We start from the raw sequence: 103102 nt of genomic DNA on the forward strand, positions 1-103102 counted from the left end.
CCCAAAGCCTCATTCTACCGTTAATATTTCACAGAGGCTGGAACCCAGAACCCCCATTCTACCGTTGGTCATTGAAAACTGTCCGGACTATTGTTATTCCGATATTTACATAACCGGGATGCTCCCCTTAGACAGTGCTTCACCAGAACAACTTGCTGATCTTTGGCTACCTCCTTCCGGTAGCAGCGTACACTGGGAAAGCCTAGATGTTGATTTGGGAATTCCCGAACTTATCGCAGGTATTTTTGGGACAAAATCTTGGATGGCTGAATTAGGTAGGAAGGGAGGAAAGACAACTTCAACCTCTAAATCAGCAGCAGCAAGGCAAAATGGCAAAAAAGGCGGGCGACCTAAAAAGAATATTTCCGTTAATTCTTGAAATCAATTTATTAGCTGTCAGATGTCAGCGACTAAAATCCCCGGCTTCTCAAAAAGTTCGGGGATTTCGCCTTAAATTTTATGCTAGATCGAACAGCAAAAACTCCGCATCTTCTGCCGCTTCAATAACCAACTCAGCCTCATCACTAACCGCCGCACCGTCACCCTTTTCTAAACTCAAGCCGTTGAGCAAAACAGCACCGCGAGCAACTTGTATCCAAGCATGGCGATTTGGCTGCAAAACATGAGAAACCCGCGAGTTTTTATCCAAAACTGCTGCATACAAATCGACATCTTGATGCACTTTCACTGCACCATCTCTCGCATCTCGCGCCGCAACTAAGCGCAGTTTCCCGCGCCTTTCTGTTAGGGGAAAATCCCGCTGTTCGTAACTCGGCTCTAAGCCATTGGTATCGGGCAACAGCCAGATTTGCAGCAAATGAACTCGGTCAGTTTGCGAGGGATTGAACTCGCTGTGTTGGATGCCCGTACCTGCACTCATTCGCTGCACTTCACCGGGTTTGATTACTGCGCCGGTACCTAAACTGTCTTTGTGTTCTAACGCTCCTTCCAGTACATAGGTAATGATTTCCATGTCGCTGTGCCCGTGAGTGCCGAAACCTTTGCCGGGGTTAACGACATCCTCGTTGATTACCCGCAACGAGCGAAAATTCATATAATTGCGATCGTAATAGTTGGCAAAGGAAAATGTGTGATAACTGTCGAGCCAACCATGATTAGCGTGTCCTCTTGCTTCACTTTTTCTGACTGCAATCATTTTCTCAATACTCCTTCGATTTTAGATTTTAGATTTGGGAATGAATTGGGGTATTTCTCAGATGTTTCTACTTTAAACCAAGTCAAGCTATTATGGGAAGTACGCACTTCAAAGTGCGGTAGTTACCAAAAAGATACTATGCAAGCTAAAGAAGGAACTATTGAGCGCGCAAATTGCCCGGTAGAAAGAACTTTAGAGGTGATTGGCGGGCGCTGGAAAGTCTTAATCCTCCGGGAGCTCTTTCAAGGAGTGAAGCGTTTTAACGAGCTGCAACGAGCTGTCAACGGCATTACTCAAAAGATGCTGACGCAGCAGTTGCGGGAGATGGAGTCAGATGGGATTGTTCACCGAGAAATTTACCTGCAAGTTCCGCCGAAAGTTGAATATTCGCTCACGCCTTTGGGCGAAAGTCTTAAACCAATTATTGATTCGATGCACGAATGGGGAATTCAGCATATTAACTATAGTTAAGTTTATTGAAGTGTAGCTAATTCCCAATTTGCGATCGTCGCCGATTATATCATAAAATAACCCTTATAAAGTTTGTAGTGAGGACTTCAGTCCTCTCTGATTTGAAGAGGACTGAAGTCCTCACTACGAACCTGTTATAAAGTTTGTAGTGAGGACTTCAGTCCTCTCTGATTTGAAGAGGACTGAAGTCCTCACTACGAACCGGTTATAAAGTTTGTAGTCAGGACTTCAGTCCTCTCTGATTTGAAGAGGACTGAAGTCCTCACTACGAACCGGTTATAAAGTTTGTAGTCAGGACTTCAGTCCTCTCTGATTTGAAGAGGACTGAAGTCCTCACTACGAACCTGTTATAAAGTTTGTAGTCAGGACTTCAGTCCTCTCTGATTTGAAGAGGACTGAAGTCCTCACTACGAACCGGTTATAAAGTTTGTAGTCAGGACTTCAGTCCTCTCTGATTTGAAGAGGACTGAAGTCCTCACTACGAACCTGTTATAAAGTTTGTAGTGAGGAATGCGAGTCCTTTCTGATTTGAAGAGGACTGAAGTCCTCACTACGAACCTGTCAGGGCGATACTTTTTTCTGTCTTCGGACTGATGTCGTTTTTTCCAGCTAGTCCAACAATAATAATATGAACAAAATAGAGCGTCTTGCCACCCTTAACCGCATCCGCAAACTCAGTCGCCTGATGGATACCGCCATTGGCATCCCCGGTACTAAATTTCGCATTGGCTTAGATCCAATTATTGGTTTAGTTCCCGGTGCTGGCGATATAGTAGATACTGCGTTTTCTGCCTACTTAATTTATTTGGCAACTCAATTCAACATTCCGCCCAAAACTCTAGGCAAAATGATTTACAATATTGGTTTAGAAGCTGTTATTGGCTCAGTGCCTTTAGTCGGGGATATCTTCGATGCTTTTTATAAGTCAAACATGAGAAATCTGGCACTTTTGGAAGCGCACCTCGAAGCAGAGGAACCCGAATTAGCAGCAGTTGCAGAACCTATTCATGAATCAATTAAACTCTAGGTTCGTAGTGAGGACTTTAGTCCGCATCCAAGAAGGACTAAAGTCCTCACTACGAACCTTTAAACTCTAGGTTTGTAGTGAGGACTTTAGTCCGCATCCAAGAAGGACTAAAGCCCTCACTACAAACCTTTAAATATGGAAAAGCTCGCCTTTACACAAATCAACAAAAGCATTAACATCTTCTTCTTTAGTATTAAAAGCTGTTACCAGTCTGACAGTAGAGTTATCCCACCGATAAAACTGAAAACCATGACTCAAAACTGCTGCAATCACCGATTCGGGAAGCTGCATAAAAATCTCATTAGCTTCGACGGGATGGCAAAACTTGACTTTCTCAACTCCGGCCAAACCTTGGGCTAATTTAGCGGCCATCTTGTTTGCATGAGTCGCATTTTTTAGCCACAAATCATCCGTTATATATGCTTCCAACTGGGCCGACAAAAACCGCATCTTTGAGAACAGATGCCCGCTGCGCTTGCGGTAAAATGGGAAAGTTTTTGCTAATTCTTGATTAAAAAATACCACAGCTTCCGCAGCCATCGCGCCGTTTTTAGTCGCTCCAAACGAGAGGATATCCACACCTGCGCGCCAAGTTATATCCGCAGGAGAACAGCCCAAACTCACAACAGCATTAGCAAAGCGAGCTCCATCCATATGCAGGTGCAAATTGTGGCGGCGCACAACCTCCGAAATCTCGGCAATTTCCGCTGGATTGTAGACTGTGCCGGCTTCTGTGGCTTGGGTGATGCTGACGGCGGCGGGCTGTACGTGGTGGACTACTCCTGCACCAGCGCGATCGACTATTTCACCTAAAGTCTCTGCCTCTATCTTACCATCACTTCCTGTTACTGTCACTAACTTTGCACCGCCCGTAAAAAACTCCGGCGCGCCGCATTCATCCAGATTAATATGAGATTGGGCGTGACAGTAAACAGCCCCGTAAGCAGGAGTCATCACCGCCAGGGCTAAAGCATTAGCAGCAGAACCGGTGGCTACGGGAAAAACCGTCACAGATGTCTCGAACAAATCCGAAAATTTAACTTGCAAACGCTGCGTATATTCATCATCTCCATAGGACATAACTGCACCGCAATTAGCCGCTGCAATCGCTGCCATAATTTCCGGCGAAACCCCGGTTGCATTGTCGCTACAAAAATTCATTTGAATAATTGGTAAACAGAATCTATAATATAACTCAACAGTCAAAAGTCAACCGTCAAAAATTAAACCAAGAGGAACTATGGCAGAGTACCGCCAAATAGAATACCGCATCGGCAAAGACGGCAAAATTACCGAAACCGTCCTCAACGCCACCGGTTCGAGTTGCACCGAAACCACCGCCGGAATTGAAACCGCCCTCGGCAAAGTAGAATCTCAAGACTTGCTGCCAGCATACTATGAAGGCGAAGAAAATTTGACCGCCGAACAAACTCAGACTTTAAAACAAGTTTAGAAAAATTAACAATGTTCTATTTCCTCGGTGCAACAGTTGATATAACAACAGGGCCTGCCTTCGGTATCGCGCTAGCTGTCGGGGGCATTTTTCTAATTTTAGTGTACCTTTATGCTGCATCCGAGGCCGGAGATGCGATCGACTTTAAGTACGATACAATCCTCCGGGAACGCATGAATCAGCTAGATATCGTCGATTGGCAAGATTTAGGCGAAAAAGCCGGATTAAGTCGGTTCGGGGTGCGCCTAGTACGGCAGGGAGACGTGGGAAAACTCACCCTAGACCAATTGCGGCGGCTGGCAACTGTGCTAAATTTAAATTTCCAGGAATTCGATCGCACTTTAAGCGCACTGCCATCGACTGGAACCACCGCGAATCCCAGCGAAATCGAAGAATTGAAACAGCAGTGTTTCCGGCTGCGCGAAGAATTGCAGCAACAAAAAACTCAACTCACAGCCGATTTTCGCCGCGCCACCTTTGAACAGTTACAAACTTTGCTAACAAACTATCCCAGCGCCCGCAAAATGGCCGAGGCTAAGCCGAATATGCCCGCAAAAAATCTCTCAGCTTTGTTTACGCCCCTAGAAAATCTCTTGTCAAGTTGGGATTTTGAAACAATTGGTTCAGCTTGGGAACAAGTTGCTTACAATCCGCAGTTGCACCAGCCGGATGTTGAAGATATAACAGAAGGAGAGTTAGTTTATATTCGGTTTGTAGGCTATCGGGATAAAGAGCAAATTCTTGCTCCAGCTAAAGTTAGTCGCAGCCTTCCACCGGGAATAACAAATTAAATTGAAAATCTAAAATAGACATGACTACAGTTGCAATAGACTTCGGTACCAGCAACACGGTTGTTTGCATTCTCAACCCGGATACGCAAACACCAGAAACTTTGAGATTGGGCGAAATGTCCCGCATTTTCAAGACCAATAAATCGAACCCAGATGTGCGAGAAATACCTGTAGTGCCGACTTTAGTGTTTGTGAAAAATGCGGGAGAGTTGCTATTGGGAGAAAAAGTGCGATCTCAGCGTTTAGGACAATCCCAGCCCGACCGCTTTTTCAAAGCTTTCAAACGCGACTTAGCAGCCGATTATCAGCCCCCAGCTCGCAATATAGACGGTGAAAGCTACACGCCGGAATCAGTAGCGGAACAATTTATTAGAACAATATGGAAACAATTATATCAGCAAAACATACAACCAGACAAATTAATTTTTACAGTACCAGTCGGAGCATTTGAGCGATATCTTGATTGGTTTCACGACTTAGCAGAATCTCTGGGAGTTGAAGAAGTTCAGCTAATAGATGAATCCACCGCCGCCGCCCTGGGATATGCCGTACAACGCCCAGGTTCTCTAGTTTTAGTAGTCGATTTAGGCGGCGGAACTTTAGATTTAAGTTTAGTTCGTACTGCTGTTACCCCCCCCTTACCCCCCCTTATAAAGGGGGGGAGAAATTTCGATCCTTCCCTTAACAAAGGGGAGACAAATCTTACTTCCCCCCTTAGCAAAGGGGAGACAAATCTTGCTCCCCCCCTTAGCAAGGGGGGGCTGGGGGGGGTGCGTGCCGAAGTATTGGCAAAATCGGATGCTTATGTCGGCGGCGAAGATATTGACATCTGGATTGTTGAAGATTATTTGCGGCAAATTGGTTCGTCGCGGGCAGAAGTCGGCGGCGTGGGCTGGCAAAATTTATTAGAAATAGCGGAAAAGTTAAAGATTCAAGTGTCTCAAGTTAATGAGGCGAAGGAAAGTTGGTTTGACGACGAGAATTTTATGTCCCATGACTTGGTGCTAAACCGAGATCAGCTTGAAGAAATCCTGGAATCTCGGCAGTTGTTGGAACAGTTGCGGGAAGCTTTAGATGAAGTGTTGAGCATTGCGCTGGGAAAAGGTATCGGTAAAGCAGATATCGAACAGGTTTTGCTAGTAGGAGGAACTTCTATGATTCCGGCTGTATCTAATTTAGTGGTTTCCTATTTTGGGCGGCAAAAAGTCAAAACAGATAAGCCTTTTGAAGCTGTAGCCCACGGCGCTTTAGCCTTGACACAATTGGCGAGTGTTGACGATTATTTGCGCCACACCTATGCAATTCGCCTCTGGGAACCTTATGCTAAAGCTTATACTTATTCGCCGATTTTTAGCAAAGAAATGAAGTATCCTTGTGAAAGTTCCGAAGAGTTGACGCTGCAAGTTGCCATTGAAGGTCAAAGGGAAATTAGGTTAGATATTGGAGAAGTTGCGGAGGTGTCGCAAGCAGAGGTTACTTTTAACGAAAAAGGGCAAATGACGAGCAGTTTGCTCAACAAACACAGCGATTTTCGTTCTTTGGAAAGCCACCACCAGCAGGTTTGTGTGGCGCATTTGAACCCGCCCGGAGTCTTGGGTATTGACAGGGTTTCGGTGAGTTTTGAGGTGGATGAAAGGCGCGTGTTGTTAGCTACGGTGCGGGATTTGCTGACTGGTAAGGTGTTGGTGGATAGAAGTGCGATCGCCAAACTGCAATAATGATACAATTGTTATTAAGATAAAATTCGGCGATTGAAATCGCTTCTACACAAACAAAGTCCGCCTCCGCGGACTGAAGAATATCGATTTAAATCAAGTTTATGCTGCCATGAAAAAGCAACAAAATAAATTCAGCCACCTCACAGCAATCGAAAGAATTTACCTATCATTTCCGGCAAGATTTTTATTAGAGCAAAACTTGCTTCAAGGCAAAATTTTAGATTTTGGGTGCGGCTTCGGGAGCGATGTTAAATTGTTGCAGCAAAAAGGCTTGGATATTGCAGGTTACGACTCTTATTATTTTCCTGAATTTCCCGAACATAAATTTGATACTATCATTTGCTTTTATGTTTTGAATGTTTTGTTTCCCGAAGAACAAGCGAATGTGCTGATGGAAGTGTCGCATCTCTTGAAACCAGGAGGTAAAGCATATTTTGCCGTGAGAAGGGATATCAAAAAAGAAGGTTTTCGAGAACACTACGTCCACAAAAAACCTACCTATCAGTGCATTGTCAAACTTCCTTTTAAGTCGTCTCTCTTAAATGAGTCTTGCGAAATCTACGAATACGTGCATTACAACTATCAAAGAAATTCAACTAATAACTGCATATTCTGCAATCCGTACAAAAACCTAACTTTACTGACAGAATCAGCGACAGCCTATGCAATTTTTGACGGTTATCCCGCCAGCCAAGGTCATGTTTTAATTGTTCCCAAACGTCACACTGCAAATTATTTTGAATTGCCGTTTCGAGAGCAATCGGCTTGCTGGTTTATGGCTAATAAGGTGCAAGAAATTTTAACTAAAGAGTTTCAGCCTGATGGTTTTAATGTCGGAATCAATATTAATAAAGATGCGGGTCAAAGTCGCAGTCACGCTGCGATTCATGTTATCCCCCGCTACAGGGGCGATGCGGCTGGGAATAAAGGCGGTATTAGATATGTGATTCCTCAAGTTAAAAATAAAAATTAGGAATTTGTGAAAGGATTTTTTTTTAACCGCAGAGGCGCAGAGAAGGCGGAGAAATAGAGAAGAAAGAAATTTATAATTTTTGTAATGATTATTATATTTGAGCAAAGGGCGAGCAAAATAGAGTTAAAATGTGTTAACCAAGTCTCAAACTACACATTAGCAGTAATTTGGTGTTTTGTTTATGTCTAAGCGCAAAAAGCAAGAATGGCTCAAGGAAACTCTAGAGCTCAAAGAAGACCACAATTGGAAGTCAAAGCCTGGAACTCGCATCTTTGTCGCCGGAAGAGGTGCAGTCCGCTTTGATGTCCCCCAAGATTGGCATTTTGAACCGGATACAAAGTCGTTCCGGTTTACGGATAAGAAACCGCCGGATGATGATTGTTGTTTGGAGGTTTCGTTTAATTTGTTACCTCCTGGTAATTGGGGAGAATTTCCGCTGGTACCGCTATTACAGAAGATAGTTGAAGATGATACCAGAAATCCGATCGATCCTGGGGAAATCATTCAATTGAAGCGGCAAACTGCTCGGGTTGTTTGGACTGAATTTAAGTTTATCGACCCTCCAGAACAGCGGGAAGCTTATTCGCGAATCTGTATCGGATTGGGTTCTAATGTTCAGTGTTTGATTACTTTTGATTACTGGGTTGATGATGCTGAACGTTTGACTCCTGTCTGGGATACGGTGATGGACTCGCTGGTTTTGGGTTTGTTTATTAGTGACCCTCGAACGGGTTTTGCGCGTCCTGATTAGAGATATGCAGGGTTGGAAGCTTCGGGTTTTGTGGCTGTGTATCCCTGAGTTCTTGAAGAAGTCGGGGATTTCAAATAATTGACGATCGCAATTTTGATAGATTTGAGTCGATCGGCTAATCATGAAAATGCTATAATTATTAACAAGTTGTGCTTAGGGAGACTACGGAAATGCAGCTCGCATCATTTGAACAAAAAATGTGGGAGAGTTCGCCAGCAAAAACTCGCACTAAAATATCCGATAGTGAAATTAACCATAAATACGAGTTAAGAGAGAATAGAATTCTTACTGAAATCAACCGTGAAAAGCTTCCGAGTTTTGTCCAGGCTTTAAAGCAGCCTGGTTATATGGAAGTGCGACCATTTTACCAAAGAAGGGCACGTTGGACTACCAAAATGCAATCCAAACTAATCGAATCATTTCTAGTCAATATTCCAGTTCCATCAATAATTTTATACGAAAAAGAATACTATTCATATGAGGTTATGGATGGTCAACAAAGAATTACTGCGATTCAGGATTTTTATGAAAACAAGCTTTCATTAACAGGGCTGGAACTTTGGCCTGAATTAAATGGACGTACCTACAATCAACTTCCTCAAAAAATTAGAGCAGGTATCGACCGTCGTTCTATATCATCTACAGTAATTATTGCAGAATCAACCTCCGATCCTGAAGAGGCTCTATTCTTAAAACAAAAAACCTTCGAGCGCCTTAACACTGGAGGCGTAGATTTAAGTCAACAGGAAGTGCGAAACTGTTTGTATTATGGAAAGTTCAATGAACTGTTGCTAAAATTATCGCGCCATCCCATGTTTGCAGAAGCTTGGGGAATTCCGACACAGGATAACAGCCCCGAATTGGAGAAAAATACCCTTTATAAAAAAATGGAAGATGCTGAGTTAGTTCTGCGTTTTTTTGCTCTCAGAAATGTTGATAATTACCAACGGGGAATGGAAGGCTTTTTAGATTTGTACATGATGAGAAGTTTAAATTTTGATGAGGAAGATATCAATTATTTGGAATCTATTTTTCTCAAAACTATCACAATAGCTCACCTAATTTACGGAGAGCATTTATTCAAACCATTTGACCAGAAAACTCAAACTTGGTCAAACAAGACTTATAAAGCATATTATGATGCAATTATGGTGGGTTTAAGTAGGTACTTGCAACATGAAAAAAGATTAATTGCTCTAAAAGACCGAATTATTGAAGAGACAAAGAATATCTTTAAAAAACCTGAATCTCGTCTTCTCACAGGAGGCGGAAAAACCAAGGCAGAGATTCAGGAGCGAATCGGGATATTTGACGAAATGCTTTCGCAAGTGATCGGAGAGTAACTTGCGATGTTTGACGAGCTTCTCAAGACAGTCAGCCTCAAAATTTCTACTGTCCGTTCGATGATAAAGACTAACGATAGACTTAGAAAAATCGTATTTCAAGACAGTTCAGATATAAAACAGTTGAAAGAAAATCCGGAATTTGCCGCATTAATAGAAGTAATCCCTGGCAAACGAGAATGGCAAATTTACGAACGCTGTGCCGTAGTAACCCGATTGTATGCTATTTACGAGCGCTTTGTTGAGGATTTAATTTCGGATTGGTTGCGACTGATGCCCGATTTGGTTCCGCGTTATTCAGATTTAGGAGAACAAATCCAAAATACCCATCGAGAGGGTATAGGGCGTTTATTGATTGACATCAAAAAGAATAGGTTTCAACACCTTTCAGTTGAGCAGGTAGTACAAGGATTATCCTGTGGAATTACTGACACTGGAAAATACCAGCTACTTCCTGATGCTTTCCTAATGCGAGAGCAAAATTTACGGAAGGAAGTGTTAGAAACACTTTTGAGAAATGCGGGAATTGATGAGGCATGGAAATGGGTAATCAACCACAAAGAAATTAAATATTTTGTAGAGGAAGTTCGCAGCCGTCAAAACTCGGCAGAAGGAGAACTAAAACAACTGGTTGACTATCGTAATAAAGCAGCACACGGCTCTGTAAACGAGATATTGGGAATTCAAGAACTGTTGGACTTAGCTGATTTTGTTGAGGCTTTATGCAAATCCCTTGCCGATTTAGTGACCTATAATATAATTTTACTCCAGATAGATAGAGGATTGGTAAGGGAGATTGGAAACATTACTGAGTGGTTCAAAAAGCCACAAGCAGGTGTAGCGAAAGTTAAGGAAGTTACATTAACTGTAGGAGAAAGTGTTTTTCTTGTTTTAGTTAATAAGGAATTGTCGTACTGCTACTCTGCTAAAATTGAGAGCATTCAGCTTAACGATCTGTCTCAAAATCGTGTGGAGATAGCCTCGGAAACAGAATTAGGCTTAAAGTTCGATCGCGATGCCAGAGTTGGTTTGACTATTTATGTAACGACATCCGAGCGAGTTGACTGAATCTTTTGTTAACTGCGAAGCCCGATCGCCATTCCCCGCAACACACTAACACAAATATCGTACAATTATCCCACCATCCCGCATCTACTCACCCCCCAGCCCATGCTCTGCGATTACCTCGTACAAATCCTCACCGCCCGCGTCTACGATGTTGCTCAAGAATCCCCCCTAGAAGTAGCCCCCAATCTCTCAGCGCGGCTCAACAATAAACTGCTGCTGAAACGCGAAGATATGCAGTCTGTGTTTTCCTTCAAACTGCGGGGCGCGTACAATAAAATGGCGCAACTTTCCCCGGATTTGCTAGCACAAGGTGCGATCGCAGCTTCCGCCGGCAATCACGCCCAAGGAGTCGCCCTCGCTGCGCGCCACCTGGGAACTCGCGCGATTATCGTCATGCCCGTAACGACGCCGCAGGTGAAGGTTAATGCGGTGATAGCGCGCGGTGGAGAGGTGATTTTGCATGGGGATACCTATGATGATGCCTACGCTTTTGCGCGCCAATTAGAGGTCGAAAAAGGTATGACTTTTATTCACCCTTTTGACGATCCGCACGTGATTGCGGGACAGGGTACGATCGGCATGGAAATTCTCCGGCAACATCAAAAACCAATTCACGCAATTTTTGTAGCAATTGGTGGCGGTGGATTGATTTCGGGAATTGCGGCTTATATCAAGCGGTTGCGCCCGGAAATTAAGATTATTGGTGTGGAACCGGTGGACTCTGATGCGATGAATCAATCGCTGAAAGCGGGTAAACGGGTGCGGTTGTCGCAGGTGGGTTTATTTGCTGACGGCGTTGCGGTGCGGGAAGTTGGGGAGGAAACTTTTCGGCTTTGTCAGGAGTATGTGGATGAGATTATTTTGGTGGATACGGATGATATTTGTGCGGCGATTAAGGATGTTTTTGAGGATACGCGATCGATCTTAGAACCGGCTGGCGCATTGGCGATCGCAGGTGCAAAAGCTTATGTGGAACGGGAACAAATCGCAGGGGAAACATTAATTGCGGTTGCTTGCGGTGCGAACATGAATTTCGATCGCCTGCGGTTTGTAGCAGAAAGAGCCGAGTTTGGCGAACGGCGGGAAGCTATTTTTGCAGTCACAATTCCCGAACAGCCGGGAAGTCTCCGCAGGTTTTGCGAATGTTTGGGAAAGCGCAATCTAACTGAATTTAGCTATCGAATTGCGGATGAGAAAGCAGCACATATTTTTATCGGCGTCCAAATTCAAAACCGTGCGGATGCGGTGAAAATAGCTGCCAGTTTTGAAGATTGCGGCTTTAAAACTTTGGATTTAACTGATGATGAATTAACGAAATTGCACTTGCGGCATATGGTGGGCGGCCGTTCGATGCTAGCAGATAATGAGTTGTTTTATCGCTTTGAGTTTCCCGAACGTCCGGGTGCGTTGATGAAGTTTGTGGGTTCGATGAGTCCTAATTGGAATATCAGCGTTTTTCACTATCGGAATAATGGGGCTGATTACGGGCGAATTGTGGTGGGAATTCAGGTGCCGCCGGATGAGATGCAAGAGTGGCAGGCTTTTTTGGATACGCTGGGCTATCAGTATGGGGATGAGAGTCAGAATCCGGCTTATAAGTTGTTTTTGAGATAGGGGTTTTTGAGTGTATGAAGGAGGCGGTTGAAACCGCGACTATACAAACGAAGTCCGCCTGCGCGGACTAAGAGATTGGACGCGAATAATGTCATGTGTGGTTTTTGACGCATCAAACTTCCGATCGCAAATTCTGCACATCCTGAACGCTAAGTCCGGTTATTTGGGCGATGGTTGCGTCATCTAGGCGATCGAGTAACTGCCGTGCGATCGCCTGTTTTTCTTCTTGTCTGCCTTCTTGTCTGCCTTCTTGTATACCTTCTTGTCTGCCTTCTTGTCTGCCTTCTTGTCTAGCGTCTCGCTCAGCTTTAATTATCGTGCCTTGTTGGTCATAAATAAACATTTCTTGCCGTTCGATATTTGCTATTTCCTCCAGGCTTAAATTCACTCGATCGGCGATGTCAAATGCTTGATGGATTTCGGGGACGCTATCCATTACTGGCGGGATTTCCGCGATCGTTACCGCGTATTTCATGAAATAGAGCCATTTATCTGCTAGAGTTTCTAGTTGGTCTACTGTTTTGGTGAACTTTGGTAATTCTACAAATACTAACTTGAGATCGTTATCGGGATAGGGTAAGTTAGAAACCTCTTCTTTGTAGACAAATCGCGAAATTAAGTTGTTGCTATTTTTAAACATCTCAAAATCAGTAATCGTTAAAGCAATTACTGGTCTGAGCATTCGATATCCTTGTCCTTTCTGCAATTGAGAGGCGTAGGTTTTCGCTGCGTTGTACAAGATTCTTTGTCCGAAAGACTCGACGTTTAATACCTGCATTTCAATGATGACTAGAGTGTCGTCGGCAAGCTTGGCTTTGACATCTAAAGAAGAGTCTTTTAAGCCTTCTACTTGTGGCGGCAGGTTGGGGTTGATAATTTCTAAGTCTGCAATAGTCGGATTGCCTTCGTAAATTATGGCGTTGAGGAAACTGATGAGAATGTCTTTGCTTTCTGAGGAACCAAATATTTTTTTGAAGGCGTAATCGGTTTTGGGGTTGATGAATGTCATGGTGGGAATCGGAAATGGATCTCGCTATTTCGATTCTATCATCGGGCGAGCTTAATTTTGGGGTTAGGGCACACTCCGAAAAGAAACCGGGTTTTTTACGAAAATACGGGTTGAAACCAGCAGATTTGGCAAAAAACCCGGTTTCTGAACCCCATGCGAAGTCCTAATTCATTGCCTGCATCAACGCTGCACCAGCACCAAAATTCTCGTAGGGCGTTGGTAGGTAGTAAATCTTGTAAGGTTCCAAAGGAAAAATATCTTCACTGATATCCTCTTCCGCCAGGAGAATGCGGATTAACTCTCGTTTTTCGATCGCAGAAAGTTGTCTAATGGTAGGGAGTAATTCTGTTAGTGTCATTGTTGTCAGAAGTTAGTAAACAACTAATGGGCGCGATCGCCTAGCATAAAGCTGCTATTGGAAATTATAATGGGTACAGAAGTCTAGCAAGGAGAATGTGCGATTGTGACACTCCGGGAAGAGCTAATCAATGAGATTGAGCAAGCATCAGATGATGTACTTCAGGTGCTATTGAGTTTTTTGCGTCAAACGCGGTTGTCGCAGTCTGAGCCTTTTTTGTCGATCGACTCTGCTGAGATTTCGAGTGCTGGATTGACAGCGCAAAAGCACTATCCTCTGCGCGGGATGCCCTTGGTAATTGCCGAGGATTTTGATGAGCCGATGCCAGATTTATGGGATGCGTTGGGTACATGATTTTACTGGATACACATATTTGGCTGTGGTTGCTGCACGATCCGAGTAATTTGTCTGTGGCGGCAAATCGTGCGATCGAGGCTGAGGAAAACCAAAGCGGTTTATTGGTTTCTGCAATTTCAGTTTGGGAAATTGCCGTGAAATCCAGTCTGGGTAAGCTGACTTTGCCGTTGCCGATCGCAGAGTGGTACGCACAAGCTAGAACTCATTCAGGTATAGTTATTGAGCCATTAAATCCGCTGGATGCAATTAACAGTACGCAGCTTCCAGGGGATTTTCACAAAGATCCTGCCGATCGCATTTTAATAGCGATCGCGCGGCGGTATGATATTCCGTTAGTTACTTGCGATGAGAAGATTCTGAGCTATCCTCACGTTGAAACGATTTGGTAGTTACGGGCGATCGCGCTTAGTTTTGTTCGTAAGGGCGATCGGTCGAAATATATCGTCCTTAAAAATTGCTATAATCAGGAATCTGAGAACTTAACACTAAAGGCTGAGGTTAACGTCGTGACAATAACTTCACAAGAAACGGATGTAGAGATTCAACAATTCCCCATTTTTCTGGGACAGGGAGGGGAAATTACCATTCCCCAGTTATTACAAGATGCTCTCAAGGTCGATCGGGGAGATATGCTAGTGCTACTCCAAATAGGTGATCTGATTGTACTTGCTCCCAAACAACCTCAAGTTCCCCAATTAATCGATCGGATTGCAACGATTATGGAAAGTGAAAATGTGGGTTTGACTGATTTATTGTCGGGTTTAGAAGCCGAGAGAGAGGCAATTTGGGAGGAGAAACAGTCTTGATGCGTAGGATATTTGCCGACTCCAGCGTGTTAATTGCTGGATGCGGATCGCGAACGGGAGCTAGTCGTGCCGTACTGACAATGGCTGAAATAGGTCTTTTCAAGTTGGTTGTATCTGAGCAAGTTTTGGAGGAGTGCGATCGCAATTTACGCAAAAAAATACCTGCCGCTCTGCCAATCTTTACAGAGTTGCTAGGTACTATTAACCCCGAAATTCAACCCGATCCATCTTTAGAAGAATCAGCGCGGTGGGCGGCGATTATTGAAGCTAAAGATACCCCGATTTTAGCTGCGGCTGTTCTGGCAAATGTCGATCGCCTTTTGAGCTTAAATACCAAAGATTTTACTGCCGAAGTTGCTTCACAAAGCGGGTTGAGCATTCAAACTCCAGCAGAATTTGTTAGAGAAATTCGAGAGATTGTAGGAAAAGGTTTGTTGTCAACGTGATTTTATCGTGATGAGCGACGAATCAGAAGGGCGATCGCGCTTTGATTTGTTTGTAAGGGCGATCGCATTTGCAGTTACAAGTTTTTTACTTTTGGCTTCTGATTAGATCCATATTCTACTTTTCAAGAGCATAAATATAGTCACTTTTGTCTGACTTATCAGGCAGACTAAACTCCAGTTTGTATGTTGAAGCACCGTTAATGTCTATTTTTTCTCTCAATGCTTCACCACGATTCAAATCAATATTCTTTCGTAACTTTCCGTCAATGTAGACTTTAGCTACTATACTATCCAATTGCGAATTTTCAGGTAAGGCATATGCTAAAGGAAGCTCACCAAAACTTTTCTGAATTTGACACACAACCAACCGAGGATTGTTTCCAGTAACATATAATCTTGATACAGGTTTTTCGGCTTTATTTGCAACAGGAATTATCTCTGTGTATTCGCCCTCACTGGCTAAGGTACCACCAAAAGTTTTACACTCGACTTTTGGTGGCTTCGGCTCCTTTGCAGAGATTTGAGTGGGTGAAGGTCTCGTAGGAGTAGGTGAAGGTTCCGTAGAAGTAGCGCCAACAGGGACAGGAGTTGGTTTATCAGGAGATATGGGCGGTGTTGAGAATGAGGTACTCTTTGAGGTACTCTTTAATGTATATGTCTTTGCTACGACTGAACCTCCTTTTAGATCTACTATCTCACTAATTGTTTCAAATCCCTCTTTTCTCAGCGTGATTTGTAAATCTCTTGTGCTAGGTATTTTCACCATGACGTAGCCATTTGACTCAGTAACTGCTGTCGCGGCTATTCCTCTGTGAGATGTGAATTCAACCTTAACACCTGCAAGAGGTTCTGAAGATTCAGTTCTAACGATGACAGGAACCTCTTTGATTTCAGCATCTTTAGAAGACTGATTAGTTTCAAATCCGAAAAATTGACGAACTTCGGGAGTGGTGACAGCTACTATAATAGCTAAAATTGAGAGCAAAATACCGATGTAAACAGTCCACTTAGATTTCACAGAGTTACTTCCTTATAACTGATTTTTAATCATGTCTTAAATATCCATACATTACTGCAAACTGCATTTCCGAACCTTTCGATAATTAATTTGTAACACGGGAAATTTATGGTTTCTGAACGGGTAACAAGCAGCTAAGCAAGAAAATGGTTAAGCTAATGGGCTTCAAAACAATAGAGGCAGGTGATCGCACTTTGTTTTTTTTGTAAGGGCGATCAATCATCTTTATTCAGGACCTGTGCATTGAGGGTCTTTTCCTGGACGACTTACGCAAGCTCGAGTATATGGTATATCTCCAGACAACATACTGGTAACTTGAGGTTCCGGATAATCATCTTGCATACGCAGAGACGGATATGGTTTTTTATCTGTGCCATCAAAGTAAGTCTTTGCACCATCTTTGCCCTCAAAATAAATCGTTGCACCAGGCACTGTTGGCATCTTGACCCAACGAGCATGACATTTATCGGAGTATTTTATCTCAAGATTTAGATTCTTGAACTTTTCTCCTAACTCTGGAAAACTTACGAGTTCGGTAGTGTAAATACTCATGTCTTGATCACAAAGATTTTTGGGAGCGCGTCCTGTACAAGTGTTTGCACGGCAACTTCTTAAATCAGCCTTTATTTGGTTTTTTTTTAATATGTATTTCTTTGTTAAGACAGAATCTTCTTTTAGATCTACTGTCTCACTAATTGTTTCAAATCCCTCTTTCCTCAGCGTGATTTGTAAATCTCTTGTGCTAGGTATTTTTACTATGACGTAGCCATTTGAATCAGTTAATCCTGTCGCTGGTCCTCTCTGCGATGTAAATTCAACATTAACACTTGCAAGAGGTTCTAAAGATTCAGTTCTAACGATGACAGGAACCTCTTTGATTTCAGAATCTTTAGGAGGAGACGGATTAGTCTCAAGTCCCAAACGATAACGAACTTCGGGAGTGGTCACAGCTACTATAATAGCTAAAACTGAGAGCAAAATACCGATATAAACAGTCCACTTAGATTTCACCTAGTTACTTCCTTCTAACGAATTTTTATCATGCCTTAAATATCCATACATTGACGCAAACTGCTTTTCCGAACTTTTCGATAGTTAATTTGTGGTACAGGAAAATTATGGTTGCTGACGGAGTAACAAGCAGCGTGAAGGCTTAGCTAGAAAATAGTTTAAGCTGATTTGCAAAAACTCTAGTAAGATGCTTATGTCAGACTCATCCATGCTAGACCGATCGCCCAAAAACTGTCAACGAAAAAAAAGTTGGAAAAAGTGGGAACTTCCTCAAAATCCGACGCGTGGCAAAAAAAGTGGGGAAAAGTGGGAAAAAGTTTGGTATAGTAACTAAAATTATCCCACCATCCCACCTATGGACAGTCCTCAGATATTACAATTTGTCGATGAAGCTGTCTGTGCCAAGACAGGCAAACATCTAAACAACTTGCAGCGCAAAATTATCGCGGGAATACTGAATCGTAAAAAGTATTCTGACGTTGCAGAAACTTATGGTTATAGCTCCCAGCACGTTAAAAAAGCCAGTCATGAGCTTTTGCAAATGTTATCTGAGGTTTTTGGTGAACAAGTTAAAAAAAGTAATCTTGAATCTGTCCTAGAAAGGCAGATAAATCATAATATAAATCTTGGCAATAAGAATACTTTTAAAAATACTAACAAAATTAGCTACATTAACAATTGTTCTAATCCCTCCACTCCTACCCCAGATGAAAGTCAGCCTGAAAATCCCGACTTGCAGGAGGAAAGCCAAAATCAAACTAAGATTGAAACAATTGATAAATTACGGCAGTTTGGCTTGAGCGACGAGCAAATTGCAGAAGCGCTAGATCTACCTTTAGAGCAGGTTAAACAGGTGGACTTGGAGGAGTAAAATCTGCTACAGTAATGAAGAGATAAGTTTTGAGAATAAATTAGGAGAATCAATTGAAAATCAAAATTATCATTCACGAAGCAGAAGAAGGCGGATACTGGGCAGAAGTTCCTGCTATTCCTGGCTGTGCAACTGAGGGCGAAACCTTTGAGGAATTGCTGCAAAACCTCTATCAAGCAATCGAAGGTTGTCTGAATGTAGACTTACAATGAAATCAACAACCCAAAATACAAGCTATTTTATGAACACAAAACTCATTGAATCCTTGGTACAAATCATCCAGACACTCTCTGAAGAAGAGCAATTGCTAATCAAAGCAAAACTATTTAGTAACATCCCCTATCCTTCTACTGCGGAAATAGCCCAGTTAGCCCAGATCGGGGGAGCATTTCAATTCCTGCATGATGAACCTGATATTTACACCCTTGAAGATGGAGAGCCAATTTAGTGAAGCTAAAAAAAGGAGATATTGTTTTAGCTGAATTTCCCTTTACAGAGCAGCATCTATCTTAACTCGTACAGCATCGATCCACTAGCAAAATTAGCATACCAAATTATTTCAAACCAGCACCGGACGACTTCTCAGCGGCACAAGAATTTCATGCAAAACACTAGGCTTCGCACTAAGATATACTTCACCACAATTAGCCTCGTTATATCCGACAATAATTGCACCGATCGCACTACCGATCTCAGGATACATCTCTTCACTCATCTCTCCGTTATCCAAAAAGTCTGGAATTTTAATCAAACCTTTGACAGCATCTTCACCAATATTAACAAACACTCCAAAGGGAGCATGATATTCAACTTTACCCAGCAAAAACTGCCCCAATCTGTACTTTAACTTAATTTGTTCCCAGCTTTGACTATTCATAATATTCACTGTGGTTTGAGGACTCGTGGAAATTGATTGAGTATGGGAAACAAGCGTTGAGGTACAATTACCTCAATTCGATCGTAACCCTCTTTCTCATCATAGCGATATTCCAGCGACTTGAAATACTGCTCATAACTTGACCGATCAATTGAAACCTCCAGTATTCCTTCTTTGTAACTTTGATTATACTCTTCTGCAATACTTCGATCGTGGGGGCCTGCAAAATAGCAATTTCCATCAACATAAGGAGGATTATACGGAAAATCGACTGGTTGAAATCCTTCTTTCAGTAATTTCTGACCTTTGCGTTTTTGAGGTGCTTTGTAAAGTGTAATGATTGGGGGGGATTCTGACTGACTAGATTTCATGTAAAATGCTTCAAATTTCCCTACACTTTCCTTCACTAAATACTTGTTCTGCTTGTCGCTTCAAAGGGTCGAATTTGCCTGCTTTCAAATCTTCTTCAATGTGTTTATCCCAAAGAGGTTCTTGAAATTCGTCAAGCCATTCGATAAACTCTGCGAGTTGATTTTGTGGAAGTTTGCTTACTACTGTCTTGAGTTCTGTAATGTTCATGGGTAAGTATTTTTTTTCCTAATATTCGTTTACCTGTTTGCTCTAATTATATCGCATCGATCGCACTATACGAAATTTCCTCTCTTCTCTTCAGTCCTCCTCTGCTCGGACTTGGTTTGACAAGAAGCGATTTCAATCGCTTGGTGACTGACAAATTAGCAGCAGGGAAAGAGGAATTTTCGTCTGTGGATGTATCGGTTCCTCTAATTCGCACACTCTCCAGCCGGATTCCGATACTTGTTGAAACCACGAACTAACTGTGCGAAAATACCACGGCATCGGCTCTCGAAAATCTCCACCGAAATTGTCGAAAGTCTCGATTTTCCATCCGTCAACATAGGGCTGTTGCTGACACGCTGTGAATGGATGAACTGTCTGGATTAATAAATGTCCGTTTGAGACTGTGGCTTGGCGCAACGATCGCAATAAACCTCCAATTTCCTCACCGAGTAGCGAAAAATTGCAGACGATCGCATCATAGGGTTGACCGAGTATCCCTGGATCGGCAATCATCTCATCGTAGCCGATCGCCCGAAAACAACCGCTGCTTTTCTCGATCGCGCGATCGATCAAACCACGGGAAGCATCAACTCCAACCACCTCTACACCGTGCTTTGCTAAGGCGCGCCCCAACCAACCTTCACCGCATCCGACATCCAGCACTCGCCGAGGCCCGCAGCGCAGCACAGCTTGTAGAATAGCCTCATCCGTTGCTGCGCGGCGGCTTGCAATCAGATTTTGGTCGATCGCCCGTGTCCATGCGTCAGCATTAGCTTCCCAACTTTGTTGAATTTGTTGCTCTCGATCGGATTTTATCGTCATTCTTTTAGTTGATTGATATCATGTCCGATCGATTGCTCGGGTTCGATCGTTCGGAATGCAAGTCCTTGAAAGATGCGGACTGAAGTCCGCACTACGAACCGTTTTTGTTATGGTAATTGAGCGGATATGATATGATGTCTTAACTGTCAAATTGGCGATCGCACTTTAGCATCAAATTTTCAATCAGAGCGATCGCCTTTGCCCACATTGTGATTCTCCTATTGGTACTAGGACTTAGGCAGAAATCTGATTGCCACTCCGATCCTGCGTAAGTCCTGGGCACATGAAAACGAGTTCCGAAAGGGCGATCGCTAAACCCATTTACCCACAACAACCCTCACCGTTCCATCCGCCAAAGTTTCCTCTTCTTCCACATTAAAACCCTCAGACTGCACCGCCGCCATCAAACTTTTGCGCGCGTATTTCTGACTGATTGAATTGACAAATTCCTGCTGGTTAATGCGAGCCCCCCAAAAATCCGCCACCAATTCATAATCCTCTTCGCCGCTGCGCCGAAAACCCAAATCGTAACCGTTGGACTGCCGAATCACGTACTCGGCATTAGTTTTCTCGCCATGATAACCCCGCACCTGCACATTGCACTCTACTTGATAACCCAACTCTTCCAACACTTGATGCAGCAGTTCGCCGTTTTTGATCTGAACCTTGATCGTTGTGAAGTGTGACATATCACTTTCGGATTTTTGTGTGAAACGCTGATTTGATTATAATAACATAAATAGCAACAGTCAATAAATTAGAACTTACGCTATTTAACCCGATATTTACGAACTGTTGCGGGTTTTGCTTTTTTTGCGCCTGCACTCAAACCCGGTTTCTGGCAGCTTGGCAGCCAGCGTCATGCCCTTGCCAAAATTTAAGTTTGAAATCGATCTACCAGTTATTAACTTTCGTGTCTGGGTAGTTAATTACTAATTCCCCAATTCTTCAAGATAAAATCTACAATCTACAATATATAGCTTTTCTCAAAAAGATGATGTATAACAGAGAGCTTGTAAAACCACTAAATTCAGAGGGCTAAAGCCCAACAACGTCCGCGAATCTTTCTGATCGTCACTATAAAATATAAAATAGTATGATTGCCGATAATTCTAACCAACCCAGAGAATATGATGCCGTCCTCGGCGGTCAAAGTCAAATCCCGATCGCCGCCGCCGTTTTGGGAGGCATCGCCGGAGTCAAGCAGCGCTTGCACAGTCCTAGTATCGAGCCGCGCACGGCCGCCGTTAAAGATGCTCCTAAATACGGAGATGCAGGTTTGAATTTAGCAATTGAAGCGCTGCTTGATCCCGCACCAGAAGTGCAGCGAGTTGCTTATTCAGTTTTGCGACAAAGGACAGAACCTTTTGTCCGCCAAGCTTTAACAGAATTCGTACCTTACCAGTTGTTTGACTGCATCCGCACTGTGAAAACTGGGACAAATGTAGCGATTAGTCCCGGAGGATCTCGCACGGCGAGTTTGCACGGCAAAATAATTAGAATTTGCGATTTAGAGACAGGAGAAATACTCTATACTGTTGACAAGTATCCCCGCGCTCAAGAAACTTTTGTTCTTTGCCAAGAAACCGAAGTTTTTGTCAGGAGCAGAAATCTTCCGAAACACCGCGCGATCGAAATTTGGCAGGAAGGAGAATTGCGACATACTTCCCTCGGACACGAAGGGGAAATTACTGCAATTGTCATCAGTCCCGACAGTCGAGTTATCGCCACCGGTTCGGCAGATACTACAATCAAAATTTGGAATTTAGAGACGGGAAAGTTAATTTGTACTTTTGGCAGTCATTTAACTTGGAAAGCGCACAAAGGAGGAATTGCAAGTCTGGCTTTTAGCCCGATCGCACCAACTCTCGCTAGCAGCAGTTCTGACGGTACAATTAAACTCTGGAACCTCCGCAGCCGAGAATGCTCCCAAACAATTAAAGGTTATGCGAATTGTCTAGCTTTCAGCCGAGACGGGCAGACTTTGGCTGCTGGCGGCTGGGACAGAAACATTCAACTGCGCCAGCTATCGCATCCGGATAATCCAATAACTTTGGCAGGGCATTTTAACTCCATAAATGCGATCGTCTTTAGTCCCGACGGGCGCACTGTTGTCAGTGCTAGCGCCGATGGTAATCTCAAATTATGGAATGCCCCCACTGGCGAACACATTCACACTCTCAGCGGACATCAAGCTTCTGTTACAAATCTTACTTTTAGCAGCGATGGCGAAACTATTATCAGCGGCAGTTTAGACAAAACTATCAAATCTTGGGGAATTAATTGAAGGCAGAAGGAATAAGAAATAAGGCAGAAGTCAGAAGGAAGGGTAATATCAAATTCGCCCTTCATCGTCCTGTATTCATCTCTCTTATCTCCCTCTGTGTTCTCTGTGTTCTCTGCGGTTAAATAATTCCGATGCAACCGGAAACGATATATAGCGGATCTAGCTCCCATATTCGCGGACGTTGTTGGGAAGAGAGCCCTATACGTTCAAGCGGTTATAAGCTGTCAGTCATACCTCATCTTTTTGAGAAAGGCCATAACATCTCTGGGAACAGTAAAAACCTTTTTTTACTCTCCCCAGAGCGTCCCGGCACAGCAAAGCTGATATACATATAGTGTCCCGGCACAGCAAAGCTGATATACATATAGCAACTGTCCCGCACACCAAAGCAGCGTGTAAAAGCAAAACACAGATGCGGCTCTTGGAAAAAGCAAGAGGAAATAACGAAGAGGGAAGGGGCAATCGACGGCATGGGGCAAGTGCAATGCGAGAACTTCCTAACCGTCGGGCCCGGTGGTTATATTTCAAAATTCGCGATTTCCGATTCCTAGGTGCGTAAATATACGCAAGCAAATATAATAACTTTATAATTCTAGGTCTTGTGCAAGCCGAGGATTGCGAAACTTCTTTTTGCCATACTACACATACTTAGGCTAAAAGTATCGATTCGCAACCATTATTCAGCTTGTTGTCAATTTCTGAATAGTCGCCACACAACCGGGCAAGCCACTATTTATGAATCCTTTACACTAGCTTGAAATTATCGAATCTTCCTCAGATGAGTATCGCAACGAACTTTAATATTTGATTGAAAAAGTTTATGCTTAAAAGATAGGCAGGGATTAAATATAACAGTGCTTCCCTGAGTAACCATGTCACACTCCAACCAATCCATCTATGCTTCCAGCAATGCCACAGAAATCTGCGGCACTGCTGCCAGTTGGCAGGAAAAAGCCGATCGACTAACGGTAGAATTAAGCAACACGCGCGATCGGCTTCAGGCAGAAATCGATCGCCTGAAACAAGACAACCAAACCCTGCACGCCGCTGTCAGTTGTGCTCCAGTTTTCCTGTGGGCAACCGACAAAGACGGCAGGTTAACCCTTGCAGCAGGCAAAGGATTGGAAAATTTGGGGCTCGAACCGGGTGAGGCTGTCGGAGAGTCGATTTTTGCAGTTTACAGCCAGCCAGAGATCTTAGAAAATATTGCCCAGGTAATCGCAGGAAACGATCGCACTTGGAATACCCGACAGGGGACTTTTATTCACGAAATTCGATCGGCACCGCTGCTCCATGCCAACGGCGAAGTTGTCGGGGCTGTCGGTGTTTCTACTGATATTACCGAGCGCGAGCGAGCCATGACAACTCTCTCTCTTTCAAATCAAGAATTAGAAGACAAACTTACTCTGCAAACGGCAGTCTCGAATGCAGCACTGGCCGAAAGCGAAAAAAAGTACCGCAACCTCGTAGAAACCTCCCAAGAGTTGATTTGGTCGATCGACATTCAAGGCATCTTGACTTTTGTCAATTCCGCCGCCAAAAGGATCTACGGTTACGAACCCCTAGAAATGATCGGTCGTCGCTTTGCAGATTTTTTGATTAAAGAAGAAAAAGCCAGACAAATAGAAATATTTGCCCAACTCTTAGCAAGAACCAGCCTTCAGCCACAAACCCCTAATTTGCCTTACGAAATAGTACACATCCGCAAAGACGGTACCCCCGTCCACCTGCGCGTCAACAGCATCGTCAACCAAGCTGAAAACGGCGCTATTTTAGGCTTGTGCGGAACGGCGACAGATATTAGCGATCGCAAGCGCTCCGAAGAAGCACTCCAAGAAGCTACAGACCAACTTCGCGCCGTCTTGGATGCCGTGCCCGGACTGATTTCTTGGGTCAGTTCAGATTTGCGGTATATTGGAGTCAACCAGCACTTAGCAACCTCGTTCAAACGGTCTCCTGAAAGTTTTGTCGGGGAAGAAATCAACTTTCTCGACAAAGGCTCAACTTTTGGACAACTGATCCGAAACTTTTTTCACAGTTCATGTCAGCAAACCTCCCAAGAAATAGATATAGAAATTAACGGCTTAGCCTGCAATTATTTAATAGTAGCTCAAAAATATCATCAAGGAACCGCAGCAGTTTCCGTAGGAATAGACATTACCGAACGCAAGCGCGCCGAAGCTCAAAAAAGCCAATTAATCGTTTCTTTGCAAGAGTCTGAATGCAAATTTCGGAGCCTTTACGAAGCCACCAGCGACGCAGTAATGCTGATCGAAGAAGACAATTTTTTTGACTGCAACCTCGCCACCCTAGCAATTTTTGGTTGCAGCAATCAAGAACAGTTTTACGGCAAGAAACCTAGCGAATTCTCCCCGGAATTTCAGCCTAACGGACAAGACTCGTGCAGTCTAGCAACACAAAAAATATCCGCAGCAATGCAAACAGGTAGCTGTCGCTTTGACTGGGTGCACAAACGGCTAGACGATTCAGAATTTCCCGCAGAAGTGCTGTTAAATGCAATGGAAATTAACGGTAGAAAAATAATTCAAGCAGTAGTGCGGGACATTACAGATCGCAAGCGCGACGAAGATCGCATCAAAGCATCCCTCGCAGAAAAAGAAGTCCTCCTCAAGGAAATTCACCATCGCGTCAAAAACAACCTTCAAGTTATTTCGAGTTTGCTCAAACTTCAGTCCCGCTACATCCAAGACAGTCGCGTTAGTGAAATGTTAAAAGAAAGTCAAAACCGAGTCAGATCGATGGCCATGGTGCACGAACAATTGTATCAATCCAAAGACTTGTCAAACATTGACTTTGCTGAATACATCCAAAATCTTGCCCACAATTTATTCCAAGCTTATGAAATTCATACAGAAGGCGTCAAGTTGCAAACAAATATTGCGCCGTGTTCTATGAATATTGATACGGCAGTTCCTTGCGGGTTAATTATCAACGAGCTTGTGACAAACTCGCTCAAGTATGCTTTTACAGGACAAACTCAAGGTAAAATAAAAATAGATTTTACTTTAGATAATAACCGGGTTTGCGTGCTAGCTGTGAGCGACAGTGGAATTGGTTTTCCTCCAGACTTAGATTATCGAAATGCCCGAACATTGGGTTTGCGACTGGTCGGGTCTTTGGTCAAGCAAATTCGGGGTAAAATAGAACTGTTAGAAACGGCTGGCACGAATTTTAAAATAACATTTTCCAAGCAAAATAGCACTTCAAGGAGACAACTTAATGTCAAATAAAAAAATTCTGATAGTTGAGGACGAAAGCATCATTGCGGAAGACATTTCCGACAGTTTAATATCTAGAGGGTATAGCATAACAGGTATTGTGTATTCCGGAGAAGAAGCGATTGAATCCGCAGCCGAATTCAGACCAGATTTAGTTTTGATGGATGTTAACCTCCAAGGAGAAATCGACGGAATTACAGCAGCAGAAGAAATTCGATCGCGCTTTCAGATTCCGGTAGTTTATTTGACAGCTTATGCGGACGAAAACACTTTGCGGCGCGTCAATGCAACGAAACCTTTCGGCTATATTGTGAAACCATTTGAAGAAAAAAACTTGCACACAACTATTCAAATAGCTCTCCACCGACACCAGCATGACTGCTTGACAAACTTGCCAAATCGTTCGCTGTTACGAGAGCAGCTAAGTCTGCTATTAGACAAGCAAAAAGAATTGCCAGAAATGATTCCCGTTGTCATTCTTAGTTTAGATAGAATTAACCGGATTAACAGTACCTTGGGGCACGATATCGGCGACTACGTACTTTGCAAAGTTGCTGAGCGGTTGAGCAACTGCACGGAGAAGATTAATATTGTGGCTCGTTTGGAATCTGCCGAATTTGCAATTGTTCTCGAACCAGTTGCCGAAAAACAGGATGCTGCCAAGATTGCTCGAAACATTTTAGATATTGTAGCCCAAGCTATGATTGTCAAAGGCTCGGAACTCTATGTCACGGCAAGTATGGGTATTTCTTTGTCTCCTGGCGACGGCAACGATGGAGAAGAACTGCTAAAAAATGCTTATACAGCTATGTACAATTCTCAGGAAAAAGGTGGCAACAAGTATCAGTTTTATACGGCAAAAGTTGCGAATAATTATATCAATAAATTTACTCAAGAGACTTGCCTGCGTAATGCTTTAAAACGCTCGGAATTTGAAGTTTACTATGAGCCACAAATAGAAATTAAAACCGGAAAAATTATTGGTGCTGAAGCTTTGGTGCGCTGGAACCATCCAAAAAGGGGCAGAGTTTCCCCTGCGGAATTTATTCCCATGGCTGAAGAGATGGGCTTGATTGCACCGCTGGGCGAATGGGTGTTAGAGACGGCTTGCAGGCAAACTAAAGCTTGGCAAACAGAGGGTTTGCCTCCGCTGCGGGTAGCAGTCAACGTATCAGCCCGCCAGTTCGATCGCAAAAATTTGACGGAGAGAGTCAGCCAGATATTGAGAGAAACTCATCTCGATCCTAAATTCCTGGAATTAGAATTGACGGAAGGTCTAATTTTGCAAGATGAAGCGGCAGCATCTCAAGCTTTTACTGTGTGGAGAGATATGGGGATTAGGATAGCAATTGATGATTTTGGCACGGGATATTCTTCTTTGAGTTATCCGAAACGCTTGCCGTTTGATGCGCTAAAAATTGATAAGAGTTTTATTCGCGATATTGCTGACGATCGCCAAAATGCTGCGATTACAATAGCGATTATTCAAATGGCGCACTCCATGAATATGACTGTGATTGCTGAGGGGGTAGAAAATCAGCGGGAACTTTCTTTTTTGTGCGTACACGATTGCGACGAAATTCAAGGTCATTTTTTCAGTCAGGCTTTGCCAAAGGCTGAGTTTGAAGTGCTGCTCAAAAGCGATAAGTGCTGGAATTTTTAGGCATTGGGAATGGGGCATGGGGCATGGGGCATTGTTCAACAGTTGACTGTTGACTGTTGACTGTTGACTGTTGACTGTTGACTGTTGACTGTTTGATAGCGATCTTTACCTTTAAGTCCGAGGATTGGAGTAATGAATAGTCTAATATCATTTTTATAAAATTGTGCAATACGCTTGACCCCCCTAGCCCCCCCTTGTAAAGGGGGGGGACAAGAATACTGTTGCTTTTTTTTAATTGGTATAATTTTAATTTCTCCCGATCGGGGTTGGGGCTTTCAACCAATTCTTTCTGGTAATTTTCCGCAATGACTAATGACTAATAACTAAGAGGGCGGGCACTCAAGGCAGGGCCCCTACCAACTGACAACTTACTAATTTAAAAGATTCGCCCAACCAGCCAATTTCCCAACCACAGCCCGAAACCAGAAGTAGCCACTAACAGGATAAACGTGTAGATCCCGCCATTGCCGATCGACCTTTCCCCAGCTACCATCCGCGCCACAACTCCCGCAACAATCCCGATCGCAGCCCAAGCCCCATAAACCGCCTTAGATCCCGCCACAGCCAAGGCTTGGGGTAGAGCCTCCGCACCCGCCCCAGCCAAAACGCCCGCCCACGCACCAATCAAGAGCCCGATCGCACCTCCCAGCCCCACGGGCCCACCAGAATGCAGCCCTAGTTCCGCCGCCAGCCCGCACATCAAGCCCACAATCCCCCAACAAACTGCCTCCACTAACACCTTCAGCCAATTACCGGAACCCGTTCCAGCCATCAATCCCACCACTGTCAGCACTCCCGCTGCTGCCAAAACTACAGCCACGGCCCGGGACTGGGCCTCTGAACTGGCGATCGCCCCCAGACCAGCCCCAACTAGCGCCCAAGCAGCCCCTGTTGCGATTCCTCCCGCCTGAAAACCGGCGATCGACCCCCCCACCGTCCCAGCCAAAACTAACGCCGCCAGCCACACTCTAGGCGTTGCCGAACCCTCCGCCAGCAAAATCGCGGCCCACAGCCAATCCGCACCCCAGATTAAAGTGAACATCCACATTGGGGCGTCAACTTTTGTCAAAATGTAGCTTGTCACAGCGTAACTCCCAACTGCGATCGCCAACGGCCCCCAAGGGAAGATGGAATATTTTTGAGATAGCTGCGGTTTTGAGTATTGAGTCGGAAATTCTTTTTTCCGGTTCGGGGTAAGGTAGGGATATTTTTGAGATGGCCGCGCTTCCCTCGCTACGGTGGGCCCATATGGCTTTTTTCCCCACGTTTGGCGATTTTGAGTTGTAAATCGTTTCTTGTTTTTCGGGTTGTTTTGAGCTGAAATTTTGTTGGAGGCGGCTTTTTTTTGCCGGGTTTGAGTGCGCTGGGAACCGGGCTTACCGCCTGATTTTGCCGATCGCCTTCTCAGTGGCTTTTCGATCGGCTTTTCTGGTGGTGGCGGCGGTGGAGGCTGTTGAGATGGTTTGTCGATCGACTGTGGTGGAGACTGAGTCAGAAATAACACCAACTCGTCATAAGCTTGATTGATTTCTATTAATCTTTGTTCAGCTTTTTGTTGCAGGCGATCGTTGTGAGCAAACCGATCGGGATGCCACACAAAGGCTAAATCCCTGTAAGCGCGCTTAATTTCTTCTAGGGAAGTTCCAGGCTCTATTTCGAGGATTTCGTAGCATCGATTAATGTCACCCATAAACTTCGTCGGCTGGTGTTGTTCAACAGTTGACAGTTGTAGGGGCAGTGCCCCCGTGCCTGCCCTCTTAGTTGACAGTTTGAGAGCTACCTCAACCCTTAAGTCCGAGGATTGGAGTAATGAATAGTCTGATTTTAATTTCTCCCTCAAAGCGAGAGACTTTCAATTAATTCTTTCTGGTAAATTTGCGATCGTACTTCTTATCTTCTACTATTCTCAGGCAAGCTGCACAATAGGCCGGTGCCGATCGAGCGAGCGAGCGATTTTAGATTTGGGATTTTAGATTTGAGAATTGGGAATGAGTTATTATATAAGGGTTTCGAGCTTTTTTAATGTTGCGTTCGGTTTTGAAACAGGGATGACAACTGGGTAGAATGGAAAAATAGTTTCGGGCGATCGCCATCTGTGTCAGTGTCGGAAAATCAACCTCCCACCTTCATCTTAGTTGACGGCCACTCCCTGGCCTTTCGCTCCTACTTCGCCTTTGCCAAAAGTCGAGACGGAGGCTTGCGAACTACCACAGGCATTCCCACCAGCGTCTGTTTTGGCTTTCTCAAGTCGCTGCTGGAAGTCATGGCCGCCCACGATCCCCAGTACATGGCGATCGCCTTTGACCTCGCCACGCCCACTTTTCGCCACGAAGCAGACGAAACCTACAAAGCCGGTCGTGCCGAAACCCCCGAAGACTTTATCCCCGATCTCAAAAACCTGCAAGAACTTTTGGGCTATCTAAATTTACCAGCAGTCACCGCTCCGGGCTACGAAGCCGACGATGTTTTGGGAACTTTGGCGAACAAAGCCAGCGCCGCGGGTTATGCGGTTAAAATCCTGACGGGCGATCGAGATTTGTTTCAATTAGTAGAAACCGAGAAACACATCAGTGTATTGTACTTGAGCACGGATGAACTCAGGCGATCGGGAAAAGGCAAATCCCAAGAATACGGCCCGGAAGCAGTCAAAGAAAAACTCGGAATTATACCAGCACAAGTAATAGATTACAAAGCTTTGTGCGGCGACAAATCCGACAACATTCCCGGAGTCAAAGGCATCGGCGACAAAACCGCCCTGCAATTATTGGAAGCTTACCATTCCCTCGATGGCATCTATGCTGCGATCGACGAAATTAAAGGCGCAACCAAGAAAAAGCTCGAAGAAGGCAAAGAAGCAGCCTATCATTCTCAAAAAATGGCGACAATTATTCAAGACGTTCCCCTAGAAGTTGAATTAGAAAATTGTCAGCTTAAAGGTTTTGACGAAGCAGCATTGATTCAGATGCTGGAAAAGTTGGAATTTAAAACATTTTTAACCAAAGTTAAACAAATTCAAAAGCGTTTTGGCGGTGTAGAAGAAGAGCAGAAAGAAGTAATAAGTAAGCACGAAGAAGCAGAATCAACTGGAGAAGTTACAATCTCTGAAGAGCCAAGTAATACTGATAATTCAATAAAGGCATCGCCTGCAACTTCTGACGATGGAGAAGCCGACGACTTATGGTTTTGGAGTCCTGATGATACCAAAGCCGCCCAGCAGGAAAACCAACTGCCAATTAAACCCCGCATAATTCAAACAACCGAACAGTTAAACGAATTAGTCCAACTCCTGCAAACCCACACCGACAAAGCATCACCCGTGGCGTGGGATACCGAAACCACCGCCTTAGAACCGCGAGATGCCGAATTAGTCGGAATCGGCTGTTGTTGGGGAACCGGAGAACAAGATTTAGCTTATATTCCCACGGGACACAAAACGGGCACAAACTTGGACAAAGCCACGGTTTTAAATGCTTTGCGCCCGATTTTGGAAGGCGAGAATTATCCCAAGGCGCTGCAAAATGCTAAATTCGATCGATCGATCCTGCGCTGTCAAGGAATTAAACTAGCAGGAGTCATCTTCGACACCATGCTAGCCAGTTACGTACTCAACCCAGAAACCAGCCACAGTCTCAGTGAACTCTCAAGAAAATACTTAGGTATTGTCGCCAAAAGTTACAAAGAATTAGTTACAACAAAAAACAAAACAATTGCTGACATCAGCATCCCCGAAGTAGCTAAATACTGCGGCATGGATGTTTACACCACATTTCAATTAGTAGGTAAACTGAGAGCAGAATTAGATAAAGCTGATGAAGCTAGCTTTCCTGGAAAATCTTTGCAGGAGTTGCTGCTGGAAGTAGAACAGCCCTTAGAACCGATTTTAGCAGAAATGGAATATCAGGGGGTTCGCATAGACACAGGATATCTTAAAGAACTCTCCAATCAAATGGAACCGCAATTAGCAGCAATTGAGCAGGAAATTTATAGCGCCATACCTCTTGATGATTTCAAAGCTTATCTAGCGGAAAAAATCGAACATATCGAACCAACTTTAGGGACTGTTCCTCAGAAAGTTTACGAAGCCGTACCTAGTGCAATTTTAAAGCCTTATCTCAAGAAAATATTGCCAAAAAATAACCTTGATTTGGCTGAAATCAAGCAGAAAGTTGACAACGCAGCACCCAGTGAACTTTTAAAGTTGAACTCACCATCCCAGTTGAGCGAACTGCTGTTTGACATACTCAAGCTAAACCCCAAAAAGTCTCGTAAAACTGCGACAGGCTTCTACTCCACCGATGCTTCCTTCCTAGAGAATTTGCAAGGAGACCATCTAGTTGTCGATGCTATCTTAAAGTACCGCACGTTGCAAAAGCTTTACTCTACCTATGTAGATGCTATACCGAAGCGGGTGCGTCCTGATACTCAGCGATTGCATACTGATTTCAATCAAACTGTTACAGATACAGGTCGTCTGTCTTCTTCTAATCCTAACTTGCAGAATATTCCCATCGGTACGGAGTTTTCGCGGCAAATTCGCAAGGCATTTTTACCGGAGGAAGGTTGGCTGATGGTGTCGGCTGACTATTCTCAAATCGAACTGCGAATTTTGGCTCATTTGAGTCAAGAACCTGTGTTAATCGAAGCTTACAACAATAACCGAGATGTGCATACTCTGACGGCTCAACTGCTGTTTGAAAAAGAGGAAGTCACAGCGGATGAAAGACGCTTTGGTAAAACGATTAATTTTGGGGTAATTTATGGTATGGGGGCGATTAAGTTTGGTCGTTCGATGGGCAAATCTTCCGCAGACGGTAAAAAGTTTATTGAACGATTCAACCAGCGTTACAGTAAAGTCTTTGAATTCTTGGAAAAAGTAAAAAAAGAGGCGATCGCCCTAGGCTACGTTACCACAATTCTCGGCCGCCGCCGCTATCTAACATTCGACAAAAATGGCAGCCTCCAGCGCTTAAAAGGCAGCAATCCCGAAGACATTCACTCCGAACAACTCGCGCGCTTAAGCAGAGATGACGCCCAATCTTTGCGCGCCGCAGCTAACGCTCCCATTCAAGGCTCCAGTGCTGATATCATTAAACTTGCCATGATTGAGGTAGACAAAATTTTGCAAAACTATCAGGCGCGGCTGCTGCTGCAAGTTCACGATGAATTAATATTTGAAGTACCTCCCGATGAATGGGAAGAATTGCAGCCAAAAATTAGAACGGCGATGGAAAGTGCTCTGCCGCTTAGCGTACCCCTGATAGTTGATATCCACGCGGGGCAAAATTGGATGGAAACTAAATAAAAAAAAGAAAACCATGACACAAAATAAAATCTCCCTTTCGCCTACAATCACCAGCTTGAGCGCAGTTGCTCTGCTTTTCCTACTCTCCGGCTGTCCGCAAAAGCTACCGCCCAACAATTATGCTGTCAAACGAGTCAGCGACGGCGATACTCTTGTCGCCAGCGATGCCGCCGGCAAAGATATTAAAGTGCGTTTTGCCTGCGTAGATGCACCAGAAATTGCTCACACTAACGCCGAAAAAAATAGCAAAAAAGCAGCATATAAAAATCAGTTTAAGTGGGGCAATCTAGCCGAGCAAAGAATGCAGCAACTCGTCAAAGAAGGGGGCGGTCGCGTCGTTTTGACAGTCACTGATACTGACCGCTACGGCCGCAAAGTTAGCGAAGTTCGCTTACCAAATGGCACATTTGCTCAAGAAGTTTTGGTGCGCGAAGGATTAGCAATGGTTTACACTCCATATTTAAAAAATTGTCCTAGTGCAAGTATTTTGAAACAAGCAGAAGCCGAAGCCAAGAAAAATCGCCGCGGTATTTGGGGAGATTCTAAGTTTGTGCCAGCTTGGGATTTTCGGCACAGCGATAAATAAAGGAAGAGTTGACAGTTGACAGTTGACAGTTGACAGTTGACAGTTGACAGTTGACAGTTGACAGTAAATGTAGGGTGCGTCGCCACGAACAACTCTTGTTGCTATTGAGAGATATCGTAGCGACGCACCTTACCACTTATAACGGGATGAATAACAAAGGAGGTGATATTACAGGGTAAACGATCTACTCAATCAAAGTTCAAAAGCTTAGCAACACAGGTTTCTGTGTACCCGATTTTTTTGAAAAAGGCGATCGCCAAAAAATCAACCTATATGTCAATACGGTTTACTTAACACTTTTTATGCCCCGGAGATCCCCCTCGCATCCCCCTGGTTGTAGGGGGACTTAAGAGCTTTCTTGTCCCCCCCCTTTTTAAGGGGGGTTAGGCAGGGCGGTTTTATTGTCGTCAGACAAATTAGGTACGTAGTTGCGATCTTTGCGCTCTTTCTTAATCTTATAAAGAGCGCAAAGATCGCAACTACGTACCTTGGCCGATCGCGCGAGCCGACCTTTGAGCGATACTTTTGGTAGTTTTATATCTCCTATCCTGACAATTAATCCACCCTGCTTTTTAAGGGGGGTTAGGGGGGATCTGCCTTAAGTAAACCGTATTGACCTATATGTATATTGACATCAGCAAAATTATGTTGTTGAGGTGGTATCTGCGAAGCTTTATCAGACATTTGAGAAACCAGGTTTCTAGACACCGATGCGGAGCATCCTAATTTAGTACAATACAACGAGGACGAGGTTCTGCTCGTAGTGTCCGCAATCTGTGGAATTTGGGCAATAGCTGATATCAAATCCGCCCTTCATCGTCCTGTATTCATCTCTCTTATCTCCCTCTGTGTTCTCTGTGTTCTCTGCGGTTAAATCATTCCGATGCAACCGGAAACGATATGACGGCAGATTCATCCAAGGTCAGACATGAGTTCGATGGGAGCATCTCAATGAACGCAAAAAGCATTTTTTTGAAAGTGCCGTCCTCGAAGAGCGTGCTTTACCAGAAAGAATTGCTTGAAAGCCCGCCTGCCTGCTCGGGAGAAATTAAAATCTGACTATTGATTACTCAAATCCTCGGACTTAAGGGTAGAGGTAGCTCTCGAACTGTCCCAGGTCAACTGTCAACTGTCAACTGTTGAAAAAGCTTTGCTGTGTTCCCGACAGCACTACAAATGCAAAACCCAGATGTACCCAGTGCGATCGCACTTTTCTCTTAGCTGTTTTTAGAACAGTCAATAAATGTGATAGGCTCCAGATAAATCAATAGACTGCCACGAAAAGCGGTCTATTGCAATCACCCAGAAATTAGTTTGAGGGGACATCAATGAATATCAAACATCTCACTATCTCCGGGATTGCACTCCTGCTTGGTACTGCAATCGTAGGAAATGCTATTGCTCAAGAACTGACCAACGAGCAAAAAACTGTTACTTGTCGGTTGAAAACAGAAGTTGACCAGCGTTCGAGCAACGGTCAAAAATTGGTGTTTTGGCCATTGATAGGCACTGTTCGCAAGCAAGTTTCATCTCCTTTTAGAGCAACGCTGCATCCAGATATTGAGTATGTTTTTGTAGCCACTTGCGACGGAAATTGCCAGGATTTAAACCTAACCCTCAAGGATGCCAACACTGGCCAAGAAATCGGTACGAGTCAAAAGACGGGCGAACTGGTATCAATCTCTTTTACTCCGCCATCCCAAGGGGAATATCAAATCACTGCCAAGCCTGGCGAATGTACGAAGGAAGAGGGTTGCAGTTTTGGTATGGGAATCTTCGTTCCTGCCTCTGCTACCGTACCTAATGCTTCAAAACTTCCTGCTGACTTAGCACAATTTCGACTTTGCCAGTAGAAGAATAGCGATAAGTTGTGAGTTGCGAGTAGAGTTGAGGCTTGAATCACCAATCAAATTCATAACTCGCAACTTATAGCGGTTCTCATAAATATGAGTTATGTCAAATTCTGATACGATCGCCTTGAGAGCACACACAAGCGAGCGTCTTTACCGGAGAGAAGCCTCAGAGATCGTATAGGAACTATCGCTTACCTTTTTGCCCATTACCAATTACCTTTTTCTCAATTACCCTTTACCACAAGCGTGCCAGATCTATCTGAGAAAGGCTATATATAGCAACCGCCCGACGGTGAGGACGTTCGTAATGTCTTAAACCCTGGCTTTTATTGCTTCTTGCTTCTGCCTTCTTGCTTGTGCCATAATTTTTTAACCATAACTCCCCCAAACTTTAAAGCAGGTCGAGGTGTGGAACCCTGCAAAGACCCCATAACTGCCGAAAATTGGCCCTTTGCCAGAACTTTATTTACCCTCAGGCAGGCATCAATTAGAATAATAGATAATGCCCCTCAGGGTGACGAGTATATTGCCCATGTCTTCAACCTTAGCCTCGAACAATCAATCCCAGAACAATTCTCAAATAGGTTTTAAAAGTCTGTTGGGCCGCTTGGGTATCAGGCAAAAAATCGGCTGCGGATACGCCTTGGTCATTGGTATTGCCATTTTGGGCGCCGCCGGAGGACGGGGAGTAGAGTCATATCACAAACAGCAAGTGAGAGAAAAACTCGCGATCGACCGAGATAAAGCCGAAATCCTCACCAATCTGAATAATAGCGCCCAGGAAGTCAGAATTCACCAGCAATCACTGCTGAATCTGACGGCACAACCGCAAATTTTCGATCGCGAACGATCGGACTTTTTGACTCGCGTTGCTCAGATGAGCGGACAGCTAGAACAACTGCAAAGCCAATCGCCGTCGGCTTCTGCCGGTGTTACAAAAGATTACCAAGAGATTCAAGAGTTCGCCAAAGCCCACAGCAAAACCGTAGAAGCTTACTTCCAACAAGTCCAGAAACTGCTGGGGAATGCCAAGTTATCTGGTTTGAATCCGCAGCAGCGGCAGGTATTCCAGCGGAGCTTGAATAATTTTGCCACGGGGAACAACGCTTTTAAACTCGAACAGTTTTCGCAAGATTCAGCCAAACTGGCTGGCACTTTTCGAGACAAAGCAGACGAGGCATTTAGAACCTACGAGAAAGCTGAACAACTCGGAACTCTGATTCTGCTTGGTTCTCTGTTGGCATCAGCGATTATCGCCACCTTACTGGCAATATACACCAGCAGGGCGATCGCCCGACCACTACAAGCCGCCACCTTCATCGCTCAGCGAGTGTCAGAAGAATCGAACTTTGACCTGCAAGTACCCGTTACCACCTCCGACGAAGTAGGAATGCTGGCAATTTCGATCAACGAACTGATCCAAAGAGTCGCGGAATACACGGAAGACTTGCAAGAAGCAAAAATAGCAGCCGAAGCTGCCAACCGCTCGAAAAGTGCATTTCTCGCCAACATGAGCCACGAACTCCGCACCCCCCTAAACGCCATCATCAACTACAGCGAAATGCTGCAAGAAGATGCTCAAGATTCCGGCTCCGAAGACTTTCTCCCCGACTTAGAAAAAATTCAAACCGCAGGCAAACATTTGCTCGACATGATCAGCGATATCCTCGATATTTCTAAAATAGAAGCAGGTCATGTGACGCTTTATTTGGAACACTTCGATGTGGCGACGATGATTGAAGAAGTGATGACTACGGCTCAACCGCTAGTAGAGAAAAAAGGCAATGCTTTAAGGCTGCAAGCAAAAGGCGAACTCGGCATGATGTACGCCGACCAACCGAAAGTCCGGCAAATTCTCCTCAATTTGCTCAGCAATGCTGCCAAATTTACCGAAAAAGGCGTCATTACTATCGAGATCGAAAAAGTTAAAAATGAAAAGCCAAAACCTAAGAAAAGGAATAAAAATAAAAATAATGCTGTTAATTCGGGTTCAAACTACAGTTCTCAATTTTTAATTTTTCGAGTCAGCGATACTGGGATTGGGATGACAAACGAACAATTAGAGCAGATATTTAAACCTTTTACTCAAGCCGATCCTTCGACTACTAAGAAGTACGGCGGGACGGGTTTGGGATTGACAATTAGCCAGCGTTTGTGTCAAATTTTGGGTGGCGAAATTAGCGTTGAAAGTGAGAACGGGAAAGGTTCAGTTTTTATTGTCAGTCTCCCGGAACGGGTGGTGATGCAGGCATGAAAACAGTTGACAGTTGATAGTTGACAGTTGGCAGTTGATAATTTGTAGGGGCGGTGCCCCCGTGCCCGCCCTCTTCGTTGATAGTTGACAGTTGACAGTTGACAGTTTGCCGTAGGGTGCGCCGCCACCAACAAGCCCTAAAAAAATCAACAATCTCCGAGCGACGCACCTGACAAAATTAATCAGCAGTCATTAGTTGTTATATACTGGAACAATGGACAAGTACATCGTTTTCAGAGCTGACTGGAATGAGGAACAAGGTGCAGAAAACAGACTCCTAGCGGATAAGGGAATGCTCACTGACATTCTTGCCGAACACTTCGACTCTTCTAAACCGCCCAATGCCTCAACCGGGGTACAGATTCCGAGAATTTCACCGGATAGAAAAGTTGGCGGATTCCAAATTTCCCGCTGCGAGCACGCACAGCCAAGCAGTTGCAGGAAACACAGGTTTAGGAGGCATCAGTCATCAGTCGTTAGTCATCAGTCATCAGTCATCAGTCATTAGTCATTAGACCTCTCCAAAAAATCATCTGAAAGCCTTATTTTGTAAGAACAAAAATCTAGTTTTTGAAGAGGTCTATTAGTTATTGTAACGAATCACTGCAAAAAATTTTATTTATGCCACAAATTTTAGAAGAAATAGATACCCTTGCAGAACAGCAATTGGTTCTTCCCGGTTATTATAGTTGGGAGCAATTTGAGGCGATCGAATCTTTGGTAGCAGATGCTCCCGGTTTGCGGATAACTTATTTTGATGGTTGGATTGAATTTATGACATTGGGAGAAGAGCATGAGACGATCGGTCGTCTTCTGAATTTTTTGCTACAACTCTACTTTTGTGAAATGGCAATTGAATACATTCCTGTAGGCAGTGCAACTCGCAGAGAACAAGCAAAAAATGTATCATTTGAACCTGATGAGTCTTATTATATAGGTGAAAAGAAAGAGCATCCCGATTTAGCAGTGGAAGTAACGATTACTAGCGGCAGTACAAAAAAATTAGCTAAGTATTTGCGACTTCGCATCCCGGAAGTATGGTTTTGGAAAAATAATCGGCTTTCTGTTTATCGGCTGCGCGATGATGATTACGAGCAAGTTTCAAGAAGCGAGTTTTTGCCGGAATTAGATTTAGAATTGTTGTCACGATGCGTTTTAATGCCTTCGAGGATTGAGGCAAGGACTGAGTTTATGAAGGGTATTAGGTAGCAGTGATGGAGGCAGAAGAAGAGGGAAGCAATTAATTATTGTATGCTGCGCTCGTTCTTTCACTGCTAATATAAAGGTGTTTTTTATTCAACAACTTTTTCATTAATATTTTATTTTGATATGCACAACCTACTTTCTTTGACGCAATGCTTTTTCAAATTTCTGTTCTAGAATAATCGCTGCAAATGGCGCTACGAATCCCCCAAACGGAAGTGAGCCGATCATTGCTAAGGATACAAGTGTTGGATCTATCTGTTTATTAAGAACTCCTAAAATAGCACTTTCTGCGGCTTTACGAGTATAAGAGCGACACAGAACGTTTGCATTTTTCATGTATACGTCAATCAGATCCGATGCGTTATTTACAGAAATTAACTCAAGGTAGACACGATCTCCTGGATTCAATAGCTCAATAGTTAGATCTAGTTCACCATTCTGACGTTGTAACTCACTAATTTTTCCAAAACCAACTTTAGGTTCTGTCTTTAGGCTGTAACCAACAATCTTTGCTTTATTGTCTATTCGGATTAAAACAGGTTGATTAGCAACTGCTTGGTTGCCAGAATTGAAAATCTCAAGATTGAATAAAAATACAGATGTTGTCTGTTCTCCTGAATATTTAACCTCTAATTCACTGCGAATGGTATCTGAAAATGTTAACAATGAAGAAGCATCGTTGATAACACAATCGACTCGTTTAACTCTGCTGGTTTTTTTCCAGATGAAAATGGATACTGCTGCTGTTAGAACCGAGCCAACAACTGCACCAATAATTGCTGCAATAGTTGGGTTTTCATACCAATTCATCTGTTGCATAACTACTCATTCGATTGCATAAACATGAATGCCGAACATTTTAATATTCTCATAGTAGACTTTTAACGCAAAAACTCAAAGGCTGAAAAAGTTGGAAAAAGTTGGATCTTTTTCAAGTTGTCACACACAATTAGCAAAAACGACCCAAAAAGTTGGGGAAAGTTGGAAAAAGTAGGGTATACTAACTGTAGTCATCTCATCTGCCCACCTATGGAAATTCCTCAGATATTGCGATCGGTCGATGAAACTGTCTCGGCTAAGACAGGCAAACATTTAAACGACTTGCAGCGGAGAATTATCGCGGGAATACTGAATCGTCAAAAGTATGCTGGGGTTGCAGAAACATACGGTTACAGCGATAAGCACGTTAAAAAAGTCAGTCACGAGCTTTTGCAAATGTTATCAGATATTTTTGGCGAACAGGTTAAAAAAAGTAATCTTGAATCTGTTTTAGAACGTCACATCAATGTAACTATAAGCTTAGGCAATAAAAACACTGGAAACAAGAATAATGTCAATATAGGTTACATCAAAAATTGCCCCGATTCTTCCACTTTTACCCAAAATGAAAGTCAGACTGAAAATCCAGAAATCCAGGAGCAAAGCAATAATTATACTGCGCTCGCACTAAATGAAATAATTGATAAATTGCGTAAGTTTGGTTTGACGGACGAACAAATTGCTGAAGCACTAAATCTACCAATGAATGAGGTCGATCGAGTACATTTAGAAGAGTGAATATAAAGTCCATCTAGGATATCCCTCGCTCTATGTTCGGAAGTTTATAAAGTTGGCGGTGGGGTAGTTTACCATTGTAAAAATATAAATTCGATAAAACCATCGGTATCAGTCAAAACTCGGCTTTGTGCCCGTGCAGGCAAAGATTACGGAAATACCTATATCAATATACGGGAACACCGATCGCCCTTCCCGCCCTTAACTCCCTACAATGACAACTATACGGGCAATCGAGCCATTGCCTTCACAGCAGTCATGTTTTTGAATTCAGGGAATTAAAATTTATGCAACCAAATAATCCGAACCAATTTACAGAAAAAGCCTGGGAAGCCCTAGCCCGCACTCCAGAAGTTGTCAAAACAGCTCAGCAGCAGCAGCTAGAAAGCGAACATTTGATGAAGGCGTTGCTGGAACAAGAATCGGGACTCGCTAGCAGCTTATTTAACAAGGCGAAAGTGTCTGTAGCAAAATTGCGCGATCGCACTGACGAGTTTATCAGCCGCCAGCCCAAAATCTCTGGAAGCGGTGGCAACGTTTATCTCGGCCGTTCCCTGGATACCCTGCTAGACAGGGCTGAAGCTTATCGTAAAGAGTACGGTGATGAATTTATCTCGATCGAGCATTTGATCCTGGCTTACGTTAAGGACGATCGCTTTGGCAAAAATTTACTGCAAGAATTTAAACTAGATGAAGCCAAGCTTAAAGACATCATCGCCCAAGTCCGGGGGAACAACAAAGTGACAGACCAAAATCCAGAAGGCAAATATGAAGCGCTGGAAAAATACGGCCGAGATTTGACAGAAGCGGCGCGTCAAGGCAAACTCGATCCGGTAATCGGACGAGATGACGAAATCCGCCGCACAATTCAAATTTTGAGCCGCCGCACCAAGAACAACCCCGTACTGATTGGGGAACCGGGAGTTGGCAAAACTGCGATCGCCGAAGGACTCGCCCAGCGAATTATCACCGGAGATGTGCCACAATCTCTCAAAGACAGACAATTAATTAGCTTAGATATGGGCGCGTTAATTGCCGGTGCAAAATTCCGGGGAGAATTTGAAGAAAGGTTGAAAGCCGTGCTCAAAGAAGTTATGGATAGCAACGGCAAAGTCATCCTATTTATAGATGAAATTCACACCGTTGTCGGCGCCGGCGCCAGCCAAGGATCGATGGATGCTGGCAATTTGCTCAAACCGATGTTGGCGAGGGGTGAATTGCGCTGTATCGGCGCTACAACTCTCGACGAATACCGCAAGTATCTCGAAAAAGATGCGGCCCTAGAACGCCGTTTTCAACAAGTTTATGTCGATCAGCCGACAGTTGAAGATACTGTCTCGATTTTGCGGGGTTTGAAAGAACGGTACGAAGTTCACCACGGTGTGAAAATTTCCGACAGCGCCCTAGTGGCCGCTGCTACTTTGTCTACTCGATATATTAGCGATCGCTTCCTTCCCGACAAGGCGATCGACTTAGTGGACGAAGCGGCGGCTAAACTCAAAATGGAGATTACCTCGAAACCGGAAGAACTAGACGAAATCGATCGCAAAATTTTGCAGCTAGAAATGGAGAGACTATCCCTGCAAAAAGAAAGCAATGCGGCTTCGATCGAACGTTTGGAAAGACTGGAAAAAGACTTGGGAAACCTCAAGGAACAGCAAAGCGGTTTGAACGCTCAGTGGCAATCCGAAAAAGGTGTCATCGGCAGCATTCAAAAAATCAAAGAACAGATTGACAAGGTGAATATTGAGATTCAACAAGCTGAATTAAAATATGACCTCAACCGCGCTGCTGAGTTGAAATACGGCACTTTAACTCAATTGCAAAAACAATTGCAAGAAGCAGAAGCTCAACTTTCAGCAACTCAAACCACAGGTCAAACTTTGCTGCGGGAAGAAGTCACGGAATCTGACATTGCTGAGATTATTTCTAAGTGGACGGGAATTCCGATTAGCAAGTTGGTTGAATCGGAAATGCAGAAACTCCTGCACTTGGAAGACGAACTCCACAAGCGCGTAATCGGACAAGATGAAGCGGTGACGGCGGTTGCAGATGCAATTCAGCGATCGCGCGCGGGATTGTCGGATCCCAACCGCCCGGTGGCGAGTTTTATCTTCCTCGGCCCCACGGGCGTTGGTAAAACCGAGTTGGCGAAAGCATTAGCATCATACCTGTTTGACACCGAAGAGGCGATCGTCCGCATTGATATGTCGGAATACATGGAGAAACACGCAGTTTCGCGCTTAATTGGTGCGCCTCCGGGATACGTCGGCTACGACGAAGGCGGGCAATTAACTGAGGCTGTGCGCCGCCGTCCCTATTCGGTAATTCTATTCGATGAAATCGAGAAAGCGCACCCGGATGTCTTCAACATCATGCTGCAAATTCTGGATGACGGCCGCGTTACGGATGCTCAAGGTCACACGGTTGACTTTAAGAATTCTGTGATTATTATGACATCGAATGTCGGCTCTCAATACATTTTAGATGTGGCGGGAGATAACGAACAAATGCGGAGTCGGGTGATGGATGCGATGCGCGGAACTTTCCGCCCGGAATTCTTGAACCGGATTGATGAGATGATTATCTTCCACGGTTTGAGTAAGCCGGAATTGCGCCAAATCGTGCTGTTGCAAGTCAAGCGCTTGGAAAAACGTTTAGCCGATCGCAAAATGTCTCTGAAATTGTCGGAATCGGCGATCGACTTTTTAGCAGAAATTGGTTACGATCCGGTGTACGGTGCGCGCCCATTGAAGCGGGGAATCCAGCGCGAGTTGGAAACGCAAATGGCTAAGGGTATTTTGCGGGGAGATTTTGTTGACGGGGATACGATTTTTGTCGATATCGAGAATGAAAGGTTGGCTTTTAAAAGGTTGCCGGCGCAGTTGGTGACTGCTAAATAATCTTAGTAGGGTGGGCTGCGGCTCACCTTTTTTTTTGACGGGCGATCGATCTTTTTTTAACCGCAGATGTGGGCTGATAGACGCGAATGGACGCGGATGGGATTGGGGGCGATCGTGCTTAAGTGCGATCGCCTTCTGATTTATCTTTTTTCTGCTCTTGACGCTCTCGAACAGATTTTGTCAACAGATACGTGGCTAAACTGCTAACGGATCTGCTGTCTTCTTCTGCCCATTCTTCGAGAGCTTTTTGAATTTCTTCTGGCAGATATGCGGTAACTCTTCCCCGTGAAGCCATTCGTTGTACTCCTAAACATCTCAAAACAGTCCACCTTACGCTGTGCCAATCCCGCTTAAGGGCGATCGCTCTTAGATTCTTCCTTTTTTTGCTCTTGGCGATCTCTGACTGCTTTAGCTGCCACGTGGGATAGAAGGTTGGCAAGGGTTCTATCTTCTTCTTCAGCCCATTCGGACAAGGCTTGATGAACCTCTTCTGGCAATGTAACGGTGACTCGCATACGTGAAGGCATTGAAGGCATTGGCTGACATAGATTTACTGCAACTGTCTTCAATTTTACACTCTCACGTCATTAGATAAATATTTGTGTCATTTGATGTTAAAAACATCGATTTATGCTATAAGTGAATATAGGGTTAAAACCCTAAAACGTCAGAAGCCAGCCCCTAAACTGTCCAAGGTTCCGGGCTGGCTCTGGCTCCAAAAATATCAATGGAGATGAGTTCTATGTTGACATACAAAGACCGCTTGTGTTGTTGGGCGATCGCCCGTTTGTTACCCTCTGGGCAATGGATAATTGTTGCCCGCTGCCGCAGTCGCTCCGATGCAGAGGGGCATTTTCAGTTTTTGCGTCAAACTATACCCCACGTTAAGTTTGAGGTTGTGTTCGATTTAAAGGGGGAAAGCAATCGTTTGGAGGCATTGTGCGATCGGCTTTCCAATGTCCTCACTAGCGCGTTGTAGATTTTAATTTTCGCGACGGTTTATGTTTGGCGATCGCTCTTTTGGTGAATAAGGGCGATCGCTTATAACCTTGACAAATATTATACTTTATGATAAATCGTAAATTATGACGATTCCCTCAGAAATTAACGCTCTCATTGAGCAATTAAATCAGCAGCTAAACCAGATTGAGCAGGAAGCAACAGAAGGATTAGTTTTGGCTAGAGCCATCATCCAGCGTTTTCCGAATAATGACGCACTAACTCAGATGTTAGCTTTTTTGAATAGCGCTAGATTTTATGCCGACAGCGAACGCAGCAGGATTCAAACTATTGTTGAAACTCTATCGCAATCAAATCAGACAACAGGCGAAGAAATTCAGGAAGCAGGAGAAGACTTGTCAGCAAAGCTAGGTCGAATTTTGGAAACTAAGATGAGAGTTATCGGTGCAAAAAATCGTTTGGAGAATTTACAATGAAACAAGCAGAAATGACCGAACAGCAAAAAGCTATCCTCGATGAAATTCGCGAACTTGCCATCATCGGCGAACAGCAAATTAAACAAGCTCTTGAGGAATCAGCAACAATAGACGAAAAGTGGCGGCGGAAAGCAGATGCTAAACGCGCTGCGGCACAAAAGCTATAAGTTTGAGTAGATGTGAAGAGTTGCGATCGCTAATACAAGCGATCGCCTTTTGGGAGCACATCATCTCCGAATTATCGGAACAGCACTCAATGAACCCTGGGTTGTGGTAAAATGCTCGTATGTACAGTGCTTCTTCGTTACTTAAAAATATGCGATCGCAACTAGAACAAATTACACTTCAAGACAGAAATGCCGCTGAAATGGAAATCCGCGACAAGCAGCAGCAAATTAATTACGATACGAGAGAGTATCCACTCGAAATACTCGTTCAAAAATACATGGAAGGAATTAACGATGATACTAATAAATTGTTTATTCCCGACTACCAACGTGAACTTGTTTGGGATGACACCAGGCAATCAAAGTTTATCGAATCAGTAATTTGGGGGCTGCCAATACCTTATCTATTCGTTGTTGATATCGGTCATGATGAAAATGATGAACCACGTTTAGAGATTGTAGACGGTGCACAACGCATTCTTACCATAACTAGATTTGTCAACAACGAATTAATCTTAAGTGGACTCAAAAAATTAGAGCAGTTAAATGGATTTAAGTTTGCTGATTTACTCCTACATCGCCAGAGAAACTTCAACCGAAAGACAGTTCGGGTAATCCAATTAACTAAGGCTGCAAATGAGGAAGTCAGAAGAGATTTATTTGAACGCATACAATCATTTTAATGGCGATATAAATACACTTTACAGACTGTATAAAATCTGATGCAACCTGTTTAACAAATAAATAAAATAGTTGCACGTGTTGAATCTTTGGGAAATTAACTGCTCTGTCATTCATGAATACTGTATTTTTAGATTTTCATACACGCGCCCAAGAAGTGAATGATTACTTCCTTTTTATCGAGAGCTTGGACAAACAGACAACGAAGTTAGCTTTACTCGATACTACCGGCAAATACCAAATTCAAAGCATCGATCTAGAGTTAGCGAAAACGCTCAAAGCAAATGGTTTTTTGTTACTGTATAACTTAATTGAATCCACTATGAGAAATGCGATCGAATCCATATTTGAGGAATTCAAAAATAAAGCAGTCACTTTTGACCAACTCAAACCCGAGATTAAACTGATTGTCCTCCAAAATCTTAAAAATCGTTCTCCTAAGAAAATTTATTTAACAATTAACCAACTCTCTACTGATATCATCACAGCTACATTTGAACGTGAAGAACTGTTTTCAGGAAATGTGGATGCTAGATTAATTAAAGAAATAGCAGACAAATACGGCTTTTCATATAAAACAGACTTTGCTAAAACAAAAAACGGGCAAAATCTTGTTGTGATTAAAAGTAATAGAAATGACTTAGCGCACGGCATTAAGTCTTTTGAGGAAGTTGGGCGAGATAAGACAATTAAGCAACTATTAGAAATGAAGGAAGAAGTCGTAGGGTATTTGACGCAAATACTGGAAAATATAAGAGATTATCTTGACAATCAAGAGTATTTGGACGTAAATACAAATAATCCTTAATTTTAGGCTAAGAAACCGGGTTTCTAGAGTAATTTTGGTTGGGTGGCGACATATCTCATAAGAAACCAGGTTTCTGGGAATGATGGGAGGGGTAAGAAACCGGGTTTCTAGGGTAATTTTGGTTGGGTGGCGACATATCTCGGAAGAAACCCGGTTTCTAGGAATGATGCGAAGGCTACTTCCGCACCATCACTGACTTAATTACAGCATTGGTTTGATACTTGTTAGTCTCAAAAAATCCGCCTTTACCCGCGCCGTAAACCCCTGCAAATTGTTTCCCATCAGCCTTGGGAACAAACAAGAACTTTTTGCTGGGTTGGTTGGCAAAAACTACATTTTCTCTCGATTCATTATCCACATTATAAGATAAAGTAGTCTTGCCGTAAATTGCCTCTGCTTGTTTTAAGGTCATTCCTGGCCCGACGCCTTGAGCTGTTTTATAATTGGGATTGTCTGTCATCAAAAGTTCGATCGCATCCGCATCTTTGAGCTTTGTACCCGCAGCGTAGATAATCCGATACTGCACTTTTCCCGATCGACTAACCGTCACTGCATCAAAGTCTACCATAAAAGGAGACTCTACCTTAAACTGGGCGGTGGAACCTAGAGCCTGCTTGAGTTGTCCGAAAGTCATGCCGATTTTTGCTTCGCCAATTGTGCGATCGCCAATTGCTACACTTCCAGAGGAAGGTTTTACAGCAGCATTGGCTATTTCCCCTCGGGTATTTGCACCCGCGCGCGCCACAGCGACACCCGGATTTGATATTGCTCCCAGATAAGAGCCGATCGCCAATAAAACAGCTATCATCGATCCAGACAAAACTTTAAGATTCAACATGACTAATTCTCCTAGATTTCAAATGCGACTATCTACCCGCATCTTTTGGAGTATCCTGGGCATCACCTTGCTAGTTTGGATTCTCAGAGGTGTTGGCCTCTTGACATTCATTCCCGGTGTTGTTATTTGGATACTGGTTTTACTTTCTTTTGTTGCAGGTATACTAAGCACTTTACTCCGCCGGTAATTTGGTATCCGGTAATTAATAATAGTCAGTTGGCAGTTGACAGTTGTTATTCAATGCCCAATTCTCAATGCCCAATGCCCAATTATTTTAATTTCATTGCTTTTCCGATTGTCACATTTAACTGAGCACCGATCAGCATCACCAAAGAACAAAGATAGAGCCACAATAGCAAAACAATAAAAGTGCCGATCGTCCCGTAAGTCCAACTATAATTACCCAAATTCAAAACGTAGAAGCGGAACAAAGCTGAAATCAGCGCCCACAAAACAGCCGCAAAAACAGCCCCCGAAAAAATCGGAATATCTCTTTGGTGTCGGCTCGGCCCGTAACGGTAAACAAAGGCAAAGGCAACTGAGATAATGCCTAAAGAACTAGGCCAGCGCCACAGCCGCCAAACAGCTAACAGTTGCGACTCCAAAGGGCAATTGTCTGTCGGTGCCAAGCAATTTTGAACATCTTTTAAATTGCAATTAGCGACCGACTCCAGCAGACAACTCTGGCGGGCAATAGCTTGTACAATTAAGTCGCTGACAAATACTACGCCCGATGCTAGAATTAATAATATAATTGTACCGATACTCAGTGCTAGAGCAATCAGTTTTGCTTTCACAAATGGTCGAGTGCGATCGCTCGGAATTTCATGAATGCGATCGAGCGCAGCCATCGCCGCACTCATGACTCCAGAAAATGCCCACAGCGATGCGACAAAACTGAGTGAAAATAGTTGTTGGTTGCGATATAAAAGGATTTCTTTGAGGGAAGTGCGAATCAAATTTCGGACTTCATCGGGTATAACTTTGCCCAAAAGACCGGCAATTTGATAAAGTGTTGATTGCAAAGGTTCAAACAGGGCGATCGCCGACAAGACAGCCAACAGCCCCGGAAACAGGGCCAGCATAGAATTGTAGGCCATTTCGGCAGATAGCCCCGGCAACCGCTGCTCTCCCGCTTTCACGCCGACTTCCTTGAGCGTGCTCCAAGTCAAACAGCGACAGAACAGCCAAAAATCACCAAATTTCCTTTTAACAGCTCTCAGCAGCCTCACAAGCACCCCAAACAAAGCTAAAATTAGGTAGCGCAGCCAGTAAAAAATGTTCATAGCGCACAGGAAACGGGGAAACGGAAAATGGAAAATAAACTCAGGGGCGACAACTGGAAATGACAAATGTTAATTATATGACTTACAAGTCGATCGGCAATTTTTACACTATTTATCGAGCCAAGGTGGACAGGATCGCCCACAAATAATATCTCTGCTTCCAGGAATGAATTAATTAAGCTATTTCCCATTCCCCATTCCCCATTCCCCATTCCCAATTCTAAAATAAACAATATGTCTCAAGATATCAGACAGTGGTTAGATGAAATTAAGCGACTGCAACAGCAGTTAACAGAGGTTTCGCGCGATCGCGATGACGCTGGTGAAAGTGCGGCTCAATGGCGCCAACTCTACAATACCGAAGCCGAGCAGCGACGGAATGATGCTAAGTTAACTCAGCAAACTATCGATGCTTTGGAAGCACAGATACAGGAATTTCAAACTTTCTCCCCGATTGCGCCCGAAGGTGACGAAGCTGGAGTTGCACGCCAGAATGAGGTTGAACAACTGCATACAGTTGGGGAACTTAAAACTAAGTTAGCAGAAGTTCTCGAAGAGCGCGATCGGGCGATCGAACAAATTAAACAACTCACTCAAGCCCTCAAACAAGAAGAAGCCCGTCACGCCGAAACTAGCAAAAATTTAACCACCGCCCTCGGAGACGCCATTGACTTGCTGGCTAAAGCACAAACTGTTCCTACTACAAAAATGGAACCATCACCAGCCTATTCTCTAGAAATAGTCCCTACTCGTACCGCAAATCCGGGCGAAACTGCGATCGAAATCCGCCAAAATCCCGCGCAAACCGGCCGAAATCCCGCTCAGCTTCCACCTTCTAAAAACCAGTTACTCGATTTACCGCCGTTTGGGAATTAGTCATTAGTTATTAGTCATTAGTCATACCAAATCCGGTTGTATCATCCGTCTGTGGTGGTTAAGTCTAAACCATCTAATTGCCATTCTAGCCTGCTGAGAAATAATCCGGCGGTAAAATCTGTATGGCGATCGGCGTCGATGATATTGCCGTTATGGGATGCGATAAAATTGGCAAGTAAGGCGACGAGCCCTTTGCGATCGGGACAGGCGATTAACAGGGTTGCGGTAGGGCTAGTCATGGTAGAATGGCAAAGTGTCTCGGTATGGCTAGTTGGAAATGATGCCCGATCGCACTTGTTACTTTTTCAGCCTACGCTGTCCTAACCAAATTAGTGTAGCAGTGAATAACCCAGCGGCGAGTGCGGCACTCAAGCTAAAGGTAATCTTAATGGCAAAAGGCAACCAAGCGCATGGAATATCTACAGTAGAAAGTGCTGAATTGAGATAAGGATTTAAGAAGTTGTCTTTTTCATCAGTCGGTATTTCGATTGAGGCGACGATGGAACCCACTGCTAGTCCAGCACCAATAATACCAACAGTGTTTTGGAAAGTGCGATCGCGCTCAGCTTGTTCTATCTCTGTAATTGCTCGACTTGAGTTGATTAAGTCTTGCAGTAATTGTAAGCCTGGACTGAGATTTGCATAGTCTTTTTGCACTTGTAACTGGTATTTTTCCTCTACATCTTCGCTGAATTTTTCCAGGAATTTTAGATCGCAGGGGTGTTGCCAGTTCGCGATTTGAGATAACAGAGGTGTAGGATTAGTCGAGGTAGGGTTTGAGGTGGCTGTGGCAGATTGGAACCAGGATAGAATGGGGAGGATTTGAGCGATCGGGTTTTGTCCGTTTTGGGTTTGGATTTGATTTAGGCGATCGCTAATAGTACCGATCCGTCTAGTATAATTGATGGCATTAATTTCAATAGTGCGAATTTGAGCATCTAGATAATTTAACTTTATGGTATACTTAGGTAATATATTTTGGGCATCAACAACGGTTGTGCGGAGTTGTTTGAGATTTTGACTGAAAATATTTCCTACGAGTTGGTTAATGACTGTGAAATCTTTTTTTAGGTGTTGTTTCAGATAGCGACTTTGAGCGTAAGCCCATAAAACTTTATGGCGATAGCAAAATAAGGGCAACAGTTCAGTGTTAAAATCTTCCCAAACTTTTTTGGCAGCATCACTACTAGGCATTAAGGCAATGATGAGATGGATATTCTCTTGTAGTTGTTGAATAGTGAGTGGTGTAGAATCCTGCATCAGCAGTTGATACCGCGAAAGTTCAAATATACTCCCTCCCAGAAAAGACCCTTTACCTGGTAAATCTCGTTCCCATTTCAAGCCAATATTTAAGGATTGACAGCATTTTTTAGCAACTTCTTCTGGACTAATGTTTTGGTTCTCCATCTCAGTCACAATCAGCCAGGTTTGCCCGATATTTGGGTACTGATTATTTAGCTTTTCCTTGATTTTAGCTTGAAATTTGGCAAGACAAGTGACTGGGTGAGGAGTCCTATCTTCCTTAAAAGAACAACCCAAAAGTAATCCATAGGTATCGTTCAAACGGACAGGGTAATAACAGCCTTCAAATGGTTTGTCGCTGTCAGTAAAACCCTCAAATCTATTTGTCAGTAGTTCCAGATATTCCGATTCAAAAACAGAATCTCCGTTAAACAGGGATGATCGAATATTTGTCGGGAATTTAGCCGCAAAATTTTCCCGATTCGTTGTTAAGGATTGAGAATCTTCGCCCAATCCTTCCCCCAGGTCATAAAGAAACAGAAATAAGTTAGGATAGACGAGGTTTATCATTTATTGAAAGTTGTTTTAAAGAAATCTTTGAGTTTGTCCAAAGGCAATTTTTTGCTGGTTTCTACTGGGTTTAAAGTTTTCAGAACTTCGGTACTCATGTTGAGAATTTCCTGACTTTGAGAGTTTTGAACTGGCTTAGGTTTACCAGCACGTTTTTCCAGTTTATTTTCAACTTTTAGTACCTGTTCTAGTTCAGCTTCAGTGGGTAGTAGTCCAGAGGGTATCTTACCATCTACGGCTTCTAGCAAAGCTATAGCAACTTGATATTGCTGATTTAAGGAATCATTCGCCACAACCACCTTTATCAATCCTTTTTCGATGAGATCCCAAGCTTGATTAGCATCTAACTGTTTACCCACCTTATTTAGGGCAGCTTGTTCAGTCTCACTCAGGGGTTCATCTAAGTTGCTCAGAGCTAGCAGCAACGCTAGTAAAGTGGTGTCAATGGATGGAGTCATAAAAATATTTTGTGGATATTACCAGTATATACAGCAACTCACAATCACTGTAATGTAGTCTTCAGCAAAAAAAACATTAAATCCGGCAGAAAGTAATTTGCTTGTGTATAGTCAGAAAAGACACTACTGCATGAGTGGGCGAACATGACGAAGCGACAAGCCTTGGTAATTGGCATCAATGAATATCCATTTGGAGACAATCTCGCTACAGCAGCACAAGATGCCGAGAAGATTGCCCAACTTTTAGAGAAATACGGTAGCTTTGAGGTGCATCGGTTGCCAATTTATGATAAGAGGGAAGTCTCACAAGATTTACTTGTTACCTCCCCAGAACTAGAGGCGGCTATTACCCAGCTTTTTCAGCCAAAAAGTGGCATAATTCCAGAGACGGCACTTTTGTTTTTCGCGGGTCATGGTTGGCGAAGCGAGAAAGATGGACAACCTGAAGGCTTTTTAGTCACTAGCGATGCTCTTTTTGAACATGACAGCGAAGATGGCCTGTTTTCACTGAAAAGCTTACATCAAATATTAAAAGATAGTCCGGTGCGGCAGCAGATTGTGTGGTTGGATTGCTGTCATAGCGGAGAGTTATTCAATTTTATAGAGCAGAATTTAGCAGAATTTGAGCAACAGCGAGATTTTGATCGTTGTTTTATTGCCGCTTGTCGCGAATTTCAGCTAGCTTACGGAGGGGTGCTGACTCCTGCTTTGTTGCAAGCACTTGACCCTACTAACAAAGATGATTGTAGAATTACTAATCACACATTAAAGCCAAGGCTGGAAGCAATGCCGAATAACGCATCCCAGCATTTCGTTGTCAACAATATAGGTAGTCAAATAATCCTCACATATAAAGGTGGAGTTCGGGGTAATATTTGTCCCTACAAGGGGTTGAAATATTTTGATTTCAATCCGACCAAACCAGAGAAAGCTGAAGACCATAGATATTTCTACGGACGTATACAACTAACTAATCAGCTTCTTGATAAGGTACGCTCTAGTAATTTTATCGCGGTAGTGGGTGCATCTGGAAGTGGTAAATCTTCGGTTGTTAGAGCTGGGTTACTGTATCAGCTCTATCTGGGCAAGATGATACCTGGAAGCGATAGATGGACAATTTATCAGCCATTTACACCTGGTATTAATCCGATTAAAAGTTTAGAGCAAGTGGTTGGAAAGCTTACAGCACCGGATGATTTAGTGCATTTCATCGAGCGTCTTCCTACTGAGCGAGTGGTGCTGGTGATAGACCAATTTGAAGAGATTTTTACCCAATGTATGGATGAAAAAGAGCGACAAAAGTTCTTTATGTACCTAATGGGTGCAGTAGAAAGTTTAGAAAATAAACTCTGCTTGGTGTTGGTAATGCGGGATGATTTTCAACAGAAGTGTACCGATCAGGAGTATCCTGGATTACCTCACAAAATTGAAAATAATTTGGTAAGAGTTCTACGGATGAACCGCCCAGAGTTGCAAGAAGTTATTCTCAAACCTGCTGAGTTAGTGGAGCTAGAAATTGATGGCGCTTTAGTCAATGAGATGATTGCTGATGTGTTGGATTCCGCTGGCGATTTAGCTTTGTTACAGTACACACTGACTCAATTGTGGGAAAACCGTAGTTTTAATCTTTTGACAATTTCTGATTATACCAGTCTGGGTGGCGTGCAAAAGGTGCTGGGAAACCATGCTGATACTGTTTATCAATCCTTATTGTCAGAGGAACAAAAAGCGGATGGGTTAAAGGAATCAGAGGAACAAAAAGCGGCTAGACGGATTTTTCTAGAATTGACTCGATTGAGTGAAGATGAAAACACTCCTAATACTCGTCAGCAAGTTTGGCTAAAAGATTTAGTTAATTCTCAGCAATCTGAAGAATTGGTAAATAAAGTGTTGCAGCGTTTAGCTTATGAAAAATTAGTTGTCACCAGTAAGCAAGAGTTAGAGGGACAGCGAGTTGCGGTAGTGAATATCGTCCATGAAACACTGATTCGTAATTGGGGGCTGTTAGGTGGTTGGCTGGAGGAACATCGAGAAGCACTGATAATTAAACAGCCAATTGAAGATGCAGCTAAGGAATGGCGAGATAAAGGTAAGCAGCGAGAATCGGCTTATCTGCTGCAAGGAACAAAATTGGCAAAGGCAGAGGAATATATTAAGCGTTATTCTGATTTAGTACCGCTGTCTGGATCTACTCAGGAATTTGTTCAGAAAAGTATTAAAAATAGAAAAAGGAATAGCCGTAATTTATTTGTTACAGTTTCTGTAGTAATTTTGGGATTGACTGGATTAGCTGGTTGGGCTTTTACTCAGCAAAGAATAGCAGATAAACGGAAAACCAATGCTGAAATCAATGCTGAAAGCCTTAAGCTAGAAAGTCTCCTTGCCTCTGGTGTAGATATTGAAGCGCTAATAGAAGGTTTGAAAACAGGTAAAAATCTCAAGAAATTAAGTGGAGTATTGGATGCAGATACCAAAATACGAGCTACCGCAGCGTTACAACAAGTTGTCTATGGAGTTAATGAATATAATCGATTGCAAAAATATACTGATAAAGTTGAGCGTGTTGAATTTAGCCCTGATGGCAAAACACTTGTGTATCAAGTGAACCAGTTCAATGATAAGAGAGATAAAAAATTTGATCCTGCTAACCACATAATTTTTAAGCTCTGGAGCTTAGACGGTAGAGAAATTAATAGTATTAAAGGCTCATACATTGGTTTCAGTCCAGATAGCAAAACTATTGCCTATTCTAATTTTAATCAAAACGATCTAAAACTGTTGACTTTAGATGAAAAAAAACTAAAAACTATTAAATTACAATCGACAAATTTTTTCTGTGAGAACCTAGAATACAAAACTATGATTTCCATGAATAATGATACAGACATTATAAAACTGTGGAGTCTAGATGGACAATTACTAAAAACTATAAAAATACCTCCATACTATGGTATTGGTGACTTTAGTTGTAGTTTAGATGGTAAATTATTAGCCTTTAAAAATGGCTCAGTAGTAAATTTAGAAACATCAGAAATAAAAACTCTCAAAGAGCCACATAAAAATAATATCTGGGGTATCGGAATCAGCCCAAATAACAAAATAGTTGCTTCTGGCGGTAGGGATGGCACTATTAAATTATGGAATTTAGATACAGATGAAGTCAAAACCATTAAAGCAGATATAGGTCAAGTTTGGGATGTCAAATTTAGCCCAGATGGCAAAACGATTGCTGCAAGTGGAGATAGAATGATTAAGATATGGAACTTAGATGCAAAATTAGTCAAAACTCTTAGGGGAAATACCGATCTTATCCGTACTGTCAGTTTTAGTCCAGATGGTAAAATCCTCGCCTCTGGCAGTATGGATGGTACTGTAAAGCTCTGGAATTTACAAGGACAGGGACTCACTGCCCTGAAAGAGCCTAACTACGATAAGAATAATTCTGTTGAAAGTGCCAGCTTTAGTCCTGATGGTAAGTTGGTTACTTCGATAACAGGAAATGGCATAGTAAAGTTATGGGATTTGCAAGGAAGGAAACTTAAAACATTTAGTCATACCCAACAAAACGACGCATATTCTCCTTCGTATAGTGTCAGTTTTAGCCCTGATAGTAAGACAGTATTCTCTTTGAAGACTGTTCCCTCTGCAAATGGAGATAACGGCATAATAGAAATACGAAACCTAAATGGACAACTACTTAATACTCTGAAAACGGGTAGAGGTTTTAGCTTGAGTGCCAATGGCAAAATGATGTCTACTTCAGAGGGTGGCATAGTGAAGTTATGGAACATAACTGGGCAGCCAATTAATAGTATAAAAGCAGATAAAAATCCGATCAATAGCATCAGTTTCAGTAGCGATGGAAAAATTGTAGCCACTTCCAATGGCAACATTATCAAGCTGTTTAATATAGATGGAAAAATAATGAAAATACTTCAAGGCGACGGTGCTTTTTTTATTCCTATTAGTCTCAGCCCAGATGGTAAAATGATTGCTGCTGCTGGTAATGATAATATGGTGAAGTTATGGAATGTGGATAGCCAAGAATTCAAAAATCTCCAAGGGCATAGTCAGCCCGTTACTAGCGTTACTTTTAGTCTGGATAGTCAGACTATTATTTCTTCTAGTGAGGATGGTACGGTAAAACTTTGGAGTTTGGAAGGACAAGAGTTAAGCACTCTGAAGGGACATATCCCTGGTGGAGTGAATGAGATTAGTCTTAGCCCGAATGGTAAAATAATTGCCTCTGCTGGTGATGATGGAACTGTTATTTTATGGAATCTAGATTTGGATGATTTAATGTCACGAGGCTGTAACTGGCTGCATGACTATTTGAAGAACAACCAAAATGTGAGTGATAGTGATAAACATCTCTGTGATGGGATTAGTAATGAGAAAAATTGAGCTAATTTTCACCTCAATATATTCTTTCCTAACGTGGCTTGGCTACGCTACTGCACGATCGCCATATACCCATGCTAAAATAAACTCAATAAATTTAAAAAACTTAGGAATAAATAAAATGTCTTACAGTCAGTTCACCTTAGAAATGGTCGAACAAGTCTTTGGGCTAAGTATTATTGAAAAGCTTGATAGTTTCGCCGAAGTGCCAGAAGCTCCTATTAGTAATTTCTTAAAACAGTGTCTCGAATACAATACTCCTTTGGCATTAGAAATTTCGACAGAAAAAGCGCGATCGGAAATGATTATTGCACCAATATTGATTGAACTAAAACAGCAACTTGGATCTAAAATAAGTCTGTTTTCAGGTAGAGAATTCAATGTGGATAGTCAACAAGGGCTGATGGGATATTGTGATTTTATAATTAGTAAGTCTTCGTCTCAATTGATGATTAAATCACCCGTGATTTTAATCGTGGAAGCTAAAAATGATAATATTCAATCTGGTTTAGGTCAGTGTATTGCCGAGATGGTAGCAGCACAAATAATTAATCAACGTCAAAGTAATAATGAAATGATTTATGGTGCTGTAACGACTGGAACAAACTGGAAATTTATGAAATTATTTGATTCTGTAGTTGAAATAGATCCTAATGAATATTTCCTGAATAATGTCGCTAAGCTAATGGGTATATTAAGAAGTTTTATCGGCTCGTGATATTAGTCTAAATTTGATTGAGAAACATCTTAGAGTTCTCCCGATTTTTCTTTCGCCCATGCTCGCACGGCTTTACGCAAAGAAAGCCTCCCAGAATTACGATTTTGCTCGATTAATTGCGGTATTTCTTGTATCGGAAGAGTTGGAAAAATTGAGCTAGTTTGTACCTCTATATATTCTTTCCCCGACCGTTGGTAAATTTTCAGTTCACCAGAATCATAACACCAAATTTCAGGAGCACCCAACCGAGCATAAATTGGAAAACGACTGAGAGATTTACTTGTTACGTCTATTTCTAAAGCCAAATCAGGCGGCGGATCTTGTTCCAAATTAAACTGGAGTTTGCCACGAATTTTTGACTCGTTTTGGAAATAGAAACAATTGTCTGGTTCTACCCCAGCTTTTTGGATTTCTCGCTTCCAAGTGGTTGACCCTAAACTTTCGTAGTCTTGCTCCAACACTTCTGCGATATCTTGAATGGAAATGCCGATCGTTTCTTTGTAGTATTCATGCTCGGGTAAGGGTGTCATAATTTCTAAAGTTCCATTATCATAGGCGACTCTAGCAGCACGGCTTTCACCGATATCCACGAGCAAGTTCTCAAATTGTTGCCAACTGATATTATATAGAACAACTCGATCGGCACGAGGCTTAGTTAGTAACATAACTTTTTATCAAAAGTGTTTGACAGGTAATCCTATTATAGCCGAAGGAAGTTCGGTAACGGATTTGCCTCTCCTCAAGGACATCCGCTTGACTGAAGAAGAAAAGACACAGAAGAGAACAGAGAGTATTCATATAGCCTTTCTCAACAAGATGAGGTATAACTGACAGCTCGATAACTGCTTAAACTAAGAGGGCTGAAGCCCAACAACATACCTCATCTTTGTGAGAACCGCTATATCTCCTGAAATAAAACTCAGTTAAATTCATCCGTCTCTCCGTGTCCAAATCCGTGTCCTTTCCTTCTTCCTTCTGCTTAAAATCCCATCGCGCCAGCTACTGCTTCCAGACTCGGAGCAATCCCTTGTTTAAAGTTGTTCTTGCTGTGATTGATTGCCGTATCTGGATCTTTTAAACCGTTACCGGTGAGCACGCAAACCACTGTTGCTCCTGTCGGAACTTGGTCTTTTACCTTCAGCAAACCAGCTACAGAAGCGGCGCTTGCTGGTTCGCAAAAAATCCCTTCTTCAGATGCTAACAAGCGGTAAGCGTCGAGAATTTCTTCGTCGGTGACAGCAGAAAAACTGCCGCGGCTGGCTTCGGAGGCAGCAACAGCCTGTTTCCAGCTAGCAGGGTTCCCGATCCGAATTGCTGTCGCCAAAGTTTCTGGGTGCGACACTGGTGCACCCATTACCAACGGTGCTGCTCCGGCTGCTTGGAATCCCATCATTCGCGGCAGGCGCGAACATTTATTCACTTGATGGTATTGACAAAAACCCATCCAGTATGCAGTAATGTTTCCCGCATTTCCCACGGGAATGCACAGCCAGTCGGGGGCATCGCCCAAGGCGTCCACCACTTCAAACGCGCCGGTTTTTTGGCCTTCCAAGCGGTAAGGGTTGACGGAGTTGACCAAAGTTACGGGATAATTTTCTGCCATAGAGCGGACAATTTCTAAAGCCCGATCGAAATTTCCTTGAATCGAAATCACTTCCGCACCGTAAAGCAAAGCTTGGGCCAACTTGCCCAAAGCCACGTAACCTTCGGGAATCAACACGAAAGCCCGCATTCCCCCGCGTCTGGCGTAGGCTGCTGCCGCTGCCGAAGTATTGCCGGTACTGGCGCAAATTACAGCTTTGGCGCCGGCTTCCTTCGCCTTGGAAATCGCCATGGTCATCCCCCGGTCTTTGAAACTACCAGTGGGGTTGAGGCCGTCGTATTTCACCAGCACGCGCACGTCTCTACCGATGAGAGAGGCGATCGCCGGTGCTGGAATCAGGGGAGTATTGCCCTCTTGGAGCGTCACTACCGGCGTGGTTTCCGTCACAGGCAGGTAGGGGCGATAAGCTTCGATCAAGCCCGGCCAGCCGTAGTGTTTCGGCGAGGCTGCGCGGGCAGCGGAGTTAGCAGCAGAGTCAGTAGCAGGTAGAATCAGGGTCACGATGTCAATGGTTTCTAGGCTTTGCCAAGGAATTTACACTAATTTTAGCTCGATCGGTTAATTTAATGTTTGATACGATCGGTTCAGGTTAAAGTAACTTAATGGTGTGAATGTGTAGATATGTCTACTCAATTACTAATGTCAAATAATTCATCCACTCTTTCTCGGCCTCAAGTCACGGCTAGCAATCCCGAAATCGCTAGTTCGGCTCCGCTATCGACGGGTTTTGCCCGCAAACTTGATTCGGTGAAGTGTCCCTACCAAGCCGATCAGCAAGTTAAGTTTCTGCACCTGCAAGCAGAAATCGACTCCTTGCTGCTGCAAGTCCAAACCCTCAAACAGCAGCGCTCTGTTGCTTGTTCTCAAGTTGCGATCGGCAAAACTTCTGCTGTGGGCAACGGCAATTAACGGCAACTCGTGCTAATTGTGCCGCCCCTGTGGTATAAAAAGTAAAGTTTTGTTAACCGCAGTTTTTTAACCAAAAGCGCTAGCCATTTAATCTGCGGCTAGCGATCGCTAGCATTTGCCAAAACGTGCTTGCCTACTGCTCAACTCGTCTGCTAATTGTCGGTAGCGAGCTGATATTTTACTGCGATAATTTTGTTAAGCCATCCAGATGGCACACGGAGAGTAGACATCAATTTATGACAGCATCGATCGAAAAACCACTAAATTTGACATCCGCAAGCGCCGCGTCCAACCTGCGCCTCAAAGATATTCTCAAAACCCTGCCGCGCGAAGTATTTGTCAAAAACCGCCGCAAAGCTTGGACAAAAGTCATCGTCAACGTTCTTCTAGTTGCTGTCGGTTATTTTGGCCTAGCAGTATCACCTTGGTATTTACTGCCCCTAATGTGGATTTTCACAGGTACCGGATTAACCGGTTTTTTTGTGATCGGCCACGACTGCGGACACCGGTCATTTGCCAACCGCCGCTGGGTAAACGATTTAGTCGGACATCTGGCATTTCTGCCGTTAATTTTTCCGTTTCACGCATGGCGTCACGGACACAATTACCACCACAAGCACACCAACAAAATTGGTGAAGATAATGCTTGGCAACCGATGACAGTAGAAAGCTACGCAGCCGCACCCAAAGCATTACAAATAGCTTATAGTTTAATCTTCGGCCCGCTGTGGTGGGTTGGCTCGATCGCCCACTGGGCAAAAGTACACTTTATGTGGTGGCGCTTCAAAGAAGGTCAACAACGCGAACAAGTGCGGTTTTCGGTTTTTGTGGTTTTGATCGGTGCTGCGATCGTATTTCCGACTTTAATTGCTACAACAGGCATTTGGGGATTCATCAAATTTTGGTTGATGCCTTGGATGGTTTACCACTTCTGGATGAGCACCTTCACCATTGTTCACCACACAGCGCCAGACATTTCATTTAAATCACCAGAAGAATGGAACGAAGCCCAAGCCCAACTATCGGGAACAGTTCACTGCGACTATCCCCGCTGGGTTGAGTTTCTGTGCCACGACATTAACGTGCACGTTCCCCACCACCTTTCAACTGCTATACCCTGGTACAACTTGCGCCTAGCCCACAGCAGCTTAAAAGAAAACTGGCAACCTCATCTCTATGAAACCAAATTTTCTTGGTCTTTAATGAAGCGGATTGCAGACAACTGTCACCTGTACAACCCCGCTGGTGGCTATCTAACATTAGAGGAATTCAACGCTCAAACCAAATAAGTTTGAAACGCGATAAATCTCCGAAAAACCCGGTTTTGTTTAACAAACCGGGTTTTCTCAATCATAAAGTATGTTGTTGCGCTTCAGCGCTCTTTAATATCTTAAGAGAGCGCTGAAGCGCAACAACGTACCTAATAAAATTCTCAATATTTGTTTGCGATTTTCTGCCGCGACACACCCTACGACTAAAATCTAAAATCTAAAATCCAATGGCTTTCAATCCCAATAACTGTCGCAACGAAAGCGAAGTAGAAAGCAAACTCATTGTCAGTTATTTGTTGCCAAAACTCGGCTATACTCCCGACACTTGGCACCAAGAAATCGCCTTTGGGAATATTCGTCTAGACTTCCTCTCATTTGCTACCCAAGTTATCCCCATAGTTCTCGATGCAGACTCGCCCATGAGTTTAGTCATGGAGGCAAAACATCCCAAGGAAAATTTAGACCGCCATCTGCGAAAACTGAAGCGTTACTTAACAAGTTTAAGTATTCGCTACGGACTCATAACTAACGGTAAAGAACTTAGAATTTATGCAAGAATTAGCAATGATATTCAGCTAGTTTTTCAGTGCGCCGGACAAGACCTTGAAAGTAGAATTGATGAAATAATCGCTTTAATTGGTAGAGATAATTTAAATTTTGGAAAAGATCGAGACAATCTGGAACTGGAAGATAGTAAACTTAATTTAGTTAGTCCTGACTTGATTAGCGAAAATCCAGATAATCTCGAAGTAGAAGAAGAAGATAGTCAAATTAATTTAGTTAGTCCTGACTTGATTAGCGAAAATCCAGATAATCTCGAAGTAGAAGATAGTCAAATTAATTTAGCTAGTCCTGACTCGATTAGCGAAATCCCTGATAATCTCGAAGTAGAAGATAGTCAAACTAATTTAGTTAGTCCTGACTCGCTTAGCGAAACTCCTGTAGAATCAAACAATCCTGCCACCCCAGAACCCGAGCAGAATCAAATATTAGCCATTGAAAAAATAGCTGAACCTTTATCAGTTAATATTGAATTTAAATCAGATTTAATCCTGTCACAAGCCATACCAAACAATATGAAAATAATCGCAGTTTACCACAACAAAGGCGGCGTCGGTAAAACTACAACTGTAGTCAATTTAGCCGCTGCACTGAGCAAGGAAGGTAAAAGAGTCCTAGTCATCGACTTAGACAGTCAGGCAAATACAACCTTTGCAACTGGTTTGGTTAAATTTGAAGATGAAGAACAAGATGATTTGAAAGATTGCAATATTCTTCAAGTTTTGCAGTCAGAGGATTTTTACTCCATCGCCGAAGTAGCCCGCGAGTCTAATTTTTGCAATCCTAAAATCGATGTAGTTCCTTCCCACATCGATTTAATGTACTACGAAACGGAACTAAATCAACTAGATTACAGTCGCATGATTTTAATTCAAAAACTAGCGGAAGTAGAAGACAAGTACGATATTGTACTGATTGATACGCCACCATCTTTGAATTTTTTCGCCAGAGTTGCCCTGATTGCTGCGGATTATTTAATTATTCCTTCTGATTTAAAACCTTTTGCCAATCAAGGATTGATTAATGTCAAGGATTTTATCAAAAAAGTCAATGGCTTCAAAAAACAAATTGGCAAAAAACCTTTAGAAATTTTAGGAATCCTCCCTTGCAAAATCTCACCTAATCTTAAATTTGTACAGTACAGTTTGCCCAAGCGGAGGGAGGCAATTCCCAAACGCTACGGCCTGGAAATTATGGACAGCGTAATTTATGAGAGAGAGGATTTAGCAAAGTGTGCAGAAATATTTAAAATCGTGGGCAATATGGAAATCGCCGATCCGATTTCGGTGCTAGATTTTAAACCGGATTGCACTTCATCCCAGGAATTTGAAATGCTAGCCGAAGAAGTTTTGGTAAAAATAGGTAAGTAAAAACTTATGAAAAAATTATCTCCGTCACTGGTTGCAGTCAAAAGAATTACTTCCGCAGTTCCCCGTTCCAATTTTGCCGATCGCGATTTGGATAAATTAGCTAGACTCATTTTAGATTCAGGAGGCTTGATTAATCCGATAATTGTCCGCCGTACCAGCATGGATGCCTACGAAATAGTAGACGGAGACTTTGAATACTACGCTGCGGCGAGAGCCAGGGAAATTGAACCTCTCAAAGGCGAGACAATCGGAGCATTCATCCTGGAACCAGAAAATGAAGAACTTCTCCTCGAACAACTGGAAATCCTCAGAAAAACCGCAATTAGTGAGAATCTAGGTGAAATTGAAATTCCCAAAGAGTCATTGATAACTGAGGCTTCAGTTGAAATTGAAACTCTAGAAGCTTCATCTAGTTTAGAGCAGCGGCTGACAAATCTTGAAGCCCGGTTAGAAATTCAAATTAATGAATTGAAAGCTGAGCACGCCCGCGAAAAAGAGTTGTTAGCGGAGAGGATACAAGAAGTTGAAAATCTAATTTCACAACAATTACCTCTGTTAATTGAAGCGCAGTTGGCTAGCAGAATTAATGAGTTGAAATCAGAGCCTGCATCGTCAAAGCCCAGTTTGGTAGATGCGGTACCAAAAGTTGAACAGGTAACTTCTCAACCAATGTCGCTGTTGGCCGCACTGAATACTCAAAATCCAGCTCAACTGAAAGCGAATTTAGAAAATACTAAGCTGCTGAAGGCTCCTGTTATACAACTCATACTCAAGGAGCGAGATGTGCGGCCGTTTGTCTCATTTGCCAATGTGGTGGAACGTATTAAAGGGTTAACCGACAAAACAATGATTAAAATTATTGATTGCTGGCAAAAATACTGAGCGGCTGTCAGTCGTCTCAATAGCATTTTTGGGGGTGATGCTCGGAGCAACGCCCCACAAGAGTTGAAACTGGTTTTATGAAAGGTAATTGACTAGGGTAAAAATACTTATAGCCTTTCTCACAAAGATGAGGTATGACTGACAGCTTACATAACCTCCCAGACTAAGAGGGCTGAAGCCCAACAACGTCCGCGAATCTTTCTGAGAACCGCTATATCATTCACAATTGCGATCGCCCGATCGCCAAAAAAAGTAAAGATGAGTGAAGCAGTGTATAATTTGTGTCCCCCAGCCAGTTAAACTCATCACAGTCGATTTTTTGTAGGAATTGCAGTCAGTTTTGCCGTTATACCAATTTTTTATGAGGCCCCGTAGAATCTGATCCCCCCTAACCCCCCTTAATAAGGGGGGGACAAGATTCTTCTTAAAGTCCCCCAACAATCAGGGGGATTTAGGGGGATCGAGATATATGCAACTTCACATTAAATTGGTATTAGCGAAGCACTCGTTGCACGATCGCCCGGGCTGTCACCCCACAGCCAGCCGTACAGGTACAGCACGCCACTGATATCTCTCCCAGATTGAGAGACTCAGGCCAACAAATCCTTTAACTAACCAAAGTCTGAGTAAGGTGTTTGTCTCGCACCCTATCATTAGAGTCCTTGGGTTAGTTCTGTTGCACTTAAAACCCAGGCTGTAAAGTGCAAATATATATAATTACCCAAACACCTGATTTTAATGACAAAAGGGGACTTGTAAGAAGATGGATCGATCGCAAGATCAAAACCGAATAGTAGAATATTTGCGGATTAAGCCAATTAGTCACAGTCAAATTTACACTTCCCAAATTGCGGTACCAGAGACTCAGGGTGGGGAAATCCCTCGCGAACGTCGCGAAGCTCTCAGAAGGAGTCTCATCGAGCAAGGCAGCAACTTAATTCCTTTAATTGTACGTCCTACTGAAGCTTACAGCAACGAAGAAGAATACGAAGTTGTCTGCGGTTCAGATTGGTGTATTGTTGCGAAAGAACTCGGCATCGAGCAAATGTGGGCTTGGGTTTTTGAAATGACCGACGAGGAGGTAGTTGCGGCTCAAGCAGAAATGGAACATTTGGCTCCGCAGCCGACTCAAAAAACTGCACAACTTGAGACTTTACTGCAACAATTTGAGCTATCATTTCAAAAAAAGGTAGAGAGTCTAACAAAACAAATAGAACAATCTGTTAAAAAGAATGAAGACCTGCTAAAAAAACAAGTAAAAGCTCTAGCCGAGCAGAACTTAGATCGCGATCAAATAACACAGATTAAGCATCTGCTAGAACAAGTTGAAAAAACATTTCATGAAAAGGTAGATAAATTGGCTAAAAAAATTGAACAATCTGGCAGCAATAGTTCTCCAAAATCGGCGGCTATTTCGGAGATGAATCTTGAAGGTGCGTTGAGACAGTTGGATGAACTGGAAAAATTGCTGTCAATCAAATTAGATCGCACCGTCCAAATAATTAATCAGTTTGTGGCTGACACGATCGCAGACGTAGAAAATGACCTAAAAAATCAAATTGCCACGCTCCGCAGCCAACTAGGAGCCGCTGCGACGCACTCAGAAATACAGCCCGAGACACCGCCGAAAAAGCAGTCGAAGGTGCAGCCAAAAACTCAGGCTAAGAAGCAGTCGAAGGCTCAGCAGAAACCTCAGCTACCGCAGTTGCAGTTGGAGTTGCCGTTTCCGCCTCAAGAGCAAGACGAAGACTACGATACTCTTTCGCTGAGACGCTTAAAGGCGATCGGCAAAGACCGAAAAGTGCGGGGCTACGCGCGCATGAAACGACCGGAAATTCTGGCAGCCCTCAGAGAAGCTGATGGCAAATAATACGGTGATTTCTAATATTTAAAGACTAATACAAGACTTACGTAACTTGTACTATTATTGGGGGTGACTTCTTGGTACGTAGTTGCGCTTCAGCGCTCTTTCTGAATATTGTGAAAGAGCGCTGAAGCGCAACTACGTACCTTTTTTATTTAATCTGACATTTGCGTAAGTTCTCTCAGGCTGTAATTGTAATATCTTCGCTTTTTATTGATATTTTAAAGAGCGCTGAAGCGCAACTACGTACCTTTTTTTATTTAATCTGACAGTTGCGTCAGTTCTCTCAGGCTGTAGTTGTGCTATCTTCGCTTTTTCATTGATATTTTAAAGAGCGCTGAAGCGCAACTACGTACCTTTTTTTATTTAATACGACAGTTTCGTCAGTTCTCTAAGGGTTTGGGGTTCGATCGCCATTATTGATATTTTAAAGAGCGCTGAAGCGCAACTACGTACCTTTTTTTATTTAATATGAGAGTATCGATCTGAAAATCTTGCTAAAATACACACATCACCTCTTACTCCTCCCCAAGCAGCCATGTCCGCAACCGCAGAATTAGTTACTCCCCAAGAAATACCAGAACAAGAGCTCTCTGAAGAAGAACTATTAGAACAAGAGATAGCAAAAAATGTTATCGTTCCTCCAGTCGATTTATATAGTGATGAACCTCAAGTGGAAACAGAATTACATCTCCGACAAATAATGCTGCTGTTTAAATGTCTAGAATGGTTGTGGCGAGATAGAAATGACTTCTATGCTGCTGGCAACCTCAGTATTTACTATAGCCCCAAGCAACTTAAATCAAAAGACTTCCGAGGCCCAGACTTTTTTGTGGTACTCGGCACTGAGCGCAAAACTCGTAAAAGTTGGGTAGTTTGGGATGAAGATGGAAAGTACCCGAATGTCATTCTTGAAATCCTGTCACCGAAAACCGCGAACGTAGATAAAAACTTTAAAAAACAACTCTATCAAGATACTTTCCGAACCCATGATTACTTTTGGTTCGATCCAGAAACTTTAGAATTAGCTGGGTTTCATTTGGTAGATGGAGAATATCAACTAATTGTACCGAATGAATTCGGCTATCTGCGGAGTCAACAGCTTGATTTGAGTTTGGGCATTTGTAGCGGACAATTGCGTTTCTTTACAGCAGCCGGTGAATTGGTTCCCACTCCTGAAGAGGTTGCAGAAATGGAGATTCGACGGGCAGATGCAGAGGCCCAAAGAGCAGATGCAGAGGCCCAACGAGCCGGAGAAGAGGCTCAAAGAGCCGATCGCCTGGCCGCAAAACTGCGAGAATTAAATATCGATCCCGATACAATTTAGCGATCGCCTTTTTCCAAAAACACGGTTGATTGTCCCGTGTATTTGAGTGCGATCGCACAAATAGTTCAAAAAAGTGTCTACCAGGAAATTGCTTGTCTGACAATAACGACAGAAGATAACCAAGTGGGCGATCGACCAATCAACACAGACAAACTTGTGTCAAGATTAATCTCGCGATTAATTAGCGCGATCGACCCAAACTCCCAATCTCAGTCAAGCGTAACAATCCGACGCAAGTTCCAATGAACAATCCCATCTACCCCGGCATAACTCTCCACAACCACTACCGCATCGTCCGCGAATTGGGACACGGAGGCTTCGGGCGCACCTACCTCGCTGAAGATGCCCACCGATTTAACGAACCCTGCGTTTTAAAAGAATTTGCGCCCCAAGTACAAGGAAGTTACGCCTTACAAAAATCCGAGGAACTCTTCGAGCGCGAAGCCGGAGTGCTCTACAAGCTGCAACACAATCAAATTCCGCGCTTCCGCGAAATGTTTCGCGTCAGTATAGTCGATCGAGGCTACCTATTTCTCGTCCAAGACTACGTACCCGGTCAAAATTACCGCTTCCTGCTGGATGCCAGGAAGCGTCAGGGTTTGCGGTTCATCGAAGCAGAAATCAATCAACTGCTGGTTCAGATTTTGCCAGTCCTTGAATACATTCACTCCTTGGGAGTGATTCACCGCGACATCTCCCCCGACAACCTAATTCTGCGCTTGTCTGACGGAATGCCCGTGCTCATTGACTTCGGCGGAGTCAAACAAATCGCCGCCACCGTAGAATCTCTATTTGCTGAAACAGAAGCTAACGCCACTCCCACTCCCACCCCCGCAACTCGCATCGGCAAACTCGGCTATGCTCCCGTCGAACAGATGCAAATGGGCATTGTGTCTCCCCACAGCGATTTGTACGCTCTGGCGGCGACGGTTTTGGTGTTGCTGACAGGGAAGGAACCGCATGAATTGCTCGACAGTCAGACGCTGAATTGGAACTGGCGATCGCACTGTTCTCTATCTCCGAATTTGTCCCTGGTGCTGGATAAAATGCTCGCTCAGCAGCCGAACCAGCGTTACTCCTCGGCTCGCGAGGTTTTGCTCGCTCTTTCCGGCAATCCGCTGTTACAGCCACAGCCATTCCCACAGCCGGATTTGGGACTCACGCAGCCACCACCGGATTACACAACACCTCTCACCGCACCCATACCTGTGCCAGCACCCGTCCCCAAACTGCCGGGAACTCCGGTGCGACTGGCTACGATTGGCAATCAGCAAAAGATGCCTGCTTGGAAAATGTTTTTGTTCGTAGTGGCAGTGCTTTCGAGTATGGGGGCAGTTGGCTGGTTTGCGGGCAATTACGTGTTAAACCTGCAATCAAAAGTGCAGAAGATTCCCGTGACTCCAGGCCCGAAGCAGCAGCAAGAGGATGCTTTGCGCGATCGCTACTCTCGGCTTAAAATTGACGATCGATTCTACAGCGGTTACGTCAACCTTGTAGATGAGAATTTCTATGCCAAATACCCAGAATTAAACGGGCGGCTGTTAAAAGAAGGCGACGAGGATCGCCAATGGCGCCAAAGGTGGCAGAAAATCGGCGACGAATTGCTCGACAAGCTCGAAAATCTCAGCAGCGATGCTAGAGCGCGGTTGGGCAGTTACGAGACTACAGATCTCGATCGCGTCAAAACCGAGGTTAACAAGCTGAATTTGAGCAGTCGAGCGCTGTACGATTTGGCTGATGCCAAGTTCTTTTATTGGTTTCCACAGCACCCACGGAATAAAAATATCATCGGTTTGCCGATCGGACAAATTTGGCAAGCAATTACCGCCGACGCCCTCGCCTCTTTACAAGCAGGAGCAACTCTTGAAAGCGTCGAATTTGACCGCCGCGCGAACAACAAAACCCTTAAAGGAAATCTCAAGCCCGGAGAAGGCAAAGCTTACATTGCCAGGTTCGCCCAAAATCAGATTTTGAGCGTAAATTTGCAAACTCCGCGCAAATCGACTCTGCTATCAATTTATTCTCCTGGGCGCACCAACAAAGCCAAAGCTTTACTGGAAGATGCAGAGGAGGTGAGTTGGTCTGGAACTCTCGATGATGCTGGTTTTTATGAATTCGTGGTAGTTTCTCAGTCATCAGAGCCGATCGCCTACGAGTTGAATCTGGAGACAAAATAACCCCCATCCCAAAACCGATCTCAGCCCCCGACTCCTGTCGCGCTCAAAAATTAGAGACTCCCGTTGAAGTTCGCTGACTCATCTGGACGAGTAAATCTGCAATCGACTCATAGCTATTGACGCCTTGAGGGCGATCGAGCAATAATGAAGTAATCCCGAGCGGGTAAATTTTCCGGTTCAAACAAAGAATATGCTGAGATTTGCGATCGTAGCTTTAGTAACTTTGGGATTAGTATTAATGACTGCATTAGGTTTATCTTCTGCCAGTGCGACAGTCAGCAATCCCGAATTTTATGCTTGGAACTTTGCCTCTGTAGGCAGCAGCGAGTTAGTTTGCAAAAAGACACTTGTAGTTCCGCGAGACCTCATCATTCCGTCATCATCAATGCAAGCTGTCAGTATCAATTCTGTAATTGTAGATGACAAGTTTTGCGCTAATTCCACTAAACCGGTCAATTAAGGCAGTGCATCCTATGATGTCTCATCGAACGACACAATAAAATAGGTTTGATCGTTCGGACTTTAGTCCGCATCTATCCCAGGTTTGATCGTTCGGACTTTAGTCCGCATCTATCCCAGGAATGAAGCAGGTTTGATCGTTCGGACTTTAGTCCGCATCTATCCCAGGAATGAAGCCAGAACCATCGAACACTTTTTAAAGCGAATTGACCCGATATTATATAAAACTTGCCGCTATCCGCGCAGTAGTGAAAGTGTTGGCGGCATTTTTTATGAGAAACAACAATATTTTTTATTAAAATTTATTAAAATAGTCGGGCGCAACAGTTGTATGCCTTTGAAAGCGATCGAAAACTATTGCGAATTTTGCCAATTCTTTGATTGTCACTTAAGAACCGAGGGAAAATCTTTAGCCATTTGGCTAAAAATTTATTAGCTAATTGGCCTAATCAGTAACTGTCAAGTTTGAGTATGCTAGAGTTAGTCAGGTTCTGATATATAGTGCCATCTGTTATCTAAGTATCATGCTCAAAATTTTAGTCATTGAAGACGACGAATTAATCCGGGAGACTCTTGTGCAACTCCTGGAATCTCACAGCTACCGAGTTATCGTGGCAGAAAACGGTCGATTTGGGGTGCAGATGGCACTTTCGGAGATCCCCGACTTAATTTTGTGCGACGTACAGATGCCGGAACTCGACGGTTATGACGTGTTGCGGACTCTGCGACAAAACTCCCTGGCTGCTACAATTCCATTTATTTTTCTCACGGCTCAAAGTGCCAAAACCGATTTTCGTCGGGGGATGGAATTAGGGGCTGACGATTACCTAACAAAGCCATTTACTAAGGCTGAATTGTTAGGGGCGATCGCTTCTCGCGTCTCGAAACGGCAAACTATTACCCAACCCCTGACAGTTGCGCTTCACCAAGCAGAAGCCAGACTCAAAGATTTAGCTAACGACTCTACAAAGGTTTGTGTCCTCTCCCCTGAAAAGTTGGCTCTAGAAGCTCTGCTGCGCCACGCTTTAGCACAAGGTGAGTTTCAAGTATACTATCAGCCCCAGGTGAATATTGCTACCGGACAAGTTATCGGCGCTGAAGCTTTGGTGCGCTGGCAAAATCCCGATCGAGGTATAATTTCTCCCGCTGAATTTATTCCCTTAGCCGAAGAAACAGGTTTAATTATTCAGATTGGCGAGTGGGTACTGCTTTCAGCTTGCGCTCAAGCGGCGAGTTGGCTGGCGGCGGGGTTCTCGCCTTTTACGATATCAGTAAATTTGTCGGCCCGGCAGTTATCCGACCCGGAACTCAAGGCCCGAATCGTGCAAATATTAGAAACTACAGGCTTGGAGCCTGCTAATTTAGAATTAGAAATGACCGAAAGCGCCCTCGTAGAAAATGCGACAGTCGCAGGCGCAACTTTAAACGAACTTAAAGCTCTCGGAATTCGGATTGCCATTGACGACTTCGGCACCGGTTATGCTACTTTAGGATATCTCAAGCAATTTGCTTTTGACAGCTTAAAGATCGATCGCATTTTCGTGCGAAATGCCAGCGAAGACGCTCAAAATGCTGCTATTACCACAGCAGTAATTTTGCTGGGTCACAGCTTAAATATGACAGTAATTGCAGAAGGAGTAGAAACAGAAGCAGAACTAGCTTTCTTGAAACAGCACCAATGCGATATCATGCAGGGGTATCTGTTCAGCCGTCCGGAACCGGCAGCGATCGTTGAAAGTATGTTAGTTGCCAACCAGCGTTTGTTCGCTCAGCCCCCAGCAGTAGCACCTGCTCGTGTTATACCTTTTGTACCTGTCTCCGAAGCCGAAAAATCTAAAAACCTTACCATGTCAGGTCTAGGAATAGTCTAAGTGTTACCAGGATTTCTGTATAATAGAATAAAATTGTTTCTTTTAGCTTCTATTTTCTGCGAAAAAGTTGACGCTCGCTCCTAAAAAGTTGTAGCTTTTTTGGGAGGGGCGAATAAAAAAGGAAATTTTTCCAAATATTCCTCTACCGAAAAAATGGGGTTAGAGCCTCCCGCTTCTAGGGGGACTTTCCCAATATTTTTCGAGACAACCAACCATTCCTATGACAGCTTTGTTATCATAGGAATATAGGAGTAAATCATAATGCTCGTTCTGGAATTCAAGACTTACGGCAAGCCTGGACAGTTCAAGGCAATCGATGAAGCGATTAGAATTTGTCAATTCATTCGCAACAAATCGATTCGGCTTTGGATGGATGGTGGAGCCAAGTCTTGGTTCGATCTTTCTAGGTATTGTGCGATTTGGGCGTCTGAGTTTGACTTTGCCAACAAGCTAGGCGCGATGGCCAGGCAGGCTAGTGCAGAAAGAGCATGGGCTAGTATTTCTCGATTCTATGAAAACATAAAGAATGGTGTAAAAGGTAAAAAAGTCGGGTTTCCCAAGTTCCAAAAAGACTGTCGTTCTGTTGAGTATAAAACCAACTCTTGGAAGCTTTCAGAAGATAGAAAAGCAGTCACCTTTACCGACAAGTGCGGAATAGGTAGGCTGAAGTTAAAAGGTACAAGAGACATGAATGTATATCAGCCAGACCAAATTAAACGGGTAAGGCTAGTAAAACGTGCAGATGGCTACTATGTTCAATTTTGTATTCAAGTAGATAGAGTAGAAATAGTTGCAATGACAGGTAAAACTGTTGGATTAGATGTAGGATTGAAAGAGTTTTACACTGATTCAAATGGCGACACGGTTTCCAACCCTAAGTTTCTGCATAGAGGTGAGATACGGTTAAAACGTGCTCAACGTCTTGTAAGCCGGAAGGCAAAAGGTGGGTCAAATCGCCGGAAAGCTAGAGTGATTTTAGGTAAGCGACATCTCAAAATAAGTAGACAGCGTAAAGACCATGCTATCAAATTGGCAAGGTGCGTAATCACGTCAAACGACGTAGTGGTCTATGAAGATTTGAGAGTGTCCAACATGGTTAAAAATCACTGCTTAGCCAAATCAATTAGCCATGCTTCTTGGTACCTGTTCAGAGTGTTCTTAGAATATTTTGGAAAAGTGTTTGGTCGGATTACCATTGCGGTGAACCCTGCTTATACCAGTCAAGAATGCAGTAATTGTGGGGAAGTCGTTAAAAAATCTCTATCCACCCGAACCCATTGTTTGTGAATGTGGATGCGAGATGGATTGAGATCGTAATGCCGCAATTAATATCCTGAATCGCGGGATAGGTACGACGGGGCACGTCGGAACTTCGATCTAGCAAGATCGTAAACGCTTAGGGAGATTAGACCCCTGGGTTAGGTGCGGTAACGCTCTTAATTTAAGTCCGATCGTTGAACTAAGAATCCTCACGCTCATCTGAGCTCAGGAGTGTCAATTTGGGAGCCGCAGTTTCAAGAACTGTCAACTGGAATTGGTGCAAGGCTGTCATGGAAAGAATATTAATAGTTGACGACGAAACAGACTGTCAAACAGTCTTATCAATGTACCTTGAAAGCCAAGGATACCGGGTTGAATGCGCTAATTCTGGTGTTGAGGCGCTCTCGATTTTTGAGAAGGCCCCCCCAGATTTGGTGATTTCAGATGTAATGATGCCGGAAATGGACGGGTTTGAGTTTTGCCGGCGCTTGCGTACTACACGTTTAGGACAGTTGGTGCCGTTTATATTTTTGTCTGGTCAAGGCGAAATTGAGGCAAAAGTTGAAGGTCATGCGATCGGCGCTGACGATTATCTGGTAAAACCTTTTCAGTCTGAAGAAATCTTGGCTAAGGTGAAAGCGCAGTTAGAGCGCTCTCACCGCATTCATGCCGAGATTGTCCGACTGCTGCAAACTTCTACCGCCCTGGCGGTGGAACCCAAAGTTATCGCAGTATTGCCACCACCAGCACCTTTGCCTCTAACACCAGCCGAGGAAAGAGTTTTTTGGGAGGTGATCCAGGGTTATACTAACAAACAAATTAGCGATCGACTGTTTATTAGCCCCCGCACCGTCCAAGCTCATTTAGGCAGCATATTCAGCAAACTACAGTTAGAAAATCGCGCCCAGCTTGTGAGATTTGCCCTAGAAAGGGGATACAAACCACCTCAAACTTAGCTCCGGTCTCAACTTACGGTGTACCAGCCCTTAATTACCCGCAATAAAAACGGTTTGTAGTGAGGACTTTAGTCCTCATAATCTGAGGACTAAAGTCCTCACTACAAACCCATCTGATTGTCGTCGTTCGAGAGAACCTGATATTATTCCAAATTCAAAACACAATAAGGAAAACTCGTCGTCACGCAAACCATCGGCCCCAAATTTGTACCCCGCAAATTTGCACGTTCCAAATCAGCCTGCCGCACGTCCCTCGCCGCATCGATATTTGTCCCAGTCAATTGAGCTCTCGGAAGCCTGGTATTTGACAGAATAGCATTCTGCAAATTAGTATCGCGCACGTCAGCAAAAGACAAATCAGCCCCGCTTAAATTAGCGCGATTCAAATTCACTCTAAACAGCAGCGAACGTCGCAAATCTGCATTCGACAAATTAGCTTGCAGCAAATAAGCTTCGCCCAAATTAGTATTAAAAAGCTTAGCACCGCGCAAATCAGCTCTCGTCAGATTGGCCCGCCCCAAAAAAGCATTAGACAAATCCGCATTTCGCAGATTAGCGCTGTCCAAGTCGGCACCATACATTTCAGCATTAACCAAGTTAGTATTTGCCAAATTAGCACCACTTAAATCTGCTTCTAGCAAATTAGCTTCGTAGAGATTAGCTCCGCTTAAATCAGCTCCTCTTAAATTAGCTCTGTACAAACTCGCCTTAAACAAATCAGCATTTCTCAAATCGCAGCCTTCGCACTCCTTAGTTTCTAGCAACTGTTGGACGTGATTGGGATTTTGAGCTTTGACGGGGGGTGCCAGCAAAAACGGCGCTAAAACTGCTACAGTTGCCGTTACACTTGCCAAGATTTTAAATTTCACAAACAAACCTCACTGCCACTTCAGACCAATTATACTCGCAAAATTTGCGATCGCTAGGCTTGTACTGTTCAGTTGACAGTTGACAGTTGACAGTTGACAGTTGACAGTTGACAGATGAGGGCGACCTCTACCTGGAAAGAAGAGGATTGCAGTAATGAATAGTCTGATTTTAATTTCTCCCGGGCTTGGGGCTTTAAACCAATTATTTGTGGAAAAAGTAATATTATTGACCTTCAATAACTCCAATATAAAAGGTTTGTAGTGAGGACTTTAGTCCTTTCTTGGATGCGGACTAAAGTCCTCACTACGAACCAATTTTATTAGGCTGTGAGGACTTTAGTCCTTTCTTGGATGCGGACTAAAGTCCTCACTACGAACCAATTGTATTAGGCTGGTTCTAGTGGAGACCATATAAGCCGGCAGAAGGCAGAAATTTCAATAGCATAGCAAACTAAAAAATTAACTTTTTTAAATTGACAATTATCTTGAATTCTGCCTTCGGTCTTCTACCTTCTATCGGAAGATTTAAGCTTCGTCTAAAGCTGCAACACCAGGCAATTCCTTACCTTCTAGCAGTTCCAAGCTAGCACCACCACCAGTAGAAATGTGGCTCATTTCTGGCCCAAGATTCAACTGTTCTACAGCCGCCACCGAGTCACCGCCACCGATAATCGTGGTAGTACCAGTCTTAGTAATTCCAGCCAAAGAATGAGCAATTCCTTCAGTTCCCGCAGCAAACTTTTCCATCTCAAACACGCCCATCGGCCCGTTCCAGATTACCGTTTTGCAATCGGCCAAAGCATCTTGGAAAGTTTTCACAGAATCCGGGCCGATGTCCAAACCCATCCAACCGTCGGGAATGCTCTCAACGGAGACAGTTTGAGTGTTCGCGTCAGCAGCAAATTTGTCAGCAACTACCACATCAGTAGGCAACAGGAAAGTAACTCCCCGTTCCTTTGCCTTAGCTTCCAAAGACTTAGCTAGTTCGAGCTTGTCATCTTCCACCAAAGACTTGCCAACGTTCAAACCGCGAGCTTTGTAGAACGTGAACACCATGCCGCCACCCAGCAGCAATTTGTCGCACTTTTCGAGCAGTTTTTCGATGACTCCAATCTTGCTGGAAACCTTAGAACCACCGATGATAGCAGCTAAGGGACGTTGCGGATTGTCGATCGCACTACCGAGATATTGCAATTCCTTCTCCATCAAAAACCCAGCCACCGAAGGACTCAGATACTTAGTCACACCCTCAGTCGAAGCGTGAGCCCGGTGAGCCGTACCAAAAGCATCATTCACATACAAATCAGCAACAGAAGCTAACTTCTTGGCAAATTCTGGGTCATTTGCTTCTTCTTCAGGGTAGAAGCGGACATTTTCCAGCAACACCACATCGCCATCAGCCATCGCCGCCACAGTAGCAGCTACTTCATCCCCAATGCAGTCATTAGTCTTTTTGACTTCCTTCCCCAACAATTCCGACAACCGTTTAGCAACCGGAGTCAAGCGCAACTTCTCCGTCACACCCTTGGGACGCCCGAAGTGACTGCACAAAATGACCTTAGCGCCCTTCGACGCTAAATCCTGAATAGTCGGCAGAGCAGCCCGGATGCGAGTATCATCGGTGATATTGCCGTTGTCGAGCGGCACGTTAAAGTCCGCACGCACCAATACCCGTTTGCCCGATAAGTCCGATGCCGATAAATTTGCTACAGTTTTTTTTGTCACAGGATTAACCTCCTAATATTTGTGTTTTTGTCTAATTCCGTTGAAATGGCGGCACTCGTCACTTGCACTTGGGGCCTCGGGCGCATTCAACCGCGCCCGTACAAAAAACGGAAGATGAAACAAACGGCACTGATTTGGCTCAACGTAAACATTTTATCGGAGTCCGTGTCCGGGAAATGCGAACTATGTTCAAGACTGTCTTATTTCCTGTAGATCAAAGCCGAGAAGCCCGCGAAGCCGCGGAAAAGGTTGTCAATATTGTGAAAACCTATGCTTCTCGTTTAATTATTCTGTCGGTAGTCGAACCCCCCGCCGAGGAGGGTGCCGCCCCACCGTCAGAGGTGATGAGCTCTCCCGAAGCAGTCGCCAAACTGCTGTCTGAGGCCCAATCGATGTTTTCCCAGCAGGGAATCGAAGCTGAAATCATCGAACGAGAAGGCAAACCTGCTTTCACTATTTGTGATGTGGCTGACGAAGTTGGGGCTGATTTGATTGTGATGGGCTGTCGGGGGATGGGTTTAACTGATGATGGGGCGTCTGACAGCGTTACCAGTCGGGTGATCAATCTGTCTCCTTGTGCAGTTTTGATTGTGCCTTAGTTGACAGTTGACAGTTGACAGTTGACAGTTGACAGTTTGGGCGGTGCCAAGAGTCCCCGCCCTCTTAGTTGACACGAAAGCAGTTGACAACTAACAACTGACAACGAGAGCATCTCAGTTTTGATTTTGTAGTGCGAGCGTCCCCCCTCGCTTGCTGTTAAAACCAAGCGAGCGGGGACGCTCGCACTACAACAAAAAAATGCTTTTTGCAAAAATTGAGATGCTCCCCGAACAACTGACAACGAACAACTGACAACTGACTAATAACTAATAACTAATAACTAATGAAAATTCACTGGTATCCCGGTCACATTGCCAAAGCTGAACGGGCATTAAAAGAACAGCTAAAGCGGGTAGATGTGGTGCTCGAAGTCCGAGATGCCCGCATTCCGCTAGCGACTTACCACCCCCAAATGCCTACCTGGGTGGGCGGTAAGGCGCGAGTGTTGGTCATCAACCGCATGGACATGATTACGCCTAGAACCCTCGATGCGTGGGAAACCTGGTTTGAATCTCAGGGGGAAACTGCCTATTTTACTAACGCCGAGCACGGTCAAGGAGTACACGATGTTTCCGATGCTGTCCAGGAGGCTGGGGTGCAGCTAAATAAGCGTAGATTCGATCGAGGAATGCTACCCCGTCCAGTCCGCGCCGTAGTGATGGGCTTTCCCAATGTCGGCAAATCTGCTTTAATTAATCGCCTGTTAGGGCGCAGAGTGGTAGACAGTGCCCGCAGAGCTGGAGTAACTAAATCGCTCCGATGGATTCGCATTTCTGACGAAATTGAGTTACTAGACGCCCCCGGAGTCATCCCCACCCGGATTAACAATCAAGAAAATGCCATAAAATTAGCTATTTGCGAAGATATTGGCGAAGCAGCTTACGACAATCAGGTAGTAGCCGCAGCTATGGTAGATTTGCTCCTCGGGCTGGAGGCGGCTGATGACACATTGATATCAGTATCTGGTTTCAAATCTCGGTATAAATTAGATATAGGATCTAGCAATGGTGAAGATTATTTGCACGAAGTAGCAAAAGACAGGTATAAAGGAGATGTGGAACGAACAGCGCGGCAGATGTTAAACGATTTTAGAACTGGTGTGTTGGGTCAGCTTACTTTGGAGTTGCCGCCAGCTTTATAAGACTTGTAGGAGATTTGATCTGATGAATTCAAGTCTTATCCAAGCCTTGAAAATTCAACAGCGGTGCTGTCTATGAATGAACTGAATCTGGAACTTCAAATTAATGGAATCATCGAAAAAACCGTGCCTGTCGAAGGCGAGCAATTTATTATCGGTAGGTTGCTAGAATGCGATTTGCAACTGCCTTTTTCTGACATTTCCAGGCACCACACCCGCTTGTTTAAAATAGCTTCAGGGGAGTGGCTAGTTGAGGATATGGGCAGTACCAACGGGACGCTACTAAACAACAGTCCCCTCAACCAACCTCACTTAGTCAATCAGGGCGATGTGATTTATCTGGGACACCGGATTAATTTGATTGTCGTTTTGCCCGATCGCTCTGACCCCCAACTTCCCGAAATCGGCACCATGCCCGAAGGAGTGACTATCCTCGGCAAAGCTAAAGAACTACAAAAACAGTGGATAGAACCCGACACAAAACTCGAAAAAAACTACGAACAAGCTATCTCGCGTTTAAAATACTTAGTCGATATTGCGAAGTATTTGAACACCGCTGAATCCATCGAAGCAATTTTCGATCAAGTCCAGCAAATTGTGTTCCGCGATATCAAAAACATCGAACGTTTGGCACTATTAATAGACTTCCAAAATAACGGCGAACTGGAAGTAGTGAAAACCGCCGCCAGACCCACTGCAAAAAATAAATATATCCCCGCTGACGGCAGTTGGATCGGCCGCACTATTTGCCGCAAAGTATTGGACGAACAAGTTGCTCTCAAAACTGCCGACGCTCAGTTTGACGAACAGTTTGACGACAATATGAGCATGATCGATAAAGGAATTCGCACGGCGATAGCTGTTCCTCTCTGGGATGAAAATACAGTTTTTGGAGTGCTTTACGGCGACGCTCAACTGACTTCTAGAGAGTGGTATCTGGGCGGAGATGAAGACTTGAGCTTTTTTTCGGCTTTAGGAAATATTGTCGCTTCTAGCGTGCAGCGCTGGCTGCTGACACAAAAACTCCGCACCCAAGAAACTATGCGGCAAAGATTGGAACGCTATCACTCTCCGGCTGTGGTGCAGCATTTAATGAATACGGGGACTTTAATTGACCACCGCCTGCCCCCTGTGGAACGCGAAATCAGTATTTTATTTGCAGATATTGTAGGCTTTACTGCGATGTCAGAACGCTTGAGTCCCCCTCAAATTGCCCGGTTGCTGAACAATTTTTTTGAGGAAATGCTCCAAGAAGTTTTTGGGGAAGGAGGAACTTTAGATAAGTTTATTGGAGATTGTATTATGGCATTTTTTGGAGCGCCAGAACCTCAACCGGATCATGCCGATCGCGCTGTGGCGGCAGCTTTGGGAATGCTCAACCGTCTTGACGAACTCAATGCAAATAAGAGTTTGGGCGAACCGCTGCAATTGCGGATTTCTATTAACAGCGGCAAGGCAATAATTGGTGATGTCGGCAGTTCTAAAAGAGTTGATTATACTGTGTTGGGTTCGACTATTAATCTGGCTGCTCGGATGGAGGGAATTTGTCAGCCTGGGGAATGCGTGGTGAGCGAAGCTACTTACACGTTGCTGCGATTGCCCCAAAGTTTTGAGCCGATGGGAGATTTCCGGTTTAAAGGAATTGACAGACCGATCGTGGTTTATAGTACCAACCGAAATCTAAGGTAATGGGGCATGGGGCATGGGGCATGGGGCATGGGGCATGGGTCATATTGATTTGGACTAACGGAGGACATTCCAAAAGCCGTTTCCCTACCCCAAAATAATCGTCATGCTTGCAAGAGATGTAACTACCGCCCACTTAATTGTAGGGAAACGGCACTGCCGCGTCCTGACTCTGGATAATATTAATTCCGGTGTTACCGGATTTGATATGAAGTCATCATAAAACTTTTATAACTGATCGGGAATGGTATTAAATAGGGAGTTTTTGACGCTGAGGATTTGAACTTCATCTCCTATGTGTACTATTTTTCCGGCTGCTTGAAGTGGCACTCGCGTGTTAACGAGCAGCCGACTAAAGTGATTGAAATGCCCTTTTTTTTGCAATTCAGGCATGATTTCATTCTGCTTGGCTGTTAGCATAGTTTTCAAGTTTGGATAAGCTTCTTTAGTAACAGAATTTCGGTGAGATTGCAGACAGGGCTGACGGGGATTGATACCTTCAAATATTACTGGGCCTATTTTAAACCTGACAACTTCATCGGCTGCTCCGAAAAGTCGATCTTCCCAAAAAGCCGGGACATCTCCTATTTCAATATTAGCTCGCAAGCGATGTCGCATTTCGTTAACGCAAACTCTCGGAAACCAAGATGCTACTTCGGCTATTGTTGCGGTACTGATAATGCTTGGCCCGGGTGCTGCGGTATCATCGGGAAAGCCTGTGAGCAAATTTTCAATTAACTTGACGGGGAAACCGAAGTAGTTGCTCAACCAAGATTCTATTGCGGGGCGTTCTCTATCTACATGAAAAAATATTTCTTGTTCGGTGTCTTGAATTTTCAGACCGGCGATTCTCTTTTTTATGTCAAATGATAGGCGCAGAAAATGTACTCCGCTGTTGCGCTTAGCGTTAACAAATTCTCCTGCTCGATCGCAGATGGCAAAAGAGCGATCGCCTGCTAGAGCTCCGCTGGCAAGAATATTAGCTTGACTGACAGCTATGCCGTCAAGGGACTTGACCGGATAGATATGAATGCTGGCGACGTAAGACATTGTGATTCATTGATAAATAATTGTTGTTTTAGATACACTATAGCATCCTCCGCAGGCAGAATGATGACCGCAGTTAATTCCATGAAATTACAAGGGGCGATTTTTTTATTAGTTTATATTTAGCAGGTACTTGTAAAGAAAAAGTAAAGAAATTTTGCTGGGCTGATGGCAAATATTATACTAATAAATATAAAACAATTAACCGAGTTGCAAGCAATGACCGACTCAAAAGAAATAGGTAAGATGTCGAGGCGGAGTGCGATCTGGATGTCAAGTGCAGGGGCGCTGGTGGCAACCATGGCCCCAGGGCTGTTCAAAACTGAACCGGCCTATGCAGAAGGAGTAGTCTCAAACATCACTCCTGACGCCGCACTCAAGAAATTGATGAACGGGAATCAGCGGTATATTGACCAAAAACGGACATTTCCCGACCAAAGCCGATCGCGAATTGCGGCAGTAGCAAAGGGTCAACATCCGTTTGCAACCATCCTTGCTTGTTCTGATTCGCGGGTGGCTCCGGAAATTATTTTCGATCGAGGATTGGGGGATTTATTTGATATCCGAGTAGCGGGAAATTTTCTCGACGATGTGGTTCTCGGCAATATTGAATATGCCACACTAGAATTAGGGGTGCCGCTATTAGTAATTCTGGGTCACGAACGCTGCGGTGCTGTGAAAGCGGCTTTAGATGGCAAACCGGTTCCGGGTCACATTAGCACTTTGGTGGAGGCGATTAAACCAGCCGTTGATGCTACAAAAGATCAATTGGGCGATGCCTGGGATAATGCAGTCAGAGCCAATGTAAAAATGAACGTCAATAAGTTAAAATCCTTGTCACCTCTTTTAGCTGAAGCAGTCAAAGCTGGCAAGCTGAAAGTTGTTGGGGGGCGCTACGATTTGGACAGCGGCAAAGTAGAGATAATTGCTTGATTTTGGTGGTGGCATCTTACATTTTTTACTATTTTTATGAATAGGCATCTTGCCTGTTCCACACAGAGGGAACTTGAGTATTTTTATGAACAGGCAAGATGCCTGTTCCACAAACAAGAAATTTGATTGTGGGGAGTAGGGGGTTGGGCATCATGCTCGCCCATAAAATCCACAATCTCAGTTACATCAAGCCCATTTCTTGCAGTCCGCGGCGCAGGCGTTCTGCTTCAAAGGGACGGCGCTGTTCGTGAAGGGCGATCGCTCTTTTGAATTCTGCTAAACTTTCGGGCATTTTGCCAATTTTCAGCAGCGCTACTGCCAAGTTTTGATGGGCTTCGGCGTGTTCGGGATCGATTTTGATGGCTTGTCGGTAATAGGCGATCGCATCTACCAAATTTCCGGTTGCTTTTAGCGTCAGTCCTAAATTGTAGTGACCTGGTGCAAAATTGGGATCTATTTTTAAAGCTGCTTTGTAAGCTTTTTCTGCTGCTTGCAAATCTCCTTCATCTTTGAGCAAATTGCCCAAATTATTGTAAGCACCTAATTTGAGCGCCGGGAAAACATCTGTATTAATTGCTAGTTGATAGTGTTCTTTGGCTTTGGCAAATTGCTGTTGCTGGCGGTAAGCAATGCCTAAATGATAGTTGAGTTCGTAAATAATAGATTCATCAATTGTCGCCGCAGTCAATCCCCTCGTTAATAAATTAATTCCCCGCCCGATTTGCCCGCTTTCTACGTACAGCGCGCCTAATTTGCTGCACGCATAAGCGTCGTTTGGATAATAAGCTATATAGCGTTCCATTGCTGCTTGAGCTTTTTGGAATTTGCTTTTTGTGGCGATCGCATCTTTGTGATAACCAGAGTGCCAAATCGCTACATCGGGGAGAGAAGCTATTTTCCATTCCGGTTCGCGCTGCAAAATCTCAGCCACGCTGTCGTCTACCATGGCGTGGTAAGGGCGAGAAAAGCGGATTCCGGGGCGATTGCGAAACAAACGCGATACTAGGGAATAGGGTGATTGAGATGCACCGATTTCTTGGCGGATGAGATTGATTAGCAACAGTCGATCGCTCTTAATTGCCTGCTGGATCTGAGGTACAATCTCCGGTACCAGCACCTCATCGGCATCCAACACCAAAATCCAGTCGCCCTGGGCGTGCTTCAGAGACTCGTTGCGCGCCGCTGCGAAGTCGTCGCACCATTCAAAGTCATACACCTTCGCCCCGGATTCTCGGGCTATTTCACGGGTGCGATCGCGCGAACCGGTATCCACTACAACAATTTCGTCAACAACACCCTTCACGCTGTCCAAAGTCCGCGATAGTGTTGCTTCTTCATTCTTGACGATCGTGCACAGTGTCAGATTCATCGGGGGCCAACTTTCCTAATTTGACAAAAATATTGTAATTTTTTTTACCAGTAAAACACAAAAAGTCCCAGAAAAATTTTTCCTATTGCCCTTCGGCTTTGAGCACAAGCACCTTTCTTCCTTAGAAAAATTTGGTTGTACCAACCGCACCCAACGGTTGGGACGTTCTGAAATTGCACTTTATATGAGTAGTCGATTGCTTCTGTCCTAAATAAATAAAGCCTTCTATCCTAGATAATTAAAGGCTTCGTTCTTAGTTGTGCGCTCTACGTTCTGCATTCTTAGTTGTGCCTTCTTCAATAACTCTTTTGACATATTAAAGAGCCTGAAATTAGGACGATTTATGAGAAATTCTACCTCTATCGGTTCATCCCTACGGTAGAGGAAAGGATGGGATATCAGTTGTTATTCTTAGAACATAAGACAAGGCAGACGAAAGTTAAACACTCAGGAGAAAAACAAATGGGAATTATTGCTTGGATCGTTTTAGGACTGATTGCTGGTGCGATCGCCAAAGCCATTTATCCGGGAACTCAAGGTGGCGGTTTTCTCGCAACAACAGTTTTAGGAATTATCGGCGCGCTGGTGGGAGGTTATTTAGGCCAAGTCTTTGTGGGGACTAGCGCGGGAGCATCCTTCGGAGCATTAACTCTACCCAGCATAGCTTTTGCAGTCATCGGCGCGATCGTGGTACTTTTCATCTGGGGATTGCTGACTCAGCGTGCTGCATAATAAATATTGCCAATTCCCAGTCGATCGACTTATGGGGTATTCATAAACCCGGTTTCTTGAGGAAACCGGGTTTTTCAGTCAATAACCCTCGCTGCCGCCATAATAAGATTGGTTCGTAGTGAGGACTTTAGTCCTCTGACGGATGCGGACTAAAGTCCTCACTACGAACCTGCCAGAATAAGATTGGTTCGTAGTGAGGACTTTAGTCCTCTGACGGATGCGGACTAAAGTCCTCACTACGAACCTGTTGAAACCGCTACGACAAAGTTAATTAATCCGCAAGTCGAAAGGTAAGCGAACGTAAATCCCTTGCGGGTCATTCATCGACTTGATAACAGCCAATTCATCCTGCATTTTCTTAACTTCGGCCGTCAGCGGGTCGAGTTTGGTGGCTGGTTTTAACACATGAACGCCGGATATTCTTTCCAAAATTCGCTCTTCCAAACTGCGGCGTTTTGGATATTCTTCTAACTGCCAATCGTCGCCTAGTTTAGCTTGCTTAGCCGCTTCTCTAACAGCATCTTCTAGGCCGCCAATTTCATCCACTAAACCCAACTGTTTCGCTGCGATACCAGACCAAACTCTGCCTTGAGCAATTTCTTGCACCTTGTTTTTTGACAGTTTGCGGGAGTCGGCGACTTTGGTGATAAATAGATCGTAAATGCGATCGACTATTCTCTGAATATTCGCCAATTCTTGAGGATTTTTGGGGCGGGAAACCGTGTTAGTATCCGCAAAACGGGCGGTTTTTACCACGTCCCAAGTTATGCCGTTGTTAGCAGCCAGCTTTTCGGCATTGAATAGCATCCCAAAAACGCCGATGGAACCAGTAATCGTACTGGCTTCGGCAAAGATTTTGCTAGAACCCATCGAAATCCAATAGCCGCCGGAAGCTGCTAAATTGCCCATCGACACGATAACTGGCTTTTTTTTGCCCGTCAGCGCGACTTCGCGCCCGATGACTTCCGCAGCCGTCGCGCTGCCTCCAGGGCTGTTGACGCGCAAAACTACTGCTTTTATGTCGTCATCTTCTCGGATTTTACGCATTTCTTCAGCGATGCGATCGCCCCCTACTTGAGTCGGGCCGCCTTCGCCGTCTACAATCTCACCTTCAGCGTAAAGGACAGCAATCTGGTTTTTCTTGTGAGCGCGAGTAGAGTTTTTACTCTCAGCAACTCTTGCGTAGTTTTTCAAACTTATTTGCTTGAAAGATTTATCTTCTGCATCGGTTCCTGTTAGTTTTTTCAGTTCTATTGCAATTTCATCAAAGTAGACAACTTTATCAACTAACTTGCCTTTGAGAGCTTCGTTAGCCATCAAAGTTCCGCCATTATCTGCAACTGCTTGCAGTTGGGGAACGGTCAATTTGCGGCTCGGGCCGACAGTTTTCAGGTATTCGCCCCAAATATCTCCGAGCAGTTTTTGGGTTTGCTGGCGATTTTCCGGGCTCATTTTTTTGAGCAAAAACGGTTCGACGGCTGACTTATATTTCCCGACGCGAGTGACTTGGACTCCCAAGCCGTATTTCTCGAAAGCACCGGTCAAAAACATGGCTTGACTGCTAAAACCGTTGAGTTCTAGAGAGCCGTAAGGATTGATAGCAATTGTATTTGCAACGGAACCGAGGTAATAATCTCGCTCGCTCCAGTCCATTTCGTAAGCAAAAATGGGTTTTTTGGCATCTCGGAAACGCTGTAATGCCGATCGAACTTCTTTGAGATTAGCAAACCCGCTGCTGCTGGAATCCGAACTGCCTTCAAGATACATCCCCACGATTTTCGGGTCTTTTTTCGCAGATTCGATCGCATCTAAAACAGTACGCAGCGTCACAGCATCGCCGGATTCATCCGAAAGAGCTTCTTGAATCGCCGCGCTCGTGCTGCGGCTCGGTTTGCTATCGGTGATATTTAGAGACAGATCTAATACCAGTACAGACTTATCTTTAACTTGCGGGCCTGAATCTTTAGACGACGATGCCGCCAGAGCAATTAGCAGTACCAGTCCTCCCAATCCGATGCCGCCCAGCAGCAACAATCCCAGGAAGGTTCCCAGCAAACTTGCACAAGTATATTTTAGGAAATCTTTCATTTAGATAATTAGTCAGTTGACAGTTGACAGTTGACAGTTGACGTGTGGTAGGGGCAGTGGATGGTGCGGGCCTGCCCTCTTAGTTGACAGTTGACAGTTGACAGTTGACGTGTGGTAGGGGCAGTGCCCCGTGCCTGCCCTCTTAGTTGACAGTTGACAGTTGACAGTTGACAGTTGGTAATTATTAACATTTGGTAATTGGCAGTTAGTAATTGGCAGTTGTTATTTCTTATTTCTTATTTTTTAATCTCTTCCAATAATCAGTAACTACTGACTACTGCCAACTGCCAACTGCCAACTGCCAACTGCCAACTGACTACTGCCAACTGACTTACTTTTATCTTAACCTTTCCAAAACCCCAGGATGTTTTAACTCGTCGAGGTTAGCGCAGCCAGTACAAAACATCACCGTAGCGATTTCTGCAATTAAAACCTCAGCTAGAACACCTGCTGCTGATTCCGATGCTGCGGCTGCTTGCAGAAACGGCCGCGCCAGCCCCGCAACATCCGCGCCGAGGGCGATCGCCTTGGCTGCATCCAAGCCGTTTTGCAAGCCTCCAGAGGCAATCAGGGGAACATCCGGCGCTACGGCGCGGGTGCTGACAACGCACTCGGCTGTCGGAATTCCCCAGTCGGCAAAGGTGGCACCCAACCTGCGCTGCTTGCTGTCTTTGGCTCGCTCTCCTTCTATTTTGGCCCAAGAAGTGCCTCCGGCTCCGGCAATGTCGATCGCGCTTACCCCAGCCGATCGCAATTTCTGTGCCATTTTTCCAGAAATACCGTTGCCTACTTCTTTCGCAATCACCGGTACTGGTAATTTATCGCACAATTTAGCAATTTTTTCGAGCAGTCCTTTAAAGTTAGTATCGCCTTCAGTTTGAACGCACTCTTGCAGCGGATTGAGGTGCAAAATTAGGGCATCTGCTTCCAGAATATCGATAATTTTTTGACACTCTTCCAAACCGTAATTGTAGTTTAATTGAACCGCTCCGATATTAGCAAATAGCAGAATATCGGGAGCGCGGCGGCGCACGGCAAATGTAGCAGCAAGTTGAGGGTTTTCTACGATGATGCGCTGGGAACCGACTCCCATCGCCAGTTTGTATTCCTGAGCGACATCGGCGAGGCGATAATTAATGGTCTGGGCTAGTTCTGTGCCACCTGTCATTGAGGAAATTAGCAGGGGAGCGCCTAGTTTTTTGCCGAGAAATGTGGAGGTGAGATCGATTTGGGTGCGATCGAGTTCTGGCAAACAGCAGTGAGTAAAACGGTAGTGTTCCAGTCCGCTGGTAGTTTCGCGAAATTGTACGTCTTCTTCGAGACAGATCCTGAGGTGGTCTGCTTTGCGGGTTTCGGTTTGCGAGGGCGAGGTTAATGGCAAGTTCACAGTGGCTATTTGGGGAGAGAGTTTTGAGTTAGGAATATAGCAATTTTATTTCATTTCTGAGATTTTTTATTAACCGCAGAGAGCGCAGAGGGCGCAGAGGAGTAGAAAAGAGAGATGTTCGCAAATTCTGCTTTCTGTTGCTATATTATCCCGGAACGGTCATCGGCATTCCATTATCCGAAGGTTTCAATTTCAGCAAAAAAGGCACTGCTTTTTGCACCCATGCTTTGACTGGCGTGTAACTTGCCGCGTGTTCTCCGAAAGAGATTTCCAGCATATCGGTGTGAATTATGCCGGGATTCAAAGGAATCGCTGCCATGCCTCGCGGGAGTTCTTGGGCGAGCGATCGCGTCAATCCTTCGATCGCCCACTTAGAAGCGCAATAGGGTGCGACTTCCGGCGAAGTTGACCTTCCCCAACCCGAACTAAAGTTGACAATTATACCACTTTTTCGCGCAATCATTGCCGGGACAAAGTGGCGAATTACATTCGCGGTTCCTTTAATATTAACATCAATTACTTGAGAAAACTCTTCGCTGCTGACATTCCACAACGGCGCGGAATAATTAGTGATAGCTGCATTGTTAACCAGCAAATCTGGCGGTTGCTGCTTTGCCAAAATTTCTCTAGCCCAAGCTTTGACTTGCTCGTCGCTGGCGACATCCAAACAAGTAAAATCATGAGGCGCGCGATATTTTTGTTTGAGTTTTTCCACTGCTTCGGCAGAACGCGCACATCCTAAAACTGTGTGTCCCAATTCAATAAACTTTTCGGTCATGGCGAGACCGAGACCGCGACTGACTCCGGTAATTACAATTAATTTTGTCATAGAATTGGTGCAATTTTTAGATTAAGTAATAGAATACATATTGACGGAGCATTTAACAAATCATCCCAGGGGGAAAGCATGAAAGTAAAAGCAGCAGTTGCTCGCAGTGCCGGCCAACCTTTGACCGTTGAAACGGTCGATCTAGATGGGCCGCGAGATGGGGAGGTGCTGGTAGAAATCAAAGCGACGGGTGTTTGTCACACCGATGCTTATACTCTTTCCGGCGCCGATCCCGAGGGTTTGTTTCCGGCAATTCTCGGCCACGAGGGAGCTGGGATTGTTGCGGAAGTTGGGGCGGGAGTCACAAGTGTCAAAAAGGGCGATCGGGTAATTCCACTTTACACTCCCGAATGTCGCAACTGCTCGTATTGTTTGAGCGGCAAAACGAATCTCTGTCAAGCAATTCGCCTCACTCAAGGACAAGGCGTAATGCCCGATGGCACGAGCAGATTTTCAATTAATGGCGAGAAAATTTTCCATTACATGGGAACTTCTACCTTTGCTAATTATACAGTATTGCCAGAAATTGCCGTAGCAAAAATTCGCGATGACGCTCCCTTTGACAAAGTTTGTTTGATTGGCTGCGGCGTTACAACTGGCATCGGCGCTGTCATCAATACTGCCAAAGTAGAACCAGGTTCTAATGTAGTAGTTTTTGGTTTGGGCGGCGTGGGTTTGAATGTAATTCAAGCAGCGCGCCTGGTGGGAGCCAACATGATTGTCGGCGTAGATATGAATCCCCACAAACGAGCAATGGCGGAAAAATTCGGCATGACTCACTTCGTGAATCCCCGCGAAGTTGAGGGCGATTTAGTTCCTTATTTAGTAGATTTAACCAAAGGCGGAGCTGATTACAGTTTTGAATGTATCGGCAACGTTAATGTGATGCGCCAAGCTTTGGAATGCTGTCACAAAGGTTGGGGCGTGAGCGTGATTGTTGGGGTAGCGGGAGCAGGGCAAGAAATTAGCACCCGCCCGTTTCAATTAGTAACTGGTAGGGTGTGGAAAGGCACGGCTTTTGGCGGCGCGAAGGGCAGAACCGATGTTCCTAAAATTGTTGATTGGTACATGGATGGTAAAATTGATATTGATAGTTTGGTAACTCAGATAATGCCAATCGATCGAATTAATGAAGCTTTCGATTTAATGCACAAAGGCAAAGTAATTCGCACAGTTTTAACATTTTGAACAAAAATCTTTCTCTGTTCTCTCTTCCTCTGCGCCCTCTGCGCTCTCTGCGGTTAAAAAAAATCTAATTCACAAATGAAATAGAATTAATATGCCCTCTAACTCCCTAAAACTGCACAAAGAACACAAAAGTTTCGGTGGCAAACTCGGCTTTTACAGCCATCAATCATCCGCGTGCAACAGCGAGATGAAATTCACTGTTTATCAGCCGCCGCAAGCCAAAAGTCAACCCGTACCAATTCTGTATTTCCTATCAGGATTAACCTGCACGGAAGAGAACTTTATGGCAAAAGCGGGGGCGCAACAATGGGCAGCAAAATACGGGTTAATGCTGGTGGCGCCCGACACTAGCCCCCGCAATACTGGCATTCCTGGGGAAGCCGACAATTGGGATTTGGGAAGCGGCGCGGGTTTTTATGTGGATGCGACAGCCACACCTTGGAATTCTCACTATCGAATGTACAGTTATGTGGTTGATGAGTTGCCGAATTTAATCGCCGCAAACTTTCCAGGGATACGCGAAAAACAGGGAATTTTCGGTCATTCGATGGGCGGACACGGGGCTTTAATTTGCGCGTTAAAAAATGGCGTGAAGCGAAGCTATCCCGAAGGGAATCGCTATCTTTCAGTTTCGGCTTTTGCGCCTATTTGCGCGCCCGTCCGCAGCCCTTGGGGACAAAAAATATTTGGACACTACCTCGGTGGCGATAAGGAGAGTTGGAAGGCTTGGGATGCTAGCGAATTAGTCCTGGAACAGCAATACAAGCGTCCGATTTTGATTGACTGCGGTACTGATGATTCGTATCTAGCTGACGGACAATTGTTGCCGGATGTGTTCGCAGCAGCTTGTGCAAAAGTGGGACAGCCACTGACTTTAAGGATGCAGGAAGGTTACGATCACAGCTATTATTTTGTGGCTAGTTTTATGGAGGATCACATTCGCCATCATGCGGCTGCTTTGTGCAAGTAAAATAGGTTTGTAGTGACTCGGCGGTTGAAACCGCGACTACACACACTAAGTCTGCCTCCGCAGACTAAGAGTAGTAAGGACTTGAGTCCTAAAGGTTCGTAGAAGTAGAGTGCGTCAGAGAGATTTTTGCAGCAACAAATTAACAATTTCGCAACTGACGCACTCCTCGAATGGTGCGTCAGAATGAGATTTTTAGTGATGATTGATAATTGCTAAACTGACGCACCCTACAATATTAATTTAGATCGATCGCAAATACCCACTCTTTGTACTTGCGATCGCGATTTTCGATAATTCCCGTCAGTTTCTCCAAAATCTTTTCAGTGATGGGTCGGTTTTTCGGCAATTGATAGTTTTCTATTCGGTTAATTGGCGTAATTTTGGCGGCGGTTCCGCACAGAAAAATCTCGTCTGCAATCAACAGTTCTGATTTGTCAACGGGTCTTTCTGTAACTTCTATTCCTAAGTCTCGGGCGATTGTTATCACGCTGTCTCTGGTGATTCCTTCGAGAATATCTTGATCGAAACCGGGAGTAACTAATTTGCCGTTTCTGGCGACAAATATGTTCATTCCTGAAGCTTCGCTGACTTTTCCCTGAGTATTCATCATGATAGCTTCATCGAAGCCGGATTCTACTGCTTCGGTTTTGGCTAAGGCTGAGGTGATGTAGGCGCCGCTAATTTTACCTCTTAGTGGCAAACTGCGGTCTTCTTGGCGGTACCAAGAGCTAATTCTACAGTTGACTCCTTCTTTGGGCAAGTAGTCGGAGAGTTCTAATCCGTAGACAAAGAAGTCTGTTTCGACGTTGTGCAGTCGGGGGGCTATTCCTAAACTGGATGTGTAGATAAATGGACGGATGTAAAAAGATTTGTTGGGCTGATTTTTTTTGACAAAATCAATGATGATTTGTTGGATTTTGTCGGCGGGAATATCGCAGTGGAGGAAGCTGGCACTTTGACTTAATCTTTGACAGTGGCGGTCTAATCTAAATAGTAAGATGCGATCGCCATTTTGGGGGTCGGGAATTCCTCGCAACCCGCCTAAAACTCCGGTTCCGTAGTGCAGGGCGTGGGTGGCGATGGAGATTTTGGCGTCGGTAAATGGGAGAAATTGGTTTTGAAAGTAGGCGATGGGGAGAAAACTATCCATGATTCAAGCTGGCGATGAGTTGGGCAGTCCGCGAGGAATGGTGATTTTGGTTATATTACCATAAGTTATGCGATTTTAAATTTGGGATTTGGGATTTGGGATTTGGGATTGACTGATGAACTATGAGTTTTGAGATGGTCTGCTGTTGGATTGTTTTTTTTTGAACTGGGATGATTGTTGTGTTGCGATCGCGATTTATAAAATAATCTAAATTGCGGTCGGTTTGGTTGATAATTGTTTTGAGAAAGAGTGCGCTCGACTGCGAGCAAAAATCAAGGAAGGAGTAACTGTGGCACGTAAATGTTTCATCATTGAAATGGGGATGGGTATCGACCAGCACGGGCAGGAACCGACTGTCGCGGCGGCTAGGGCTGTACGAAATGCGATCGCCAATAATGCTCTCCTAGGCGTCTGGGAAGTGGCGGGTTTGACTGACCCCAATCAAATGATTGTGGAGGTAAAGGTGGCGGTTCCTTATCCCGAACAAGTGCGGCCCGATGATGTGTTGGCGGTGCTGCCTTTTGGTAGCAAGACTCTGATTGTCGAGCAAGGGGGGATGATTGTGCCAGGAAGGGCGATCGCCTCTCTGAATGATAAAAATGATGAAATGTTGATCGCCGTGGCTGCTGTGAGTGTTTTTGTGGAAACTGAAGATTAATTAATTGTGCCAGTTTCCACTGCTGGTAAGGTGACTGGATGCGATCGCCAACAGAATGCAAATAGTGCGATCGCTCGTTGTTGTAGCTGCGGAAATCGTCCTACTAAACCAAAATAAATTGAGCTTAATTTATTATAACTGAGATCTTGCACCATTCTCAATAAGGCTTTTATGAACAGGCCGGACAGCCTGTTCCACAAGAAATTCACTCTTTGTGGAACAGGCCGGACAGCCTGTTGCTGACAATGGTGCAAGATGTGAGTTATAACCTAATTACTTTTGATAGCAGCTTTCTGAGATAAAGTAATTGGGGCTAATATCTGGGAATCTTTTTGAGCGGGTACTGCTTGCCGCCACGCTTTAATGCCGCCTGAAAGAACAACAACATTTAGGCTAATATCCTGAATCTTATTAGTCTCCTTTCCCGGAGTGCCTTGGGAATATTGATCGACTTTTGCCAACTGTTGGTATGCTTTAATCGATCGCCCTCCTCTGGCACAATAAAGTACAACTATTGGCTGAGGTCGATCGTCTTTAACCTGAGCTTTGACAAGGGCTTTAACCTGTTTGGCCCCGAGCCCCATCTCAATATCGATTAGGGGAACCAGCGGACTTTCAGCGATCCGATCTTCCGCGTATTCTTCCGGCGATCGTACATCTATCAAAATCACCGATTTCAACTTACCTTGCTGCAATTCAGCAACAGTTACTTGTTTGGTATTTAAACTGGCGATAAAAGTTGGAATATCCATGTGATTATATAGGGAAAATGCACTCAAAGAACCGAGACTAATTAATATCAAAACCATAATTACCCGCAACGGGCGAGAATTGAGATTAATACTTTGTTTGAAATTGAGATTTAGCATTTTGCATCATCCTTGAAAATGGATAGAACATTTGTCCGACATATCCAGCAGGTATAGAATCAGAAATGCCATATCGTTCGGGCATTTTTTTTGCTGGCATATACATAGTACCAAATAGCAAATCTAAAAGTGGCAACTGAACGGCAAAATTCTTGTTATGAATTTTGGGACTTTTACTGTGATGCCAGTGATGGAATTCCGGGGTGGCGACGAACCACTTGAGCGGGCCAAATTTGATGGTAATGTTAGCATGAATTAAAAATGCGATCGCCACCGAATAAAGAGCATAAATCGCAAAAGTTTCCTTAGTAAATCCCAACCAGTAAAGAGGCATCATTTTGCAAATCTGAGTAAAGAGTTGCTCGCAGGGATGCACCCGCACTGCTGCCAACCAGTCCATGCGTTCGATGCTGTGATGGACTGCATGAAATTGCCAAAGCCACGGTACTTCATGCAGCAGTCGGTGAGCGATGTAATATGCCAGATCGGAAATTACAATTGCTTCTGCAAACTGCAACCAGATAGGTTGAGAGGCTATTTCACTTTGCAATTCCGGGTTGAATAAATCAGTCATCAGCGACAAGGTTACAGCCACAACAATAGCGCACGATCGACCAATAAAGTGACCTGTAAAAAAATAGGTAGCATCGGTTTTCCAGCCGCGACGAAAGACTTTTTGATTGTGTAAAGCAAAGATTCTTTCTAGGGGAATGAAGATGCAGGCTAAGATGACGAAACCTTTGATAATTTCAGGTGACATGAGATTCTGATTAATGTCGATATTTACTTAGGTACTTCACTGCTACCAGCAGCGCAGACAGGAACACCATTCTGAAGGATCGGATTAGGTGGTTGGGTTTTCCCAGGAGAATTTGCTTGACACAGAATGGATACAGTAGTGCTTTCATAGTTATATGCTGCGGAACTAGGTACTAAGAATACAGCCCCCACATGGCTAAGAAGACTGTGTTTTTCGTTGCGAGATCCCGCATAACTAAATGCAGCATTTTTCGTAGCGCCGATCGAATAGTTATAGTTGGTTGTCTGAGTTTTAATGCCGATGCCCAAGGCAGTAATGGAATTAGAAAATGCACCTTTATCTGCAAAATAAGCTTGTTGGGCACGGTTCATTGAGCCAACATATTGCTTAGCTTCTGACTGCATCGCTTTATTGCCACAATGCAGAAAAGAAGGGAGGGCGATATGAGCAAGTATCCCAATAATTATCACAACCACAAAAAAGTCAATAATGCGTGAAGTTCCTTCACCAGATTTATATTCATTTATGGAACGCAAATCTGGCTGATAAGTTTTTGCCACAGATTTAAGGTTTTTTATCGGCCGCAAATCTTGCCGATCGACTGTTGTGACAGATTTAGGTTCTTTGAGAGGTTGCAAATCTTGTCGATCGACTTTAGCGACAGATTTAGGTTCTTTGAGAGGTTGCAAATCTTGTCGATCGACTTTAGCGACAGATTTAGGTTCTTTGAGAGGTTGCAAATCTTGTCGATCGACTTTAGCGACAGATTTAGGTTCTTTGATGGGTTGCAAATTTGTGCGATCGACTTTGGCGACAGATTTAGGTTCTTGGATGGGTTGCAAATTTGTGCGATCGACTTTGGCGACAGATTTAGGTTCTTGGATGGGTTGCAAATTTGTGCGATCGACTTTGGCGACAGATTTAGGTTCTGTGAGGGGCCGATCGGGTTGATAAGTTTTTGCCAAAAATTTCGATTGTTCGTTGATTTGATTGAGTTCAGGCTTTTCTTTGAGTTGCATACTTGTTCTCCAAATATTTTACGTGAACGGTTTTTAGACGATGATTCTTCTGATGAGATGTGCGATATTTGACTGTCAGGTAACGCCTCTTAATTTACCTAACCACTTGACTACCAGCAGCGCAGACAGGAACATCATTCTGAAGGATAGGATTAGCTGGTTGGATATTCCCAGGAGAATTTGCTTGACACAGCATGGATACAGTAGTCTTTGTACTGTTAGCTTCTGGGGAAACAGGTACTAAAAATACAGCCCCGACATAGCTACGAAGATTATTGCTGCGGGCTACCCCATAACTAAAAGCAGCATTTTTGGTAGCTATGGCTGAATAGTTATAGTTGATTGTCTGAGTTTCAATGCCGAGGTCCAGGGCAGTAATGGAATTAGAAAATGCGCCATTTTCTGCGTATTTTGCTTGTTGGGCGCGGTTCATTGAGCCAAGATATGCCTTAGCTTCTGACTGCTTCACGTTAGTACACCAGCTGCCACGATAACAGATAAAAGAGGGCAGGGCAATCGCAGAAAGTATCCCAATAATTATCACAACCATAAAAAACTCAATAATCCGTAAAGTTCCTCCACTTTTTATGGGTCGATCGGATTGATAATTTTTTGCCAAAAATTTCGCTTCTTCCGATTTTTGGTTGATTTGATTTAGTTCAGGCTGTTCTTTGAGGGGCATACTTGTTCTCCAAATGTTTTACACCAGAGGTTTTCAGACGACGATCCGTTTGAGGAGATGTGCGATATTCGGCTTTGAAGTAGCGCCTCTTTGACTTTCGATCGAGGATTTGCCAACCTGGGCGATCGCACTTTCTACCGTATTTCCATTAAATCAGATGACTATTTGAGAACATGAGTGAGTTCTCATCGACTTCTCATCGACTTTTTTGGGAGTTACGCAATTGTCACAACTGGTAAGGTGCTCTACTTTCCCGAAACGCTGAACAATCGTTTAAGAAACTCATCTGACGCACCCTACAATTGAATTTTACCGATGCCCGTTGTTCCAGTCCTGTTTTCATTATGTCTTAAACGAACTGGCATTCAATACTAAAACAGACTATAATTTAAAAGATGATTAGAGGCACGGTGAGTTATGGCAGTGCAATTGCTCAAAAAACTGTTCACAGTCGAAGAATATCATCTGATGGGTAAAGCTGGTATTCTTTCAAAGGACGATCGCATAGAACTCATAGAAGGAGAACTTGTACAAATGGCAGCAATTGGAACTCGTCACGCTTCTTCTGTGAGACGCTTAGCCAGACTATGCAGTCAAATTCCCGAAAACCTCGCTATTTTTGACGTACAAAATCCCGTGCAGTTAAGCGAACGAACCGAGCCGCAACCGGATGTGATATTGCTAACACCTCGTGCTGATTACTATTCAACTGCACATCCCACACCATCGGAAGTTTTATTACTAATAGAAGTAGCTGACAGTTCAATAGACTATGACAAAGATGTGAAAATTCCTATTTATGCTCGATCGGGAATTCAAGAAGTATGGATTGTCAATTTACCAGAAAACTGTTTAGAAGTTTACCGTCAGCCAACTGCTAACGGTTATAGTTTAACGTTAAGATTTTGGCGAGGCGAGGAAGTTTCGCCACTGACATTTCCAGAATTGCAAGTTAGCGTTGATTTTGTATTGGGATAAATCAGGATTCATAGGTGTCAACTTAAGCTTGAAACTCCTGGTATCTCTCGCTTTTACCTAAGTCTAGATCCCCCTAAATCCCCCTTAAGAAGGGGGACTTAAAGAGCGCTTCCAGTCCCCCCCTTCTTAAGGGGGGCTAGGGGGGATCTAGATTTAATAGTCAAACAACAGTCTATGACTGGGTTTGACGTTAAGTTGACACCAACGATCGGGATTATTTGCCATTTAGCCGATCGCGAAAATACTCCTCATACAACCGGCATCTAGGAATACAATGATTTCCATCCAACTTCACCAACCCCATACTATTTAACTTAAACCCTAATTCAGACTTCAATCGCACAGGCTGGGAAACACTCGCCACCTCTCTCATCGCCTCCATCAATTCCGCATATTTCTCTAAATTCCACAAATGCCGCCGCAAATGATCGCTGTAAATTCCGGCTTCAGTTGCCGATTCTTGCACTAACCGATCTAAAGTCACATCTTGACGGGAAATATGATACATTCCCAGCCGCACTAAATAAGGATTTCCGCCCACTAACCCCATCAATTTTGCAACTTCCGCCTCACTCCAATTCAATCCGTGGCGCCTTGCCAAATCTTGCACTTGCTGTAAATTAAACTCCGGAATTTCGATCGGCAATCCTACATTAAACGGCGATTTATTCACGTCTAGCGGGATATATACTTCCGTAGAATGCACCACAATCAAGCGAAACTTTTTCCAGATATCACGGCGTTTCGCTTCTTCGTGCAAAGCGCGCAACAATCCAAAAAAATCATCGGCAATTTCCGGCGATTCAAACAGGCGATCGCACTCATCCAAACCCAAAGTCAAAGGCGGTGACGATTCCGACAGCAAATACTGTTCAAAGTAAGCTTTACAGCACTGATTGCTACCAATTAAGTCTGCTAATTCCCAGCACTTCGGCAACTGTTCCAGCATTCCCAACTCTTGACCGACGCTAGCACAAAACCACTGCAAAAATGTATCTGAATTAGCGAAAACTCTCCTATTTGCTAGCTGAAAACTCAGCGCCACCGTGCGAGAACCTTGCTCTTCTGCATGATGCAAAATCCTCGCCATTAAAGAAGTTTTGCCCATCTGTCTGGGAGCTTTAATGCGGATCAGCGCTCCCGGCTGGCCAATGGTTTCATAACACCGAGATTCGATAGGAGGGCGATCGATATAAAACCGAGAAGCTAAATCTACTTGTCCTCCCGGCAATTCGGGCGCTGCTGCTGGCAACGGTTGAATTATTGACTGTTTTGTGTTATCGATCTGGCTAAAATTTACCGCTAATTCACGATCGGGATTTAAGGATGTGCGGCCTTCTTTAATTACCATCAAAATTTCTGAAATTAAATTTGATGAGTCGCCGACACATCGCCAATGCCAGAGCTGAATCCCTGCTAAATAGTGCAGTAAATCGAAAGAAAATGGTGAATTTAATTCAATGCAAATCGGTAAAATTGCTGGTTTATGAGGAGTTAAATTGTGCAATTCTTGGGCTAGTTGCACTTGTTCCAATATCATTTCGCTAGCAGCCGATTCGGGGGAAATCAGCAATAGTAAATAATCGCAAAGCTTTAAATATGAGTTATCTTTGCTGCTGTTTTTGTTAACTAAAAATACTTCGTGGCTGGCGGCAGTTAAAGCTTGGTGTAATTGCTGAACCAGGGGGAGGTTTGGAGTGGATTGGGCGATCGCAATTTTTGCAGATTTTGACAAAACGCGATCGGGCGGCGATTCCAGCTCAAAATCGGCTATATCGCGCCATTCCTGCCCCAATCCGCGACAAATTTCGATGAAATTGGCATAATCCACAGGTTTGCCATTCAGGAAGTGACTGACAGTAGATTGGGCTATCCCTAAATCCTCAGCCAAAATTTTCTGACTGGGAAAGCCGTTGCGGAGGAGGCAGGATTTAACTGCGGGAATGGACTGGAGACGCAGCCTGAGCGATCGCGGCATTGTTTATCACAATCGAGACACTGAAACCATCATAAATGCTAACCGTCCCAAAGTCGATAAAAAGTCGATGAAAAGTCGATGAATTTTCAAATAACTCACTCGCGAACTCAAATAGGCACCTGATTAGATGAGAAATAACAAGGTTGGATCGCATCAAAAGGAGGTAAAAGTATTGTGTATTCTATCCTAATTTGGTCGCTGGCATCAGCCACTAATCGATCGTCTTTTGCATTCACACCGCCGATGTTTTGGTTCACAGTCGGAATTGTGCTGAGTGCGATCGATTTATTCATCCAAAAAACTCAGCCCCAAAGATACAGATTTTACGTGCTGATGATGGGGGTTGCTGCTTTAATTTCATCTTTTGTTTTGTGGAGAGGATCCGTAACATTTCAGTTTAGTTGGGCGAATGTAATGTATGAAGATTTTGACTGGCAGATATTTTACTGGATGGGAATCTCTCTCGCCTTGAGTATATGGATTCGACCGATTTTCATTGTTCGCAAAAAGTTTGTGATTCCCGAAGCAACCGAAGCGACAACTATCTCCGAAATTTTCCCGGGAGAAACCGGAATGGTGATTTATGAAGGTGCTTCTTGGAAAGCGCGCAATGAAGATTCCCAAGGAATCGCGCCCAAACAAAAAGTTTACGTTTTGCGCCGCGAAGGAAACACGTTGATTGTTGTACCTGACCAATTAATTCACGTCAATAGCTAAATCTTGGGTTGTTACTTCTTTTATTAGACGGCGATTGAAATCGCTTCTACACGAACAAAGTCCGCCTTCGCGGACTAAGAAATCACTATTAACTGTCAACTGTCAACTGTCAACTGTCAACTGTTTAGGAGATTCACGATGTATCAGTATTTTTTGACCGTGTTTTTTGCGATCGCAGGTGTATCCTTAGCCAGCAGCGTTAAAATTGTGCGTCAAGGAGATGAAGCCTTAGTTGAGATTTTCGGAAAGTACGATCGCAAAAAACTCGAACCGGGTTTGACATTTCTGATTCCGTTTGTCGAAACAGTCGCCTACAAACAAACTCTGCGCGAGCAAATTTTAAGACTGCCACCGCAACAATGCACAACTGGCGATCGCGTTTCCGTCACCGTTGAATTTATTGTCTACTGGCGAGTAATTGACTTAGAAAAAGCTTCCTACAAGGTGCAGAATCTCAAGGAAGCCATGTTCAATATGCTGATTCTTTCGATTCGGACTCACATTGCTAAATTAACTGTAGAGGAACTTTACACGGCTCGCAATTTACTCAATAATGCTTTAGTGGAGGAGTTGGATACAACCACCGATCCTTGGGGTGTGAAGTTTACGAGGGTGGAATTGCGCGATTTTGCGATCGGTACTAAAGTGATTCAGCCAACATCCCTAGATAGAAAAGAAGCACAAAAGCTGCGAGCTTAGGGATTAGTATTACCTTCTTTTCCTCGTTACCATGCTCTGCCTGGTAACGCAGATGCTTTGGCTCTGCCTCGCTGAATTTATACCATTTTTCTAAAATCGTGCAACACTCGAAGCCCCCCCCTAGCCCCCCTTTGCCAAGGGGGGGGACAAGAATACTGTTATTTCGTTTAAAATTGGTATTAATTCGCCTTGTATTTACCATTTAAGGAGACAAAACCATGACTAAGAATCAAGAATCTATTGTTGATAAGGGAGCTTATGGCGGTTGCAGATTCTTATGCAGATTCTTATTCCTTATAATCTGTGTTGGAGTGGCTAACATGATTATTTTGCCAATTTTTCTGGGTGTTACTACTAAAAACAAGCAATCGGAAGCGAAAAGAATTGTCAGCATAATGAACAAAAACCAGCAGTCTTATTATGCAGAAAAAAGTGTTTTTAGCCCTTCTGTTGATGCTTTAGCAATTGGCATTAAAACCGAGACAACAAATTACAAATATTCAGTTCGCGCCACTAAGAAAGCAGCATTTAGTTATGGAGTATCCAAGCAGCCAGAACTTAAAAGTTCTGTCGGCGGTGTCTTTGTAGTGCCTGCTAAAGAAGTTGTTCCCAATGCTGCTAAAGATGAAATCAAAACAATATCCATATTGTGCAAAGCTGATAATCGCAGTACATTTAAACCAGCGGAACCCACCTATGAAAATGGTAAAATTGCTTGCGGTGAAGGCACAACAGAAGTGACAAAATAATTTAACTAAAGGCAAGCTTATGACAGTCGATTACCAATACCAAATCGGCGGCAGTCTCCCGCAAGATGCGCCTACTTATGTAGTGCGACAAGCTGACTCGGAACTTTATCAAGCCCTGAAAGCGGGAGAGTTTTGTTACGTGCTCAATTCCCGACAAATGGGTAAATCTAGTTTGCTGGTGCGTACCGTACAAAAGCTCTCGGCCGATCGCATTGCTTGTGCTACGATCGACCTTTCGGACATTGGCAGCCAGCAAGTCTCCCTCGATAAGTGGTACGGGGGCGTCGCTTACAAGCTTTTGTGCAGTTTCAACCTGTTTGATGCAGCCGAGTTTATGGCTTGGTGGCGGGAGAGAGAGTTGATGCCGCCCGTGCAGCGTTTAGGAGAGTTAATTGAGGAGTTGCTGCTGGTTAAAATCACTCAAAATATTGTCATTTTTATTGATGAAATTGATAGCGTTCTCAGTTTCAAAGAATCGCTGGATGATTTTTTTGCCTTGATTCGTTCTTGCTACAACAAACGCGCTCACAAGTCAGAATACCAGCGGTTGACATTTGCTTTGCTGGGAGTTGCTACGCCGTCTGATTTAATTAGCGATGCCACTCGCACACCGTTTAATATTGGTCGAGCTATTGAACTTCAGGGTTTTAAATTACACGAATCTGGGTCTTTAGTCAAGGGGTTTGAGGGTAAATTTGACAATTATCAAGAAGTTTTACAAGAGATTTTGGAGTGGACTGGAGGACAGCCGTTTCTAACTCAAAAACTGTGTAAGCTGATAGTTCAAGGGCAGGAATTAGCAAGAAGGACTAAAGTCCTCACTACGAACCGATTGTTGATTGGGGAAATAGTACAATCTCAGATTATTGATAATTGGGAAGCTGCTGATGAGCCAGTGCATTTGAAGACAATTCGCGATCGCCTTCTCAGCAATCAGCACCGCGCTAGTAGGTTATTAGGATTATATCAAAAAATATTGGCACTCTCAGAACCCCCCGACTGTAGGGGCGGTGCCCCCGTGCCCGCCCTTGCAGGGGGAATCAGCGCTGATGACTCTCCCGAACAAACTGAATTGCGACTCAGCGGATTAGTAGTAAAACGAGGCGGAAAATTAACGGTAAACAACCGCATTTACGCATCGATATTCAACCAAAATTGGGTAGAAAAAGCACTAGGAGATTTGCGGCCATACGCCGAATCACTAACAGCATGGCTCGCATCTAATTGTCAAGATGAATCTCGATTATTGCGCGGTCAAGCATTGCAAGATGCGCGAGAATGGGCTGCTGGTAAAAGTTTGAGTAGCCAAGATTATCAATTTTTAGCTGCTAGCCAAGAGGCGGAATTTGCTGAATTGCACGATCGCGAACAGCAAACTCAAGCAGAAATAGAGCTATTGCGCCGGGAAAATCAGTTATTAGAAAAACTATCCGCCGAGCAAAAACTTAGAAAACTTACTCAAATTAAACTCTGGCGTGAAGAACGACTGAAAGTACAAATTTTTACGGTAAGTTCAATATTCATGATTTCTATCTTAATTGCTGCTTTTTGGATCAAACCGTCAATTGAGGAAAGAAATAACAAAATCCTGACTCTCAGTTTGTTTTCCGAAACTCTATTTGCAGCGGGCAAGAAATCGGAAGCTTTAATCGAAAGCATTAAAGCAGTCAGAGAAATGCAGCGCTCGCTGGGAGTTGCATCAGATATCCAAGTCCGGGTTTTAACGGCTCTGGAGCAAGCAGTTTACAGTTTTAATAAACGCCTAATTTTTCCCGGTTCAACTACTAAATTAAGCTCGATTACTTTCAGCCCAGACAGTCAAATCCTGTTAACAGTTAGCGACGATCGCACTCTTAAAATTTGGCACAAAAACGGTCATTTAAAAGCTGTTTTGAATGGTCACAGCCATCGAATTATCAATGTGACTTTTAGTCCAGACAGTCAGAGGCTGGCATCAGTTGGCGAGGATAATACAGTTAAACTTTGGCAAGTGGACGGCAAGTTGATTCAAACTTTTAAAGTAGATAGCGGAAAAGTGACTGGTGTTAGCTTTACCCAAAACGACAGAATAATTGCCTTAGTAATTAATGAGGGAAATGCGCTCCTGCAAAACTTGAACGATCGCAAAATAGTGAGGCAGATCCAAGATAAATGTTTTGTAACAAACGTTAGTTGCAGCCGTGACGGAAAAATACTTGCTTCAGTTTGTTCTGATGGAACAGTTAAACTTGCGGATTTGACAAATATTTTGGCAAACTTGTCTTCGCAGCAGGCTAAGGAAGTTAGCATTGCAGGTAATTTACTGGCAAATTTAAAGGTAGAGAAGGATACAATTATGAGTACAAGTTTTAGTTTTGATGGCACAATGCTCGCAATCGCAGGTACTGGTTCAAATGCGACAATCTGGAGCAAAGATGGTAAACTCCTGAGTATCTTAAAACATCCCAGTCAAGTCACAAATGTCACTTTTAGTCCCGACGGTCAAATGTTACTATCTGCAAGCAAAGATAAAATGTTGAGACTCTGGAAAATTGATGGCAGGGCAGGCACGGGGGCACTGCCCCTACACACTTTAACAGGTAATACGGCTGCTGTTTGGAGTGCGATTTTTAGTCCTGATGGTAAGGCGATCGCTAGTGCGAGTGCTGATGGTACGGTGATACTGTGGAATCTGAATATTGATGATTTGTTGGTGCGGGGCTGCAATGTCGCCCGCAATTATTTTCAGACAAATGCGATCGCCAATTCCAGCAATCGCCACCTCTGCGACGGGATTGAAAGTCGCTCAGACAGTAGATTAGACCTCTTGCGAAAGTGCAATCGTTCGAGGTAAAATAAAACAAAAATTAGATTGAGAATATGAATTACGAAGAATTACAAAAGTTAACCCCCAAAGACTTTAAACGCTACTGTGGAGTACATCAA

At 44.0% G+C, this 103102-nt stretch carries 98 protein-coding genes and 2 pseudogenes; 61 read left to right on the plus strand and 39 right to left on the minus strand.

What is annotated here, in order from left to right:
• A partial coding sequence (locus QZW82_RS14350; RefSeq protein WP_293149225.1) for a DUF2442 domain-containing protein occupies positions 1-379 on the plus strand: 379 nt, incomplete at its 5' end.
• 78 nt (positions 380-457) lie between these two features.
• On the opposite strand, the gene QZW82_RS14355 is transcribed toward QZW82_RS14350, so the two are convergent.
• Complete coding sequence (locus tag QZW82_RS14355; protein ID WP_293149226.1) at positions 458-1156, minus strand: pirin family protein; 699 nt, start codon at positions 1154-1156, stop codon at positions 458-460.
• A gap of 138 nt (positions 1157-1294) precedes the next feature.
• Here QZW82_RS14355 and QZW82_RS14360 point away from each other — a divergent pair, with 138 nt between their 5' ends.
• Complete coding sequence (locus QZW82_RS14360; protein ID WP_293149228.1) at positions 1295-1627, plus strand: helix-turn-helix domain-containing protein; 333 nt, start codon at positions 1295-1297, stop codon at positions 1625-1627.
• Positions 1628-2255: 628 nt separating this feature from the next.
• Positions 2256-2654: a DUF4112 domain-containing protein gene (locus QZW82_RS14365; RefSeq protein ID WP_293149230.1), complete on the plus strand. Its 399-nt coding sequence runs from the start codon at positions 2256-2258 to the stop codon at positions 2652-2654.
• A 129-nt stretch (positions 2655-2783) separates the two neighbouring features.
• Here QZW82_RS14365 and QZW82_RS14370 read toward each other — a convergent pair whose 3' ends face one another.
• Complete coding sequence (locus QZW82_RS14370; protein ID WP_293149232.1) at positions 2784-3815, minus strand: low specificity L-threonine aldolase; 1032 nt, start codon at positions 3813-3815, stop codon at positions 2784-2786.
• A gap of 79 nt (positions 3816-3894) precedes the next feature.
• On the opposite strand from QZW82_RS14370, the gene QZW82_RS14375 reads away from it, so the two are divergent.
• The 8 genes from QZW82_RS14375 to ilvA all read left to right on the plus strand — a co-directional run bounded on the left by QZW82_RS14375 (position 3895) and on the right by ilvA (position 12365).
• Positions 3895-4107, plus strand: a complete 213-nt coding sequence (locus QZW82_RS14375) for a DUF2997 domain-containing protein (RefSeq protein ID WP_293149233.1) — start codon at positions 3895-3897, stop codon at positions 4105-4107.
• Positions 4108-4118: 11 nt separating this feature from the next.
• Positions 4119-4898, plus strand: a complete 780-nt coding sequence (locus QZW82_RS14380; RefSeq protein ID WP_293149235.1) for an XRE family transcriptional regulator — start codon at positions 4119-4121, stop codon at positions 4896-4898.
• Between the two features lie 20 nt (positions 4899-4918).
• Positions 4919-6616: an Hsp70 family protein gene (locus QZW82_RS14385; protein ID WP_293149237.1), complete on the plus strand. Its 1698-nt coding sequence runs from the start codon at positions 4919-4921 to the stop codon at positions 6614-6616.
• Between the two features lie 109 nt (positions 6617-6725).
• The gene (locus tag QZW82_RS14390) at positions 6726-7589 is read left to right on the plus strand and encodes an HIT domain-containing protein (protein WP_293149239.1); all 864 of its coding nucleotides are present in this window, start codon (positions 6726-6728) and stop codon (positions 7587-7589) included.
• A gap of 181 nt (positions 7590-7770) precedes the next feature.
• Positions 7771-8340 (plus strand): hypothetical protein, encoded by a 570-nt coding sequence (locus QZW82_RS14395; protein WP_293149240.1) that lies wholly within the window; start codon positions 7771-7773, stop codon positions 8338-8340.
• 170 nt (positions 8341-8510) lie between these two features.
• Entirely contained in the window at positions 8511-9683 is a 1173-nt protein-coding gene (locus tag QZW82_RS14400; RefSeq protein ID WP_293149242.1) for a DUF262 domain-containing protein, read from the plus strand.
• A 6-nt stretch (positions 9684-9689) separates the two neighbouring features.
• Complete coding sequence (locus QZW82_RS14405; protein WP_293149244.1) at positions 9690-10751, plus strand: MAE_28990/MAE_18760 family HEPN-like nuclease; 1062 nt, start codon at positions 9690-9692, stop codon at positions 10749-10751.
• Between the two features lie 102 nt (positions 10752-10853).
• On the plus strand, positions 10854-12365 hold the full coding sequence (gene ilvA, locus QZW82_RS14410) for a threonine ammonia-lyase, biosynthetic (protein ID WP_293149246.1): 1512 nt from the start codon (positions 10854-10856) through the stop codon (positions 12363-12365).
• Positions 12366-12477: 112 nt separating this feature from the next.
• Here the strand turns inward: ilvA and QZW82_RS14415 are convergent, their stop codons facing one another.
• Both QZW82_RS14415 and QZW82_RS14420 read right to left on the minus strand, forming a co-directional pair.
• Positions 12478-13374: an Rpn family recombination-promoting nuclease/putative transposase gene (locus QZW82_RS14415; RefSeq protein WP_293149247.1), complete on the minus strand. Its 897-nt coding sequence runs from the start codon at positions 13372-13374 to the stop codon at positions 12478-12480.
• 163 nt (positions 13375-13537) lie between these two features.
• Entirely contained in the window at positions 13538-13732 is a 195-nt protein-coding gene (locus QZW82_RS14420; protein ID WP_293149248.1) for a hypothetical protein, read from the minus strand.
• Positions 13733-13837: 105 nt separating this feature from the next.
• Here QZW82_RS14420 and QZW82_RS14425 point away from each other — a divergent pair, with 105 nt between their 5' ends.
• The 4 genes from QZW82_RS14425 to QZW82_RS14440 all read left to right on the plus strand — a co-directional run bounded on the left by QZW82_RS14425 (position 13838) and on the right by QZW82_RS14440 (position 15341).
• A complete protein-coding gene (locus QZW82_RS14425; protein WP_293149249.1) occupies positions 13838-14086 on the plus strand; it encodes a hypothetical protein in 249 nt (82 codons plus the stop codon).
• The gene (locus tag QZW82_RS14430) at positions 14083-14478 is read left to right on the plus strand and encodes a type II toxin-antitoxin system VapC family toxin (RefSeq protein ID WP_293149250.1); all 396 of its coding nucleotides are present in this window, start codon (positions 14083-14085) and stop codon (positions 14476-14478) included. Before QZW82_RS14425 ends, QZW82_RS14430 begins: the two co-directional genes overlap by 4 nt.
• Before the next feature lie 117 nt (positions 14479-14595).
• Positions 14596-14895, plus strand: a complete 300-nt coding sequence (locus QZW82_RS14435; protein WP_293149251.1) for a hypothetical protein — start codon at positions 14596-14598, stop codon at positions 14893-14895.
• Positions 14895-15341 carry a putative toxin-antitoxin system toxin component, PIN family gene (locus QZW82_RS14440; protein WP_293149252.1) on the plus strand — a complete coding sequence of 149 codons (447 nt, stop codon included), beginning with the start codon at positions 14895-14897 and terminating at the stop codon, positions 15339-15341. The genes QZW82_RS14435 and QZW82_RS14440 overlap by 1 nt, the downstream gene beginning before the upstream one ends.
• Before the next feature lie 115 nt (positions 15342-15456).
• On the opposite strand, the gene QZW82_RS14445 is transcribed toward QZW82_RS14440, so the two are convergent.
• Both QZW82_RS14445 and QZW82_RS14450 read right to left on the minus strand, forming a co-directional pair.
• Complete coding sequence (locus QZW82_RS14445) at positions 15457-16359, minus strand: hypothetical protein (protein ID WP_293149253.1); 903 nt, start codon at positions 16357-16359, stop codon at positions 15457-15459.
• 225 nt (positions 16360-16584) lie between these two features.
• Entirely contained in the window at positions 16585-17370 is a 786-nt protein-coding gene (locus QZW82_RS14450; RefSeq protein WP_293149254.1) for a hypothetical protein, read from the minus strand.
• A 355-nt stretch (positions 17371-17725) separates the two neighbouring features.
• On the opposite strand from QZW82_RS14450, the gene QZW82_RS14455 reads away from it, so the two are divergent.
• The 3 genes from QZW82_RS14455 to QZW82_RS14465 are packed head-to-tail and all read left to right on the plus strand — an operon-like array spanning position 17726 to position 18689.
• The gene (locus QZW82_RS14455; protein WP_293149255.1) at positions 17726-18241 is read left to right on the plus strand and encodes a hypothetical protein; all 516 of its coding nucleotides are present in this window, start codon (positions 17726-17728) and stop codon (positions 18239-18241) included.
• A 53-nt stretch (positions 18242-18294) separates the two neighbouring features.
• The gene (locus QZW82_RS14460; protein WP_293149256.1) at positions 18295-18453 is read left to right on the plus strand and encodes a type II toxin-antitoxin system HicB family antitoxin; all 159 of its coding nucleotides are present in this window, start codon (positions 18295-18297) and stop codon (positions 18451-18453) included.
• 29 nt (positions 18454-18482) lie between these two features.
• The gene (locus QZW82_RS14465) at positions 18483-18689 is read left to right on the plus strand and encodes a hypothetical protein (protein WP_293149257.1); all 207 of its coding nucleotides are present in this window, start codon (positions 18483-18485) and stop codon (positions 18687-18689) included.
• Between the two features lie 111 nt (positions 18690-18800).
• On the opposite strand, the gene QZW82_RS14470 is transcribed toward QZW82_RS14465, so the two are convergent.
• The 5 genes from QZW82_RS14470 to QZW82_RS14490 all read right to left on the minus strand — a co-directional run bounded on the left by QZW82_RS14470 (position 18801) and on the right by QZW82_RS14490 (position 21208).
• Positions 18801-19118 carry an RNA-binding protein gene (locus QZW82_RS14470; protein WP_293149258.1) on the minus strand — a complete coding sequence of 106 codons (318 nt, stop codon included), beginning with the start codon at positions 19116-19118 and terminating at the stop codon, positions 18801-18803.
• Positions 19119-19123: 5 nt separating this feature from the next.
• Positions 19124-19489 carry a hypothetical protein gene (locus QZW82_RS14475; RefSeq protein WP_293149259.1) on the minus strand — a complete coding sequence of 122 codons (366 nt, stop codon included), beginning with the start codon at positions 19487-19489 and terminating at the stop codon, positions 19124-19126.
• A 10-nt stretch (positions 19490-19499) separates the two neighbouring features.
• Complete coding sequence (locus tag QZW82_RS14480) at positions 19500-19697, minus strand: hypothetical protein (protein ID WP_293149260.1); 198 nt, start codon at positions 19695-19697, stop codon at positions 19500-19502.
• Between the two features lie 132 nt (positions 19698-19829).
• Positions 19830-20519, minus strand: a complete 690-nt coding sequence (locus tag QZW82_RS14485; protein WP_293149261.1) for a class I SAM-dependent methyltransferase — start codon at positions 20517-20519, stop codon at positions 19830-19832.
• 311 nt (positions 20520-20830) lie between these two features.
• Positions 20831-21208, minus strand: coding sequence for a DUF1257 domain-containing protein (locus QZW82_RS14490; RefSeq protein WP_293149262.1), 378 nt, complete (start codon positions 21206-21208; stop codon positions 20831-20833).
• Positions 21209-21615: 407 nt separating this feature from the next.
• Here QZW82_RS14490 and QZW82_RS14495 point away from each other — a divergent pair, with 407 nt between their 5' ends.
• The 3 genes from QZW82_RS14495 to QZW82_RS14505 all read left to right on the plus strand — a co-directional run bounded on the left by QZW82_RS14495 (position 21616) and on the right by QZW82_RS14505 (position 27708).
• A complete protein-coding gene (locus tag QZW82_RS14495; protein WP_293149263.1) occupies positions 21616-22806 on the plus strand; it encodes a WD40 repeat domain-containing protein in 1191 nt (396 codons plus the stop codon).
• A gap of 872 nt (positions 22807-23678) precedes the next feature.
• Positions 23679-26057 (plus strand): PAS domain S-box protein, encoded by a 2379-nt coding sequence (locus QZW82_RS14500; protein WP_293149264.1) that lies wholly within the window; start codon positions 23679-23681, stop codon positions 26055-26057.
• A complete protein-coding gene (locus QZW82_RS14505; RefSeq protein WP_293149265.1) occupies positions 26047-27708 on the plus strand; it encodes an EAL domain-containing protein in 1662 nt (553 codons plus the stop codon). Before QZW82_RS14500 ends, QZW82_RS14505 begins: the two co-directional genes overlap by 11 nt.
• A 376-nt stretch (positions 27709-28084) precedes the next feature.
• On the opposite strand, the gene QZW82_RS14510 is transcribed toward QZW82_RS14505, so the two are convergent.
• Positions 28085-29548, minus strand: coding sequence for a J domain-containing protein (locus QZW82_RS14510; protein ID WP_293149266.1), 1464 nt, complete (start codon positions 29546-29548; stop codon positions 28085-28087).
• A 261-nt stretch (positions 29549-29809) separates the two neighbouring features.
• Between QZW82_RS14510 and QZW82_RS14515 the strand changes: the two genes are divergently transcribed.
• Both QZW82_RS14515 and QZW82_RS14520 read left to right on the plus strand, forming a co-directional pair.
• Positions 29810-33010 carry a DNA polymerase I gene (locus QZW82_RS14515; RefSeq protein WP_293149349.1) on the plus strand — a complete coding sequence of 1067 codons (3201 nt, stop codon included), beginning with the start codon at positions 29810-29812 and terminating at the stop codon, positions 33008-33010.
• Positions 33011-33023: 13 nt separating this feature from the next.
• Positions 33024-33596 (plus strand): thermonuclease family protein, encoded by a 573-nt coding sequence (locus QZW82_RS14520; RefSeq protein WP_293149267.1) that lies wholly within the window; start codon positions 33024-33026, stop codon positions 33594-33596.
• Here the strand turns inward: QZW82_RS14520 and QZW82_RS14525 are convergent.
• The gene (locus QZW82_RS14525) at positions 33553-33732 is read right to left on the minus strand and encodes a hypothetical protein (RefSeq protein ID WP_293149268.1); all 180 of its coding nucleotides are present in this window, start codon (positions 33730-33732) and stop codon (positions 33553-33555) included. The two genes, QZW82_RS14520 and QZW82_RS14525, sit on opposite strands and share 44 nt — an antisense overlap.
• 1192 nt (positions 33733-34924) lie before the next feature.
• Here QZW82_RS14525 and QZW82_RS14530 point away from each other — a divergent pair.
• Together QZW82_RS14530 and QZW82_RS14535 are read left to right on the plus strand one after the other, a co-directional pair.
• Positions 34925-35449 (plus strand): hypothetical protein, encoded by a 525-nt coding sequence (locus QZW82_RS14530; RefSeq protein WP_293149269.1) that lies wholly within the window; start codon positions 34925-34927, stop codon positions 35447-35449.
• Between the two features lie 532 nt (positions 35450-35981).
• Positions 35982-37703 (plus strand): ATP-binding protein, encoded by a 1722-nt coding sequence (locus QZW82_RS14535; RefSeq protein WP_293149270.1) that lies wholly within the window; start codon positions 35982-35984, stop codon positions 37701-37703.
• Here the strand turns inward: QZW82_RS14535 and QZW82_RS14540 are convergent.
• Positions 37669-37872, minus strand: a complete 204-nt coding sequence (locus QZW82_RS14540) for a hypothetical protein (RefSeq protein ID WP_293149271.1) — start codon at positions 37870-37872, stop codon at positions 37669-37671. The genes QZW82_RS14535 and QZW82_RS14540 overlap by 35 nt on opposite strands.
• A gap of 452 nt (positions 37873-38324) precedes the next feature.
• Here QZW82_RS14540 and QZW82_RS14545 point away from each other — a divergent pair, with 452 nt between their 5' ends.
• Positions 38325-38912 carry a Uma2 family endonuclease gene (locus QZW82_RS14545; RefSeq protein ID WP_293149272.1) on the plus strand — a complete coding sequence of 196 codons (588 nt, stop codon included), beginning with the start codon at positions 38325-38327 and terminating at the stop codon, positions 38910-38912.
• A gap of 129 nt (positions 38913-39041) precedes the next feature.
• Here QZW82_RS14545 and QZW82_RS14550 read toward each other — a convergent pair whose 3' ends face one another.
• Complete coding sequence (locus QZW82_RS14550; protein WP_293149273.1) at positions 39042-39728, minus strand: hypothetical protein; 687 nt, start codon at positions 39726-39728, stop codon at positions 39042-39044.
• Between the two features lie 210 nt (positions 39729-39938).
• Between QZW82_RS14550 and QZW82_RS14555 the strand changes: the two genes are divergently transcribed.
• Together QZW82_RS14555 and clpB are read left to right on the plus strand one after the other, a co-directional pair.
• Positions 39939-40466 carry a hypothetical protein gene (locus QZW82_RS14555; RefSeq protein ID WP_293149274.1) on the plus strand — a complete coding sequence of 176 codons (528 nt, stop codon included), beginning with the start codon at positions 39939-39941 and terminating at the stop codon, positions 40464-40466.
• A 284-nt stretch (positions 40467-40750) separates the two neighbouring features.
• Positions 40751-43366, plus strand: coding sequence for an ATP-dependent chaperone ClpB (gene clpB, locus QZW82_RS14560; RefSeq protein WP_293149275.1), 2616 nt, complete (start codon positions 40751-40753; stop codon positions 43364-43366).
• Between the two features lie 118 nt (positions 43367-43484).
• Here clpB and QZW82_RS14565 read toward each other — a convergent pair whose 3' ends face one another.
• A complete protein-coding gene (locus QZW82_RS14565; RefSeq protein ID WP_293149276.1) occupies positions 43485-43661 on the minus strand; it encodes a hypothetical protein in 177 nt (58 codons plus the stop codon).
• A 55-nt stretch (positions 43662-43716) separates the two neighbouring features.
• Complete coding sequence (locus QZW82_RS14570; protein ID WP_293149277.1) at positions 43717-43893, minus strand: hypothetical protein; 177 nt, start codon at positions 43891-43893, stop codon at positions 43717-43719.
• A gap of 215 nt (positions 43894-44108) precedes the next feature.
• Between QZW82_RS14570 and QZW82_RS14575 the strand changes: the two genes are divergently transcribed.
• The 5 genes from QZW82_RS14575 (at position 44109) to QZW82_RS14595 (ending at position 46458) form a co-directional block, all read left to right on the plus strand.
• Complete coding sequence (locus QZW82_RS14575) at positions 44109-44345, plus strand: hypothetical protein (RefSeq protein ID WP_293149278.1); 237 nt, start codon at positions 44109-44111, stop codon at positions 44343-44345.
• Positions 44346-44451: 106 nt separating this feature from the next.
• The gene (locus QZW82_RS14580; protein WP_293149279.1) at positions 44452-44802 is read left to right on the plus strand and encodes a hypothetical protein; all 351 of its coding nucleotides are present in this window, start codon (positions 44452-44454) and stop codon (positions 44800-44802) included.
• Positions 44799-44969 (plus strand): hypothetical protein, encoded by a 171-nt coding sequence (locus tag QZW82_RS14585; protein WP_293149280.1) that lies wholly within the window; start codon positions 44799-44801, stop codon positions 44967-44969. Before QZW82_RS14580 ends, QZW82_RS14585 begins: the two co-directional genes overlap by 4 nt.
• A gap of 119 nt (positions 44970-45088) precedes the next feature.
• A complete protein-coding gene (locus QZW82_RS14590; RefSeq protein WP_293149281.1) occupies positions 45089-45652 on the plus strand; it encodes a DUF262 domain-containing protein in 564 nt (187 codons plus the stop codon).
• 113 nt (positions 45653-45765) lie between these two features.
• A complete protein-coding gene (locus QZW82_RS14595) occupies positions 45766-46458 on the plus strand; it encodes an MAE_28990/MAE_18760 family HEPN-like nuclease (protein ID WP_293149282.1) in 693 nt (230 codons plus the stop codon).
• Between the two features lie 175 nt (positions 46459-46633).
• Here the strand turns inward: QZW82_RS14595 and QZW82_RS14600 are convergent, their stop codons facing one another.
• Together QZW82_RS14600 and QZW82_RS14605 are read right to left on the minus strand one after the other, a co-directional pair.
• Positions 46634-47296: a hypothetical protein gene (locus tag QZW82_RS14600; RefSeq protein ID WP_293149283.1), complete on the minus strand. Its 663-nt coding sequence runs from the start codon at positions 47294-47296 to the stop codon at positions 46634-46636.
• A gap of 269 nt (positions 47297-47565) precedes the next feature.
• Complete coding sequence (locus QZW82_RS14605; protein ID WP_293149284.1) at positions 47566-48582, minus strand: YihY/virulence factor BrkB family protein; 1017 nt, start codon at positions 48580-48582, stop codon at positions 47566-47568.
• Between the two features lie 234 nt (positions 48583-48816).
• On the opposite strand from QZW82_RS14605, the gene QZW82_RS14610 reads away from it, so the two are divergent.
• Positions 48817-49458 carry a hypothetical protein gene (locus tag QZW82_RS14610; RefSeq protein WP_293149285.1) on the plus strand — a complete coding sequence of 214 codons (642 nt, stop codon included), beginning with the start codon at positions 48817-48819 and terminating at the stop codon, positions 49456-49458.
• Between the two features lie 59 nt (positions 49459-49517).
• Here the strand turns inward: QZW82_RS14610 and QZW82_RS14615 are convergent.
• The 3 genes and pseudogenes from QZW82_RS14615 to QZW82_RS14625 form a co-directional block, all read right to left on the minus strand.
• Positions 49518-49697, minus strand: a pseudogene (locus QZW82_RS14615) (formyltetrahydrofolate deformylase); the annotation flags it as partial.
• A gap of 58 nt (positions 49698-49755) precedes the next feature.
• Positions 49756-51270 carry a hypothetical protein gene (locus tag QZW82_RS14620; protein WP_293149286.1) on the minus strand — a complete coding sequence of 505 codons (1515 nt, stop codon included), beginning with the start codon at positions 51268-51270 and terminating at the stop codon, positions 49756-49758.
• Entirely contained in the window at positions 51267-51728 is a 462-nt protein-coding gene (locus QZW82_RS14625) for a hypothetical protein (protein ID WP_293149287.1), read from the minus strand. The genes QZW82_RS14620 and QZW82_RS14625 overlap by 4 nt, the downstream gene beginning before the upstream one ends.
• 144 nt (positions 51729-51872) lie before the next feature.
• On the opposite strand from QZW82_RS14625, the gene QZW82_RS14630 reads away from it, so the two are divergent.
• Together QZW82_RS14630 and QZW82_RS14635 are read left to right on the plus strand one after the other, a co-directional pair.
• Complete coding sequence (locus QZW82_RS14630; protein WP_293149288.1) at positions 51873-56132, plus strand: caspase family protein; 4260 nt, start codon at positions 51873-51875, stop codon at positions 56130-56132.
• Positions 56119-56847, plus strand: a complete 729-nt coding sequence (locus tag QZW82_RS14635) for a hypothetical protein (protein ID WP_366665023.1) — start codon at positions 56119-56121, stop codon at positions 56845-56847. Before QZW82_RS14630 ends, QZW82_RS14635 begins: the two co-directional genes overlap by 14 nt.
• Before the next feature lie 29 nt (positions 56848-56876).
• On the opposite strand, the gene QZW82_RS14640 is transcribed toward QZW82_RS14635, so the two are convergent.
• Positions 56877-57512, minus strand: coding sequence for a Uma2 family endonuclease (locus QZW82_RS14640; RefSeq protein ID WP_293149289.1), 636 nt, complete (start codon positions 57510-57512; stop codon positions 56877-56879).
• 314 nt (positions 57513-57826) lie between these two features.
• Positions 57827-58951, minus strand: coding sequence for a threonine synthase (gene thrC / locus QZW82_RS14645; protein ID WP_293149290.1), 1125 nt, complete (start codon positions 58949-58951; stop codon positions 57827-57829).
• 120 nt (positions 58952-59071) lie between these two features.
• Here thrC and QZW82_RS14650 point away from each other — a divergent pair, with 120 nt between their 5' ends.
• The 12 genes and pseudogenes from QZW82_RS14650 (at position 59072) to QZW82_RS14705 (ending at position 73357) form a co-directional block, all read left to right on the plus strand.
• On the plus strand, positions 59072-59359 hold the full coding sequence (locus QZW82_RS14650) for a hypothetical protein (protein ID WP_293149291.1): 288 nt from the start codon (positions 59072-59074) through the stop codon (positions 59357-59359).
• A gap of 236 nt (positions 59360-59595) precedes the next feature.
• Entirely contained in the window at positions 59596-60648 is a 1053-nt protein-coding gene (locus QZW82_RS14655; RefSeq protein ID WP_293149292.1) for a fatty acid desaturase, read from the plus strand.
• Between the two features lie 209 nt (positions 60649-60857).
• On the plus strand, positions 60858-62561 hold the full coding sequence (locus tag QZW82_RS14660) for an AAA family ATPase (RefSeq protein ID WP_293149293.1): 1704 nt from the start codon (positions 60858-60860) through the stop codon (positions 62559-62561).
• Between the two features lie 6 nt (positions 62562-62567).
• The gene (locus tag QZW82_RS14665; RefSeq protein ID WP_293149294.1) at positions 62568-63443 is read left to right on the plus strand and encodes a ParB N-terminal domain-containing protein; all 876 of its coding nucleotides are present in this window, start codon (positions 62568-62570) and stop codon (positions 63441-63443) included.
• A 763-nt stretch (positions 63444-64206) separates the two neighbouring features.
• Positions 64207-65313 carry a Rho termination factor (modular protein) gene (locus QZW82_RS14670; RefSeq protein ID WP_293149295.1) on the plus strand — a complete coding sequence of 369 codons (1107 nt, stop codon included), beginning with the start codon at positions 64207-64209 and terminating at the stop codon, positions 65311-65313.
• Positions 65314-65845: 532 nt separating this feature from the next.
• Positions 65846-66634: a Uma2 family endonuclease gene (locus tag QZW82_RS14675; protein ID WP_293149296.1), complete on the plus strand. Its 789-nt coding sequence runs from the start codon at positions 65846-65848 to the stop codon at positions 66632-66634.
• A gap of 242 nt (positions 66635-66876) precedes the next feature.
• Positions 66877-68811 carry a serine/threonine-protein kinase gene (locus QZW82_RS14680; protein ID WP_293149297.1) on the plus strand — a complete coding sequence of 645 codons (1935 nt, stop codon included), beginning with the start codon at positions 66877-66879 and terminating at the stop codon, positions 68809-68811.
• A 190-nt stretch (positions 68812-69001) separates the two neighbouring features.
• On the plus strand, positions 69002-69271 hold the full coding sequence (locus QZW82_RS14685) for a hypothetical protein (protein ID WP_293149298.1): 270 nt from the start codon (positions 69002-69004) through the stop codon (positions 69269-69271).
• 84 nt (positions 69272-69355) lie between these two features.
• Complete coding sequence (locus tag QZW82_RS14690) at positions 69356-69706, plus strand: hypothetical protein (RefSeq protein ID WP_293149299.1); 351 nt, start codon at positions 69356-69358, stop codon at positions 69704-69706.
• 88 nt (positions 69707-69794) lie between these two features.
• Positions 69795-71141: an EAL domain-containing response regulator gene (locus QZW82_RS14695; protein ID WP_293149300.1), complete on the plus strand. Its 1347-nt coding sequence runs from the start codon at positions 69795-69797 to the stop codon at positions 71139-71141.
• 261 nt (positions 71142-71402) lie between these two features.
• A pseudogene (locus tag QZW82_RS14700) lies at positions 71403-72522 on the plus strand (transposase).
• A gap of 169 nt (positions 72523-72691) precedes the next feature.
• Positions 72692-73357, plus strand: coding sequence for a response regulator (locus QZW82_RS14705; protein ID WP_293149301.1), 666 nt, complete (start codon positions 72692-72694; stop codon positions 73355-73357).
• Positions 73358-73500: 143 nt separating this feature from the next.
• On the opposite strand, the gene QZW82_RS14710 is transcribed toward QZW82_RS14705, so the two are convergent.
• On the minus strand, positions 73501-74226 hold the full coding sequence (locus QZW82_RS14710; protein ID WP_293149302.1) for a pentapeptide repeat-containing protein: 726 nt from the start codon (positions 74224-74226) through the stop codon (positions 73501-73503).
• 525 nt (positions 74227-74751) lie between these two features.
• Entirely contained in the window at positions 74752-75951 is a 1200-nt protein-coding gene (locus QZW82_RS14715; RefSeq protein ID WP_293149303.1) for a phosphoglycerate kinase, read from the minus strand.
• Positions 75952-76136: 185 nt separating this feature from the next.
• On the opposite strand from QZW82_RS14715, the gene QZW82_RS14720 reads away from it, so the two are divergent.
• From QZW82_RS14720 to QZW82_RS14730, 3 genes are all read left to right on the plus strand, one after another.
• Positions 76137-76550 (plus strand): universal stress protein, encoded by a 414-nt coding sequence (locus tag QZW82_RS14720; protein WP_293149304.1) that lies wholly within the window; start codon positions 76137-76139, stop codon positions 76548-76550.
• 284 nt (positions 76551-76834) lie between these two features.
• The gene (gene ylqF, locus QZW82_RS14725) at positions 76835-77692 is read left to right on the plus strand and encodes a ribosome biogenesis GTPase YlqF (RefSeq protein WP_293149305.1); all 858 of its coding nucleotides are present in this window, start codon (positions 76835-76837) and stop codon (positions 77690-77692) included.
• Between the two features lie 72 nt (positions 77693-77764).
• Positions 77765-79378, plus strand: coding sequence for an adenylate/guanylate cyclase domain-containing protein (locus QZW82_RS14730; RefSeq protein WP_293149306.1), 1614 nt, complete (start codon positions 77765-77767; stop codon positions 79376-79378).
• A 225-nt stretch (positions 79379-79603) separates the two neighbouring features.
• Here QZW82_RS14730 and QZW82_RS14735 read toward each other — a convergent pair whose 3' ends face one another.
• A complete protein-coding gene (locus QZW82_RS14735; RefSeq protein ID WP_293149307.1) occupies positions 79604-80425 on the minus strand; it encodes an MOSC N-terminal beta barrel domain-containing protein in 822 nt (273 codons plus the stop codon).
• Between the two features lie 216 nt (positions 80426-80641).
• Between QZW82_RS14735 and QZW82_RS14740 the strand changes: the two genes are divergently transcribed.
• Positions 80642-81355, plus strand: a complete 714-nt coding sequence (locus QZW82_RS14740; RefSeq protein WP_293149308.1) for a carbonic anhydrase — start codon at positions 80642-80644, stop codon at positions 81353-81355.
• 181 nt (positions 81356-81536) lie between these two features.
• Here the strand turns inward: QZW82_RS14740 and QZW82_RS14745 are convergent, their stop codons facing one another.
• On the minus strand, positions 81537-82724 hold the full coding sequence (locus tag QZW82_RS14745) for a TPR domain-containing glycosyltransferase (protein WP_293149309.1): 1188 nt from the start codon (positions 82722-82724) through the stop codon (positions 81537-81539).
• 462 nt (positions 82725-83186) lie between these two features.
• On the opposite strand from QZW82_RS14745, the gene QZW82_RS14750 reads away from it, so the two are divergent.
• Positions 83187-83456, plus strand: coding sequence for a GlsB/YeaQ/YmgE family stress response membrane protein (locus QZW82_RS14750; RefSeq protein ID WP_293149310.1), 270 nt, complete (start codon positions 83187-83189; stop codon positions 83454-83456).
• 267 nt (positions 83457-83723) lie between these two features.
• Here the strand turns inward: QZW82_RS14750 and sppA are convergent, their stop codons facing one another.
• From sppA to QZW82_RS14770, 4 genes are all read right to left on the minus strand, one after another.
• Positions 83724-85544: a signal peptide peptidase SppA gene (sppA, locus tag QZW82_RS14755; protein ID WP_293149311.1), complete on the minus strand. Its 1821-nt coding sequence runs from the start codon at positions 85542-85544 to the stop codon at positions 83724-83726.
• Positions 85545-85552: 8 nt separating this feature from the next.
• A complete protein-coding gene (locus QZW82_RS14760; RefSeq protein ID WP_293149313.1) occupies positions 85553-85735 on the minus strand; it encodes a hypothetical protein in 183 nt (60 codons plus the stop codon).
• A gap of 146 nt (positions 85736-85881) precedes the next feature.
• Entirely contained in the window at positions 85882-86931 is a 1050-nt protein-coding gene (fni, locus tag QZW82_RS14765) for a type 2 isopentenyl-diphosphate Delta-isomerase (RefSeq protein ID WP_293149315.1), read from the minus strand.
• 145 nt (positions 86932-87076) lie between these two features.
• Positions 87077-87760 (minus strand): SDR family oxidoreductase, encoded by a 684-nt coding sequence (locus QZW82_RS14770; RefSeq protein WP_293149317.1) that lies wholly within the window; start codon positions 87758-87760, stop codon positions 87077-87079.
• Between the two features lie 78 nt (positions 87761-87838).
• On the opposite strand from QZW82_RS14770, the gene QZW82_RS14775 reads away from it, so the two are divergent.
• Complete coding sequence (locus tag QZW82_RS14775) at positions 87839-88948, plus strand: S-(hydroxymethyl)glutathione dehydrogenase/class III alcohol dehydrogenase (protein ID WP_293149319.1); 1110 nt, start codon at positions 87839-87841, stop codon at positions 88946-88948.
• A 91-nt stretch (positions 88949-89039) separates the two neighbouring features.
• Positions 89040-89918 carry an S-formylglutathione hydrolase gene (fghA, locus tag QZW82_RS14780; protein WP_293149321.1) on the plus strand — a complete coding sequence of 293 codons (879 nt, stop codon included), beginning with the start codon at positions 89040-89042 and terminating at the stop codon, positions 89916-89918.
• A gap of 235 nt (positions 89919-90153) precedes the next feature.
• Here fghA and QZW82_RS14785 read toward each other — a convergent pair whose 3' ends face one another.
• Positions 90154-91068, minus strand: coding sequence for a branched-chain amino acid transaminase (locus QZW82_RS14785; RefSeq protein ID WP_293149323.1), 915 nt, complete (start codon positions 91066-91068; stop codon positions 90154-90156).
• Between the two features lie 289 nt (positions 91069-91357).
• Between QZW82_RS14785 and QZW82_RS14790 the strand changes: the two genes are divergently transcribed.
• The gene (locus QZW82_RS14790; RefSeq protein ID WP_293149325.1) at positions 91358-91726 is read left to right on the plus strand and encodes a Lin0512 family protein; all 369 of its coding nucleotides are present in this window, start codon (positions 91358-91360) and stop codon (positions 91724-91726) included.
• Here the strand turns inward: QZW82_RS14790 and QZW82_RS14795 are convergent.
• The 5 genes from QZW82_RS14795 to QZW82_RS14815 form a co-directional block, all read right to left on the minus strand.
• Positions 91723-91881: a hypothetical protein gene (locus QZW82_RS14795; protein ID WP_293149327.1), complete on the minus strand. Its 159-nt coding sequence runs from the start codon at positions 91879-91881 to the stop codon at positions 91723-91725. The genes QZW82_RS14790 and QZW82_RS14795 overlap by 4 nt on opposite strands.
• Positions 91882-91995: 114 nt before the next feature.
• Positions 91996-92595 (minus strand): rhodanese-like domain-containing protein, encoded by a 600-nt coding sequence (locus tag QZW82_RS14800; protein WP_293149329.1) that lies wholly within the window; start codon positions 92593-92595, stop codon positions 91996-91998.
• Positions 92564-93355, minus strand: coding sequence for a sterol desaturase family protein (locus tag QZW82_RS14805; RefSeq protein ID WP_293149331.1), 792 nt, complete (start codon positions 93353-93355; stop codon positions 92564-92566). The genes QZW82_RS14800 and QZW82_RS14805 overlap by 32 nt, the downstream gene beginning before the upstream one ends.
• 23 nt (positions 93356-93378) lie before the next feature.
• The gene (locus QZW82_RS14810; RefSeq protein ID WP_293149333.1) at positions 93379-94374 is read right to left on the minus strand and encodes a type IV pilin-like G/H family protein; all 996 of its coding nucleotides are present in this window, start codon (positions 94372-94374) and stop codon (positions 93379-93381) included.
• Positions 94375-94468: 94 nt separating this feature from the next.
• Positions 94469-95056, minus strand: coding sequence for a type IV pilin-like G/H family protein (locus tag QZW82_RS14815; RefSeq protein WP_293149335.1), 588 nt, complete (start codon positions 95054-95056; stop codon positions 94469-94471).
• Positions 95057-95473: 417 nt separating this feature from the next.
• Here QZW82_RS14815 and QZW82_RS14820 point away from each other — a divergent pair, with 417 nt between their 5' ends.
• Positions 95474-96034 carry a Uma2 family endonuclease gene (locus tag QZW82_RS14820; protein ID WP_293149337.1) on the plus strand — a complete coding sequence of 187 codons (561 nt, stop codon included), beginning with the start codon at positions 95474-95476 and terminating at the stop codon, positions 96032-96034.
• Between the two features lie 214 nt (positions 96035-96248).
• Here QZW82_RS14820 and QZW82_RS14825 read toward each other — a convergent pair whose 3' ends face one another.
• Positions 96249-98012, minus strand: a complete 1764-nt coding sequence (locus QZW82_RS14825) for an AAA-like domain-containing protein (protein WP_293149339.1) — start codon at positions 98010-98012, stop codon at positions 96249-96251.
• Between the two features lie 174 nt (positions 98013-98186).
• On the opposite strand from QZW82_RS14825, the gene QZW82_RS14830 reads away from it, so the two are divergent.
• From QZW82_RS14830 to QZW82_RS14845, 4 genes are all read left to right on the plus strand, one after another.
• Positions 98187-98729, plus strand: a complete 543-nt coding sequence (locus QZW82_RS14830) for an NfeD family protein (RefSeq protein ID WP_293149341.1) — start codon at positions 98187-98189, stop codon at positions 98727-98729.
• A 138-nt stretch (positions 98730-98867) separates the two neighbouring features.
• On the plus strand, positions 98868-99428 hold the full coding sequence (locus QZW82_RS14835) for a paraslipin (protein ID WP_293149343.1): 561 nt from the start codon (positions 98868-98870) through the stop codon (positions 99426-99428).
• Positions 99429-99646: 218 nt separating this feature from the next.
• A complete protein-coding gene (locus QZW82_RS14840; protein WP_293149345.1) occupies positions 99647-100177 on the plus strand; it encodes a type IV pilin-like G/H family protein in 531 nt (176 codons plus the stop codon).
• Positions 100178-100196: 19 nt separating this feature from the next.
• Positions 100197-103010, plus strand: a complete 2814-nt coding sequence (locus QZW82_RS14845; RefSeq protein WP_293149347.1) for an AAA-like domain-containing protein — start codon at positions 100197-100199, stop codon at positions 103008-103010.
• The last annotated feature ends 92 nt before the right edge of the window (positions 103011-103102 follow it).

The sequence above is a fragment of the Microcoleus sp. bin48.metabat.b7b8b9.023 genome (assembly GCF_013299185.1).
Classification (GTDB): Bacteria; Cyanobacteriota; Cyanobacteriia; order Cyanobacteriales; family Microcoleaceae; genus Microcoleus.

Excerpts from the sequence above, each read along its gene's own strand:
- QZW82_RS14355 (WP_293149226.1), bottom strand. The coding sequence starts at position 1,156 with ATGATTGCAGTCAGAAAAAGTGAAGCAAGAGGACACGCTAATCATGGT.
- QZW82_RS14360 (WP_293149228.1), top strand. The coding sequence starts at position 1,295 with ATGCAAGCTAAAGAAGGAACTATTGAGCGCGCAAATTGCCCGGTAGAA.
- QZW82_RS14365 (WP_293149230.1), top strand. The coding sequence starts at position 2,256 with ATGAACAAAATAGAGCGTCTTGCCACCCTTAACCGCATCCGCAAACTC.
- QZW82_RS14370 (WP_293149232.1), bottom strand. The coding sequence starts at position 3,815 with ATGAATTTTTGTAGCGACAATGCAACCGGGGTTTCGCCGGAAATTATG.
- QZW82_RS14375 (WP_293149233.1), top strand. The coding sequence starts at position 3,895 with ATGGCAGAGTACCGCCAAATAGAATACCGCATCGGCAAAGACGGCAAA.
- QZW82_RS14380 (WP_293149235.1), top strand. The coding sequence starts at position 4,119 with ATGTTCTATTTCCTCGGTGCAACAGTTGATATAACAACAGGGCCTGCC.
- QZW82_RS14385 (WP_293149237.1), top strand. The coding sequence starts at position 4,919 with ATGACTACAGTTGCAATAGACTTCGGTACCAGCAACACGGTTGTTTGC.
- QZW82_RS14390 (WP_293149239.1), top strand. The coding sequence starts at position 6,726 with ATGAAAAAGCAACAAAATAAATTCAGCCACCTCACAGCAATCGAAAGA.
- QZW82_RS14395 (WP_293149240.1), top strand. The coding sequence starts at position 7,771 with ATGTCTAAGCGCAAAAAGCAAGAATGGCTCAAGGAAACTCTAGAGCTC.
- QZW82_RS14400 (WP_293149242.1), top strand. The coding sequence starts at position 8,511 with ATGCAGCTCGCATCATTTGAACAAAAAATGTGGGAGAGTTCGCCAGCA.
- QZW82_RS14405 (WP_293149244.1), top strand. The coding sequence starts at position 9,690 with ATGTTTGACGAGCTTCTCAAGACAGTCAGCCTCAAAATTTCTACTGTC.
- ilvA (WP_293149246.1), top strand. The coding sequence starts at position 10,854 with ATGCTCTGCGATTACCTCGTACAAATCCTCACCGCCCGCGTCTACGAT.
- QZW82_RS14415 (WP_293149247.1), bottom strand. The coding sequence starts at position 13,374 with ATGACATTCATCAACCCCAAAACCGATTACGCCTTCAAAAAAATATTT.
- QZW82_RS14420 (WP_293149248.1), bottom strand. The coding sequence starts at position 13,732 with ATGACACTAACAGAATTACTCCCTACCATTAGACAACTTTCTGCGATC.
- QZW82_RS14430 (WP_293149250.1), top strand. The coding sequence starts at position 14,083 with ATGATTTTACTGGATACACATATTTGGCTGTGGTTGCTGCACGATCCG.
- QZW82_RS14440 (WP_293149252.1), top strand. The coding sequence starts at position 14,895 with ATGCGTAGGATATTTGCCGACTCCAGCGTGTTAATTGCTGGATGCGGA.
- QZW82_RS14455 (WP_293149255.1), top strand. The coding sequence starts at position 17,726 with ATGGACAGTCCTCAGATATTACAATTTGTCGATGAAGCTGTCTGTGCC.
- QZW82_RS14465 (WP_293149257.1), top strand. The coding sequence starts at position 18,483 with ATGAACACAAAACTCATTGAATCCTTGGTACAAATCATCCAGACACTC.
- QZW82_RS14470 (WP_293149258.1), bottom strand. The coding sequence starts at position 19,118 with ATGAATAGTCAAAGCTGGGAACAAATTAAGTTAAAGTACAGATTGGGG.
- QZW82_RS14475 (WP_293149259.1), bottom strand. The coding sequence starts at position 19,489 with ATGAAATCTAGTCAGTCAGAATCCCCCCCAATCATTACACTTTACAAA.
- QZW82_RS14480 (WP_293149260.1), bottom strand. The coding sequence starts at position 19,697 with ATGAACATTACAGAACTCAAGACAGTAGTAAGCAAACTTCCACAAAAT.
- QZW82_RS14485 (WP_293149261.1), bottom strand. The coding sequence starts at position 20,519 with ATGACGATAAAATCCGATCGAGAGCAACAAATTCAACAAAGTTGGGAA.
- QZW82_RS14490 (WP_293149262.1), bottom strand. The coding sequence starts at position 21,208 with ATGTCACACTTCACAACGATCAAGGTTCAGATCAAAAACGGCGAACTG.
- QZW82_RS14495 (WP_293149263.1), top strand. The coding sequence starts at position 21,616 with ATGATTGCCGATAATTCTAACCAACCCAGAGAATATGATGCCGTCCTC.
- QZW82_RS14500 (WP_293149264.1), top strand. The coding sequence starts at position 23,679 with ATGTCACACTCCAACCAATCCATCTATGCTTCCAGCAATGCCACAGAA.
- QZW82_RS14505 (WP_293149265.1), top strand. The coding sequence starts at position 26,047 with ATGTCAAATAAAAAAATTCTGATAGTTGAGGACGAAAGCATCATTGCG.
- QZW82_RS14520 (WP_293149267.1), top strand. The coding sequence starts at position 33,024 with ATGACACAAAATAAAATCTCCCTTTCGCCTACAATCACCAGCTTGAGC.
- QZW82_RS14530 (WP_293149269.1), top strand. The coding sequence starts at position 34,925 with ATGAATATCAAACATCTCACTATCTCCGGGATTGCACTCCTGCTTGGT.
- QZW82_RS14535 (WP_293149270.1), top strand. The coding sequence starts at position 35,982 with ATGTCTTCAACCTTAGCCTCGAACAATCAATCCCAGAACAATTCTCAA.
- QZW82_RS14545 (WP_293149272.1), top strand. The coding sequence starts at position 38,325 with ATGCCACAAATTTTAGAAGAAATAGATACCCTTGCAGAACAGCAATTG.
- QZW82_RS14550 (WP_293149273.1), bottom strand. The coding sequence starts at position 39,728 with ATGCAACAGATGAATTGGTATGAAAACCCAACTATTGCAGCAATTATT.
- QZW82_RS14555 (WP_293149274.1), top strand. The coding sequence starts at position 39,939 with ATGGAAATTCCTCAGATATTGCGATCGGTCGATGAAACTGTCTCGGCT.
- clpB (WP_293149275.1), top strand. The coding sequence starts at position 40,751 with ATGCAACCAAATAATCCGAACCAATTTACAGAAAAAGCCTGGGAAGCC.
- QZW82_RS14565 (WP_293149276.1), bottom strand. The coding sequence starts at position 43,661 with ATGGCTTCACGGGGAAGAGTTACCGCATATCTGCCAGAAGAAATTCAA.
- QZW82_RS14570 (WP_293149277.1), bottom strand. The coding sequence starts at position 43,893 with ATGCCTTCACGTATGCGAGTCACCGTTACATTGCCAGAAGAGGTTCAT.
- QZW82_RS14575 (WP_293149278.1), top strand. The coding sequence starts at position 44,109 with ATGTTGACATACAAAGACCGCTTGTGTTGTTGGGCGATCGCCCGTTTG.
- QZW82_RS14580 (WP_293149279.1), top strand. The coding sequence starts at position 44,452 with ATGACGATTCCCTCAGAAATTAACGCTCTCATTGAGCAATTAAATCAG.
- QZW82_RS14585 (WP_293149280.1), top strand. The coding sequence starts at position 44,799 with ATGAAACAAGCAGAAATGACCGAACAGCAAAAAGCTATCCTCGATGAA.
- QZW82_RS14590 (WP_293149281.1), top strand. The coding sequence starts at position 45,089 with ATGTACAGTGCTTCTTCGTTACTTAAAAATATGCGATCGCAACTAGAA.
- QZW82_RS14595 (WP_293149282.1), top strand. The coding sequence starts at position 45,766 with ATGAATACTGTATTTTTAGATTTTCATACACGCGCCCAAGAAGTGAAT.
- QZW82_RS14600 (WP_293149283.1), bottom strand. The coding sequence starts at position 47,296 with ATGTTGAATCTTAAAGTTTTGTCTGGATCGATGATAGCTGTTTTATTG.
- QZW82_RS14605 (WP_293149284.1), bottom strand. The coding sequence starts at position 48,582 with ATGAACATTTTTTACTGGCTGCGCTACCTAATTTTAGCTTTGTTTGGG.
- QZW82_RS14610 (WP_293149285.1), top strand. The coding sequence starts at position 48,817 with ATGTCTCAAGATATCAGACAGTGGTTAGATGAAATTAAGCGACTGCAA.
- QZW82_RS14620 (WP_293149286.1), bottom strand. The coding sequence starts at position 51,270 with ATGATAAACCTCGTCTATCCTAACTTATTTCTGTTTCTTTATGACCTG.
- QZW82_RS14625 (WP_293149287.1), bottom strand. The coding sequence starts at position 51,728 with ATGACTCCATCCATTGACACCACTTTACTAGCGTTGCTGCTAGCTCTG.
- QZW82_RS14630 (WP_293149288.1), top strand. The coding sequence starts at position 51,873 with ATGACGAAGCGACAAGCCTTGGTAATTGGCATCAATGAATATCCATTT.
- QZW82_RS14635 (WP_366665023.1), top strand. The coding sequence starts at position 56,119 with ATGAGAAAAATTGAGCTAATTTTCACCTCAATATATTCTTTCCTAACG.
- QZW82_RS14640 (WP_293149289.1), bottom strand. The coding sequence starts at position 57,512 with ATGTTACTAACTAAGCCTCGTGCCGATCGAGTTGTTCTATATAATATC.
- QZW82_RS14650 (WP_293149291.1), top strand. The coding sequence starts at position 59,072 with ATGTCTACTCAATTACTAATGTCAAATAATTCATCCACTCTTTCTCGG.
- QZW82_RS14655 (WP_293149292.1), top strand. The coding sequence starts at position 59,596 with ATGACAGCATCGATCGAAAAACCACTAAATTTGACATCCGCAAGCGCC.
- QZW82_RS14660 (WP_293149293.1), top strand. The coding sequence starts at position 60,858 with ATGGCTTTCAATCCCAATAACTGTCGCAACGAAAGCGAAGTAGAAAGC.
- QZW82_RS14665 (WP_293149294.1), top strand. The coding sequence starts at position 62,568 with ATGAAAAAATTATCTCCGTCACTGGTTGCAGTCAAAAGAATTACTTCC.
- QZW82_RS14670 (WP_293149295.1), top strand. The coding sequence starts at position 64,207 with ATGGATCGATCGCAAGATCAAAACCGAATAGTAGAATATTTGCGGATT.
- QZW82_RS14675 (WP_293149296.1), top strand. The coding sequence starts at position 65,846 with ATGTCCGCAACCGCAGAATTAGTTACTCCCCAAGAAATACCAGAACAA.
- QZW82_RS14680 (WP_293149297.1), top strand. The coding sequence starts at position 66,877 with ATGAACAATCCCATCTACCCCGGCATAACTCTCCACAACCACTACCGC.
- QZW82_RS14685 (WP_293149298.1), top strand. The coding sequence starts at position 69,002 with ATGCTGAGATTTGCGATCGTAGCTTTAGTAACTTTGGGATTAGTATTA.
- QZW82_RS14695 (WP_293149300.1), top strand. The coding sequence starts at position 69,795 with ATGCTCAAAATTTTAGTCATTGAAGACGACGAATTAATCCGGGAGACT.
- QZW82_RS14705 (WP_293149301.1), top strand. The coding sequence starts at position 72,692 with ATGGAAAGAATATTAATAGTTGACGACGAAACAGACTGTCAAACAGTC.
- QZW82_RS14720 (WP_293149304.1), top strand. The coding sequence starts at position 76,137 with ATGTTCAAGACTGTCTTATTTCCTGTAGATCAAAGCCGAGAAGCCCGC.
- ylqF (WP_293149305.1), top strand. The coding sequence starts at position 76,835 with ATGAAAATTCACTGGTATCCCGGTCACATTGCCAAAGCTGAACGGGCA.
- QZW82_RS14730 (WP_293149306.1), top strand. The coding sequence starts at position 77,765 with ATGAATGAACTGAATCTGGAACTTCAAATTAATGGAATCATCGAAAAA.
- QZW82_RS14735 (WP_293149307.1), bottom strand. The coding sequence starts at position 80,425 with ATGTCTTACGTCGCCAGCATTCATATCTATCCGGTCAAGTCCCTTGAC.
- QZW82_RS14740 (WP_293149308.1), top strand. The coding sequence starts at position 80,642 with ATGACCGACTCAAAAGAAATAGGTAAGATGTCGAGGCGGAGTGCGATC.
- QZW82_RS14745 (WP_293149309.1), bottom strand. The coding sequence starts at position 82,724 with ATGAATCTGACACTGTGCACGATCGTCAAGAATGAAGAAGCAACACTA.
- QZW82_RS14750 (WP_293149310.1), top strand. The coding sequence starts at position 83,187 with ATGGGAATTATTGCTTGGATCGTTTTAGGACTGATTGCTGGTGCGATC.
- sppA (WP_293149311.1), bottom strand. The coding sequence starts at position 85,544 with ATGAAAGATTTCCTAAAATATACTTGTGCAAGTTTGCTGGGAACCTTC.
- QZW82_RS14760 (WP_293149313.1), bottom strand. The coding sequence starts at position 85,735 with ATGTTAATAATTACCAACTGTCAACTGTCAACTGTCAACTGTCAACTA.
- QZW82_RS14770 (WP_293149317.1), bottom strand. The coding sequence starts at position 87,760 with ATGACAAAATTAATTGTAATTACCGGAGTCAGTCGCGGTCTCGGTCTC.
- QZW82_RS14775 (WP_293149319.1), top strand. The coding sequence starts at position 87,839 with ATGAAAGTAAAAGCAGCAGTTGCTCGCAGTGCCGGCCAACCTTTGACC.
- fghA (WP_293149321.1), top strand. The coding sequence starts at position 89,040 with ATGCCCTCTAACTCCCTAAAACTGCACAAAGAACACAAAAGTTTCGGT.
- QZW82_RS14785 (WP_293149323.1), bottom strand. The coding sequence starts at position 91,068 with ATGGATAGTTTTCTCCCCATCGCCTACTTTCAAAACCAATTTCTCCCA.
- QZW82_RS14795 (WP_293149327.1), bottom strand. The coding sequence starts at position 91,881 with ATGGTGCAAGATCTCAGTTATAATAAATTAAGCTCAATTTATTTTGGT.
- QZW82_RS14800 (WP_293149329.1), bottom strand. The coding sequence starts at position 92,595 with ATGCTAAATCTCAATTTCAAACAAAGTATTAATCTCAATTCTCGCCCG.
- QZW82_RS14805 (WP_293149331.1), bottom strand. The coding sequence starts at position 93,355 with ATGTCACCTGAAATTATCAAAGGTTTCGTCATCTTAGCCTGCATCTTC.
- QZW82_RS14810 (WP_293149333.1), bottom strand. The coding sequence starts at position 94,374 with ATGCAACTCAAAGAAAAGCCTGAACTCAATCAAATCAACGAACAATCG.
- QZW82_RS14815 (WP_293149335.1), bottom strand. The coding sequence starts at position 95,056 with ATGCCCCTCAAAGAACAGCCTGAACTAAATCAAATCAACCAAAAATCG.
- QZW82_RS14820 (WP_293149337.1), top strand. The coding sequence starts at position 95,474 with ATGGCAGTGCAATTGCTCAAAAAACTGTTCACAGTCGAAGAATATCAT.
- QZW82_RS14825 (WP_293149339.1), bottom strand. The coding sequence starts at position 98,012 with ATGCCGCGATCGCTCAGGCTGCGTCTCCAGTCCATTCCCGCAGTTAAA.
- QZW82_RS14835 (WP_293149343.1), top strand. The coding sequence starts at position 98,868 with ATGTATCAGTATTTTTTGACCGTGTTTTTTGCGATCGCAGGTGTATCC.
- QZW82_RS14840 (WP_293149345.1), top strand. The coding sequence starts at position 99,647 with ATGACTAAGAATCAAGAATCTATTGTTGATAAGGGAGCTTATGGCGGT.
- QZW82_RS14845 (WP_293149347.1), top strand. The coding sequence starts at position 100,197 with ATGACAGTCGATTACCAATACCAAATCGGCGGCAGTCTCCCGCAAGAT.